This is a genomic window from Paenibacillus sp. MBLB1832 (assembly GCF_032271945.1).
Taxonomy (GTDB): domain Bacteria; phylum Bacillota; class Bacilli; order Paenibacillales; family NBRC-103111; genus Paenibacillus_E; species Paenibacillus_E roseopurpureus.
The window spans coordinates 5,765,687-5,852,554 of record NZ_CP130319.1 but is presented as its reverse complement, the minus strand read 5'-3'; the positions used below and the strand labels follow the sequence as shown (position 1 = coordinate 5,852,554).

At 47.3% G+C, this 86,868-nt stretch carries 84 protein-coding genes, 1 tRNA gene and 4 pseudogenes; 64 read left to right on the top strand and 25 right to left on the bottom strand.

The features are described from left to right. The first annotated feature begins 628 nt into the window (after positions 1-628). The 12 genes from rpmH (at position 629) to MJB10_RS26570 (ending at position 11,515) form a co-directional block, all read left to right on the top strand. Positions 629-763 (top strand): 50S ribosomal protein L34, encoded by a 135-nt coding sequence (gene rpmH, locus MJB10_RS26625; protein WP_028557239.1) that lies wholly within the window; start codon positions 629-631, stop codon positions 761-763. A gap of 141 nt (positions 764-904) precedes the next feature. Next, on the top strand, positions 905-1,261 hold the full coding sequence (gene rnpA / locus MJB10_RS26620; RefSeq protein ID WP_314800285.1) for a ribonuclease P protein component: 357 nt from the start codon (positions 905-907) through the stop codon (positions 1,259-1,261). A 74-nt stretch (positions 1,262-1,335) separates the two neighbouring features. Further along, on the top strand, positions 1,336-2,109 hold the full coding sequence (gene yidC / locus MJB10_RS26615) for a membrane protein insertase YidC (RefSeq protein WP_314800279.1): 774 nt from the start codon (positions 1,336-1,338) through the stop codon (positions 2,107-2,109). After that, the gene (jag, locus tag MJB10_RS26610; RefSeq protein ID WP_314800277.1) at positions 2,106-2,723 is read left to right on the top strand and encodes an RNA-binding cell elongation regulator Jag/EloR; all 618 of its coding nucleotides are present in this window, start codon (positions 2,106-2,108) and stop codon (positions 2,721-2,723) included. The genes yidC and jag overlap by 4 nt, the downstream gene beginning before the upstream one ends. Positions 2,724-2,798: 75 nt before the next feature. After that, positions 2,799-4,175 carry a tRNA uridine-5-carboxymethylaminomethyl(34) synthesis GTPase MnmE gene (gene mnmE / locus MJB10_RS26605; protein WP_314800276.1) on the top strand — a complete coding sequence of 459 codons (1,377 nt, stop codon included), beginning with the start codon at positions 2,799-2,801 and terminating at the stop codon, positions 4,173-4,175. Positions 4,176-4,220: 45 nt separating this feature from the next. Beyond that, positions 4,221-6,116 carry a tRNA uridine-5-carboxymethylaminomethyl(34) synthesis enzyme MnmG gene (mnmG, locus tag MJB10_RS26600; RefSeq protein ID WP_314800275.1) on the top strand — a complete coding sequence of 632 codons (1,896 nt, stop codon included), beginning with the start codon at positions 4,221-4,223 and terminating at the stop codon, positions 6,114-6,116. 3 nt (positions 6,117-6,119) lie between these two features. Next, positions 6,120-6,845, top strand: coding sequence for a 16S rRNA (guanine(527)-N(7))-methyltransferase RsmG (gene rsmG / locus MJB10_RS26595; protein ID WP_314800274.1), 726 nt, complete (start codon positions 6,120-6,122; stop codon positions 6,843-6,845). 311 nt (positions 6,846-7,156) lie between these two features. After that, positions 7,157-7,978, top strand: a complete 822-nt coding sequence (gene noc, locus MJB10_RS26590; RefSeq protein ID WP_314800272.1) for a nucleoid occlusion protein — start codon at positions 7,157-7,159, stop codon at positions 7,976-7,978. 159 nt (positions 7,979-8,137) lie between these two features. Next, a complete protein-coding gene (locus MJB10_RS26585; RefSeq protein ID WP_314800270.1) occupies positions 8,138-8,896 on the top strand; it encodes a ParA family protein in 759 nt (252 codons plus the stop codon). Then, complete coding sequence (locus tag MJB10_RS26580; RefSeq protein ID WP_314800268.1) at positions 8,893-9,765, top strand: ParB/RepB/Spo0J family partition protein; 873 nt, start codon at positions 8,893-8,895, stop codon at positions 9,763-9,765. Before MJB10_RS26585 ends, MJB10_RS26580 begins: the two co-directional genes overlap by 4 nt. 82 nt (positions 9,766-9,847) lie before the next feature. Next, positions 9,848-11,008 carry an aminotransferase class V-fold PLP-dependent enzyme gene (locus MJB10_RS26575; protein ID WP_314800266.1) on the top strand — a complete coding sequence of 387 codons (1,161 nt, stop codon included), beginning with the start codon at positions 9,848-9,850 and terminating at the stop codon, positions 11,006-11,008. Positions 11,009-11,023: 15 nt separating this feature from the next. Then, positions 11,024-11,515 carry a DUF4446 family protein gene (locus MJB10_RS26570; protein ID WP_314800264.1) on the top strand — a complete coding sequence of 164 codons (492 nt, stop codon included), beginning with the start codon at positions 11,024-11,026 and terminating at the stop codon, positions 11,513-11,515. Here the strand turns inward: MJB10_RS26570 and yyaC are convergent. Next, positions 11,490-12,113 carry a spore protease YyaC gene (gene yyaC, locus MJB10_RS26565; RefSeq protein WP_314800262.1) on the bottom strand — a complete coding sequence of 208 codons (624 nt, stop codon included), beginning with the start codon at positions 12,111-12,113 and terminating at the stop codon, positions 11,490-11,492. The two genes, MJB10_RS26570 and yyaC, sit on opposite strands and share 26 nt — an antisense overlap. A 96-nt stretch (positions 12,114-12,209) precedes the next feature. Here yyaC and MJB10_RS26560 point away from each other — a divergent pair, with 96 nt between their 5' ends. From MJB10_RS26560 to MJB10_RS26540, 5 genes are all read left to right on the top strand, one after another. Further along, a complete protein-coding gene (locus tag MJB10_RS26560; RefSeq protein ID WP_314800261.1) occupies positions 12,210-12,452 on the top strand; it encodes a DUF3343 domain-containing protein in 243 nt (80 codons plus the stop codon). Positions 12,453-12,464: 12 nt separating this feature from the next. Continuing rightward, the gene (locus MJB10_RS26555) at positions 12,465-13,337 is read left to right on the top strand and encodes a mechanosensitive ion channel family protein (protein WP_314800259.1); all 873 of its coding nucleotides are present in this window, start codon (positions 12,465-12,467) and stop codon (positions 13,335-13,337) included. 17 nt (positions 13,338-13,354) lie between these two features. Continuing rightward, the gene (locus MJB10_RS26550; protein WP_314800257.1) at positions 13,355-13,579 is read left to right on the top strand and encodes a DUF951 domain-containing protein; all 225 of its coding nucleotides are present in this window, start codon (positions 13,355-13,357) and stop codon (positions 13,577-13,579) included. Positions 13,580-13,656: 77 nt separating this feature from the next. Further along, a tRNA-Ser gene (locus MJB10_RS26545) sits at positions 13,657-13,744 on the top strand. A gap of 164 nt (positions 13,745-13,908) precedes the next feature. Beyond that, complete coding sequence (locus MJB10_RS26540; protein ID WP_314800255.1) at positions 13,909-14,331, top strand: hypothetical protein; 423 nt, start codon at positions 13,909-13,911, stop codon at positions 14,329-14,331. Between the two features lie 66 nt (positions 14,332-14,397). Here the strand turns inward: MJB10_RS26540 and MJB10_RS26535 are convergent, their stop codons facing one another. Then, positions 14,398-14,589, bottom strand: a complete 192-nt coding sequence (locus MJB10_RS26535; protein ID WP_314800253.1) for a YjzC family protein — start codon at positions 14,587-14,589, stop codon at positions 14,398-14,400. Positions 14,590-14,830: 241 nt separating this feature from the next. Between MJB10_RS26535 and rpsF the strand changes: the two genes are divergently transcribed. From rpsF to MJB10_RS26450, 17 genes are all read left to right on the top strand, one after another. Beyond that, on the top strand, positions 14,831-15,118 hold the full coding sequence (gene rpsF / locus MJB10_RS26530; RefSeq protein ID WP_314800251.1) for a 30S ribosomal protein S6: 288 nt from the start codon (positions 14,831-14,833) through the stop codon (positions 15,116-15,118). Positions 15,119-15,152: 34 nt separating this feature from the next. Further along, positions 15,153-15,629 carry a single-stranded DNA-binding protein gene (ssb, locus tag MJB10_RS26525; RefSeq protein WP_314800250.1) on the top strand — a complete coding sequence of 159 codons (477 nt, stop codon included), beginning with the start codon at positions 15,153-15,155 and terminating at the stop codon, positions 15,627-15,629. 25 nt (positions 15,630-15,654) lie between these two features. Continuing rightward, on the top strand, positions 15,655-15,942 hold the full coding sequence (rpsR, locus tag MJB10_RS26520) for a 30S ribosomal protein S18 (RefSeq protein WP_028557221.1): 288 nt from the start codon (positions 15,655-15,657) through the stop codon (positions 15,940-15,942). Positions 15,943-16,009: 67 nt separating this feature from the next. Continuing rightward, on the top strand, positions 16,010-16,348 hold the full coding sequence (locus MJB10_RS26515) for a cupin domain-containing protein (protein ID WP_314800245.1): 339 nt from the start codon (positions 16,010-16,012) through the stop codon (positions 16,346-16,348). A 73-nt stretch (positions 16,349-16,421) separates the two neighbouring features. Continuing rightward, positions 16,422-16,733 carry a MazG-like family protein gene (locus MJB10_RS26510; protein WP_314800243.1) on the top strand — a complete coding sequence of 104 codons (312 nt, stop codon included), beginning with the start codon at positions 16,422-16,424 and terminating at the stop codon, positions 16,731-16,733. Positions 16,734-16,739: 6 nt separating this feature from the next. Continuing rightward, entirely contained in the window at positions 16,740-17,654 is a 915-nt protein-coding gene (locus MJB10_RS26505; protein ID WP_314800240.1) for a DUF2232 domain-containing protein, read from the top strand. An 18-nt stretch (positions 17,655-17,672) separates the two neighbouring features. Continuing rightward, positions 17,673-19,634: a DHH family phosphoesterase gene (locus MJB10_RS26500; protein WP_314800238.1), complete on the top strand. Its 1,962-nt coding sequence runs from the start codon at positions 17,673-17,675 to the stop codon at positions 19,632-19,634. Continuing rightward, the gene (gene rplI, locus MJB10_RS26495; protein ID WP_314800237.1) at positions 19,631-20,080 is read left to right on the top strand and encodes a 50S ribosomal protein L9; all 450 of its coding nucleotides are present in this window, start codon (positions 19,631-19,633) and stop codon (positions 20,078-20,080) included. Before MJB10_RS26500 ends, rplI begins: the two co-directional genes overlap by 4 nt. Positions 20,081-20,204: 124 nt before the next feature. Continuing rightward, complete coding sequence (gene dnaB, locus MJB10_RS26490) at positions 20,205-21,566, top strand: replicative DNA helicase (RefSeq protein WP_314800236.1); 1,362 nt, start codon at positions 20,205-20,207, stop codon at positions 21,564-21,566. Positions 21,567-22,009: 443 nt separating this feature from the next. Then, entirely contained in the window at positions 22,010-23,296 is a 1,287-nt protein-coding gene (locus MJB10_RS26485) for an adenylosuccinate synthase (RefSeq protein WP_314800235.1), read from the top strand. A 147-nt stretch (positions 23,297-23,443) separates the two neighbouring features. Next, entirely contained in the window at positions 23,444-24,130 is a 687-nt protein-coding gene (locus tag MJB10_RS26480) for a hypothetical protein (RefSeq protein ID WP_314800233.1), read from the top strand. Between the two features lie 369 nt (positions 24,131-24,499). After that, the gene (locus tag MJB10_RS26475; RefSeq protein WP_314800231.1) at positions 24,500-26,014 is read left to right on the top strand and encodes a M23 family metallopeptidase; all 1,515 of its coding nucleotides are present in this window, start codon (positions 24,500-24,502) and stop codon (positions 26,012-26,014) included. 274 nt (positions 26,015-26,288) lie between these two features. Next, a complete protein-coding gene (gene yycF, locus MJB10_RS26470) occupies positions 26,289-27,008 on the top strand; it encodes a response regulator YycF (protein WP_314800229.1) in 720 nt (239 codons plus the stop codon). 2 nt (positions 27,009-27,010) lie between these two features. Continuing rightward, a complete protein-coding gene (gene walK / locus MJB10_RS26465; RefSeq protein ID WP_314800227.1) occupies positions 27,011-28,846 on the top strand; it encodes a cell wall metabolism sensor histidine kinase WalK in 1,836 nt (611 codons plus the stop codon). After that, positions 28,843-30,129, top strand: coding sequence for a YycH family regulatory protein (locus MJB10_RS26460; protein ID WP_314800225.1), 1,287 nt, complete (start codon positions 28,843-28,845; stop codon positions 30,127-30,129). The genes walK and MJB10_RS26460 overlap by 4 nt, the downstream gene beginning before the upstream one ends. Positions 30,130-30,162: 33 nt before the next feature. Further along, on the top strand, positions 30,163-30,978 hold the full coding sequence (yycI, locus tag MJB10_RS26455) for a two-component system regulatory protein YycI (RefSeq protein ID WP_314800222.1): 816 nt from the start codon (positions 30,163-30,165) through the stop codon (positions 30,976-30,978). Positions 30,979-31,030: 52 nt separating this feature from the next. Next, on the top strand, positions 31,031-31,846 hold the full coding sequence (locus tag MJB10_RS26450) for an MBL fold metallo-hydrolase (RefSeq protein ID WP_314800220.1): 816 nt from the start codon (positions 31,031-31,033) through the stop codon (positions 31,844-31,846). On the opposite strand, the gene MJB10_RS26445 is transcribed toward MJB10_RS26450, so the two are convergent. Further along, entirely contained in the window at positions 31,800-32,024 is a 225-nt protein-coding gene (locus tag MJB10_RS26445) for a hypothetical protein (protein ID WP_314800219.1), read from the bottom strand. The two genes, MJB10_RS26450 and MJB10_RS26445, sit on opposite strands and share 47 nt — an antisense overlap. A 229-nt stretch (positions 32,025-32,253) precedes the next feature. Between MJB10_RS26445 and MJB10_RS26440 the strand changes: the two genes are divergently transcribed. The 8 genes from MJB10_RS26440 (at position 32,254) to MJB10_RS26405 (ending at position 39,125) form a co-directional block, all read left to right on the top strand. Beyond that, positions 32,254-33,492, top strand: a complete 1,239-nt coding sequence (locus MJB10_RS26440) for a S1C family serine protease (RefSeq protein ID WP_314800217.1) — start codon at positions 32,254-32,256, stop codon at positions 33,490-33,492. A gap of 67 nt (positions 33,493-33,559) precedes the next feature. Continuing rightward, positions 33,560-33,727 carry a CxxH/CxxC protein gene (locus tag MJB10_RS26435; RefSeq protein WP_314800215.1) on the top strand — a complete coding sequence of 56 codons (168 nt, stop codon included), beginning with the start codon at positions 33,560-33,562 and terminating at the stop codon, positions 33,725-33,727. Positions 33,728-33,821: 94 nt separating this feature from the next. Next, complete coding sequence (gene rlmH, locus MJB10_RS26430) at positions 33,822-34,301, top strand: 23S rRNA (pseudouridine(1915)-N(3))-methyltransferase RlmH (RefSeq protein ID WP_314800213.1); 480 nt, start codon at positions 33,822-33,824, stop codon at positions 34,299-34,301. A 497-nt stretch (positions 34,302-34,798) separates the two neighbouring features. Then, the gene (locus MJB10_RS26425) at positions 34,799-36,895 is read left to right on the top strand and encodes a hypothetical protein (protein ID WP_314800212.1); all 2,097 of its coding nucleotides are present in this window, start codon (positions 34,799-34,801) and stop codon (positions 36,893-36,895) included. Between the two features lie 166 nt (positions 36,896-37,061). Next, positions 37,062-38,003: a hypothetical protein gene (locus MJB10_RS26420; protein WP_314800210.1), complete on the top strand. Its 942-nt coding sequence runs from the start codon at positions 37,062-37,064 to the stop codon at positions 38,001-38,003. Between the two features lie 75 nt (positions 38,004-38,078). Next, on the top strand, positions 38,079-38,330 hold the full coding sequence (locus tag MJB10_RS26415) for an NHLP leader peptide family RiPP precursor (protein ID WP_314800208.1): 252 nt from the start codon (positions 38,079-38,081) through the stop codon (positions 38,328-38,330). Positions 38,331-38,468: 138 nt separating this feature from the next. After that, positions 38,469-38,690 carry an NHLP leader peptide family RiPP precursor gene (locus tag MJB10_RS26410; protein WP_314805872.1) on the top strand — a complete coding sequence of 74 codons (222 nt, stop codon included), beginning with the start codon at positions 38,469-38,471 and terminating at the stop codon, positions 38,688-38,690. A 186-nt stretch (positions 38,691-38,876) separates the two neighbouring features. Further along, a complete protein-coding gene (locus MJB10_RS26405; protein WP_314800206.1) occupies positions 38,877-39,125 on the top strand; it encodes an NHLP leader peptide family RiPP precursor in 249 nt (82 codons plus the stop codon). Here the strand turns inward: MJB10_RS26405 and MJB10_RS26400 are convergent. Together MJB10_RS26400 and MJB10_RS26395 are read right to left on the bottom strand one after the other, a co-directional pair. Next, positions 39,091-41,010 carry a HAMP domain-containing sensor histidine kinase gene (locus tag MJB10_RS26400; RefSeq protein WP_314800204.1) on the bottom strand — a complete coding sequence of 640 codons (1,920 nt, stop codon included), beginning with the start codon at positions 41,008-41,010 and terminating at the stop codon, positions 39,091-39,093. The genes MJB10_RS26405 and MJB10_RS26400 overlap by 35 nt on opposite strands. A 293-nt stretch (positions 41,011-41,303) precedes the next feature. Beyond that, positions 41,304-41,885, bottom strand: a complete 582-nt coding sequence (locus tag MJB10_RS26395) for a TetR/AcrR family transcriptional regulator (RefSeq protein WP_314800202.1) — start codon at positions 41,883-41,885, stop codon at positions 41,304-41,306. A gap of 131 nt (positions 41,886-42,016) precedes the next feature. Here MJB10_RS26395 and MJB10_RS26390 point away from each other — a divergent pair, with 131 nt between their 5' ends. Next, on the top strand, positions 42,017-42,922 hold the full coding sequence (locus MJB10_RS26390; RefSeq protein WP_314800201.1) for an ABC transporter ATP-binding protein: 906 nt from the start codon (positions 42,017-42,019) through the stop codon (positions 42,920-42,922). Further along, positions 42,912-43,694: an ABC transporter permease subunit gene (locus tag MJB10_RS26385; protein WP_314800199.1), complete on the top strand. Its 783-nt coding sequence runs from the start codon at positions 42,912-42,914 to the stop codon at positions 43,692-43,694. The genes MJB10_RS26390 and MJB10_RS26385 overlap by 11 nt, the downstream gene beginning before the upstream one ends. Positions 43,695-43,804: 110 nt before the next feature. Here the strand turns inward: MJB10_RS26385 and MJB10_RS26380 are convergent, their stop codons facing one another. The 4 genes and pseudogenes from MJB10_RS26380 to MJB10_RS26780 form a co-directional block, all read right to left on the bottom strand. After that, on the bottom strand, positions 43,805-44,584 hold the full coding sequence (locus MJB10_RS26380) for a DUF1295 domain-containing protein (RefSeq protein ID WP_314800198.1): 780 nt from the start codon (positions 44,582-44,584) through the stop codon (positions 43,805-43,807). Next, positions 44,585-46,396: a DegV family protein gene (locus MJB10_RS26375; RefSeq protein ID WP_314800195.1), complete on the bottom strand. Its 1,812-nt coding sequence runs from the start codon at positions 46,394-46,396 to the stop codon at positions 44,585-44,587. 14 nt (positions 46,397-46,410) lie between these two features. Then, positions 46,411-46,746: pseudogene (locus tag MJB10_RS26785) on the bottom strand (methyl-accepting chemotaxis protein); the annotation flags it as partial. Positions 46,747-46,935: 189 nt separating this feature from the next. Then, positions 46,936-47,280, bottom strand: a pseudogene (locus MJB10_RS26780) (PAS domain-containing protein); the annotation flags it as partial. Between the two features lie 253 nt (positions 47,281-47,533). On the opposite strand from MJB10_RS26780, the gene MJB10_RS26365 reads away from it, so the two are divergent. Next, entirely contained in the window at positions 47,534-48,418 is an 885-nt protein-coding gene (locus MJB10_RS26365) for a MerR family transcriptional regulator (protein ID WP_314800192.1), read from the top strand. 225 nt (positions 48,419-48,643) lie between these two features. Here MJB10_RS26365 and MJB10_RS26360 read toward each other — a convergent pair whose 3' ends face one another. Continuing rightward, complete coding sequence (locus tag MJB10_RS26360) at positions 48,644-50,680, bottom strand: hypothetical protein (RefSeq protein WP_314800190.1); 2,037 nt, start codon at positions 50,678-50,680, stop codon at positions 48,644-48,646. A gap of 166 nt (positions 50,681-50,846) precedes the next feature. Between MJB10_RS26360 and MJB10_RS26355 the strand changes: the two genes are divergently transcribed. The 5 genes from MJB10_RS26355 to MJB10_RS26335 all read left to right on the top strand — a co-directional run bounded on the left by MJB10_RS26355 (position 50,847) and on the right by MJB10_RS26335 (position 58,273). After that, positions 50,847-52,139: a glycosyltransferase gene (locus MJB10_RS26355; protein WP_314805869.1), complete on the top strand. Its 1,293-nt coding sequence runs from the start codon at positions 50,847-50,849 to the stop codon at positions 52,137-52,139. A 132-nt stretch (positions 52,140-52,271) separates the two neighbouring features. Next, on the top strand, positions 52,272-52,736 hold the full coding sequence (locus MJB10_RS26350) for a phage tail protein (RefSeq protein WP_314800188.1): 465 nt from the start codon (positions 52,272-52,274) through the stop codon (positions 52,734-52,736). A gap of 318 nt (positions 52,737-53,054) precedes the next feature. After that, the gene (locus MJB10_RS26345) at positions 53,055-54,227 is read left to right on the top strand and encodes a beta-ketoacyl synthase N-terminal-like domain-containing protein (RefSeq protein WP_314800186.1); all 1,173 of its coding nucleotides are present in this window, start codon (positions 53,055-53,057) and stop codon (positions 54,225-54,227) included. A 78-nt stretch (positions 54,228-54,305) separates the two neighbouring features. Continuing rightward, positions 54,306-56,240 carry an EAL domain-containing protein gene (locus MJB10_RS26340; RefSeq protein WP_314800185.1) on the top strand — a complete coding sequence of 645 codons (1,935 nt, stop codon included), beginning with the start codon at positions 54,306-54,308 and terminating at the stop codon, positions 56,238-56,240. A 140-nt stretch (positions 56,241-56,380) separates the two neighbouring features. Further along, positions 56,381-58,273 (top strand): sensor domain-containing diguanylate cyclase, encoded by a 1,893-nt coding sequence (locus tag MJB10_RS26335; protein ID WP_314800184.1) that lies wholly within the window; start codon positions 56,381-56,383, stop codon positions 58,271-58,273. A 60-nt stretch (positions 58,274-58,333) separates the two neighbouring features. On the opposite strand, the gene MJB10_RS26330 is transcribed toward MJB10_RS26335, so the two are convergent. Continuing rightward, on the bottom strand, positions 58,334-60,604 hold the full coding sequence (locus tag MJB10_RS26330; RefSeq protein WP_314800182.1) for an AraC family transcriptional regulator: 2,271 nt from the start codon (positions 60,602-60,604) through the stop codon (positions 58,334-58,336). Positions 60,605-60,899: 295 nt separating this feature from the next. On the opposite strand from MJB10_RS26330, the gene MJB10_RS26325 reads away from it, so the two are divergent. From MJB10_RS26325 to MJB10_RS26305, 5 genes are all read left to right on the top strand, one after another. After that, positions 60,900-62,441 (top strand): ABC transporter substrate-binding protein, encoded by a 1,542-nt coding sequence (locus MJB10_RS26325; RefSeq protein ID WP_314800180.1) that lies wholly within the window; start codon positions 60,900-60,902, stop codon positions 62,439-62,441. Positions 62,442-62,622: 181 nt separating this feature from the next. Beyond that, on the top strand, positions 62,623-63,585 hold the full coding sequence (locus tag MJB10_RS26320; RefSeq protein WP_314800178.1) for an ABC transporter permease subunit: 963 nt from the start codon (positions 62,623-62,625) through the stop codon (positions 63,583-63,585). A 34-nt stretch (positions 63,586-63,619) separates the two neighbouring features. Then, positions 63,620-64,522 carry a carbohydrate ABC transporter permease gene (locus MJB10_RS26315; protein WP_314800177.1) on the top strand — a complete coding sequence of 301 codons (903 nt, stop codon included), beginning with the start codon at positions 63,620-63,622 and terminating at the stop codon, positions 64,520-64,522. Positions 64,523-64,553: 31 nt separating this feature from the next. After that, on the top strand, positions 64,554-65,597 hold the full coding sequence (locus MJB10_RS26310) for a hypothetical protein (protein WP_314800175.1): 1,044 nt from the start codon (positions 64,554-64,556) through the stop codon (positions 65,595-65,597). A 218-nt stretch (positions 65,598-65,815) separates the two neighbouring features. After that, positions 65,816-65,992, top strand: a complete 177-nt coding sequence (locus MJB10_RS26305; protein WP_314800174.1) for a DUF2524 domain-containing protein — start codon at positions 65,816-65,818, stop codon at positions 65,990-65,992. A 44-nt stretch (positions 65,993-66,036) separates the two neighbouring features. On the opposite strand, the gene MJB10_RS26300 is transcribed toward MJB10_RS26305, so the two are convergent. The 7 genes and pseudogenes from MJB10_RS26300 to MJB10_RS26270 form a co-directional block, all read right to left on the bottom strand. Beyond that, positions 66,037-67,503, bottom strand: a complete 1,467-nt coding sequence (locus MJB10_RS26300; protein ID WP_314800173.1) for a methyl-accepting chemotaxis protein — start codon at positions 67,501-67,503, stop codon at positions 66,037-66,039. 193 nt (positions 67,504-67,696) lie between these two features. After that, complete coding sequence (locus MJB10_RS26295; protein ID WP_314800171.1) at positions 67,697-68,377, bottom strand: ABC transporter permease; 681 nt, start codon at positions 68,375-68,377, stop codon at positions 67,697-67,699. Next, positions 68,358-69,293, bottom strand: coding sequence for an ABC transporter ATP-binding protein (locus tag MJB10_RS26290; RefSeq protein WP_314800170.1), 936 nt, complete (start codon positions 69,291-69,293; stop codon positions 68,358-68,360). Before MJB10_RS26290 ends, MJB10_RS26295 begins: the two co-directional genes overlap by 20 nt. A 19-nt stretch (positions 69,294-69,312) precedes the next feature. Next, positions 69,313-70,248, bottom strand: a complete 936-nt coding sequence (locus tag MJB10_RS26285; RefSeq protein WP_314800169.1) for a sensor histidine kinase — start codon at positions 70,246-70,248, stop codon at positions 69,313-69,315. Between the two features lies 1 nt (position 70,249). Then, positions 70,250-70,951, bottom strand: coding sequence for a response regulator transcription factor (locus MJB10_RS26280; protein ID WP_314800167.1), 702 nt, complete (start codon positions 70,949-70,951; stop codon positions 70,250-70,252). Between the two features lie 75 nt (positions 70,952-71,026). Then, positions 71,027-71,821 carry an ABC transporter permease gene (locus MJB10_RS26275; RefSeq protein ID WP_314800165.1) on the bottom strand — a complete coding sequence of 265 codons (795 nt, stop codon included), beginning with the start codon at positions 71,819-71,821 and terminating at the stop codon, positions 71,027-71,029. 82 nt (positions 71,822-71,903) lie between these two features. Then, positions 71,904-72,536 (bottom strand): annotated as a pseudogene (locus tag MJB10_RS26270) (ABC transporter ATP-binding protein); the annotation flags it as partial. 258 nt (positions 72,537-72,794) lie between these two features. On the opposite strand from MJB10_RS26270, the gene MJB10_RS26265 reads away from it, so the two are divergent. The 6 genes from MJB10_RS26265 to MJB10_RS26240 all read left to right on the top strand — a co-directional run bounded on the left by MJB10_RS26265 (position 72,795) and on the right by MJB10_RS26240 (position 76,940). Then, complete coding sequence (locus tag MJB10_RS26265) at positions 72,795-72,950, top strand: hypothetical protein (RefSeq protein WP_314800164.1); 156 nt, start codon at positions 72,795-72,797, stop codon at positions 72,948-72,950. Further along, positions 72,950-73,327 carry a type II toxin-antitoxin system death-on-curing family toxin gene (locus tag MJB10_RS26260; RefSeq protein ID WP_314800162.1) on the top strand — a complete coding sequence of 126 codons (378 nt, stop codon included), beginning with the start codon at positions 72,950-72,952 and terminating at the stop codon, positions 73,325-73,327. The genes MJB10_RS26265 and MJB10_RS26260 overlap by 1 nt, the downstream gene beginning before the upstream one ends. 157 nt (positions 73,328-73,484) lie before the next feature. After that, positions 73,485-73,964 carry an SRPBCC family protein gene (locus tag MJB10_RS26255; protein ID WP_314800161.1) on the top strand — a complete coding sequence of 160 codons (480 nt, stop codon included), beginning with the start codon at positions 73,485-73,487 and terminating at the stop codon, positions 73,962-73,964. A 2-nt stretch (positions 73,965-73,966) separates the two neighbouring features. Continuing rightward, on the top strand, positions 73,967-74,983 hold the full coding sequence (locus tag MJB10_RS26250; RefSeq protein WP_314800160.1) for an SDR family oxidoreductase: 1,017 nt from the start codon (positions 73,967-73,969) through the stop codon (positions 74,981-74,983). Between the two features lie 79 nt (positions 74,984-75,062). Then, complete coding sequence (locus MJB10_RS26245; RefSeq protein WP_314800159.1) at positions 75,063-75,908, top strand: MerR family transcriptional regulator; 846 nt, start codon at positions 75,063-75,065, stop codon at positions 75,906-75,908. An 87-nt stretch (positions 75,909-75,995) separates the two neighbouring features. Further along, a complete protein-coding gene (locus MJB10_RS26240; protein ID WP_314800158.1) occupies positions 75,996-76,940 on the top strand; it encodes an NAD-dependent epimerase/dehydratase family protein in 945 nt (314 codons plus the stop codon). A gap of 28 nt (positions 76,941-76,968) precedes the next feature. Here the strand turns inward: MJB10_RS26240 and MJB10_RS26235 are convergent, their stop codons facing one another. The 6 genes and pseudogenes from MJB10_RS26235 to MJB10_RS26210 form a co-directional block, all read right to left on the bottom strand. Next, positions 76,969-77,112 (bottom strand): hypothetical protein, encoded by a 144-nt coding sequence (locus MJB10_RS26235; protein ID WP_314800157.1) that lies wholly within the window; start codon positions 77,110-77,112, stop codon positions 76,969-76,971. A gap of 57 nt (positions 77,113-77,169) precedes the next feature. Next, positions 77,170-78,762, bottom strand: a complete 1,593-nt coding sequence (locus MJB10_RS26230; protein ID WP_397386559.1) for a catalase — start codon at positions 78,760-78,762, stop codon at positions 77,170-77,172. A 68-nt stretch (positions 78,763-78,830) separates the two neighbouring features. Next, positions 78,831-79,406, bottom strand: coding sequence for a GNAT family N-acetyltransferase (locus MJB10_RS26225; protein ID WP_314800156.1), 576 nt, complete (start codon positions 79,404-79,406; stop codon positions 78,831-78,833). A gap of 158 nt (positions 79,407-79,564) precedes the next feature. Continuing rightward, positions 79,565-80,431 (bottom strand): aldo/keto reductase, encoded by an 867-nt coding sequence (locus MJB10_RS26220; RefSeq protein ID WP_314800155.1) that lies wholly within the window; start codon positions 80,429-80,431, stop codon positions 79,565-79,567. Next, positions 80,428-80,880: pseudogene (locus tag MJB10_RS26215) on the bottom strand (MFS transporter); the annotation flags it as partial. The gene MJB10_RS26220 and the pseudogene MJB10_RS26215, both read right to left, overlap by 4 nt. 236 nt (positions 80,881-81,116) lie before the next feature. Further along, the gene (locus tag MJB10_RS26210; protein WP_314800154.1) at positions 81,117-81,773 is read right to left on the bottom strand and encodes an HAD family hydrolase; all 657 of its coding nucleotides are present in this window, start codon (positions 81,771-81,773) and stop codon (positions 81,117-81,119) included. A 156-nt stretch (positions 81,774-81,929) separates the two neighbouring features. Here MJB10_RS26210 and MJB10_RS26205 point away from each other — a divergent pair, with 156 nt between their 5' ends. The 3 genes from MJB10_RS26205 (at position 81,930) to MJB10_RS26195 (ending at position 85,910) form a co-directional block, all read left to right on the top strand. Further along, entirely contained in the window at positions 81,930-83,717 is a 1,788-nt protein-coding gene (locus MJB10_RS26205; RefSeq protein WP_314800153.1) for a methyl-accepting chemotaxis protein, read from the top strand. 261 nt (positions 83,718-83,978) lie between these two features. Beyond that, positions 83,979-85,058 (top strand): 23S rRNA (adenine(2503)-C(2))-methyltransferase RlmN, encoded by a 1,080-nt coding sequence (gene rlmN / locus MJB10_RS26200; protein ID WP_314800152.1) that lies wholly within the window; start codon positions 83,979-83,981, stop codon positions 85,056-85,058. A 189-nt stretch (positions 85,059-85,247) separates the two neighbouring features. Next, positions 85,248-85,910, top strand: coding sequence for a stalk domain-containing protein (locus MJB10_RS26195; protein ID WP_314800151.1), 663 nt, complete (start codon positions 85,248-85,250; stop codon positions 85,908-85,910). 97 nt (positions 85,911-86,007) lie between these two features. Here the strand turns inward: MJB10_RS26195 and MJB10_RS26190 are convergent, their stop codons facing one another. Further along, a complete protein-coding gene (locus MJB10_RS26190; protein WP_397386650.1) occupies positions 86,008-86,508 on the bottom strand; it encodes a hypothetical protein in 501 nt (166 codons plus the stop codon). Positions 86,509-86,868 lie beyond the last annotated feature (360 nt).

The window sequence follows — 86,868 nt, the reverse complement described above, 5'->3', positions numbered from 1 at the left end:
AGTCTTCACTCCTTTTGAAATCAAACACGTGGCATAGGCCAGAGATGAAAGTGGTCATATATATAAGTAAAACGTGAAACCAAAACATCACGTTGGAATTTGTAGGCGTATAAGTCCATGCAGCATCTAGCATGCCCAAATAAGGCACGAAAGAATCTCGTGTCAGGAAGGGTCTAAAAAGGATGACTTTTGTCGCTTTTATCCACATTGTTAAGGATCTGCAGAAATGACTTATGCGTATAGAGGGAAGTTTGTGCACATTGTTATCCACAGGGTGTTAATAAGTCAGGGGAATAATGGCGTATATCCACAGCTGAAACATTACTATCTTAACAAAAGATCCCTTGTTAATCAACGGATTGTTTGGCATTATCCACAATTACAACAAGTTGTGGGTAGAAATTGTTCACAACACAAGATATTGTTGATATTGTGTTGATTTTCGACAAAAACTGTTCTTTCTCGTCAAACATTTATGCACAACTTGTTCTTTGGTGCTGGAAAGATACGAATTCTTTACCTTAAACTGCACACTTGGGTAGGTTGACTTTCTTCTGTGAAAATGATTTAATGAGTAGTAGAAATTTTGTAGGATGGATATCCTCAGTCATGCAGGGAGGTGCTATAGATGGGTCCAACATTTAACCCGAATACGAGAAAGCGTAAGAAGAACCATGGTTTCCGTAAAAGAATGAGCACGAAGAACGGACGTAAAGTTCTACAAGCTCGTCGTCTTAAAGGAAGAAAAGTTCTAAGCGCATAAGAAGAGGCTCCGAAAGGGGCTTTTTTTTTTGCATTTTAAGAATTGGTTTACATTGAATGGATTTTGTTAAAAATAGATCAGATATGTCGTTTCATTTTGATAATAGGCATGAATGAAAGTCGTTGGGAGTGTACATCGCCCGTGGAGAAACAGTATCGGTTGGCCAAGAGGGAAGATTTCAGCAAGGTGTATCGCTATGGGAAATCCATGGCTAATCAGCAGTTCGTTCTCTATTATTTGCCGCAGCCCAAAATGGAGGAATTTCGATTCGGCGTTTCCGTTTCGAAGAAAATCGGGAATGCGGTTGTTCGCAACCGTCTGCGAAGAATGATGAAGGAGATCATACGGCTGAAAAAGGAGCATATGACACCTCATTATGATTACATTTTGTTAGCCAGAAAACCTGTAGTTGATATGGCATATGCCGATATGGAAAAGAGCATTTGGCACGTGATCCGGAGAGCTTCTTTATATAAAAAAATTGATACAGTAAAATAGCTGCGCATTATTTCCTTGCGGGCTTAAGATGTGTTATAGTTTATGTTGGAAAAGACATTTAGGAGGATCTCATTTTGACTCGTCGAATTTATCTGCTAGTTGCGCTATCCTCGGTGGTATTACTACTGTCAGGATGTAGTACGTCAAGCGCAGCATCAAAACCAATTGATCCGAACACGGCTAATTTTTTCACGAAGTATTTTACGTACCCGCTTTCTCAAACACTTGATTGGTTCGCTGATCATTTGTGGGGGCAATACGGATTGTCCATCTTGGTCGTAACGATTATTATTCGATTGATTATTTTGCCGCTCACGCTTAAGCAATACAAAAGCTCCAAACGGATGCAGGATCTGCAGCCTGAAATGAAGAAGCTTAAAGAGAAATATAAAGATGATGCGAAAAAGCAACAAGAAGAAACGATGAAGCTTTTTCAGCAAAATGGTGTTAATCCACTAGCGGGTTGTTTCCCGATCATCGTTCAAATGCCAATTCTGATTGCCTTGTATCAAGCGATTATGCGAAATCAAGAAATTCATGAACACACATTTCTTTGGTTGAATCTTGGTAAGCCAGATCATTTGTACATACTTCCTTTGATCGCCGCGGCTACAACGTTCGTTCAACAAATGTTTATGTCTTCCCAAATGAATCAGCAAATGAAAAGCTTAATGTACATTTTCCCGGTTATGATTTTCGTCATGTCCATGAATTTTGCATCGGCCCTACCGCTGTACTGGATTTTCGGTAACATTTTCACAATTGTTCAGTCTTATTTCATCTATGGTGCTCCTGGTTCACAAAAGAAGCCTGGACCTCAAAATAATAAGGGTGGCCTGTCGAAATGAAAAAAATCGTGGTGACTGGAAAGACAATTGAGTTAGCTGTTCAAGCTGGTTTGGCTCAATGGCAAGTTTCGGAGGAACGTGTTAACATTCATATTTTGGAACAACCCTCAAAAGGGTTGTTCGGGTTTATTGGATCTAGAGTTGCGAAGGTTGAGCTGGAATTGATACCTGATCCACTTGAGGAAGCGATAGCTTTCTTACAAGATATGTTCGAAGCGATGCAAATTTCCATCACCATAGATACGCATAAAGATCGTGAAGGCTACATCTTAAACATGAGTGGCTCGGAATTAGGTATTCTGATTGGCAAAAGGGGACAAACCCTAGATGCGCTGCAATATCTCGTTAATATCGTCGGAAATCGCTATGCGAAGTCTCATTTCCGCGTTATGCTCGATGCGGAGAATTTCCGCGAGCGTCGTAAGAAAACGCTGGAAGAGCTCGCTTTAAGATTGGCTAATCGCGTGATTAAGTCCAAGAAAGAAGTTATTCTTGAGCCGATGAATTCCCAAGAGCGTAAAATTATTCATGCGGAATTACAAGGACATCCTGTTATCAAAACATACAGCAAAGGTGAAGAACCGAATCGTCGGGTCGTCATCGCTGTTAAATAATGCAGAATTGCAATGACTTGGTTCATCTGTCATTGCTTTTTCTTTAAGATGAGGTAAATTTGAGGTGTTATATTTATGTTAAATGATACGATTGCTGCTATTTCTACACCGCTCGGAGAAGGTGGGATAGCGGTTATTCGTGTGAGCGGCGAGCAATCCATTTCTTATGTTGAACGGATTTTCCGCTCAAAAACGAAATTATCTGATGCCGCGACACATACCGTAAATTACGGATTTATTGTAGAACCTGCTTCTTCCGAAAAGGTAGAGGAGGTTCTCGTTACGTTAATGAAAGCTCCACGATCATTCACGATGGAGGATGTTGTAGAGGTAAGCTGTCATGGCGGCATTGTTTCTGTTAAGAAAGTGCTGGATTTACTTCTACTGCAAGGGGTTCGACTGGCTGAACCAGGGGAGTTTACGAAACGCGCATTCTTGAACGGTCGTATTGATTTAACGCAAGCGGAAGCCGTCATTGATCTAATTCGGGCCAAATCGGATCGGGCTTTTAAAGTTGCACTGAAACAAGTGGAAGGCAACTTGTCCAAACAAATTAAGCAATTGCGGTATGAGCTCGTAGAATTGATGGCGCATGTTGAGGTTAATATCGACTATCCTGAGCATGATGTTGAAGAGATGACGAATGCTTATATTAAGACAAAGTGCGACATGGTTAATACCCATATTGATCGGTTGTTGGTTACAGCCGAGCAGGGGAAGATTCTACGCGAAGGCATTGAAACCGCCATTGTTGGCAGGCCGAATGTCGGGAAGTCATCCTTGTTGAATGAGTTAGCACAAGAGAATCGTGCCATTGTAACGGATATCCCCGGGACGACGCGGGATGTGATCGAGGAATTTGTCAATATTGGCGGGATTCCGCTGAAGCTGCTGGATACGGCAGGAATTCGAGAAACGTCGGATATCGTAGAGCAAATTGGTGTTGAACGGTCGAAGACAGCGTTAGTTGAAGCGGATCTGATTTTACTCGTTTTGAATAGTAATGAAGAGTTACAACTAGATGAGATTGCATTGATGGAACAATTGGCAGATAAGCAAACGATCGTGATTCTTAACAAAATTGACTTGGATCGCAAGCTTGATGTTGAGCAGGTTGTTCATTATTTCTCAAAGGAACGTATTGTCGAGCTATCGTTGATTGAAAATAAAGGTATCGAGGATTTAGAGAAGGCGATTGCTGCGATTTTCTTCGAGGGCCAGCTGGAATCGAGCGACTTGACGTATGTGAGTAATGTTCGTCACATTGCGCTATTGAAACAAGCGAAGCGCTCCTTGCAAGATGCACTTGATGCCAATGAGCAATATGTGCCGATAGATATGATTCAAATTGATATCCGTGCTGCTTGGGAGCAACTCGGGGAGATTATCGGTGATTCGGTAGGAGAGTCGTTAATCGATCAAATTTTTACACAATTCTGCTTAGGAAAATGAAAATCGACGGCATTCGCGTTTTCATAAAAGAGGGAGGGACGAATTATGGGATATCACGCAGGAGATTATGACGTTATTGTCATCGGTGCTGGCCATGCTGGATGCGAGTCTGCACTAGCTGCAGCTCGTATGGGTTGTAACACGTTATTGTTAACGATTAATTTAGATATGGTTGCTTTCATGCCTTGTAATCCATCCATTGGCGGTCCAGCGAAAGGACACGTTGTTCGTGAGATTGATGCACTTGGCGGTGAGATGGGACGCAACATCGATAAGACCTACATTCAACTTCGCATGCTGAATACAGGCAAAGGGCCTGCGGTTCATGCACTGCGCGCACAGGCGGATAAATTTTCGTATCAACATAAAATGAAAGAAACGATTGAGGCGACCCAGAATTTAACACTTCGTCAAGGCATGGCCGAAGAACTCATTGTCGAAGATGGCATCTGTAAAGGGTTAATTACGAAAACGGGCGCAACGTATTACGCAAAATCCGTTGTTCTGACAACGGGAACATATTTACGGGGTAAAGTGATTATGGGTGAACTTATGTATGAGAGTGGACCTAATAACCAGCAGCCATCCGTGAAACTATCGGAATCCCTGCGCAAGCTCGGATTTGACCTGGTCCGTTTCAAAACAGGTACGCCGCCGCGTGTTCATAAAGATACGATTGATTTCACGAAAACCGAAATCCAACCTGGTGATGATCAACCGAAGTTTTTCTCATTTGAAACGAAAACGGGATCTAATCCAAATGAGCAATTACCTTGCTGGTTGACGTACACGTCGGAAACAACGCATCAAATTATCAATGATAATTTGCACCGTGCTCCTATGTTTTCGGGTGCAATTGAAGGAACAGGGCCAAGATATTGCCCATCTATTGAAGATAAAATTGTTCGTTTCAGTGATAAGCCGAAGCACCAAATTTTCTTGGAGCCAGAAGGGCATAGCACCTCGGAATATTATGTTCAAGGGCTGTCCACGAGTATGCCGGAAGATGTTCAACTAGGCATTCTACGTTCGATTCCTGGACTAGAAAAAGTAGAAATGATGCGTACGGGCTATGCGATTGAATACGATGCGGTTGTACCTACGCAATTGAAGCCTTCGCTTGAAACGAAGCTAGTGAGCGGGCTTTTCACAGCTGGTCAAATTAACGGAACATCCGGTTATGAAGAGGCTGCTGGTCAAGGTATTATGGCGGGGATTAACGCAGCTCGCAAAGTGCAAGGCAAAGAAGCGGTCGTCCTTGATCGCTCCGAAGGATATATTGGCGTACTTATCGACGACTTAGTTACTAAGGGGACGAGTGAACCTTACCGTTTGTTGACTTCGCGTGCCGAGTACCGTTTGTTACTGCGTCATGACAATGCAGATCTTCGTTTGACGCCGATCGGGTATGACATTGGGCTCATTTCTGAGGAACGCTATGCAGCATTTCTAAACAAAAAATCATTGGTTGACCAAGAAATTGCGCGTTTATCCGAAGTAAAGGTAAAACCAGAACCACATGTTCAGGAATTGCTTCAAAGCTTGGAAAGTGTGCAATTGACGAATTCGGTGCCTGCGATATCCTTGTTGCGCCGGCCAGAGATCGAATATAAGCATATTGAGCAAATGACGATGTCTCCTTTTGACCTGGATGAGGATATGAAAGAGCAAGTAGGCATTCAAGTGAAATATGCGGGTTATATTGAGAAGCAAAGCAATCAAGTGGAACGTTTGCGTAAAATGGAGAAGAAGAAAATCCCTGACGATATCGAGTACAGTGAAATTCACGGTATTGCCTCAGAAGCAAAGCAGAAGCTTGCGAAAATTCGTCCTATCTCAATTGGTCAAGCATCGCGGATCAGTGGAGTAACGCCTTCGGATATCTCTATTCTTCTTGTTTATCTCGAACACTACAACAGAGTCACAGCGGCTAGAGGTTAATCCATGGATGACATTCAGAAACAATTCACAGATCTGTTAGCAAAAGAAAACATCTCATTTTCTGCCGAGCAGCTAGAGCAATTCGAAGTCTATTACAAGACGCTGGTTGAGTGGAATGAGAAAATGAATCTCACAGGAATTACGGAGAGAGGTCAGGTTTATTTGAAGCATTTCTACGACTCTCTTTCCTTAGCTTTTAACTTTGACATGGGAAAAGTGAAATCCATAGCTGATATTGGTTCGGGCGCTGGATTTCCTAGCATCCCGCTGAAAATTGCGTTCCCTCATCTACAAGTTACCATTATTGATTCATTGAATAAGCGTATTTTATTTCTAAAAGATATCGTTTCGTCTCTTCGTCTCTCACAGGTAGACTGTGTCCATGGCAGGGCAGAGGATATCGCTAGATTGCCGAAGTATCGCGATCAATTTGATCTAGTGACGGCTAGGGCTGTTGCAAGGCTTCAAGTACTGAATGAGTTTTGTCTTCCTTTTGTTAAAAAAGATGGGACGTTCATCGCGATGAAAGGCTCGGAAGTAGAAGAAGAGATTCAAGATTCTACGTTCAGCTTAGTAGAGTTAAAAGGTAAAATTGTGCGTGTTATTCGCATGGTATTACCGATCGAAGAATCAGTGAGGCATTTCGTTGAAATTGCGAAGACGGCGCCAACACCAGCCAAGTACCCGCGCAAAGCGGGGCTCCCGCTGAAAGAACCTTTACACAAATAAGGCAAATGTTTCACGTGAAACATTTGCCTATTACACAACGTTAAGCAGGATTATTAGCTTGCGTGGAGAATTTATATAGTAGGAGAAGATGTATTCCCTACTAGATTTGTAATGCATGTTAACTCTTTATATCAACTAGATATTCTTCAAGAAATAGTTTGAATTTACTAGAGTCACACACATCTAGAATGACATCGTCTCGGAATGGCGAATAGATCTATGACCTCATTTGAGAGGCGAAAGAACGTGCCCTCTACTTATGATGGTATGGATCGCTTATACTACGGGAAGAGTTGGTGGTAAGTTTTCCTATGAAAGAACAAATATCGAAGTTATTCGGCCTGACGGATCGTTCTGCAACGATTACGGATGAGGTCAAGAATATTCCCGTAAACAGTATTATTCCAAGTCCTTATCAACCTCGAACTTTATTCGATGATGACCGTATCGATGAATTATGCCAAACCATTCGGACGCATGGTGTTATTCAGCCAATCGTTGTTCGAATCAAAAATAATACATTCGAATTAATTGCTGGCGAACGTCGTTTGCGTGCGACTAAAAAGCTTGGACTTGACACGATCCCAGCAATCGTTCGTGATTTCAATGATTCCCAAGCGGCATCCATTGCTTTGATCGAAAACTTACAGCGCGAGGGTCTTACTGCGATTGAAGAGGCTGCTGCTTATCAGCAATTAATCGAAATGCATGATTTGACTCAAGAGAGTTTAGCTCAACGCTTAGGGAAGAGTCAATCTACGATAGCGAACAAGATTCGTCTTTTACAGTTGTGCGAACCTGTGAAGCTGGCTTTAATGGAGCGTAAAATTACAGAGCGTCACGCAAGAGCACTACTTGCCTTGGATCAAGAAGAGCAACAAGTGAAGCTGCTTGAAGAGATTATCGCCAAAGAGTTAAATGTCAAACAAACCGAAGTCAGAATTGCCTTTTTGAAAGAGGCTGCAAAAATAAAAAAATCTCGCCGTGTATCCTTTACCAAGGATGTCAGACTTGCCTTGAATACAATTCGTCAATCGGTCGAGATGGTTACAAGCTCAGGGTTGAACATCAATACGTCTGAGCAGGATCATGAAGATCATTACGAAATTATTATTAAAATTCCTAAACGATAGTATGAATGCATCTTTTTAAACGGCGCAAGCCGTTTTTTTTGCATCTTATGCATAAAACTATCAAATATTCATAAGGTAACTCGCTGGCAGATATGGTAAGATAGAACTACTGCTTATAAAATAGCATTCTGGAACAAAAGCGATAGAGGTGAAATGGTTTTGTCTAAAATTATTGCAATTACGAATCAGAAGGGTGGCGTCGGCAAGACGACAACTTCTGTTAATCTAGGCGCTTCATTAGCTTCGCTTGGCAAACGTGTTCTTCTCGTTGATATTGACCCTCAAGGCAATACGACAAGCGGAATCGGTGTCAATAAAGCGGATGTAACCAATTGCATCTACGACGTCCTGATTAATGATGTGCATCCGAAAGATGCGACGGTGGAGACGAATGTTCCAGGCTTAAAAATCGTACCAGCTACGATTCAGCTAGCAGGAGCAGAGATTGAATTGGTGCCTACCATTTCAAGAGAAGTTCGCTTAAAAAAGTCCCTTCAACTTGTTAAACACTTATATGATTATATTTTGATAGATTGCCCTCCATCTTTAGGACTTCTTACCATTAATTCATTAACCGCGGCAGATTCCGTTATTATTCCGATTCAATGTGAATATTACGCATTAGAAGGATTAAGCCAATTGCTCAATACGGTTCGACTGGTTCAAAAACATTTGAATACTGGCCTTCAGATCGAAGGAGTATTGCTGACGATGTTTGATGCGAGAACGAATCTGGGCATTCAAGTTATTGAAGAAGTGAAGAAGTATTTTCAGACGAAGGTCTATCAAACAATTATTCCACGTAATGTACGTCTAAGTGAGGCACCGAGTCATGGGCAATCGATTATTACGTACGATCCAAGATCGAAGGGTGCGGAAGTATATTTAGAGCTTGCGAAGGAAGTGATCTCGGTATGACCAAAGGCCTTTCTAAAGGTTTAGGTAAAGGATTAGACGCATTAATTACATCCTTGCATATTGATGAAAGCGACAAAGTGATTCAAGTCCCGCTCGCGCAGCTTAGAGCTAATCCTTATCAGCCTCGTAAACATTTCAATGAAGACAGCATTAAAGAATTAGCTGAATCGATCAAGGAACATGGTGTGATTCAGCCGATTATCGTTCGCAAAGTTCTGAAAGGTTACGAGATTATCGCTGGTGAACGCAGGTTCCGTGCCTCCCAAACGGCAGGGACGCCAACGATTCCAGCGGTTGAACGTATTTTAACCGATCAGCAAGTAATGGAAATTGCATTGATTGAGAACGTACAGCGTGAAGATCTTAACGCTTTGGAAATTGCCTATGCTTACCAGGGCATTATTGATCAGTTTTCTCTCACTCAAGAAGAGCTATCAGCTAAAGTAGGGAAGAGTAGATCCCACATCGCTAACTTCTTACGTTTACTACAATTGCCAGAAGCGATTAAACAATATGTTTCACGTGGAACATTATCAATGGGACATGCGCGAGCGATTGTCGGTGTGAAAGATGATAAGCTGAAGAAGGAATTAGCGGAATCTACGATCTCTAAGCAATGGAGTGTTAGGGAATTAGAAGAAGCGATTAAGATGCTAGAGGAAACGCCGACATCTGACAAGGAAAAGGCGAAGCCAAAAGAAAAGAATAGAGATCCTTACATCAATCAGGCAGAAGAGCAATTGCGAGAACTATATCGAACGTCCGTGAAAATTAAAAGTCAGCAGGATAAAGGTAAGATCGAGTTACTCTACTACTCAAAAGATGATCTCAATCGCTTGCTAGAGTTACTGCAAGGCAAAATCTCTTGAAAATTGCTAGCATACCTATGTTTTTCTTTCGAGATGAAAGAACAAACTAAGGTATGCTATTTTCTCATAAGGGGCTGGAAAAATGAGCGGTGTGCTATATTTTGATCAAGCGGCATCTTCATGGCCTAAACCGCCTGCGGTGATGGATGCGATGATGCAATGCATGCAAGAGTATGCAGCTAATCCAGGGCGAGGCAGTCATGGGATGGCTGTTAAAGCGAGTCGGACTTTGTTCGAGACACGGAAAAACATTGCCAAACTCATTGGCGTGAGAAATCCCAATAATATCTCCTTCGCCTTGAATACGACGCATGCGTTAAATCAAGCGATAAAAGGATACATAAAACCAGGCGATCACGTCATATGCTCAAACGTCGAGCATAATTCGGTCCGTAGGCCGTTGGAGCATTTGAAAGCTACCGCAGGTATTGATCTTACTTATTTGCGTCATGACGAAGAAGGGAACATGAGCCTGCAGGATTTGAAAGAAGCGTTGCGTCCGAATACAACGCTGGTTGTGGTTAATCATAGCTCCAATCTACTCGGCACGATCATGCCGGTAGGCGAGATTGGGGAGATATGCAGGAACCATGGAGCGAAGCTGCTCGTAGACGCGGCTCAGAGCGTCGGTGTGTTGCCTGTTCATGTAAGCGACATGAACATAGATATGTTGGCCTTCCCAGGCCACAAGGGGCTCCTGGGGCCGCAAGGAACGGGTGGGCTTTACATACACCCGGAACTTGACTTGGAGCCGCTGCTCCACGGCGGGACGGGCAGTCAATCAGAGGCGATTCATCAGCCTACGGTGCGGCCGGATCGCTATGAAGCAGGCACGCAGAATACGCCAGGCATCGCTGGCTTGAATGAAGGCGTCAAGTTCGTACTTCATGAAACGGTCGAGAAGATTCACGCGAAAGAGTGGGCGTTAACGCAACAGTTAATGGAAGGACTACTGGGAATTCAAGGGGTAACGATTCTGGGGCCGAAGCTTGGACAAAATAAAACAGGGATCGTTTCCTTTAATATTCAAGATGTGGATTCATCGGAAGTCGCGTTCATTCTTGACCAGTCGTTTCAAATTGCGGTACGAGCTGGTTATCATTGTTCGCCTCTGGCACATGAAATTGCGGGGACGTTAGCCAAGGGAGCGGTACGCGCGAGCATTGGTTATTTTACCACGACTGAAGAAGTGACGACATTGATTGATGCTGTCAGGGAGATTGGTTCGCAGTATGCAAAGTAGAAAGAGGGATTAGGCATGGGGGAACTGTTTGGCTTGGAAGCCGAATATGTAATGTTAATTTGCTTTGGTTTTATGTTTGTCTTATTGGTGTATGTCATCATCATTTCCATTCGGTTATCCTCGTTACGTAAACGGTATATGCGCATGATTAATGGCGCTAGCGTGGACAATATGGAGCAGCTGCTGTTGCAAGTTCAAGAAGGACTAAACGAACAAAAGGCCGAATCCGCAAAGGCTTCAGCCAGCATCCATTCCATGCGTCAAATGATGATGAAAATGACTTCAAAGGTAGGCATTCGCCGCTACAACGCTTTTAACGATGGCGGAAGCGATCTAAGCTTCACAATTGCGATGCTGAACGAGGAGCAGGATGGCGTCGTCGTTACAGGGATACATAGCCGCGAGCAAATGTACGTCTACGCAAAGCCAGTCGAGAAAGGCCAATCGAGCTATACGCTAAGCCCAGAAGAGAGGGAAGCCATTACTCAAACTTTAAAGCAGTCGTAGCACTCGGTGCGAAAGATTGCGTGCGGCGTATCGCGGAGTGCAGGGCATCGCCGATTACATTAGCCATGTTCATGACGAGACTGAGTCTCGTATTTTGCAGGACGAAATATTCCATAAAGCCCCCAACGTTCACAATGCCCGTGACATGGATATCACCAACAGGGGGCAAATCTTTATTCACGCCAGCGCCTGGCTTGAGCGGCCCGTGAGCAACCTGAATGCAGCCTACACTTGCGACTTGACCAAGACAAGCATCTACAGCAACGATAAAGGGGTTCTGAAATTGCTTATGTATGCGCTCGACAGTCTCCGATAAATTCATCGCATGGACAGGTTCATCGAGTGTACCGAATAGATGCAAGTTGCGAAGTGTGGAGGTTCGGTTCAAATGAGAGCCAACCAAGGGCCCGAGTGAATCGCCCGTGGAACGGTCCGTTCCCACACAAATAATCACGATAGGTTGATAGGTTGGTAGTTTGCTAAAAATCGTTTGTAAATGCTTAGCTAGTAAATAAGGTGTATCGGAATCGGTATGTTGAATCTTTAACGGTTCTTGTACTGGGGTTTTATCGGCGTCAAATCCAAAGTGGAATTTCATGATATCCCTCCAAAGTGGTCAATCTTTTTTACTAGTATATGGAGAGATAGGGACATTTATACGTAGAGAGGGGAGCTTTCTCTGGAATTTTCTATTATGTTGATAGCTTTCGATTCTACGCAGCAGGCGCTTCGGGCTGAGATGTTGCTAGAGTACGCAGATATTGAAATCGATATCCGACCAACGCCGAAAGAGATTACAGCAGGCTGTGCGCTTTCTATTGAATTTCCAGGAGGAGACCTCACGCAGGTACAAGAAATCATAGAAAGTGAGAACGTCGAAATTCGAGGGATTTATTTCAAAAAAGAAGATGGGTATGGTACCATAATAGAAAAATAGGGAGGACCGCGAATGTCGTTGAAAACGCACTATTTCGAGGATTTAATGATCTGGATTCATGCACATCTCACGAAACCTGAGCTCATTGCTTCGCTTTTCTGGATTCTAGTGAAAATTGCACTTATCTATATCATTTCAAGAATTATTATTAAAATTGCAGATAAAGCCATCACGCATATGATCAAAGCGAGAGATAAATCATCGCTCAAAATTGATGTGCGCCGGTCGAATACCATCTCCATTCTCGTACATAATTTGATTGCTTATACGGTAAATTTAGTTGCGATCATGATGATTTTAGGTCAAGTGGGTTTGAATCTGGGGCCTTTGCTCGCGGGTGCAGGTGTGCTCGGGCTGGCTATAGGTTTCGGGGCGCAAAGTTTAGTGAAGGATATTATAACGGGATTTTTTATCATTTTCGAAGATCAATTTGGTGTCGGCGATGTGATTCAAATTGACCAGTTCAAAGGAACAGTAGAAGAGATCGGTATTCGAGTGACGCGAATTAAAAGTTGGACGGGCGAAGTTCATATTATTCCGAACGGGAATATCAAACAAGTGACCAACTTCTCGACCTATAATTCGATTGCGATCGTTGACGTTGCGATTTCATATGATGCGGACCTTGATCGTGCGATGGATGCGCTGCGGGACATTGTTGCTAAAGTGCACGAAAGTAATGATAATATCGTTAAAGCGCCTGAAGTACTAGGAGTTCAGTTGCTAGGCAACGCCGAAATGAAAATAAGAGTGATCGCCGAATGTAAGCCGAATTCGCAAGGCGCGGTGGGGCGGATCTTGAATGCGGAGATCAAAAAGCATTTGGATGCATGCGGCATTGAAATACCGTATCCCAGAGTTATAACGAGTGCGAAACAGGAGTAGATGGGAGGGGAACTAAGATGGAGAAGAAAGAGTACCAGCTTGGCGACGTTGTGCAAATGAAAAAGCCCCATCCCTGCGGCACGAATGAAATGGAAATTATTCGAATGGGGATGGACATTCGGATTAAATGCGTGGGATGCAAACACAGCGTCTTGGTGCCAAGAACCAAGTTCGAGAGTAAGCTGAAAAAAATATTGCGCAGCAACGCGTCCATTGATGTGGCGGGGGAAGAGGCTACCTAGTAAATATAGAAAGTTGATCAAACTACTTGCGAGAGACAGACTTTTTTGTTACAATAAGTCCTGTTCTCATTTTTCTTGGAAAGGTACCCAAGAGGCCCAAGGGGGCTGACTCGAAATCAGCTAGGCGTCGCGAGGCGTGCGTGGGTTCGAATCCCACTCTTTCCGTACCGGAACAGAAAATAAAAGCCGTTAATATCCGTAAAGGGTATTGGCGGCTTTTTTCATTCCCATAATTAAGGAATAAATCAAATGCATGGGAAGCAAGCTAACGATTAGCCCATGAGTATGGGGTGGTGAAATCGTTTGAAATAGAGGGAGTCGATGTATAGATGAAGAAATGGATCATCGTGCTTGCAGTCACCACGGTAGTAGCGTCAGGATGCGCAAAGAAGGACAATACAACGATAGCTAGTCCAACACCAGGGTCAACGGTGCAACCCCCAGTGACGGCTTCTGCGGCGCCTATCGGGACGAATGCAGGCGGAGCGGTCACAACATCGCCGACGACGGGTATGAACGGCGGAGCAGCGGAGACAGCCTCGACGATTACTAAAGAACAAGTGGAGAAAATTTCGATGACGAGCACCTATGATGATCTCGTGAAGGAGACAGGGGCCAAAGGCAAACTGGTTAAAGAAGAGAACGGGAAGCGTTCCTATGAATTTGTAATCTCGAATCAGTCAGGGTATTATGCGGAGTTCGTGTATTTTGCAAATGGTAAGATTTCTGAGAAGCGTGTGTATCAGAAATAATCCTTAAATGCGGGAAGCCCCCTTAACCGAAGTCGGAGGGAGCTTCCTTTTTCATTATAAAAAGAACTACATGCGCTTGCCGCCTTTTTTATGCCATTTCCGATTATGATTGCTCGTTGCCGGGAACCTGTCGCCTTTCTTCAACGTGACCGTTTGGGGATTGGTAATCCCCATATGAAAGGCATTCTCGCCAATCTCCATATATTCGCCATCGTTTGGTACATGATCGCCTTCATTAAAATGTGTCCATTCACCCACGACTGAATCACCTCTTCATAAGAATAACAATCATAAATAGAATGCCCTACAGGGAGCGAAGCATGTATCATATCCTTTGCCAGCTTCCTCCTGCGCGAATGCTGTGATAAAAACTTGTAATTTGCCGCGCGATTTGCTATAGTATTCAGGTGCGAGTTTTGAAAGAATCCTCGCTCCTTGCTCCATCGCTTGCCAAGCAAGTTTGAATAGGAGCCGCTTAGTCCAAAAGGAGGTGACATACATGCGCAAATATGAATTGATGTACATCATTCGTACTGACGTTGAGCAAGAAGTTGTTCAATCTACGGTTGAGAAGTTTCAAGGCATCATCACGAACGGTGGGGGAGAAGTCTCCAAACAGGATCTGATGGGTAAACGCCGTCTTGCGTATGAAATCAATAAGTTTCGTGACGGGCACTATGTGCTAGTACACTTCAACGCAGAACCTGCTGTTGTAGCTGAACTTGATCGCGTACTTAAGATTTCTGACGAAGTAATTCGTCACTTAATCGTTAACGACGTAGCTTAATCGTGCCAGTATTCTTCGTCAGGAGGGTTGTTCCATGTTGAACCGTGTAATTCTTATCGGTCGATTGACCAGAGATCCAGAGCTTCGTTATACACCAGCTGGGGTAGCAGTTACCCAATTCACGCTTGCTGTGGACCGTCCTTTCACGAGCGGTGGCTCGAAAGAACGGGAAGCGGACTTTATCAATATCGTCACGTGGAGGCAGCTTGCCGAAACATGCGCGAACTACTTGCGTAAAGGTCGTTTAACAGCAGTTGAAGGACGCATTCAAGTACGGAATTACGACAATAACGAAGGTAAACGTGTATACGTGACTGAAGTAATTGCCGATAATGTACGTTTCCTTGAATCTAGCGGCGGCGGAAATCGCGAAGAAGGCGGATCATCTAATGCGAACGCAGGCTACGGCGGCGGAAGCAGCAATCGCGGCGGTGGGTCACGCGAGCAGCAGGATCCTTTCATAGATGACGGGAAACCGATCGATATTTCCGATGATGATTTGCCATTCTAAACGTAGAAAGGACTGAAGAGACACAATGGCTTTCCAAAAAAGAGACAACAATGGTGATGACCGTGCAGATCGCAAATTTGCTCCTCGTGGCAAAGGCGGTAAAGGTAAACGCCGTAAGGTTTGTTACTTCACTGTAAACAAAATCAAGCATATTGATTATAAAGATATCGAGACTCTTAAAAAGTTCATCAGCGAGCGTGGGAAAATCCTTCCTAGACGTGTAACTGGAACTTCCGCTAAGTACCAACGTGCTTTGACGATCGCTATCAAGCGTTCCCGTACAATCGCGTTGCTTCCTTACACAACGGAATAGTTTCGAAATAAAGAGCAGTCGGGCAACCGATTGCTCTTTTATTTTATCCCAAGAAGGGAGCATTCACATGCACATCAACAAAGACAAAGCAGAGCACTATGTATGGGGCGACCAATGTGATGGTTGGTTCTTGGAGCGGAGCGCAGACCGCACGATCATTCAAGAGCGCATGCCGGCAGGCACCAGTGAAATCAAACATCGGCACGAGAAGGCGAAGCAGTTCTTTTTTATTTTAAAAGGAGAAGCGGTGATGTGGGTAGATGGCCAAGAGTTCACGCTACAGCCGCAAGATGGCTGCACCATTGAGCCTGGCGTGGCTCATCAAATACGCAATGAATCGAAGGAAGAGGTCGATTTCCTCGTCATCTCAACCCCGTCGACAGCAGGTGATCGAATCCCCCTATAGGGCTTTCTTTTCTAGTACCACTTTGTGGTATAATTGAAGCGTATCGCTCTAATGAGATGAGGAGAGATGACGGTTGCTGAATAGGGACAAAGATGTCGACCTAGCCAGACGGGCCAAAGTCATTGAGTGGCTCAAAACAGAAGTGGTAGATCATGTAGCCCATCTGCTGAAAGGCATGTGGGAAGGCAGTCATGCGAAGATGATCGATGGACTGGCCAGCTTGATTTCGAGCGGCTATATTTTGGGCAGAAGACTTGGGATTTCTTATCGCAGTTTAGACGAAGCTATTGTGGAGAAAATGAAGAAGCACCGCCAAGAGGGCCATCAACTTGAGGATTGGTACGGCGACATTTCATCGCTCGAAGAACATTTACGTAAGAGGTGAGCCCGGTTGGGGAATCGAAGTTGGCAGAGCATCATCTGGAGCGTGGTAATGATTCTCTCATTGCTTTCGCTGATGACGCCATGGATTATTTTGACATGTAGTTTTCTGTTAGTTCCCGTTCTGATGTTATATGTGAATTCAAGCACGAAGAAATTTGTGATCAGTTATGTGATCTCCCTGCTCATCGTTTACATACTTACGCAGTGGTTAGGGTTCTATCTTATTACGATTTCACTGTTCCTGCTGCCGCCTGTGCTGGCGATGGGGAATCTGTATAAGCGCAAAGCTGCGGCACGAACCGTGCTGACAGCAGGGATTGTGACCATCCTAGCCGAGTCCTTAATCGGTCTGCTTGTCGGATTTGTGTTGGGCCTAGATCCTGTGACCGAGTTCAAACAATTCATGCTCGATAGCATTGCGACGATGCCGGCGAGTGTTCAAGAGATTTTGCCCAAAGATCAGGATTGGTATGTGGGCTTCATCGTTCAGGTGATCCCGTTGTATCTCATCTGCATGGCACTCTTCGTAACGTTTGTTACGCACGGTGTGACGCGGCGGTTCTTGAATAAAACAGGGGAAGGCATCCCAGGCCTGCGTCCGATGAGAGAGTGGATGCTGCAGCGATCGCTTGTGTGGATTTATTTAGTAGCCTTTGTGCTGGATTTATTCATTAAACCAGACGCAAGCTCACTCATTTCCACGCTGTTAATGAATGCCTTGCCGTTATTGATGTTCGTATTTGCTTTGCAAGCAATCGGATTTCTCTTCTATGTTGCGCACGCGAACAAATGGAAGCCGATTTTACCTATTGTCGCAATCATTATCCTCGTCTTCATGCCACCTTTCTTCGTTGTTTACAGCTTATTAGGGGTATTTGATGTTGCGTTTCCAATCCGTGAACGGTTTAAGAAAAATTTATAGGATTAGGGGCTAGTTCGAATGCCGAAGTTCCTTTTGAAGCGGTGGCACGGTCAACACATTGTGTGGATGTTCATTCTGCTCATCAGCTTGACAGCCATGCTCTATATGTTCAAATGGTGGCTGGGCCTCACGGCTTTCCTGCTCTGCGGTGTGATGGCGTATTTCACCTTGCAAGCGGAGACGGCCTTCCGTCGTGAACTGAATACGTATATCGGGACGATCACACATCGGGTGAAAAAGGCTGGCAACGAAGTGATGAGCGGCTTGCCGATCGGTATTATCTTATATAATGATGAGAAGCGTATTGAGTGGCATAATCCATTTGTTGCGAAAATGGTAGGGCAGGACTCCGTCATTGGAGAGCCGCTCTTTGATTTATTTCCTGATTTGAAAAATAGGAAAGACAAAAACGATAAGCTGGAGATGAAAGTCGGCCAGCTCATCTACCAAGTATGGTCTCGCCCTGAGGAGCGTCTGATCTATCTGCGCGAGATTACGGAGCAGGCGCTGCTTGCGAAGAAGTACGAAGATAGCAAGACGGCGATTGGCATCGTGATGATGGACAATCTGGAAGAGGCAACGCAAGGGTTGGACGATCAAGCGCGGAGCATCATGTTGGCGAAGGTAACAGGCGAGATTACAGAGTGGGCACAGAAGAATCAGCTGTATTTGCGTCGGACTTCGTCCGATCGCTTCTTGATCCTGATGGATCAAAAGGCGCTGCGTCAGCTAGAGCAAACACGGTTTGAGATTCTTGACGATGTGCGCGATCTTACGATTGAGAATAAGCTCCCGCTGACATTGAGCATTGGGATTGCTTCAGGGGCCGAACAATTGACCGAGCTTGGGCAAATGGCACAAATGGGACTGGACATGTCGCTAGGCCGCGGCGGCGACCAAGTGACGGTAAAGGTCGGGCAGCGCCTCTCCTTCTACGGGGGCCGTACGAACGCGGTGGAGAAGCGTACGCGCGTTAGAGCGAGGGTCATCTCGCATGCGCTGCGCGATCTCATGAAAGATAGCGACAAGATCATCATCATGGGGCATCGCTTCCCAGACATGGATTCAATCGGTGCCGCGATCGGTGTGCTGAAAGCCGTGCAGGTCGTTGGCAAGGAAGGATACATTGTCCTGGAAGGTGTGAATCCTTCCATCGAGAAAGTCATGGAAACGATTCGGACGGACGAGCGATTGCACCGCTGGTTCATTACGCCCGAGCAGGGTCTGCAGATTACGACGCAGCGTTCGCTCGCGGTTGTGGTGGATACACACAAAGCGTCGATGGTCGCTGAGCCGAGGCTGCTGCAGCAAACGAGCAGGGTCGTGGTGGTCGATCATCACCGTCGAAGTGAGGAGTTCATCCACGACGCTACGCTCGTCTATATGGAGCCCTACGCGTCGTCTACGTGCGAGCTGGTGACCGAGCTGCTGCAGTATATCAATGAGAAGCTCTCGATGGAAGTGATCGAAGCGACGATGCTTTTAGCGGGCATCGTGGTTGATACGAAGAGCTTCAGCTTGCGGACGGGAGCCAGAACCTTCGAAGCTGCGTCGTACCTGCGCCGGAACGGGGCGGATTCCGCACTCATCCAGAAGCTGCTGAAGGAAGATCTGCATTCGTATATCGAGCGTGCTGAGATTGTGAAGCACACCGAAACGCTGTATGATCATGTGGCTTTGGCAGTTGCTGAGCCAGCGCGTAAATATTCTCAGTTGAAGATTGCGCAAGTTGCTGATACATTGTTGAATATGACGAATATTATGGCTTCCTTCGTAATTGCCGAACGACCGGACGGATTAATTGGGATTAGCGCGAGATCGCTGGGCCAAATGAATGTGCAGGTTGTCATGGAGCGACTGGGCGGCGGCGGTCATTTGACCAACGCTGCGACGCAAATGGAAGGCACGCTTGAGGAAGCAGCGAATCGATTGAAACAAGTACTAGCCGATATGCAGGAAGAGGAGGGACTTTTCGAATGAAAGTCATTTTACTGAAAGACGTGAAGGGCCAAGGCAAGAAAGGCGATGTGAAAGAAGTATCCGAAGGGTACGCACAGAACTTCCTGATCGCACAAGGTTTAGCCGCTCCAGCGACACAAGGGACGGTTAAGGTGCTGGATAATCAGAAGAAAGCCGAGCAACGCCGCAAGGATCAAGAGAAGGCGGATGCGCAGGCACTAGGCGAGAAGCTGAGCGAAATGACCGTTCAGATCAAAGCGAAAGCCGGCGAAGGCGGCCGTTTGTTCGGAGCTATCCCTAGTAAACAAATTGCGGAAGTGCTAGAGAAACAATATAAGATCGTGTTAGATAAGCGTAAAATTGTTCTGGAAGAACCGATTCGTACGCTAGGCGTAACGAAGGTTGCCGTGAAGCTGCATGCGGAAGTAACGTCAAGCCTTAACGTGCATGTAACGGAAGAGAAGTAGGACACCTGAATAGGGAAAGATAGAGAACAAGAGTCCCGCGGTATGGGGCTCTTCTCTCTTGTGAACTTAATTCTAGCAATCTAGTAAAAACAATAACCATGACAAGAAGGGTGGGTACAGCAGCATGAGCAACGGAGATAATATGTTTATGGATCGTGTACCGCCTCAAAATATAGAAGCCGAACAAGCCGTTCTAGGCGCGATCCTGATAAACGGCGATGCCTTGATTACTGCAATGGAGCGGATTACGAGCGACGATTTCTATCGAGGTTCGCATCAGCGGATCTTCGAGGCGATTGTAGAGCTCGCAAGCGATCAAGAGCCCGTCGATTTAATTACCCTCACAGCGCTTCTTCAAAACAAGGGGCAGCTTGAAGAAATTGGCGGCGTGACTTACTTGTCTGAGCTGGCGAATGCCGTACCGACGGCCGCAAACATTGACTACTACGCGGCGATTGTCGAGGAGAAATCGATGCTTCGCCGTCTCATCCGAACAGCGACCCAAATCGTATCTGATGGCTACGCCAATGAAGATGATGTAGGGTTGATGCTCAGTGATGCGGAGAAGAAAATCCTTGAAATCTCGCAGCGCCGCAGCTCGAGCGGTTTCGTCGGGATCCGCGACGTGCTCATGGAAGTATTCGAGAAGGTAGAACACCTATACTCGAACAAGGGAGGTTCCACAGGAATCCCTTCTGGCTTCCTGGACTTGGACAAGATGACATCTGGCTTCCAGCGTTCAGATTTGATTATTCTGGCGGCGCGTCCTTCCGTAGGGAAAACCGCCTTCGCCTTGAACGTTGCCCAGAACGTCGGCGTCCGCGCCAAAGAGACCGTCGCTATCTTCTCGCTCGAGATGGGCGCGGCGCAGCTCGTACAGCGTATGGTGTGCGCCGAGTCCAACGTCGATGCGAATCGCATGCGGACGGGTCAATTGGAAGGCGACGACTGGGAGAAGCTGACGATGGCGATCGGTGCGCTGTCAGAGGCGAATATTTTCATCGACGATACCCCGACGATTACGGTCTCGGATATCCGCGCGAAGTGCCGTAGGCTGCAGCAAGAGAAGGGGCTCGGCATGATTCTCATCGACTACTTGCAGCTCATTGCCGGCCGCGGCAAAGGCGACAACCGTCAGCAAGAGGTCTCCGAGATTTCACGTACGTTGAAACAGATTGCCCGTGAGCTCAATGTGCCTGTTATCGCGCTCTCACAGCTCAGCCGGGGTGTTGAGCAGCGGCAAGATAAGCGCCCGATGATGTCTGACCTTCGGGAATCGGGATCGATTGAGCAAGATGCCGACATCGTAGCGTTCCTTTACCGGGACGATTACTACGATAAGGAATCGGAGAAGAAGAATATTATCGAGATCATTATTGCTAAACAGCGTAACGGCCCCGTAGGCACGGTAGAGCTGGCCTTCCTCAAGCAATTCAATAAATTCGTGAATATGGATCGTAGTCATCAAGAAGCAGCCGGGCATTAGGGCTGCTTTTCGATGTTCCACGTGGAGCAAAAAAGAGGGATGGCTCATAAAATCTCCTCCAAAGTGGCATCTTAGGAAGAGAAATCAGAAGATGGAAGACCTGTTTGACTAGATGGAAGCGGTGCGGGGAGAGCGATCCAAGAGTTTGTGTTATTTCCGAACATTTATACTTGGGCTCTTGTAATCGTTCGTTTTTCATTGACTTTGCCAGGGGGGACTGCTAAACTAAAAGACGGTGCCAAAACCTCGCTTAATGCTCAATCTGTTCGCACATTACGTGCGCACAGTGAATAGAAGAGGTAGTAGAATCATCAGCATCGCCAGAGGGAACGTGTCATGGACGCTGAACGCTTTAGCGCTTTAATGGAGAACGACTATTCTCTGGAGTTACAGCCAATACGGCTCATTATGGGTGACTTGTCACCGTACGGAGGTAAGTGCATATGTCAACGGTTGTTGTTGTCGGTACGCAATGGGGAGACGAAGGTAAAGGTAAAATCACGGATTTCTTAGCAGAAACTGCTGAGGTTGTTGCTCGTTACCAAGGTGGTAACAATGCAGGCCACACGATCATTATTAGCGGGAAGAAATATAAGCTGACGATGATTCCTTCTGGTATTTTTTATAAAGATAAAGCTTGTGTAATCGGGAATGGGATGGTTATTAATCCGGCTGCACTTATTGAAGAAATTAACTACATTCATGATAATGGTTTTACAACAACGAATTTGCATATCAGTGACCGCGCGCATGTTATTATGCCGTATCACTTAGTGCTTGACGGTCTGGAAGAGGATCGTAAAGGCGATAGCAAAATTGGTACGACGCGTAAAGGTATTGGCCCTGCCTATATGGACAAAGCCGCACGTAATGGGATCCGTATTGCGGATCTGATGGATGCGGAAGAGTTCGAATTAAAGCTTCGCCGCATCGTTGCAGAGAAAAATGTGTTGATCGAGCAAGTTTACGGCTCCAAAGGTCTAGATGTTGAGCCAATTCTTAAAGAGTACTTGGCTTACGCAGAAATCATTCGCCCTTACGTGAAAGATACGTCGGTCATCTTGAACGAGTATATCGATCAAGGTCGCAGAGTGTTGTTCGAAGGCGCGCAAGGCGTCATGTTGGATATCGACCAAGGTACGTATCCATATGTAACATCTTCGAACCCAACGGCTGGCGGTGTGTGTATCGGTTCTGGCGTAGGTCCGACGAAGATCCACAACATCATCGGTGTTGCCAAAGCGTACACAACGCGTGTCGGCGATGGCCCGTTCCCAACGGAACTGGACAACGAAATCGGCGCTTGGATTCGTGAAAAAGGCTTCGAGTACGGTACAGTAACAGGCCGTCCTCGTCGTGTAGGCTGGTTCGACAGCGTCGTTGTTCGTCACGCTAGACGCGTGAGCGGCATCACGGGCTTGTCCTTGAACTCCATCGACGTTCTGACAGGTCTAGAAACGGTTAAAATTTGCACAGGCTACATGTATCGCGGCGAGTTGATTGAGCACTACCCAGCGAGCCTCAAAGCGATCTCTGAGTGTGAAGCCGTGTACGAAGAGCTGCCAGGCTGGTCAGAAGACGTTTCTGGCGCACGTACATTGAGCGACCTGCCTGAGAATGCGAGACACTACGTGGAGCGCATCTCCCAGCTGACAGGCATCCCAATCGCGATCTTCTCTGTAGGTCGTAACCGTGAGCAAACAAACCTTGTTCGTCCGATTTACGCGTAATCCATAGCGAAACATAACCATCCTCTAGGCTGCTTAGCAGCTTAGAGGATTTTCTTTTTGCCTAGAGGGATATTCTGGTCATGTTTTCGTCGATACTGGGGGGAGAAGCCTATTTAAGCGCAAGTCGTGTTAGGAGTGAGCGTCCATATGAAATTATTCACTTGGTTAAGCAAAATCGTCGTAGCCACCGTACTCATCACGTTCATAACGATGTTTACAACCTGGTATGTGGTGAACATGTATGTGGAGGATATATTTCGACAATATCAGTTACCCGCGATGGGTAAAAAGATTCAATTTGGTGAATTTGCGTCTAGATTGGCGGAAGAGCTGAATATAGTTAGGGGGAAAGACGGGGGGAAGCAAGCTGCTCTAGGAGAACAGCCTGCAACGGCGTCGCCTGCGCCGACTTCTAACCTGTCTGGAGGCCTCTCCAGCCTCCCAAGTTCAAGTCCGAGTTCTAGTCCAAATCCGAACGATCATCAGTCAGTCAGCAGCAATAGTTCGTCAACAGGCGGAAGCACATTAACAGGCAAGGAGGAGGATGCAATCCCGGTGATGGGAAGCGCTCGTACGGAAGACAGCGAGAAGAAAGAACTTGTCATGTCCATGGAAGATTTCTCGAAAAAGAAAGAAGCCTTGTCGAGTGATGATAAGATGAAAATTTTCTCACTTGTTGTCGCTAAGCTGCCGCAGAATGAGGTCCAAACGCTGTCCACAATCCTTGAAGACGGGATTACCTCCCAGGAATTGGAGCAAATCAATGAGACGCTCAAGAAGTATTTGAGTGATAAAGAACTGAAACAATTAACCGATATTCTTAATAAATATTGAGGTAAGAGGGAAGTTGCCCAGCCGTAGCTTAGCATCCTGTAGCTTCCCTGCTAGCATTCATGTCTATTCGTCAAATTCAGTCAAAATGGGCGAAAGGCGTTTGGGAAATGATACAAAAAAATAGCCGATAGAGCGACTTCTTTTGGTGATGGACACGAATCTATCACATGGTTGACGAGTATTTTGTTGAAATAGGCACGGAAAGTGTGTTAAATTTAACAAATGAAAGACAACATAATGGATATTATGTCTAATCAAGGTTTATTTATGTATCTGAATAGTAACGGTATGTGAGTCATTACTACATAAAGATGCAAAACCGTTCAAAGGGAGAAGATCATGACAGGTTTCAGGGGAATGCGTTTTGTCATGGATCTCGTTAAGAGATTCACGCCTAAGCGAGAAAGCTTGACCGGAAATGAATCACTATCAGACAAGCAGCTAGAAGAAGTTTCGACATCAACGACGTTAACGGTAATCAAACGACATAAATGGTCTCTTGCATTAGGCGTAAGTGCCATCGTACTTACGGGAGCAATTACGTTCTCCGGACATCATTACGTAGAAGCAGGCATGAGCGAGGTATATCATGTGATGCTGGACAATCAAGAAATAGGGGTCGTAAGCGATCACAACCTCATTGATGAATATAAGAAGAATAAACCAGTAGAAGTACAGAAGAATTTTCCAAATGTGCATGTAGTGCTTAAGACAGACGGAATCACCTACACGTCTGAAAGGGCTTACAATGTAAAAACGGATAATGCTGCTGTTATTTCGTCGTTGGATGAACTGCTTGTACCGCAACCCGTTGGTGTAGCGCTGAAAGTAGATGGCAAGACGATTGCCATTGTGAAGGACCAGGCAACAGCTGATCAGATTCTAAGCAAGGTGAGCGAGCCTTTCACACCGAAAGCGAAGGATGCTGCCAAAGTATCTGCGCTATCTACGGGTGTAGGCGATGATATCTCAACGGCTCCATCGGAGCTGGAGAAAGTCGACTTCGTGCAGAAGGTAGACTTCGAAGAGGTGCCGATTAATCCGACGGATCTAGCGAAGCCTGAGGATGTCGTGAAAACATTAACAACTGGCGACGTTGCACCAGCGAAGTACACGGTCGTCGAAGGCGATTGCGTATCCTGTATTGCGAAGAAATTAGGGATTACGAAGCAATTCATCTATGATAACAATCCAGGCATTCAAGATGATAAGCTAAAAATCGGCAATCAGCTGGATGTGACAGTGCTCAAGCCGACGCTTTCAGTGAAGACAACGGAAAAGATCGTGAAGAATCAAGAGATTCAATACGATACTGAGTATGAAAAGGATGATTCGCTTCGCTTAGGCGTCGTTCAACCGATATCACCTGGGAAGAACGGTCTCAAGAAGGTAACCATTCAAGTCACTAAGATTGATGGTTTGCTAACGGAAGAGAGCGTTGTGAACGAAGAAGTGATCGATCAACCTGTGACAGCCAAAGCGAAGAAAGGTACGAAGGTTATTAAAGGCGAGGGAACGGGTAAGTTCGCATGGCCGGTCATCTCCCCTAGTATCTCAAGTACGTTCGGCTATCGTTGGGGCAAGCTGCATAAAGGGATCGACATTACAGGTAACAAGAGCATTATGGCTGCTGATAATGGGAAAATCGTCGAAACGGGCTACAAATCAGATTACGGTAATTATATTATTATTAATCATCTAAATGGCTATGAGACGTTATACGGCCATTTGAGCCAAATTATTGCGAAGTCAGGAACCATCGTCGAGAAGGGCGATAAAATCGGAATTATGGGCAGCACAGGCGATTCGACTGGGGTACATTTACATTTCGAAGTACACCGCAGTGGAAACTTGGAGAATCCTTTGAAATATTTGAATCGTTAAGCCAAATAAACGGCTAGGCCTTCCTTCAAGGATGGGAGCGTTTATGGAGAAATATAGCCGACTTATGAAGTAAAACATATAAATTCTTATATTTGAAGATAGAGGCAAGGTCGAGCCGATTTACTCGGGGGCCTTGTCTCTTTTTCATTGAATCTATGGTAAAATAAAGAGATACACACAGGAAATTACTGGTGAAATAGTTGGAGCACAATCTGATGGCTGGTCTTCGTGGATGAAGGGCAGTGTCAGTTACTTTATAGTAGGCGGTGGTCGCATGTTTGGGAAAATTCTCGTGGTGGATGACGAACAACCGATTGCAGATATTTTGAAGTTTAATTTGGAAAAAGAGGGCTATCAGGTCATCTGCGCTTATGATGGCGGCAGTGCGGTTGAGCTGGCTTTCTCGGAGCAGCCGGACCTGATCCTGCTGGATCTCATGCTGCCCGTAAAAGACGGCATGGATGTGTGTCGCGAGGTGCGTTCGAAGCTGAACACGCCGATCATTATGCTGACAGCGAAGGATACAGAGCTGGACAAGGTGTTAGGTCTGGAAATGGGCGCGGACGACTATGTGACGAAGCCGTTCGGCACAAGGGAGCTGCTCGCGCGCGTGAAAGCGCATTTGCGCAGACAGACGAAGGTGCAGACGGCGCCGAACGAGCCCGAAGCGCAGCGCAACGGGATGCGCATACATGCACTGTTCATCGATAACGACATGTACATGGTCTATAAGGACGGAACGCCCCTTGATTTGACACATCGGGAGTTCGAGTTGATTCAATATTTGGCCAAAAATTCAGGCAAAGTGATGACCCGTGAGCACCTGCTGCAAGCGGTGTGGGGGTTTGAATATTTCGGCGACGTGCGCACCGTCGATGTGACGATTCGTCGCCTGCGCGAGAAACTGGAAACGGATCCAAGCCGCCCCGAGTATATTATGACGCGCAGAGGGCTCGGTTATTTGATGCGCAGCCCGAAAACTGGAGGCTTCTAAACATGAAGGGCATCCGCTTCTTTCAATCGATTCAAGCGAAGCTCATTATTATTTATGTCCTGCTCATTCTGATCGCGATGCAGTTGATTGGCGTGTACTTCTATAAGACGGTCGAGACGTATTTCAAAAGCGACTTCCTCGCCTCCCGCAACAGCCAAGTGACGCTGCTGGCGGGATTCGTGGAGTCGTATATGACTGGCGATCCCGACAGTAAGAACGCGACAGAGGGCAAGAAGACGTATGCCGATTTGAATGAATTCGTCAGCAATTTATTTTCGATTAATAATGCAGAGATTCAAATTATTGATGCGAACGGGAACGTCATTAGCACGTCGGTCGCGAGCCATCTGAAACAGAAGAATACGCAGCCAGAAGTGATCCGCGCCCTGCAAGGGATTAAGGATAATCAGCGGATTTTCACGGATGAAGACGGGTACCGCAAAGTTATTATCGCGAAGCCAGTCGGAAGCGGGGTCCGCGTCTTAGGTGCAGTGTACATCATCGCTTCCATGGAAGATGTGTATAAAACGATTCGCTCGATTAATCGCATCCTCATCTCGGGGACGCTGATTGCGTTAGGGCTGACTGCACTACTAGGAGTTCTCTTAACGAGCACGATTACGAATCCGATTAAAGAAATTACACGCCAAGCGACGGCGGTGGCCGAAGGAAACTTTGATCAACAGGTTGTCATTCAAGGGACGGATGAGATTGGTCAGCTGGGGCAGACCTTTAATTTCATGATGAATCGGCTGAAAGAGGCGCTCTCCCTCAATGAGGAAGAGAAAGAGAAGCTCGCTTCGATTCTAACGAATATGAATGACGGCGTTATCGCGACGGACGATCGGGGACAGGTGATCGTGTTGAATCGCCGGGCGAAGCAGATTTTGCAGGTCGAGGAAGAGACAACCCTCGGGTTGCCCATCTCGGAGGTCATCGGGATTCCGCTGACCACGATTCGTGAGCTCGTCACTGGGGAAGTGAATACGACCCTGCTGGACATTCCGCTGCGCGACGATGAGGACGAGCAGTTGTCGGTGCGGATCACGTTCACGCCGATTCATAGGCGGGGTGAAGGTCAGCATGGCATCATCGCCGTGCTGCAAGATGTCACAGATCAAGAGAAGCTCGAGCAGGCGCGCCGCGAGTTCGTCGCGAACGTCTCGCACGAGCTGCGCACGCCGCTGACGACGATCAAGAGCTACCTCGAAGCGCTCGATGACGGCGCAATCGAGGAGCCAGCGCTGGCGTCGCGCTTCATCAGCGTGACACGGAGCGAGACCGAGCGGATGATCCGCTTGGTCACGGATCTGCTGCACTTATCGCGGCTGGATTCGAAGCAATCCATGATGAGCAAGTCCTCCACGCTCGTCAGCGAGATGCTGGACGAGGTGGCGGATCGGTTTTCTTTTCAGCTGCAGCAACGGAAAATTCGAATTTTGCTCCACGTGGAACATGGTGTGACGAGCCTGCTGCTTGATCGAGACAAGATCGATCAGGTGCTTGATAATCTGGTATCGAATGCGATCAAATATACGGGTGATGAAGGTACGATCCGTTTGGGAGCAAGGAAGATAGAAAAAGATATGTTGGAAATCTCCGTGCAAGATAATGGTATGGGGATTCCGAAAAAGGATCTTTCGCGCATTTTCGACCGTTTCTATCGCGTGGATAAAGCGCGCTCTCGCAATATGGGTGGAACAGGTCTCGGCTTGTCCATTGCCCGGGAAATAGTGAAAGCGCATGGCGGAACGATTGCCTTGGAATCTGAGCTTGGACAAGGAACTCGCGTACTATTTACACTGCCGATTCAGCAAGATGAGGAGGATGCAGTATGATTGAAAGTTTGAAATCGATCTTACTTGTTCTGCTGATCGGGACGAGCTTGTATCAGAGCTTCATTCTGGCCTCGTACAGTCCTCCTAAGATCGAGCCGATTCAGCAGAGTAACTATGTGCAAACGGAAACATTAGGGAAGCAGCTGGAACTGGCGGACATGCTGTTCCCGGATCAGTTCATCATTCATTTGGGCAATCAGCAGCATTCTGTGCTATATCCGAACAATTATTACTACACACGTTTGCTGGAGAACATCAAGCAGCGCAGCTTCAGGGGCTTTCGCAAGACGTCGATGTATCTCGTCAACGTCAATTGGGAAGAAGTGCGAACGAAACAACTCGGCGTGGAAGTTCGGTTCCGTGACGGGATTCCGTTCACGATTCTGCAGCAGCTTTTCCGAATTGAAGGCGAAATACCCGTTGAGAATGATAAAATCACGAAAATTTGGATCTATTCTAAAGGGACGAATGATGAGGTTCGGGCGTTCTTTTTCACGGATTCACCAAGCGTAGGGTATGAAGTGATTGGGGCGGACTTCACGAGTAAGGACGTCGAGAATTTCGTTGCGTATGGCGAGCCGAGCAACTTATACAAAACAACGAATAGCGGCGATTACTATTTGCCGTTGAAACCGCTGCGGATACCAAGTTATACATTCACGTACACGCAGCTAACGTCGGATCAGCTCAAGCAAAGCTTGTTCGTCGATCCAGGCATCACCCGCTATCTGAGAGAGCGAGACGGTTCCGAGATTTACACGGACAGTAAGCGCGGCTTCCAACTAAATCGGGATCAACGGTGGGTCACGTACACGGACCCTGTAGCCCCAGCAGCGAGCAAGACGGAAGTCTTGGACGATTTGCAGGCGGGGATTAAATTTATTAATCAGCATATCGGCTGGGATGGCAAATATATGGTGTCCCGCACGCCGCAGAAGCTTTTGGATAATCAGACGTTCACGTTCCGTCAGTATTATGAATCGCTTCCGATTGTGACGGCGCAGCCAGAAGGTTTCGGCATGCTAAGCATGCAGGTGCAGAAGGGCGCGATTTCTGGATTCGAGCGATCGATGGTGATCGCGGATATGAAGTCAGGACAACGGCGTGATAATGAGCTGATGTCGGGTGAGGCTTTGGAGGAACGGTTGCAATACTATCAACGTCGTTCGAGTATCGTTTCTATTTTTCCATCGTATCGTCCTGTTGTTAGTGACAAGGCGGTTAATCTCATCAGCACATGGACGTTGGAGCTGCGAGATGGAACGTATGATTTTATTGAATAAATGCAATGACATGTTGGAAAGAGGGGTGAGATCATGAATTGGAGTAGGGCGAAGACGATTCTAATTGCATCTTTTTTACTATTGAATATGATTCTTGGCTTCCAGCTGTGGTCCACCAAACGTTCCAGTCAGACGGAAATTTCGCTCGATCCATCCAGTACGGTGGAGGATTTGAATCGTGCGCTCCGCAACAAAAATATTCGACTGACCGCTGAGCTGCCCACGGATCAACCGAAGCTGAAGGTCATCACGGTGAAGTACGATGATAGTATCAAGCCCGGTGAACAGAAGACGCTGAAAACTCCGCTCTACATGAGCACGCTGCTCGGCAAAGGGGCGAGTAAAGAAGTTCAGGTGCAGTCGGAAATTCCAAACTTCGCGATGTACCAGCTGGATTCGGTGATTAGCCGCGATGGGGTGTATGTGTTCTCGCAATTGTTTGAGAAGCTGCCGCTATTCGATGTCAAAGTGGAGCTAAGTGAGAAAAATGGAGAAATTACCAGTTACCGTCAAGCATTCGTTGAAGTAGAATCAGAGGTAGAACAGACGGAGCAGAAGCTGATTTCGGCGCAATTAGCGGTCCGCAGCTTAGTGGACAATTATTTAAGTGACGGCTCGATCATTACAGAGGTTCGTTTAGGATATCATGGACAACCGTACAACTCTCAGACGCAACCGATGTTCCCGCATTGGCGGATTACGATCGATAACGGAGATATCTATTATTTGCAGGCGTTTAACGGTGCGGTAGAGTCGCCTCAGAAAACGGCAGAGCCATTCGGTCCTAGTGCAGACGGGGGAGCGACAGCTACGCCGCTAGCGGCTGAGAAGAACACACCGAAGAAGTAACCGCAACGAGAGAACCAAGCAGCATATCGGCAGGCAAGAAGGAGCAGGGAAGATGGGAATTCGTTTTACAGTGTTATCTAGCGGTTCTACGGGCAATGCAACGGTCGTGGACAATGGAGACGTGAAGCTCCTGATCGATGTCGGCTTCAGTGCGAAGAAGATGGAGCTGTTAATGAAGGAACGCGAGCTCGCGGCGAGCAGTATCGATGGGATTTTGGTCACGCATGAGCATTCCGATCATATCAAAGGATTAGGCGCGTTTGCTCGCAAATATGATGTGCCCATCTATGCCAATGAGAAGACGTGGGTGGAGTTGGATCGCCAAATTGGTGCCATTGCAGAGGGCAATAAGCGCGTGATGGAGACAGGCGGCGTGCAAGAGTTCGGAACGATGAAGGTGGAATCCTTCGGCATTTCCCATGATGCGGCGGAGCCAGTCGGGTATGTGTTCTATGAAGAGGAACAGAAGCTGAGCGTTGTGACGGATCTGGGGTATATGAGTGAGAAGGTGAAGGAAAAAATCGCAGATTCCGACGCTTACGTCCTCGAAACGAATCATGATGTGGACATGCTGCGCGTGGGGCATTACCCGTGGAGTATTAAGCGTCGTATTCTAGGTGACAAGGGCCATCTCTCGAACGAAGCTGCGGGTGATGCCCTGTGCGATATCATGACGAATAAGACGAAATCTGTCTATATGGCGCACTTGAGCCGTGATCATAATTTGATGGATTTGGCCAGGCTGACGGTGAATAATATTGTTCAAGAGCGGGCGCCAGAGGCGAAGGGGCTGAGGCTGATGGATACGTATTTTGACCGATCTACGAAATGGGATGTATTGAGCCCGTCGGATTCGGATTCGGAGTGAGCGCGGCGTCGATTTCTTTGGATTTCAGCTGCAGCTCCTGCGCGGTAATGATTCCCTTATCGATGAGAACTTGAATTAACGAGGAGAGCACCAGCGACTGGTGATAGTGACTCTCTTTGAGATCAGCCAGCTTACCAATCATATTCATTTCTTCAAAATGGGAAGGGATACGGTTCATAGCGGCACGCTCCTCGAAAGGTTTATTTTCTAGTAAAATTTTCCTATAGGCTAGCAATTCGGTAAGAGATTTGGTTTACTATTATTGTAGGCAAGAAGGAAGCCAAACATTCCTATTATTTGCAAAAAATCAACGGCAGGATAAGGTGACCGATGAATCGGGCCTAATTCTTATTGAAATAAACCAAGGCGAGTGCAGCATAGGCCCCGTCAGCGAGGAGGTACCGGAAATGAGTTTGTTTGATGATGATTTCTATTCAACGAAGAGATCCAGTCGGCGCGAGCCAGTTTGGCGTCCTAAGGGAACAGAGAGTTTCACTAATTTTACGAGTTTAAGCAAATGGACAGGTAGAAAACGGTACGTGGCCCTCGTCGCAGGCTTCATCGGGGCAATCGGCATGTTGGCCGTCGTCGGCCTTGTTCATGCTTTCGGAGGCAGTGGGGCATCGAGTGCGTCGCTTGCGATTCCTGTCGTGGCTAAAGCGGATGTTCATCCGATGAACAGCAATGATGCGATCGTTGCGGCAACGGACAAGATTAAGCCAGCCGTCGTCAGTGTCATTTCTTCCAAGAAGGATGAGGCAGGCGCGGAAACAGGCATTGGCATCGGTTCTGGGGTAATGTTCGCACGAAGCGGGGACAAAGTTCGGATTGTGACGAACAGCCATGTGGTGGAGAACGGGAATCAGTTCGAAATCGTGAACTTCCAAGGCGAGCATAAGAAAGCGACCCTTGTTGGTCGCGATCGAATTACCGATTTGGCCGTGCTGGAGACAGATGGCAAAGATGTGAAAGTGCTGGCGGAATTCGGCAATTCAGACACGCTGCGCGCGGGTGAAATGGCGATTGCCGTGGGCAATCCGCTCGGTCTTGGCTTCTCGCCGACGGTGACGCAAGGGATCGTGTCATCGCCGAAGCGGACGATACCTGTCGCACTGTCCCGTGAGGGTACGGACTACGACTGGGAGATGGACGTCATCCAGACGGATGCCGCGATTAACCAGGGCAACAGCGGAGGCCCGCTCGTGAATATCGAAGGCAAAGTAATCGGGATCAATTCGATGAAGATTGCCGATACGGGCGTGGAAGGTTTGGGTTTTGCCATTCCGATTAATAGTGTAGATCCAATTATCGCGAGCTTGATCAAGGACCACAAGGTGAAACGGCCGTTGATTGGGGTGTCGACGCAGGAACTGCAAGCTTTTAAAGGGACGGATGTATTAAAGCTGCCTGCCGATGTGAAAACTGGCGTTATCGTCTTCGACGTCTCTGGCCCCGCGAAGGAAGCGGGATTGAAGCCGCAGGATGTGATCGTGCAGCTGGATGATCGCAAGATTGATAGTACGATCTCTTTGCGGAAATACTTATATAACGAGAAGAAAATCGGCGACAAAATCAATGTGGTGTATTACCGCGGCGGGAAGAAGCAAACAACCACGCTGACATTGATAGAGGCGTCGGATAAGTAGTGAATTGATAATAGACATAGTAATGGGAAGATTAATTATAAAGCTTTTGCGGATGAGAGGTATTTGCATGCACGTTGTTTGTAAAGATCATGTGGAAATCGCTATAGATGAATTCGTTGATGAATATGAGGAAGCACCCGACGTGGTGGATTTGCAGAAAACGCATTTCGCCCATTGGGCGCCGCCTGAGCACTGCGAGCATTGCAAGTCGTTGTCACGATTTCTGATTGTTTAAGAGGCCCTTGGGGCCTCTTTTTTCTGGATCGGGTAGCGTGTGGCGTAGAGAGGGAATGAACCATCGAAGTAAAAAAGAAGAAAAGAGGACTTATATGCAGATACAGATTTTAAGTGTTGGGAAGTTAAAAGAGCGCTACCTCGTCGACGGGATCGCCGAGTATGTCAAGCGTCTTGGCTCGTACGCCAAGATGCAAATGATTGAGGTGCCGGATGAGAAGGCACCTGAGAACATGAGCCCTGCTGAGGAGCAGCAGGTGCGTGATCGTGAGGGCGCGCGGCTGTTGGCGGCGCTGCGCCCAGATGTGTACGTCGTGGCGCTGGCCATCGACGGCGAGATGTGGACGAGCGAGCAGCTGGCGAGCTCGCTTGATAAGTTGGCCACCTACGGGCGCAGCCAGGTGGCCTTCGTTATTGGCGGCTCGCTCGGGCTGTCGAGCGAGCTGCTGCGCCGTGCGGATATGCGGCTGTCGTTCGGCCGCATGACGCTGCCGCACCAGCTGATGCGGCTGGTGCTGGTGGAACAGATTTATCGCGCGATGCGGATCAATCGGGGAGAACCGTATCATAAGTGAGGCCAAATCCTGAATCACAAATTGCAAGGGAAGAACTATGTGTGACGCATGCCGGTGTGTATGTGGTTAATTTTTCACTGTGACGGTTGCTTATGCCCGAGAATCAGGTAGTCCACGAACAGGACAAAGGAACCAACTTTCTTTTGCCCTACATGTAATGAGACGATGGTAAGCAAAGAAGAGCCGAGGGTTGAGTAAACCGTCGGCTAGGAGTGTTTATTCAACCGCAGAGTGATTTTGTTCTGCGGCACTTCGGCTAAAACCGCTCAAGACTGCGTATCATTTCCGATTTTTCGAACATGCTTTCGTTGGTGGATGACATATTCCGTGCAGATCACCGAAGATATAATGAGAAAGCAAAGCAATGGGAATAGGCTACAGGCGTGAGCATTATGCAATTGGAGCCGCAAGCAGCAACTAATACCCGGCTGTGGTTCGTCTTCGGGTAGGCATGGGCCAGCTTATTTATTGTGGCATGTTACGAGAGGAGTTTTAATATGAATCAAACAATTATGAGTGATCATTATAAGTGGAATAACCTTAGAATCGGTGGAGGTGGTTATGCAACAGGTTTAATTATTCATCCCAAAGAAGAAGACCTCATATATGTTAGAACGGATGTCGGCGGGTTATACCGCTTACATAAAGATGAAGAAAGATGGATTCAATTGATGGATTCATTTGGTCTAAGTCAACGTAATTTCTATGGTATTGATTCTGTTGCCCTTGACGCCCAGAATTCGGACGTTATTTATGTAGCAGCAGGTAAATATAGCAAAGAAGAAGTGATGCAATACTTCGAAACAGATATAGACGAAAATCCTTGTGATGTCCTTAGGTCCCGAGATAGAGGTATTACATGGGAGAGAACAAACCTTAACAAAGACTTTAGAGGCAATCTAGTAGTGCGATGGAATGGTGAGTGTATTGCTGTTGATCCATCAAATAGTGACTATGTTGTCTGTGGTACACGAAGTGATGGTCTCTACATCATGGAACAAGCAACGAGGAACGATAATTGGAGACAACTTACTGGTGTTCCAGACGGAATTAAAGGATACGGTATCAGAAGTGTCATATTCGACCCAAATAGCGTTGTTAATGGCAGATGTCAGAGATTTTTTGTTGGTATATGCGGTGAAGGTGTTTATGAAACACTAGATGGTGGTGAAACATTCAAAGTTATTCCAAACACACCATTGATGCCGAATCGAATGAGTATGAATAGCGAAGGTGCCTTATTTATTTCAGCCGGTTATTGTGGTGCAAAAACCACAGATGTGACACGTGGCGTTTATAGATATGATTTAGGTATTACAAAAAATATCACACCAGATCCAGTTTATGAAGAATATACAGGTATATCCGTTGATCCGACGAATCCCAATCGAGTAGTGTGTTCTGTTAGGTTTAATGGTTTTTGGAATCCAATATTTATTACCCTTAATGGTGGCGATAGCTGGGAATTAGTTACCAACCAATCCATAGCTAATGCAGATGTACCATGGTTTCCAAGTTGCTACTTTAGTGCAGCCACTTCCAGTGTATTGATAAACCCACATAACCCAAGCCAAGTGTATTTTACAGACTGGTATGCTATTTGGCGAACAGATGATATATCACAGAAACCACGTCATTGGAAGTCGTATACACAAGGATATGAATCTATGGTAAGCTTCACTATGATTTGTCCTCCAATTGGAGCTAGCATCATTACAGGTATTGCGGACAACGATGGTATGCGTCATACAAATTTGCAAGAAAGTCCACTAAAAAAACATGGTGGTCCAGAGATGCAAGAAACAACAGGTATTGACTACTGTGAAAGTAATCCTAACTTCATGGCTAGAGTTGGTTCTTGGGAATGGGGTAAGACTGGAGGCGGCGGCTATTCTTCTGATAATGGTGTCAGTTGGAAAGCATTTAAAAATTGGCCTTTTGGTGCAAATGGTAAGTTAGCTATGAACCCAGTAAATGAAAATAACTTTGTTGTTCTTCCTATTCAAGACACGCCCAAAGTAACATTTGATGCAGGTGTCACATGGCAGGAGTCTGTAGGTGCACCCAAAGGTAGTGTTGAAAAATTTTGGTCTAATAATCATTGCATAGCTTCTGATAGAGTTGAAAACAATGTGTACTACATTTATCATCGTGGAGAAGTTTATAGAAGTACCGATGGTGGCATTAACTGGATTAAAGTCAGTGAATTACCTCTTGAGACTTTCTCAAACATGAAAGCAATGCCTAATAATAAAGGACATGTGTGGGTTAACCTGAACCATTATGGCTTATACACATCCTGTGATTTTGGAGATACCTTTACCAAACTGAATAATGTTAACCAAGCTTACTTATTCGCTTTTGGCAAGGGGCTTACCGAAGACATACCTGCAGTCTATGTATATGGCCGTGTGGATGGTGTTGAAGGTATTTTTAGATCTGATGACAAAGGTACGACTTGGATTCGTATTAATGATGATGCAAACCGTGTTGGTAATGATCCTAACTGTATGGAAGGCGACAGACAAGTTTATGGTCGTGTATATATTGGTACAAACGGTAGAGGCTACTATTACGGTGAAAAAGAAAATTAAACGAATTAATGCTTATTGAACCTACTCGTATTTGCAAGGTTTACGCCTAGACGGATCAGAAGTATAATTATGGAACAACATGCAACCCAGCCTAGATAAAGCTATCTATGGCTGGGTTTTGCTATAAAATCAATAATCACAATATGGAAGGAACTGATTCCCAGCCATGAACCAACTATTAGATCAATATAGGGATGAGATTGTCTGGATTTTCGGGGAAGCCGCGGCTCAATTGCAGACGCTGCCGGAGGAATCGAAAGAGCAGGCGTTGGCGCTTCTGGGCCAGTGCTATCCTTTTGACAGGAAGGACAGCGAAGGGTCTAATATGATCAGCTACCTGCTCCCGTATTGGGTTGGAGAGACCGTGGGGAGTCCGATCGAGCTGTGTCGCGAGTTAGCGGTAGGAAATGTGTACGGGATGTTGTCCTTTTTTCTCCTGGACGATGTAATGGATGAGAAGGGGGAGATTCGGCGATCGCTGGCCTTGAGCACGCTTTTGAATCAAAGGTTTATGGAGGCTTATCACCGGTGTTTCTCAGGAGACCCTCAGCTAGGGGCTTGTTATAACCGCTATTTGGCGGAATGGGCAGAAGCTATGTACCGTGAGGTGGACGAGCCAATGGACCCGCGGGATCCTGGCCGATTGGCCCGCAAGGCTGCCCCAGTGAAGCTATGTGCTGCAGCATTGTTGCTCCAAGCTGGGGTAGCCAAAAGGATTGGGGATATGGAGGTGGCCATTGATTTAGCCCTTGCGGTACTTCAACTCTCCGATGACTGGACAGATTGGCGGGAGGATTTACCGACGGCCTCCTGTAACGCTTTCCTAGTATTGTTGCGAGAGAATCTTCCGCTACAAGCAGGCGAAGTTTTGGATGAGAGTATGGTGAAACGCGGCATTTATCGTGAGCAGGCCTTAGGAGGGCTTGCGACCCTTGCATGCGATTATGCCAATCAGTTGAGTGCCATGAAGGATGCTCCCGCATCCCTTCAGGTTTTCACATCTATCATCACACAAAGCTTGCAGCGCAAGGCGAACGAGATCAGAGATCATTACGATAGTTTGTTGAATGATGGCGGATTTTCAATGTATTTGAAAATAAATGGTTAATAATGGTACAACATGTCTAGTTATATGATATTATGAAGATGAAAATTATCCTAATATTTGGAAGGTTGTGCTATCATGTCCATGGATACGTTAAAAGTGAGTATTATCAAGAAAGCTTGGGAGGACGCGGATTTCAAGGCACGTTTGCTGGCAGATCCCCGAAGTGCACTGCAGCAAGAATTCGGACATACAATTCCTGAAGGTATTGAGCTGAATGTAATGGCGGTAACACCCACGAAGTATGCGCTGATCATTCCCCCGAAACCAGAGGAATTGGATGGATTTACTGGTACTGGGGTACAACCACAGATGTATAGTTGGACCTAAGGTTGGAAACAAGAGGGAACCGGACGATGGCTTCGGTTCCTTTTCTTTTTACACTATAGAATTCCAGGCTCAAAGCTTGCAGAGCAAGGCAAACGAGATTAGAGATCATTACGATAGTTTGTTGAATGATGGCGGAATATCAAGAAAGCTTGGGAGGACGCGGATTTCAAGGCACGTTTGCTGGCAGATCCCCGAAGTGCACTGCAGCAAGAATTCGGACATACAATTCCTGAAGGTATTGAACTGAATGTAATGGCGGTAACACCCACGAAGTATGCGCTGATCATTCCTCCGAAACCAGAGGAATTGGATGGATTTACTGGTACTGGGGTACAACCACAGATGGCTTCTTGGAATTAGGGTTGAAAATGAGAGGGAACTGGACGATGGCTTCGGTTCCTTTTCCTTTTACACTATGGCATTTTGTTAAACGGTGGCGGATTTAAAATTTATTTGTCGATAAATGGCTAATTTTGGTACAAAAGATCTAGTTCCATGGTATTATGAAAATGCAAATATCCTAATATTTTGAAGGGTTGTGTTGTCATGTCCATGGATACGTTAAAAGTGAAGATCATTAAGAAGGCTTGGGAGGACGCGGATTTCAAGGCACGCTTGTTGGCCGATCCCCGTAGTGCGCTGAAGCAGGATTTCGGAATCGATGTTCCTGAAGGTATTGAGCTGAGTGTGCTGGCGGAAACATCGGCTCATTATGCGCTTGTCATTCCCCCGCAACCGGAGGAATTGGATCAATTGAAATCTACTGGGGTACAACCGCAGATTTCTTGGAACTAGTGTTGGAAACGAGGGGGAACCGGACGATGGCTTCGGTTCCTTTTCCTTTTTCACTATGGAATTTCAAGGTACCCTCCATCACTTCGATGATACGAAAGGTGACCATGAGACCAAGGCCAGTTCCTTTGGTTTTTGTTGAGAAGTAAGGCTCTCCTAGCTTCTCGAGCTGCTCCGGCTCCATGCCTTCGCCGTTATCTGCAATGCGGATGACAGCGGTTCCTTCCTCAGCCCAGGCGTTGATGGTAATGTGACCTTCTTCCCGAATGGATTCGATGCTATTCTTAATGATGTTGATCAATGCCTGCTTAAACTTGGATGAGTTGCCCAAAATAATTAAAGGTTCGGGCACGTGGACCTCCAGTTCCCCATTGTTCAACAAGACCAGCGGCGTCATCATGGTTTCGATCTGGGCGAGCTCATGCTGCAAATTTAGCGCTATTCGGGTGTCAAGCTCCGGTTTCGCAAAGGTCAGGAAGTCCGTTATGATACCTGACGCTCGATCCAGCTCCTGAATGGCCATGGCAAAGTAGGACTTATCGTGCTCTACTGATTTTCCCGAGAGTAGCTGCAAGAAGCCTCTTGTGACCTGAAGCGGGTTGCGCACCTCATGGGCAATGGATGCGGCCAATTCGCTAATGATCTGCATTTTTTCCGTCCGCTGCAGTTGGTGATTGTAAAGCTCCAATTCTTTGGAGTAGGATAAAAGCCGGGCATAGTCCGATGCAATGCGGCGGTTCAGGATCATCACTAGGGAAGCGATCAAAATAATGATGCCGAGCTTCCATAGATTAAACATATGGAACGTATCTATCGCGTACAGTAGCAAGAGATCCGTCATACCGGATAAGGCAAGGATCAGAATACCCAGAGAGAGGATCAAGGAATTAGGATTCTGCATGGCGTTCCGAAAGGCGAGGACGCTAATGAGAATCAGTTGTCCGATAATGAGCGGTGCACCCAGCCAGAGGGTCAGGAACGCGTAGAGAGAGTACAATGGCGTTCCGATGATTTTATAACATACCATAACGCAGAAGCTAATTAAATAATAGACGACAAGCCAGCGGAACATCCGCTTGATCCATGGATACCGGCCTTCGAAAATGTGGGTGACGAAGTACAGCAGGGCAGGAAACAAAATATAAATAGACGTATCAAAAATAAATACGAAAAAGTGTCCAAGCTCAGGAAAGTAGTAGTAAGGCATAGCCGAGTAGGTCATGATCAGAATGCCGCTGCACATGACGAATAGGGTAAGCGCCAGGGCGGTACTGCGTTGGGCCAGGTTTAAGTACCAGGAGCAGAGAAACATTAGGAGTGACAGGAAGACAAACCCGCCTCCTAGCAACAAATCAGGCAGTTCTTTGCGGATGGCTTTCTGGGAGATTTCAGGAAACTCGCCAAGCTGGATATTACTGCTGATACCTGCCCGTTCCTTCGCTGTGAGCCGCAGGTAGAGATCGCTTGTTATCTCTTTATGGTCGAGTGGCAGTTGGAGAAGGGTGCGCTCGAAGTCAAAGCTGTGATTGACCTGATAGACGGGCTTGCCGTTCTCATAAATCATTACATTCATGGCGTACAGACGTTCAATATACAGTCCAGGTTTAGATAGGTTGGTCGTCGGGGGGACAGTTAGATGAATCCATGCGCCGATCTTCCCATTGGGAATGGTATCAAACGGGTGCTCAGCCGTGGCAGAAATCCACTCTCCGTCTATGTCAGGCTGGGCGTCTTCTGGAGCCCCAATAGGAATCCATTGCACTTTCCAGGTGGTTATTGGCATACTGTTAGAATCTTCCGCTGAGCTTATGTAGGGATACAGGAGCAATGCTAAGAAGGCAGCACCGCCAAATATGAGTAGTACCAAGATCAAGTGGAAACGCTTCATTTGAGCACCTCGTGGGGAACGACCCAATATTTAATGTATACCTATAAATTTGACGAAATTGTGTAAAAATCCTTTAGTTGTCGACATTTTTTTACAAATTATTTGAATGAGCGGCATGTGATGCATATGGCCGATTGCTGTGCCCCAAACTAAAGACAAACTCCTGCGTCTCTTTTAGAGAAACAGAAGTTTGTCTTTTTATCTATATAAACGAAGTTTCCTCACCTCACTGAATAGTACAAACCTTGAGCATCTTCGTGGGCGATTATTAGTTAAAGTGAGTCTAACTAACTCTATTCAGTGTGGCATAACTGTTCAATTTTCCGCCTCGTACCTTGTTCAGCAATTTCCATCATTAACTTTAAAAAAGCCTGAGCATCTGGTTTTTCTTCACTCGCAAACCAATAACTCAGAATACCGCAAAGGGCGGAGATATTGTATTCCAGCAAATACTCCAACTGAAAGTCGTCCTTGGCGCCCTGTGCGATTAGGGAAGCCTTGAGCTTAGGTTTTATACTATTTTTCATTTTCCGCTGAAAGGCCGGATCACCATGATCGCCGAGGAGAACGGTATAATATTTGCTGTGCCGCTCAAACATGGTAAAAAATTCATCGAAAGAGAACCCGTCTTTGGCCGGAGTATCAGGATGTATCGGTGGCAGTTTATCGGGATGGGGAAGCAGCGATTCCTCGATTTGCTCCAATACATCATAAACGTCGATGAAATACTCGTAAAAGGTGCCGCGGTTGTACCCCGCTTTGGTAGTAATCTCCCGGACGGTTATTTTTTCTATCCGCTTTTCACAGTAAAGCGACCAGAACGCATCAATTAGGTTTTGCCTGGTCTGCTCTGTCATTTGGGGTTGTTTCTTCATGAGTGCTATATCCCTCCATTCATCGTCCAACACATCGATCGACATTGTTGGTTGATGATCAAACCATATTTCGTTATGATTTCATCATACAACATGTTGTTGGGTAATTCAAACATAAAGGAGATGCTAAAATGTCAGCAATTAAAATTGAACGCCTAACCAAAGATTTTGGACGAGGTAAAGGTATTTATGATATGTCTTTTCAAATTGAGCAGGGCGAAGTGTTCGGTTTTCTTGGCCCGAACGGAGCGGGAAAAACGACTACCATCCGTCATCTATTGGGATTCTTGAAGCCGCAAAGCGGACATGCCACCATTCTTGGTATGGATACATGGAAAAAGCCGAAAGAAGTTCAAAAGCATCTGGGGTATTTGCCCGGAGAAATTGCGTTTCCAAACGATATGAAAGGGATGCAGTTCATCGAATATATCGCTAGAATGCGGAAGTTGAACGACCTGTCAAAGGCAAAACGGCTGATTGAGATGTTTGAGTTTGACCCGAATGCTGACCTAAAAAGGATGTCAAAGGGGATGAAGCAGAAAGTCGGAATCATTTGTGCTTTCATGCACGATCCAGAAATCCTTATTCTGGACGAGCCTACCTCAGGGCTTGACCCCTTGATGCAGGCGAGGTTTATTGAACTGATTAGGAACGAGAAGAAGGCGGGCAAAAGCATTCTGATGTCGTCCCATCTGTTCGAGGAAGTGGAAGGTACCAGCGACCGTATCGGGATGATCAAGGGCGGCAGGCTGATTTCCGTCATTGACCCTAAGGATATAAGCAACGCGGAGAATAAGACGTACAAGATCGAGTTTTTGAACGCGGAGGATTTTGTCAGTATGCAGTCGGAAGTTTTCTTGATTAAGGAAGCAAAGCCGGAACACAATCAGTTAATCATTGATATTTCCGATGAGAACATTAATGAGCTATTACTTGCGCTGTCCATGCGAAAAGTTAGGTTTATCAGCGAGATCAAGCACACGCTGGAAGAACATTTTATGGGTTATTACGAGGGGGGAAACAACCATGTTCAGTAAAACGTATTTGATGAGATTGGTAAAATCCAACCTTAAAATGTCTCTTATTTTTATGCTATTACTTTGCGGGCTCATTGCGATTATCATGAATGTGTTTACACCTGAAACCATGAGCGAAATCGCCGGACGCAGCGCAGATATGCCGATTAACCCTCTAGGCGATATATCCACACTGCCGAAATTCCTTGCCAACCAGTATTTCGGTATGATGGCGCTAATTTTCCCGATGATCTTCCTGATTCTTACGGGAACGAAGCTGATTGTGGGAAAGGTAGACAAAGGCGATATGGCCTGTGATCTGTCTACACCGGTAACACGGACGCAGATTGCTTTCACAAGCATGCTGTATCTGGTAGGATCACTTGCCGTGATCTACGTCATGATTGGTGCTGTTGGCTCCAGTGTCGCATCTATTGCACAGCCGGGGGAATTGGATTACGCCATGTTTCTGACGATGGTTTTTGGCTCCTTCCTGCTCCAATTGGCAATTGGCTCGATTGTTTTTCTTGCATCTTGTGTGTTCAACCGTACAAGCCGGAGTCTGATCATTGGCGCGGGCCTTCCCATATTATTCTTTGGAGCACATCTTTTATCAGGCATGAGCGACAAGCTGGAAGGCCTCAAATACCTATCGCTTGTTACGCTATTTGACACGACGGCCATCATCAATGGAAGCGGTTATGCCGCCAAGCTGGGCATGCTGGGCATACTGGCAGTTGTTCTCTATACCGCAGGCATCATGATATTCAAGCAAAAGGATTTACCTCTGTAGGCAGCGATTATTCGTCGTTAGTTGTGTTTTCTAAAAGTTGAAAAATCCCCTCCGGCAAACAACGAAAAGATTGTTGGCCAGAGGGGATTTTTCCGTTACGGTATGATTACTTATCGGCGTTCAATTCGCGGAAACCAAGGAATGAATCGATTGGTTTCTCGTTTATATTGTTGGTACGCCGGATTATCTGCGTAACGCCGATCCAGGAACGGCACGCCGGAAACTCTGAGGAGCAGGAAGTTAATCAGCAGGGAGCTGATTAATGCACCCCAACCGCCGGGCAAAGGGAGGACGATCAGCGCGACTCCCCACCACATGACAGCTTCGCCAAAGTAATTGGGATGACGGGTATAGCGCCATAACCCCCATGTCAGCACCTCTTCTGGATTCCGGCGTTTCTTCTTGAATTGTCGAAGCTGCCAATCTCCGATCACCTGGAACCCGAACCCGACGATCCATAACATTAAACCTAGATAAGCGGTTAGATCAAGGGCGCTGCTGTGCTCCGCATGAACACGAATGATGGGGTATGCCAGCAGCAGCATGATAAATCCTTGCATCATGAATACGCGGAAAAAGGAGATGAGCGCCGCGCGGCTCCCCCATTGCTTACGGAAGTTGGCATAGCGGTAATCTTCACCTCGGCCGAGTGAACGAATGAACAGATAGACGGCCAAGCGAACTCCCCATATGCACACCAAGCTCGTGACAAGCAATTGTCTGATGTCAAAGCCTTTTTGATATCCGAACGTCGTCAGAGCGATGATGACGAAGCCTAAGCCCCATCCAATATCCACAATCGAGTTATCTCTCTTGATTTGTGCCACTAAGAATAATAAGACCATAAAAATAAGAACGGCGGCTCCGCTAATTCCATACAATACCCACATTTACTTATTCCTCCTCGTATTTTCGCTGCTGAGCATCATGGCCACACTCACCGCTCCCTTGCCCGCATGAAGTCCGATGACGGGTGCTACGCCGGTAATGTACAGCGGATTTCGTCCCGTCATTCGTACCATTTCTTCCACGCAATGGGCGCTGTCCGCCTCAGCTCCTGCATGAAGGATCACATAGCGCTGGATCGGATTGCGACGGTGGATGCGGGAAATCATTTTCAGCATTTTGCCAAGACTGGATCGTTGATAAAGGGTTGTGCCATACAGCATCGATTGGCCTTCTTGGTTGACCGATACAATAGGCTTCATATCAAGCCATCTCGCAATTCTACCTTGAAGCGGGCTTACTCTTCCGCCTCTAATCATATGCTTCAACGTAGGGACGCTCACTAGAATTTCTGAACGAGGTATGGACGATGCCAGCAAGGCAAGTACCTCTTCAATCGGTTTACCTGCTGCAACAGCCTCTGCGGCTTGAAGAACGACCAGTCCGTAAGCACCAGACAACGTCCGCGAGTCAACGACGTGTATTCTAGCGGGATCGATGCGTTCCGCAGTTTGTCGGCAGGCATCGTAGGTACCGCTCAGCGGCTTGGAAAGATGAATGGAAACAATATGATCATAATGAGCCAAGAGCTGCTCGTAGAGCAGAGAAATCGTTTCTTGAGCAGGCTGCGACGTCGACGGTTGCTCGGTCATTCGCTCAAGCTTCTCGTAAAAAGTATCCGATTGAAGGGTTACTTTATCTAGATATGTCGATCGTCCTAACTGCAGATAAAGAGGGAGTCTATGAATTTGATAGTCGTCCAGCCATGACTCAGGAATATCGCAGGCAGAGTCAATAACAAGGGCGATAGACGCCTGTCGGTTGTAAATCATATCATGCTGCCGCTTCATGTCCTCGACCTTTTGATGAACGATCCAGCCGTGATCTTCTATCACTTCGGCGACCCGTGCGGGAACGTCGGTATGCAGATGAATTTTACCCTGATGGCCATCGCCAACAGCTACAATGGAGTTGCCCATAGGGGAGATATACTGTTTCACTTCTTCCATGCTAGTCTTGATATCGAACATAAATTCTGTACAATAGCGAAACTCAAGGGAATCGGCGAGGTTATGGGAAGGACTATCTACTGCGACGGTAGGGGAAACGAGCGGTTCTAAATTTTGGGAGACCCCCCCGGGAACCGTGAGAGTATCGTCCAATGATGCGATAAAGCCTTGTAAGAAATGGACGAAACCTCTCGCTCCCGCATCAACGACGTTATACTTTCGCAGCTCATCCAATTGGTGTTTCGTATTCTCCAGCGAAATACATGCTTCAGCGTACGAACGGTTAAACAGGTCCGCAAGCCCCTCCGAAGGAGTAAACGCTGTTCTAAGGGCGTTGACCCAATCATCCATGACCGAGAGCACGGTTCCTTCCTTCGGTTCATGCACCGAACGCCGGGACATAGCCGCGGATTGCTCGCACATTTCGATGAACTGTGTAATCTTTAGATCCGGACAATTAGCCATGTAACTGCACATGGATAGGATAAACTGGGAGAAAATCATCCCCGAATTGCCGCGAGAGCCTCTTAAGCAAGCTCGTTTCAGGCTTTCCAGCTTATCGGAAGAGTCGGTGCTAGATTCCGTTTCTCGCACGATCATCCGCATTAAGTGTGCAAGATTGCTTCCCGTATCCCCGTCAGGAACAGGGAAGACGTTGATGGCGTTCAACTCTTTTTCCCTTGCGATAATTTCATTGGCTCCGGCCAGGATCATGCGGTGTAACATACGATGATTTAGAGATTGCAAGTCCTTTCCTCCTGTTAATTCAGAATCAATCCGATTTCCTTCGCCTTGCCATCGAGCTCAGTAGCGGCTTTCCCGATGTTTTGGAATTCCCCAACGGCTTGTTGAATTCGTCCCTGGCTCTTGGAGGCCAAGATACGAGAGCGTTTCGTGCTTTCCCCAACTTCCCGAACTCGGGACTCGATGCCTTCGACATATTTGCTTGCTTCCCTAGTCGCTTGCTCGACTTGGACTGCCAGTTTGCGCACCTCGCTTGCAACTACGGCAAAACCTCGACCGTGCTCCTTCGCGTGGGCGGCTTCGATTGCTGCGTTAAGGGCAAGAAGATTCGTTTGTTCGGCTACATCTTTGATCGACCGAACGATTCCGCGAATAGAAGCGGACTGTTGTTCCAACTGAAGCAAGACAGCCATATTCTCCTCGGAGCCTGATACGACGTTGCCAACTGCTTCTTCAATCTCCTTGCTGCGGGCCATGCCTTCATGCGCCCGGTGCATCAACTCCTCGGACATCTGCAAAAGATCGCCCGTCAATCGGGCAGCCGCCTGTTCCCGTGTGTCGATATTCGTCGCGATCTTCAGCACGCCACAGAGCACGCCATCTTCACCCCGAATCGGCATATAAGTGGCTTCAAGCCAAACGAGACGACCGTCTTTTCGCACCCTTTGGATTTTGTCTTGGAACGCTTTCCCTTGCCGCAACCCTTCCCACAACTGGCGGTAGTGAGAGCTGTTTCTAAATTCGGGCGTACAGAACGAGGGATGTCGCATACCTTGCATTTCTGAAGGCTCATAGCCCATGGACAAAGCGAAATTTTCATTGGCATAAAGCACGCGGCCCTCCATGTCGAATTCAATCAAGGCGAGGGAGTTTTCAATGGACGTCATCAATGCAAGAAGTTTCTTATCGCTATGCGTTTCTACTAAAGCCATCGCTTGCCCTCTGTTCATCTGAGTTTGCTCCTCAATTATGTATAGATTTTTTAATATTAACTGGACAATATCTACACAATAACTATACAATAACTATACAAAATCAGCAAGGGGTACAAAAATGGCATAAAAAGAGAATCAATTTTCGGCTGAAACCTCCTAATTTTGTATCGATTATGTATAATTGCATAGAGGAGGAATTGAAGATATGTATAGCATGAAAAAGGCTTCCGAGATACTGGGCATCCCCGTGGTTACGATCCGTGCCTGGGAGAACCGTTACAGGGTCATTTCCCCAAGCCGGAGCGGCGGAGGACACCGCCTGTTAAGCGAAGAGGATATATCCAGGCTCCGCTTCCTTAAAAAACAAATCGAACAGAACGGTCTAAAAATTAGCGAAGCGGTGAAACTGCTGGAGCAAAGCGAGACTGTCCCTCCGCTGGAAAAGGCTGCGACCGGCCGGACAACCGACGGTTTGGTCAACAAGCTATACATGGATTTAATCCATTTCAATGCCGCTCAAGCGGATAATACGATAGATATGGCATTTGCATTGTACGACTTCGAAGAGACGTTTCAACGGATTATCGTTCCTGTTCTTTATCGGGTCGGAGCAGAGTGGGAGGCAGGCAAAATCAGCGTAGTCCAGGAGCATTTTGCTTCAGAAACGATTATGCGTAGATTATATGCCTTGTTCCGGGTCTTCCCGGTAAATCCTGGTCTACCTGTCGTCGTAGCTTTTTGCCCCGAAGGAGAACGCCACCATCTCGGACTCATGTTGTTCAGCCTCTACTTGCGTAAACGTGGAGCCGATGTCCTATATTTGGGACCCGATACTCCACTAAGAGATTTGGAAGGTATTATCGAAAGTCAGAACGTTTCTTTCGTCGCGGCTTCTGTTACGGATCGTCGTTATGTAGACAAGCTTATGGCGTGGATTGCAGAAGCCGTAAGGAATCATCCCCGATTGCAATTCCTGCTTGGGGGGGCGGCTTTCGACAGAGCGGAATGGCGTCCTGTTAAAGCTAACGTACGCTATTTATCTGTCGAAGAGTGGGAGGATTGGCACAACGGTTTGTTCATATTAAAATAGAAAGCAGCCTAAAACTGGAATCATACAGTCGAAGTCTGCTAGAGTTACATTTTTACAATAGGAAGTCGCGTTGTTCGATTAACAGTTTTTCAGCTTCATCCGCTGGCAATGGTCTACTGATGTACAGTAAAAAGCCACATAAGGATGCACAAAAGCTTCTAAAAGCAAAGGCCATCCCGCAAAGGATGGCCTTAATTCGTCGTTACAGACAGTGCGGTAGCAACTCTATCTCAACAACAATTCTTTCATTGCGCTCAACGCGTCTCGACGAATTCGAAAATAGGTGGCTCTGCTTACATGCAGTCGATCGGCCGCGTCCTCAGCTGTGAGGTGAGCGGCTTCACTCAGTTGCCGCAGGACTAGCTGCATGCGTTGATCAAGCGGATAAACAGGATCCCCCCATAGCAATTGGTCAATTGCGTGCTGTAAATCCGTACCCGTTAACCCAAGGATATGGGCAAGCTCGGTTTGTGTCAGCCGGTTAAGGTCTTTGACTAACGGAAGGGCTGAAATCATCGATTTATCAGAGATATTTGTTGGAGAAGGTTTCTTATCATCCCTTGGCTCGCATTCAAATAGTTCAAGAATCTGGGCTCCGAAATCAGATGTTTGCCAGTCCAGTTCACGGACGGATGCATATTGGAACGGATGACCGTCTGGGAGTCCTGCTAGAGGTCTCATTTTATACCCTAGTCGTACAAGAATAGCTGTAATTCCTTCATAGGTATTGATCATGACGAGACGTACACCTGCGGAGCGAACGAGAAGCGAATCCGCCAAAATGATGCCGATGAGCTGTTGAAAACGGTATTCGGGATCATTCTCTGACGCGGCGGCAAGTAGATGGTAGAAGGTATTCGCTTGTTCGATCGTTTGCGTACGCATCGTGTCGATTTCATGCGGGTAAGCTTTCTCCAGCACTTCAGGGAAGTGCTTTTCGTGAAACTTGGTCGTTTTATCGTAAAGATAGAAGCCTGCCACAAACGCCAAGGGAGTACCATCTTTGGAACGAAACACACGGATACAATCGGGGAATTGCTCAGCCAACTCTTGAAGTACGACGAGATCCGTGTTGATTGATACGGCATAAGAAGCTTGCTCTTGCAGAATTCGTTTCAAATAAGGCAAGTCTTGCTGATGAAAGGGTTCCATCTGCATCTGCTTGGGATCATGGGCGAATACGGCCACAGCATCGAGTTGAAAGGCGTCCCGACAAGTGGTGATAAGCATGGAAATATGCTTGCTCCGCTCAATATCATCGCTTGATTGGAGCTCCCGAACGAGTTCGTAAACGATATGTTTGCGCAAGCTGCGTACCCGTTCCAGATCACGGCGCATGAAGTCTTCCATGAGATAGTGACGTGCCACATCGTGCAAGGCGAATCCATAGGCGGTAGGACGCACGAAGGAGATGCGGCTTAATTGAAGCAGCCTACTAGCGTTTAATGGCGAACGTGCCAATCGACGAATCTGCTTCAGTGTTGCTTGAGGTAAAATGCAAAGCAGATCCAGCACTTCCTGTAAGTCAGGCGAAACGACTTCGCGTAAAAGCTCCGCACATATTCGCAGAGAAATTGGCCAAGCTTCCTGACCCACGAGAGTTAGCTTCTCGGAGGTGAGCGCTAAGGCGAGCGGTAAGCCCTGCGATTCGGTATGCAGCCGTTCGATATCTACGGACTTTTTAATTCCAGTGCGAAACCCGTACTGCGTCACTTCTTGTCTATTTAAAGGCGGCAGCTCTATATGAGAGACTCTGTTCCGCCAGGCCAGGTCATGCTGCCAGGACTCGGACAAGTTCTGACGAGATACGAATAGCATGAGTACTCCTGTCGAGGGCAGGCGAGGGAGAAAGACCTCGCGCAACCATCCATCGATTTTCAGAATGGCGTCATAATTATCTATGCAAAGCAGTGTTCGGCCTTTGGAAATCTCATGAATGAGATTGTGCAGCGAGGTCTCGCGCTGAGAAGGTAGCTCTTCAATAGTTTTCATATGGTCAAACAAAGCTTCCATGAAGCCTGTCGGTGTTTCCGTACACATTCGGCCATCGATCCACATTGTGCGTACATTTGCTAGCATGGCTATGTCCAGAGCTCTCATCATGAACGAAGTTTTCCCGATTCCGCCAATACCAGATACAAATAAAACTTGGGTAGGCGCATTCAAACTTCCGATCCACTGATGGATCATGTCTAACTCAGCACTCCGTCCAACGAACAGCCGATTGCGCTCGATGGCGAGCTTTTCGATAAGTTTCTCCATGATTCGACCTCCCCCAACCTATATTTCGGTGTTCATTAGATATCTCCTTTAATCGAGGGGCCTGCGCATGTTGAAACATGAGACGATAATGAGACCCTTTAGGCTCACATAATTGATATTATTGAAGTAGAATCGGTAATGAATGTGGGGGAATTACTTCGTGAAAATGACATTGTTAACAATGGGAACCTTCGGAGATGTTAGACCGTTCCTTGCACTGGCGTATGGACTAGAAGAACGTGGTCATGTGGTTACGTTGGCGGGGCCAGAAAATTTTGAACAGTATGTTAGGGAAACGTACAAGAGGCCCTACGCTTCGCTTGGGTTAAACTCACAGCAAGTGCTCCAATCCGAGGAAGGACGCCGATGGATGGCATCGGGTGATTCCAAACAATTTTTGAAGCAAATGGCCAAAATCACACACGAGAGCCGCTTCGCATTGGAACGAGATACCGAGGCCGCTTGCTTGGATTGCGATATTATCATCGCCCACCCGCTGCAGGTCTTTTATGCGTGTATGCTGTCGGAAAAGCTAAACAAGCCGCTGATTATCGCAAATCTTTTTCCAATTTCGCCTGCAACAAGCGCATTCCCTCATTTTCTCGCACGAAGCAAAAAGCTGCCTTTCGGTTTCCTGAATAAAGCAACCTATCGGCTTGTAAACAGTGTATATGAGAAGGGTCTTCGTGATGATATGAATGAATGGAGAGTCAGGTTGGGGGGACTCCGTCCTTTACGTGGCACACTTTATAATAAATTGGAGCATCAAAAAGTTCCTGTAATGCAAGCCATCAGTCCCACGCTTGTCCCAAGGCCAAGCGACTGGGCGGATACCGTTGTTGTTACGGGTCAATGGAAAATCCCCGCTCGCTATGTGCCGGAGCAAGAAAAGGCGGCATTACCCGAAGATTTGAAGGATTGGCTGGATGCTGGCCCTGCTCCCATCTATTTCGGATTTGGTAGTTTGCCTGTGTTGGAGCCGCAGAAGATTATTCAGATGGTGATGGAGATTTCACATACGCTGCAAACCCGAGCTATCCTTGCATCTGGCTGGTCGGAGATGGAAATGGGAGGTGTTCCGCTTCCTGACTCCATTCGTATGATTTCATCCGCGAACCATGAACTGTTGTTTCCGCAGTGCAGTTTAGTGGTACACCACGGAGGAGCGGGGACGACGCATACTGCCGCGGAAAGCGGTACGCCAGCAATCATCTGTTCCACTTATGCAGATCAACCTTTCTGGGGAGAGCGTGTTACCGAGTTAGGTATCGGGGATCACATTCCATTTCCAAGTCTAACGAAGGAAAAGCTCCTTCAATCCATTCGTAAGCTGCAAGCTCCGGATGTGCGCCAGAGAGCGACTGAAATCTCGAAGCGAATCAAGATGGAAACAGGGCTGACGGCGGCATTGAATTTTATTGAAAAGCAAATCCCGACTGCTCCCGTGTATAAAAATTGATGGATGAAAAATAAGGGATCCCAACATGGGTTCTCTTTTTTGCGCCTGGTAAGGTTGGTCTTAAAACAAATTTGCTGTTACACAAAGCACGGGGTATAGTAGGGAGTAGAGATCGAACAAGGAGGAATAGGAATGTCCTATGTCGTTGATTTTAAAAATGTGTCTACAGTTGGTTTAGAGTCTTCACCTGTTGCAGAAGCGCTTGCTGGTTTACGTGCGAATGAAGCTCGTTATTTCATGACGAAATACAAGCATGAATTTACGGTTGTACCGGCTAGCGAAAGTCAGGAGAACTTGGATTATGTGAACCTCATTTTGAAAGAACGCAATATTGAGTTCGCGGCTAAGCCTTTAGAAACGTCACGTTTTCAAGTGGAAAATATTCAATTTACCTATGTCTTCTATGAGGACGGGCTTTCTGTCAATGTCATGTATACGGTTGATGACGCTAAGAAGCGGGCCGTTGGATTTAAACTTTCGGAGGGGATGGAAATTCCCAAGGAGTTAGAAGAGAAGTTTAAGTTCGCTAGACAGAAGTCTAAGTTGGCTGGGACCATTCGGGGCTCGTTTTTCGTAATTAAAGGGCAGTACGAATAATAGGGTGATATGAACAGCGTAATGAAAAGCCATCCCGCAAAGGATGGTTTTTTTTATTTTATGGCTTTTTTATGTCAAGATTACTATCACAAATATGTAAAGTGTGGGTATAATAAGGTAGAAAAATATTCAAATTTATTAAAAAATGACAAACTATGCATCTAATGGTCCTTTAGTAGGATGTCTTAAGACTCAAAAATGACAATATCTACTTTATTTTAATAGGAGTAGTAGGATTTTGGAGAAAGAAATCGAATTTATTTTAACTAAGAAAACTATTTTTTAAAATCATTTACATATTTCTAGTAGGAGCAAATAATGGACAATGTCGTGATAACCGGTTATGGGATTAAGGCCCCTCATATTGATAATAAGATGCAGTTTAAAACGGTGCTAGAGCACGGCATTTGTACCCATCGTGTCGTAAAAGATCGACTGAAAGGCCGGGACGTTGTTTGCGGTGTCATCGACCACGAATTTAAAATGCTCCGCGGCAAAAATTTGAAGCGGTATCCCCGCGTCTCTCGTTTGGCGATGGCAGCGGCGGATGAAGCGATGGAGATGGCTGCATTTGAGGACAGAGGTTCCCTTCGGATTGCGGTTATATTAGGAACTTCGGCAGGGGGCATTTCCGACATTGCGGTGCATAAGAATACGGTCTATGAGAAATTTCCTATCCATAGCATAGCATTGGCAAACGCGCATAGTTTATCGTCAGCGGTGGCGCATCATTTGGAAATCGTAGGACAAGTTTATACCCTTACAACGGGTTGTACTTCGAGCTCTGATGCGATCATGATGGGCAAGATGCTATTGGATAGCGGGACAGCGGATGTGTGTGTGGTTGGTGGTTCTGATGCGGCGGTTACCGAATGGAGTCTCATGGGATTTTTGAAAATGCAAGGCATTACGACGGATGTGGACATCCATCAAACGGGCGTGCCATTCTCGAAAGGGCATCAAGGTTTTGTCATGGCAGAAGGGGCTGGCGTTCTGATACTGGAACGGGAAAAGTCGGCTAGACAGCGGGGAGCCAAGCTATTTGGTGTCATTAAGGGCGTCGCTTCTGCGAATGATGGCACATCTATTTTGGCAAGCGATGAGACGGGACAAAATATGCTGCAAGCGCTCAGCACGGCAGTTGGCGACCATACGCCAACCTATGTGAACAGCCAAGCACTCGGCTTGAAGGTGAATGACGAGGTCGACTCCATCGTGCATAAAACGTTATTTGGCTCATCCGTGCCCATTACCTCCATTAAAGGGATGACGGGGCACACGCTCGGATCGATGGGCGTCATTCAGGTTATATCTTCCCTGCTCAGCATTGAATACGGCTTTATACCCCCAACGATTAAAACGAATGGTGATGGCTTTGAGGATCTGTTAATCGTAATGGAAACGCAGTACAAGAAGATTAACAGCATAGCTGTTACAACGCATGGTTATGGCGGCAACAACACCTGTCTATTCATCACGAAGACCAGCTAAGAGGTGATTGATATTTTTCTACTATTGCTGTTTATTATTTCATTAATGCCGCTATTCGTCGGCTTAATCATCTTATTCATGTTTGAGAAAACGAAGATTGCGAGAGCGATCTTTCTGTTTTTATTTTTAGCTTCGATCTGGGAGTTGGATACGTCCTTCTTGTATGCGGAGCAGTATTTGTCTACGACTACGATTGATGCGTTATTCCGGTTGTTTCGATTTGGTCCTATCATGGTGACGCCTGCATTGTACTATATTGCATTTAGTATGGCGGATGAAGTCGAGGAACACTTGAAGCCTCGTTGGCTGCGATTGTTGTTGAATAAGGTGGCGGTATGCCTTGTGTTCTCATGGGGATTGATCGTCTACTTCGTGGGCTGGACAAAGCAGGGGATTGCTTCGCTATACCTGGTCCAAATCGGCTCATACCCCCCCTTCCTGTTTCCGGAGAGTGGACCGTGGAATTGGATTTTTTATAGTAATATCATGCTCTCTTTTATTAGTTTGGTGATTACTTACACGATTAGTCTTAAAATTACAGATCCCAACAAGCGGAATTTTCTGCTCGTTTTTAGCGTATCGATCGCCGTCGGATATATCATTGGCACGATGAATTTGTTTCAGAGCAGCCGATTATTCCCCAGTGCCTTTGCGGGTCTGATCTTTGCGTTAATGACGTTCACTGCTTTTACACGCATGCATACGAAAATTGTAAAATATATGGCCTATCATGATGCCTTAACGGGCTTGCCGAATCAGCGATTATTCAAAAGCAAGCTGGTCGACGCACTCGAAGATGCAAAGCGGAATGGAACAAATGTTGCCGTTCTGTACATGGATTTGGACCGTTTCAAATTAATCAATGACACGCTGGGACATAACGTTGGCGATATGTTGCTACAGCATGTTGCTCAAAGAATCAAAGGCAATCTCAATAAACAAGCTACGGCTTCTCGCCAAGGAGGCGATGAATTTACGATTTTATTGCCAGATCTCTCGCATGAGGAAATCGAGATGGCGCTGCAAGATTTGTTTACTATTTTTAACAAGCCGTTCACGCTGCAAGACTATCAACTCTATATCACGCCGAGCATTGGTATTTCCTTGTATCCGAACTCGGGTCCGGACCCCGACATTTTAATCAAAAATGCCGACACCGCCATGTATCGCGCCAAAGAAAAAGGGAAAAACACGTATCAATTTTTTGACGAAACGATGGAAGTGGAGATCCGCCAGAAGCTCAATATGGAGAATGCGCTGCGCAAAGCGTTGGAGAACGAGCAATTTGTGCTGCAGTATCAACCGAAGGTGGATGTGCTCACAGGTCGAATTACGGGAACAGAGGCATTGATTCGCTGGCAGCATCCTGCTTTAGGCTTCGTGCCACCATCCGAATTCATTCCTTTGGCGGAAGAAACAGGTCTCATTATTCCGATTGGCAAATGGGTGCTGTCCACAGCTTGCGCGCAATGTAAAGCATGGCAGGTCGATGAGAAGCTCGAAATGTCAGTCGCGGTTAATTTATCGATGTTGCAGTTAAGGCAGGAAAACTTTATCGAAATGGTTGAGCAGGTGCTGATGGAAACGGGACTTGATCCGCAGTATTTAGAGATCGAAATTACCGAGAGCAGCGCCATGAACAACATTGAGCTCTGTATACAGCGGTTAATTGCCCTGAAGAAGCTAGGTGTCGGCATTTCCATCGATGATTTCGGGACAGGCTACTCCTCGCTTGCTTATCTCAAGCAGCTGCCGATTGATACCCTTAAGATTGATCGCTCTTTCATCAATGATATCACCAACTCGGAAGATGATGCCGCCATTGTACAGGCGATTATCGCGATGGCTCGCATTTTGAAATTAAAGGTCATCGCAGAAGGTGTCGAAACGCAAGAGCAATTGACATTGCTAGAGCAGTATAAGTGCAACGCCGTTCAGGGCTACTATTTAAGCCGTCCGCTTGCGGCCTGGGATGTCGTGAAGAGGCATCGAGAGAGAATGGTTACCCTGTAAAATCGCTATCTTCAATTAAAGAGTAGCAGATGCAAAGCCTCCAGTCGGGGGCTTTTATTGCTTTAAATGGAGGATGATTGCCTGTTAATGTCGAATAATAACGATATGTACGTCATGACAGATTTGATGAGGTTATGAAGATGACATCTATGAGATGTAGACGGCAAGCGAAGCCTTATTACTGGGTTCTTGTTATTGCGATGCTACTTACCTCTGTGGCTTGCAACGCAGTGCCGAGCGGTGAGGCACTTCAACATCCCAAAGCAGTCCAAGGAACGCTGAATATGGAACATGTAGGTCCAGAGCAAGTCATCGCGTTGGATGGCGAGTGGGGATTTTACTGGAAGCGCTTAATTAGTCCGGGTGAGGTTGATATTGTTAAGCCAGATGACTATGTGGCGGTCCCTAAGGCCTGGAGTCAATACCAGCTGCCAAGCGGCAAGCCTAATCCAGCCGGTTATGGCACGTATGTCCTTCATGTCCATCACGCAGCGCCTAATAAGGTGTGGGCTATCGATATTCCAGCAATTTCATCGGCGTATTCGCTCTGGGTAGACGGGAAGTTGCTGCTTCAGAATGGCAAGGTCAGTGAGTCACCCGAATTAACGGGTGTGCACATTGAACAACGGCTAATCACTTTTGAATCGACAGACACCTCGATTGACATTGTCATGCAAGTTTCGAACGGTATCCATCCACGCGGCGGCATCACGAGAAGCGTGATGCTTGGTGACGCGAATAGCATCATCGGCGATCAACAAAAGCGGTTAGCGTTTGAACTTTTTTTATCGGGTGCGCTGATCATCATGGCGGTTTATCACTTAGGGCTTTACGTGATGAGGACGAAGGAGAAAGAGGCGCTTTTCTTCGGCATGTATTGCTTCGTTATTGCTTTACGAAGCTTACTTATAGGAGAAGTCTTTATTTACAAGCTGCTCCCATGGCTGGACTGGGCAGTGGCGCTAAAAAAGATTGAATTCTTGTGCTTGACCGTCGGTGTATTATCTTTCGCACAATTCCTAAAAGCGATCTATCCCCAAGAGATGTCGCGCAACATTTGCAGGTTTATTACGGCCGTTTGTCTCCTTTATAGTACGATTATTGCGTGTATGAGCCCTTTGGTGTTCACATCGCTGCTGATTTACTTTCAATTCATGATTATTGGCTTTGTCACTTACGGCTTTATCGTCTTCCTGATGGCGATGATCCACAGAAGGGAAGGAGCGAAAATCTCTGTGACAGGCGGAACGATCCTCATTGTGAGCATCATCAACGATATTTTGTACTATCGCGGCATCGTGCAGACAGGCAATTATGTGACCTTGGGTCTGTTTGCTTTCGTGGTTGCGCAATCATTCATCCTGGCGAGTAAATTTTCCAAGGCATTCACGCATAGTGAGGAGATGGCGCACGAGCTGCGTGGGCTCAACAATTCACTTGAGCGTAAGGTGCAAGAGCGGACGAATAAATTGGTGGAGATCAATGAGCTATTGCGGATCCAATCATCGCTGGATGGTCTAACGGGGATTGCCAACCGTGGCTATTTCGACCAAATGCTGCAGACGATGCTGACGGATAGTAGGAACAACAAAGGGGTATTATCCCTGCTGTTGATCGATATTGACAATTTTAAATCGTACAATGATCGGTATGGCCATTTGCAAGGCGATGCCTGTTTAAGGGAAGTTGCCCTACTGCTGCAATCGGAAGCCAAGGAATGGAGCGGGTTTGCTGCGAGATATGGCGGTGAGGAATTCGCTGTGATTGCACCGATCGATGCGGCGGCCGCTGCTCGCCTAGCGGCAACGTTAGTTCGTCGGACTTACGAGCTGCAAATTGTGCACGCGGCATCCGTGACAGCGCCGTTCGTTACGATTAGTTGTGGTGTCACTACGTATACAGCTGTTAAGCCGGAAGTATGCTCTGCAGGGTCGTTAATCGAAGCTGCGGATGAGGCGTTGTATAAGGTGAAAAGACAAGGCAGGAACGGTTATTGTGTGGCTAGTGGGCTGCCAACCGAAGAGGCTCACTAAGGAATTTGGGTCAGGAAAGCCGCTCTCCCTTTTGAGGAAAGCGGCTTTTGTTGTCTTAACTTACACCATATCATCCCGTAGTTTTCTCGCATGTGAACGGTATTCATTCGGGGTAATGCCATTTAACTTTTTAAAAATAGTAAAGAAATACTTGTCATTGGCAAATCCTGATGCAGCAACAATTTTAGAGATGGGCAGAGTGGTATCCTTTAATAGGTTCATGGCGTGTTGGAGTCTCACTTCATTAATGCAGTCCGACACTGATTTGGACGTGTGTTTTTTAAAAATTCTTCCGAGATACAGTGAAGACATGCCCAATGTTTCAGCGATACTTCCCAAGCAGAGGTTAACATCGGTAAAGTCTTTTTGGATTAGTAGGTTCACGGTGGTCATCAGCTCTTCATGTTTTCCTAATTTTTTATCGAGCGATAACGTCTGTATTTTTTCTAATAGAAGCTCGTATTCCGTATACACATCAGAAATGGTTTCAGCCGTAGTAACGTGAGTAATAAATGAATTGAGATGCACGGATAAGGAAATGCCCGCGTTTTTATTGATTTGTTCGACGGCATCACTAATATGGATAATGAGCTTGGACAAGACGGTCTGAATCGTAGTTAAGGAATATCCCCTTGTTGACTCGATAATTTCTTTAAATATCTTTTCCGAGTCCTCATATCGCCCTAACATTAAATTGTCCACCATGATTTTGCAGGATTCTACAGGAAACAGGTAGTCATGGGTAGATTTAATTTCCATTTCATCACAAAAAATGATTGTTTTTTCCTTGGAATCAAATCGATAGAAGGATCGTTCCATGGCTTGCTGGTATAATTTATTGGCTTCAAAAAATAAACTACCTGAATGACTTATCACGGTTGTTAATGTGAGATTCAAATAGTTCGCTACCGACTCCTGTATGTTTATAATAACGGATTTAAATGCTGCAGTAGAAAGGGTTTCTGTGTCGTTATCTACAAAAAGGATAAGTGCGAGTTGATTGTGATCCAGATCCACAGGCTCGTTAGGATATAAGCTTCCCATGATTTCGGACGCGATATTTAACATCGCATATTTCATCAGCTTGCGGTCTCCTGAGGTATATGTATTGCAAAACTCCTGGAAATGATCGATTTTAAATAGGACTAATACAACCTCCGTCTCAATGGAAAAGGGAATACCGAACTTTTGTAACTGGGATTCGAGTTTATTCTCAAGGAGTTCCTCACTAAGTAACAGTTTACTAAGAAGCGTATTCTTAAGCTCATGACGATCCCCTTTGCTCTGAAAAAGTTGGTTTTCCAGATCGACAAGAACGGAATCAACTGGTTTATAGACCATCCTCCCAAGAAACAGAGACAATACTACGCCTGAAAGCATGATGACTAAGGAGAAGACAACGGTCTTTACCAGTGGTTGAGTGAACTGTTTACTAAACTCTTGATATTTGGTAATTCGAATGAATTTCCACTGAACATGATTCAAAGAAACGTAGTTGATCAGAGATTTACTTCCACTAATCATTGCAGTTAAATCCCCTGAGCCTTTGTCTGATTGCATGATCTGCTGGAGGCCAGCGCTGCGCTCTATATCCTTCACTTGGCTATACGTTAAGTCACTGCTTATGACGTGACCAGCGTGATTAACAATCACAATATCCCCGAGTTTTTTGGAGTTTATAACTTGAATGACCCCTCGAAGCCATCGTTCCGATATATTGATAATAATGGCGTTGTCGACCTCGCCGGTCGCTCCCTTATCCATATAAATAAAAGTAAAAATGTCTATATAGTTTCGCTCATCTTGGGGGACGTTAGGCAGTAATATTTTCCTCGAAATGGGTATTGATTTATTTATTTTATCGGGATTTTTGAGCATTGAAACGAGTTCGGTATCGAAAAAATCCTTCTCTGGTTGGAGAGATTGAGAAGAAAGCGTAGAGTAGAACATGTTATTATTACGATTAAACACATAAATGGATTGTATAAAATCCAAACTGTTCTTAAATGTATCTAACTTTTTAATGCCTGTGACAATTTCCTTCTCATCTGGGTTGTTATTATTAAGTAAAGAAGAAACATCGGCATCTAAAAAAAGTTGGGAAAGTAAATCTCGGGCTGTATCTGTTAGTAGCTGAGCGCTATAACTAATTTGTTGCAAGCTCTCCGTACTATAATCGTTAATTTGTCTAATCGAGTTATCCCTTGCGTTATAATATTGAAGCGCAGAAACAATCATAATCGTAACACACACTATCAGGGTGACATAGCCAAGAATCTTATAGTACAGTTTTTTTTTCTTAAGCCCTTTGCGGGTAAGAACTGAGAACACTGGCAATCCCCCTGTGTAAGCGTTTTTAAAGAGAATAGGATATACCCTTTAGCAGGGTTTATCTTATGTAGAAGTTAGTATATAGTCAACCTTCATGTTTGACAAGATAACTCCAATTGAAGTTTAAAAATCAAAGGTTGATATACATTTCAAACCATGCAGGAGCACGAAAATGCAACCCAAGGTTAGTTTGTGAAATATACTTTCTCGCAAGGAAGTCTTACGATAATGACATGGTGCCACGGCCTTAGCGCCAACCCAAGGGGTCATATTTAACATAATGGAGGTAGTTAGGATGAAGGTTAAAGCGGGTATAGTAAAATCAGTTTTGCCATGGATGCTCATTAGCTCGGTGGCAATCGTCGGCTGCAGTAAAGAGGGTGATGGAACAGCTGTAAAGTCCAGTGCTGCACCAGGAAGCACAGCACAATCACAGCTTGCACCCAGGGAATTGAATTGGTACTACACAGGTCCTGGTCCTCAGAAAGATGTTGCACTTATTGAAGAGAAGATGAACGCTTATCTGAAGGATAAAATCAATGCGACGGTGAAGCTGCATGCACTGGATTGGGGTAGCTACGACCAAAAAATATCCACGCTCCTTGCCTCAGGCGAGAGTATTGATTTAGTCGTAAGCAATAGCTGGGCATTTCAATACCCCAATGCGGTAGCGAAGGGACAGCTGACTGATTTAACACCGTTACTTGATAAGTATGCGCCTGAAACCAAAAAGCTTCTGAGTGAGCGCAATTGGCTCGAGCCTCAAGCCATTAATGGAAAGGTTTACAATCTTCCTACGATTAAAGAAATGGCCTCCCAAGCTGGCATTATGTTCAACAAGGATCTTGCGGACAAGTTTGGTATTGATGTAACGAAAATCAAGACCTATAAAGATCTTGAGCAAGTGTTTAAGGTTGTGAAGGAGAAGGATCCTTCGATTACACCATTCGCTATGACTAACGGGTTAGATGTAATTCATGCCGGATTGGGGTGGGATTTGACTATTCCTTATTCCATTAGCACTGGAATCTATTTAGATCCCTCAACGGATAAATGGGCTCCGATTTTTTCGAATCCCATTTATAAAGATTATTTAACTCAAACCAGAAATTATTATACCGAAGGGTACATTAATAAAGATGCTGCGACCTTGAAGGATGTAGTTCCTTTGATGAAATCAGGTAAAGCCTTTAGTTATCCTAGCCAATTAAAGCCTGGCAACGACAAAGAAGCATCCAAATCGTATGGAGTTAATCTGGTCCAAGTGCCATTATCCAAAGTGGTATCTACGCAAGGCGATCTTACGAACTCGATGATGGCTATACCTACAACATCGAAGGATCCTGCCCGTGCCCTGATGTTCTATAACTTGATGTATACGGATCCGTATCTGATCAATCTGATGGATTATGGCATAGAAGGAACTCATTGGGTATGGTTAGACAAGGAGAAGCAGATCATTGACTTCGCACCGGCCACGAACGGCGGGAAGGACTCGGGCTGGAACCATGGCACCAACTGGCTCTTTGGAAACCAACTGCTTTCCTACATCTTTAAGGGTGAGGATCCAAACAAGTGGAAAAATTTTGAGGAGTTCAACAAGTCAGCGACAAGAGGTCCGGATTTCGGCTTTACCTTCGATTCGGAACCGGTGAAAAGAGAAGTGGCGGCACTCAAAAATGTGGATACCGAATTTAAGGAGCCTATGTTTGCAGGTGCCATTGATCTTGATAAGTATCTTCCTACATATGAGAACAAAGCGAAGGATGCAGGGTTGCTGAAGGTCATTGATGAAATGAACAAACAATATGAGGCTTTTAAGGCCAAAAAGAAATAGTAGGCTTTGCGAAGATAACTGTCGAGATCACTCGGCAGTTATTTTGCATTTTTGAACCAAAATACAGATTTCAAACTTCACAGGGGTACGAAAATGCAACCAAAATGAACAATGTGTAATATTTTTCTCGTTCATTCTCCTTTATTATTCTCATATCAACCACAAATATAGGAGGCCAACAATGAGTAAAATAGTTAACCGAACCAAATCAAGTCCGTCTTTTTTCCGGGAGCTTAATAGAAATAAAGCCTTATTTCTTATGGTGTTGCCAGGGGCATTTCTATTCTTGTTATTGAGCTATTTGCCCATGCCGGGCGTGTTGATTGCTTTTAAAGATATGAAGTTTTTTTCAAGCAACCTGTTTACCAACTTCTTCCAAAGCAAGTGGGTGTTTTTCGACAATTTCAAGTTTTTTATAAGCTCACCAGATGCCTATATTATTACGAGAAATACCATTTTATACAACATTTCATTTATTGTACTCGGGAATGTCTTTGCAGTGGTATTTGCTATAATGCTGGATGAAATCAAAAGTAAATATTTTGTTAAAACATATCAAAGTGCATTCTTGTTGCCTTATATTCTTTCTTGGATTATTTTGAGCTATATTTTATATGCTTTTTTGAGTCCAGATCTAGGTTTCGTTAATCGAAGTATTTTGGAACCGATGGGCCTTCCCTCCGTCATGTGGTACTCAGAAACGAAATATTGGCCATTCATCTTGTTCCTATTAAACACGTTGAAATACACAGGCTATAACACGATTATTTATCTTGCGGCAATTGCAGCGATTGATGAGAGCTACTATGAAGCAGCGGCCATGGATGGGGCAAGTAAGATGCAGCAAATCAGTAAAATTACGGTTCCAATGCTTTCGGGCATTGTTATTGTGATGATCTTGCTAGGGGTAGGGAGAATCTTCAACTCTGATTTCGGTCTGTTCTTCCTAACGCCAATGGAGAGCGGTTCCTTATTCAATGTGACCAATGTGATTGACACGTATGTATTTAGAGCGTTGCGGGGGACTGGAGATATCGGGATGTCTGCAGCCGCAGGATTATATCAATCCGTCATGGGCTTTGTATGTATTATGACCGTCAACATGTTGATAAAAAAATTCGATTCGGATAAGGCCATTTTTTAAAAAACGGGAATGTTGATAAGGGAGAGCGATTATCGTGAGTACAAGTTACAATGTCAACGAATTAAAACCTGCAGGGAAAATGATGATCCACGCAATTATATCTGCCTATGCGGTTCTCTGTGTGATACCATTCATTCTCGTCGTTGCGATTTCGGTTACAGATGAGAAGACACTAGGCCAGATGGGCTATTCCTTCCTGCCAACTAAGCTGTCCATCGATGCGTATCGATATATTTTAACTGGAAGTAATATGGTGATTCAGGCCTATGGCATTACAATTTTGACAACGGTATTGGGTACGATTCTTGGATTGTTGGTCACTTCTCTCTACGCGTATGCAATTTCCAGAAAGGATTTTAAGTACGGACGTTTCTTTACAGGCTATGCAGCGATAACCATGCTCTTCAACGGAGGACTTGTTCCATGGTATCTGGTATGTACCAAGCTCCTTCATTTAAATGATACCTTCTATGCCTTAATTATCCCGTATTTGATCAGTGCGTTCTATGTGATCATTATGAAAGCTTTTTTTCAGAGCGGTGTTCCTGATTCTATTATCGAATCAGCCAAGCTGGACGGAGCGGGAGAATTTCGGATCTTCTTCTCCATTGTGACTAGAATTTCACTTCCCGCCTTTGCCACAGTAGGTTTGTTTCTAGCACTAAGCTTCTGGAACGATTGGTGGCTTCCTATGATGTTTATTGAAAAGCAATCCTTAGTGAACCTCCAATTCCTGTTATATCGAATTCAAAACAACATGGTATTTCTTACTTCAGGCCTTGTTTCTTCGGATGCAAGTGCTTCCGTGGCAGACATGCCTGCTGAAAGTGCACGGATGGCCATGGCTGTCCTGGCAACCGGTCCGATCATTCTTGCATACCCTTTTGTACAGAAATACTTTGTCAAAGGTCTTACCTTGGGTGCGGTAAAAGGTTAAAATTTTAAAAAAGAAGAATGGAGAGATTCATATGGCAAAACGATTTTTCTCAAATGATAGCTTTTGGAACACGAAAATTGAACAAAACCCTAAAATCTTATCGCGTTCAGACCATTATATTAAGCTGATGAAAGAAGCTGATGCAGAAGGCGGATTTCATATTAATTTGCACGCATGGACGATTCCTGTGTATGAGGTTACGAAAGACACGCCAAAAGTTACTGTAGCCAAGAGAATGAAGGATCACACAGGCGAGGGCAGCGCGTTTTACAAAAACTCGAAAGCATTTATTGATCAGCATAACGATCATCCACGCGGCCATGGGCCTGGGTTCGGAATTGACGTACCGATACCTGAGGATGCGGTGCCAGATAAGGAGTCCGATTCACATATGGCGCTGGTCGATTATGAGCAGGGTATTGCATGGGACATGTGGGCGGCTGAGCGGAAATCAGACGGTTCGTGGTGGTCATGCACCGGAATGACCTATGATTTATATGGCAGCGGGGTATTCAATCCGGCGGATTTTCCTATTCATAACGGGGAAAGCATTCACCTGTACGGACCTTCCCGTGCCTCTGGCGTTCCCATTATTGCAGGGCTGATTATGCATGATGAGCTTACTTCAGGTAAAATTGAACATAAGCTGGCATGTGCATGTGCATGTGTAGGGCTGCTAGAGCATGTGTTTCCACCTGCAATTTGGACAGACGGCGCTTATCCGAATGGAATTCCAGAAGGTACATTGATTCAACTGGATCCTGAAGTAGACTTGGACGCTTTTGGCTTGTCCCAAGAAGAGAAGATTATCGCGAAAGCTCTTCAAGAATACGGTGCGGTTATGACCGATTATGCAGGGGGAGTAACGCTTTACGGCGAAGGTCTATGGTCGAACAAGACGAAGAGTTGGGACGGCCTTTTGGATGAGAATGGCTTACGGAACATTCCTTTCGACAAATATAGATGCATAGAATCGGGTGTGACAGTTGAAAAAGGCATGGTACCTATGCCCCACAAATTGTTGTTTAAAACCTATTACGATCAAACCGGTTTACCTGAGCATGATTTCAAATGACAAGTGAATGCGAATTGCTTACTAAGGATCCGTATCAAATTCGGTCAACTGTTTATAATAATCGGGCACTATCCCAAACTACTTCAAGGAGTGAACATCATGTCATCCAGCAGCCACAAGCAGCAAGGGCAATCCCGTAAAAACACAACGACGCGAACAACGGATCAGAGCAGCAATAGCAAGGGGAATAACGCGAATACCTGAGGAGGCGATTGAGCATGCTGAACAATCTAGATAGCAATTACGATTGCGCGAATGCAGGCTCTGATTTGCACGAGCTGCTGCAGGAACTGGAGCAATGCCAGGGCTCCGAAGAGGACAAGAATCGACTGGAAAACCAGATTCGATTCATCCGCAACACCTGCTCGATCACGCACGAACATACGCCTACATGAAGAAAGGCTGACGCCAGTTACAACTGGTGTCAGCCTTTCTTCATTTATCGTTTCGTCATCTGATTCAAATCCGACGTCAACTTGTCCAATTGCAGGAAGCTCTCCAAGATGTCGCGAATACGGCTATCCTGCGTAATCATACTAGCGGACATTTCCTGAATGGACGCCATGTTCTCTTGCGTAATCCCCGCGATCGTCACGATCTGCTCGGTGATCCGCGTGTATTGGTGGTGCAGGTCTTCCGCCGAGCTATCGACTTGCGCCGATTGGCTCTCGAGATGGCTCGCGTCATCCGCCAGCGAGCGCATGACGTGCGCAACCTTCTGCGCGGCAACGCTGGAGCTGGCCACGGATTGCTGCCCTTGCAGAACCTGCGCCGCGGCTAAGGTCGTCTTGGAACGGATATCTTCGAGAATCCGTTCAATCTGCTCGGTGGACTGTTGGGACGACTCCGCCAACTTCCGGATTTCCAGCGAGACGACGGCGAAGCCGCGTCCATGCTCGCCTGCGCGCGCTGCCTCGATGGCAGCATTCAGCGCCAGCAGGTTGGTCTGCGTCGAAATATGCTTGATCGATGCGACGATGTCACTGATGCGCGAGTTCTGACTATCGAGCTCATTCATCAATTGCACGGACGTATCGATCGATTCGTGAACATGATTCATTTCCGTCTCCAAAGACGCGGCTTCTTCACTACCGACCTTCGTAAGCTGTGCGGAGCTGACAGACAGGTCTCTCATTTCTGTTGAGCGGTTCGCTAACGAGGTAACAGATTGCTCGATACGGCGAATGGATTCCGAGATGTCGGTAATGCTCATCGTTTGTGTCTCGGTGCTTGCCGTAATCTCGCCGAAGGCTTGCGTCACTTCCTTCGAAATGGCACCTGTCGAGGTGGCGTTCTGCTTCAAGTTCGAGCTGAATTCATTCAGCAGAACGAGCGATGAGGAGACTTGATTGATCAGCTCCATGGATTTATTTTTCTCCAGAATGGCTTGTTCGCGTTGGTCGTTGCTGTCTTTCTGTAATCGTTCACTGAACTTCGTGGAAATGAACAAAGGCACGGCAACGAGAGCGAGATACATAAAGATTGTGATGATGTCATTATCGCCGAATATGTCGGTTTTTAAGGGACTCGAGAAGAAGTAAGCGGTCAGAAGAACACCCATGAGACTGGAAAAAGCGATGGCGCGAGAGCTGCCGTATAAAGTCATGATGGCGAGGTTCACATAGACGAGGATATACGTGGTGATGATCGGCCCAGTTTGCATAAGCAATAACGTAAGTAAGGTTACAATGGCGGAAATGACGTACATGACATAGGTTGAAAGCCATCTTTTATACGTGAGAACTGTTGCAACCCCACAAGTTAAGGTGCCGACGATGAGGAGTACCTGGATGGAGTCCATACCTGCGCCGGTTAAGAAATCAACGCCGATGCCGAGCAGCAACATCCCCCAAATAATATTGACAAGCAATTTGTTGCGGCGGTGCAAAGTTTCCATATAACTCATGATCTGTCCACCTTTTCCCATAAAAATGTATATAAAAAATGATACCACAACCCGACATATTTTGACATCTATTTCATCAATTTCATAGGACTATAAGCGCATGCGAAATAAGCCGCTTTGCCCAACTGATAGCAGGAGGGAAAGCGGCTTTTGGTCATTTATTTGTAAAATGGAGATCGAATTTCATGACCTGCTACAACGAACTCCGCCGCACCCCCGCATAAGCGATCCCAGAGCCAATGACTAAGCTAAGCATGGCCACCATCGTGAAGTTGCTGAAGCTCCGATTGATTTCCTCGCTGTTGACGATAATCATGCCCGCATTCGAAATCACAAAAGAACTGACGATCAGCGCCGGCATCGTCTTCCGCAGCATGCCGAAAAACATAGGCACCAGCGCAGCACCTACAGTAGACAAGGCGAAAATCACCATGCGCAGCGCCTCCTCCAGCAGCCGATTGCGCGTCAACGCTTCAGTGATATAGTGGCACTTCGTGTTGGCAAGGAGGAGCATGGCAACCACGACGATATTCGATAACAGCACCGTGGCGAAAGTCCACACCGCGATGATCAAGAGCTTCGCCACGAAGATGAGATGGCGTGGCACGGGATACGCGAAGAGGAGCGTAATCGTTTTGTTGCGGTACTCATCAATCACCATGCGTGACATAAGCACGGACGCGAACACAATGAAGGTAATCCCGACATAATTCATAATACTCACAAAGGCACGGTCATACGTATGCACCTCATTATTCGGCACATCGCTGCCGACGACCCACAGCACGAGCAGGACAGTGGTCAATAAGGCGCTAAGCAGCATGCCGCGCCACTTCGTTTTCTTTACTTCCAGCTTAATGAGCTTCCACAGCATCGCGTCGCCCTCCTTCAATGAGCCCAAGGAAATAATCTTCGAGCGAGCGTGACTTCTTGTTCAACGCTTCTACGCCGATTCCGTGGCCTACCAACAGCCGATTCAGCTCCACAGGCGCCAGACTTGTCTCATAAATGCGAATGGCACCGCGGTCCATCACCTTATAATTGGTCAGCGCAAGCCGATCCTCCAGCACAAGCACCGCTTGCTGCGTATCCGTGACGACAATCTCAATATACGCGTTATGCCGTTCACGGATCTGCTCCATCGACACCTCTTCCACCAATCGCCCGTGGTTGATGACGCCGATCGTATCGGTCAATTGTTCAATTTCCTGTAAAATATGACTTGAAATGAGCAGCGTCATCCCATATTCCTTACTCAGCATCCGAAAAAGGTCGCGTAGCTCCCGAATCCCCGACGGGTCCATGCCATTCACAGGCTCATCGAGGATGAGCAGTTCAGGCTTCGTACAGATCGCCCTGGCGATGCCGAGCCGCTGCTTCATGCCGAGGGAGAAGTACTTCACCGGCTTACCGCCAATGTCGTAGAGCCCGACGAGATCCAGCGCTTCGCGCACCGCTTTTTGATCATAGAAGCCCATATACTCGCAGTGCAACTCCAAATTTCCGCGCGCCGACAGGTGCTCATAGAAGATCGGATACTCAATAATGCTGCCAATGCGCTTCATCGTTTCATAGGAGCGGGGTGTCAGCGGAGCGCCAAACAGCTCAATTTCACCACTCGTCGGCGGCACCAGATTCGTCAGCATGCGCATGACCGTCGTTTTCCCCGCACCGTTGGGCCCGAGGAAACCGTAAATCTCCCCGCGGCGAACCCGCATATTCACGGACGTGATGACCTCGGTGTTCTTAAAGCGTTTCGTTAGCTGCTTGGTTTGGATAATCGTGCTCATGACAATCAGACCCTTCCTTTCAAAAGCGAATTGCAGGAAAACGGACCGTAAACACGGTCTTTTCATGAGGAGTACTGTGCACGGTGATGCTGCCCTCCATGAGTTCAACGAGCCGTTTCGTAATCGTCAGCCCAAGGCCACTGCCTTGATAGGTCTGATTCCTCGAATCTTCCAGCGTGTATAGCCGCTCGAACACCTGCAAGCGATCCTCTTCACCGATACCTCTGCCGCGATCCCACACGTCGATATACACACTCTCCGCATCATGCCGCAGCGTAATCCCTACAATACCGCCGCTGTTGCCATAACGGATAGCATTGGAGAGCAGATTTTGCAGCACACGCCCCAGCGCGTCCGTATTGCCATAAGCATAAACAGGCTCATCGGGAATCGCGACAGCCACGTCAAGGCCTTGAGATTCAATCATCTCATAGAAAAAAAGAATTCCGTTCCTGCACGCCTCATTGACATCGATTTTGGTTAATGGCATGGTAAGATCGCCTGCTTCTAGCCGGGCTAATTCGAAAAACTGGTTCGTCAGATGGAGAATGTCGAGCGTTTTCTCATGAACCTTCTGAGAGAGTCGCCTTCGCTCCTCGTCAGTGGCAGAGCTGTCATGCACGATCGTCTCCGTCAAGCCGAGAACGACGGTCAATGGTGTTTTGAGGTCGTGGGACATGTTGGCGACCATCTTTTTGATCGAATTTTCCATGCGGGTATAGTCCGCTTCAACTTTACGGCCCGCCTGCAGCAGCCGATTAATCGCAATTAATAAATGCTGAAGCTGTGCCGAATTCGTATGCAGGAGAACTTGCTCCGCCGATTCCTGATCCAGGATGGCATGCAGTTTCGTTTGCAAATAGCGAAGCTCACGTGACTGGCTGATCCGCTGCCACAATTGGATGATCAACAGCAGCCCTAGGAGGAGGCAGAGGCCGAGTAGAAGCAGCATCATGTCAGAAATCCCCCATTTTATAGCCAATCCCCCATACGGTCTTAATGTAGCGAGGGTTTGCCGGATCGTCCTCAATTTTCTCCCGCAGCCGGGAAATATGGACCTGTATCGCATTCACATCGTCGTAATACGCGTCATTCCAGACGGAACGATAGATCTGCTCTTTTGAGAAGGCGCGTTTCGGGTGGGACATGAGCAGTTTCAGAATGAGCAGTTCTTTTGCCGTCAGATTAAGGGGCTGGCCTTGTTTCGTGACGAGATGCTCTTCAGGATAAAGCGTTAATTCGTGGATGTGCAAAATAGGTGATTCCACATTCGCAGCTGGCGTGCTGGCATAATGGGTAGCACGTCGGAGTATCGCTTTCACCCTCGCCGAGAGCTCGATGAGTGAGAATGGCTTGGCGAGATAATCGTCGGCCCCGAACCCAAGACCAAGCGCTTTCTCCACATCGCTGTCCTTCGCAGACAGAATCAGAACTGGCACCGTGCTCGTGCTCCGAACCCTCCGCAGCACCTCCATGCCATCGACCCCAGGCAGCATCAGATCAAGCAAGATTAAGTCGTAGGAGTCCTCGGCAAAAAGCCGCAGCGCCGCCTCCCCATCAGGAGCATGACGTACGGTGAGGCCGTCTTTCTTTAAATGGTCGCGGACCATTTCAGCAATCGCAACATCATCTTCAATAAGCAAAATGGAATTCGCCATGTCGTGTCGTTACCACCTTATAATCAACGTGCTTTCAGTATACCGCTTTACGTGATGAGATTGAAACGCGGAGGGTTAGTTAGCCACATCGCGTTTTGCGAACACAAACCACGCCAGACCAAGGAAGAGAACTTGATAACATGCAAGCATTATTAGTGAAAAAGAAAGCGACATCGAAGCCATTAGCGGCCTGCCGTCGATATAGAGCAGCAAATTCGTATTGGCGAACAGAAGGAATTTGGACCATGCGAATGGCTTAAGGACATAGGCAAGCTGTGCGCCCGTCAGCAGAACGAACAAGGAAATTCCGATCGCCATCGAGCTTGCTCGGAACACAGAGGAGAACATGAAGGCCAGCGTCACCATGACAAGCCATTCGATTATGCTGTAGCCTACCGCTTGCCATACGTAACCAGATTGGGTGAGCGTAGTTCCTGCATGAAGCTCGGAAGCACCGCTGAAGCCGAAGAGCAGACCGCCCGTCAGGAAGGCTGAGACTAGAAGGAGCAAGATCAGTCCAAGTCCGTACAAGAGAACGGTGCCATATTTGGATAAAAGGATCATGGAGCGGCTGAATGGGCGGATGAGCAGCATTTTGATCGTGCCTCCCGAAAATTCGGAAGCAACGATGCCCGCGGCCACGATGATCGTAAACAAGGTGACGATATCCATCAAATTCGGGATGGCCGTGAGAATCAGATCCATGAATTGCCACACATTGTTGACGTGGAGCTCCTCCTCGCTCGTATGCTGGCAAAGTATACCTACTGCTATAGCGAAGAGGGGCACTAAAGCCGTCATCACCCAGGTTCCGACTCGGGTGAACAGCTTGATGAACTCATTGAGCAAGAGTTGGTTTAGATTACGCATGATGCAGTCCCTCCGTAAGCGCGATGTATTTCTCTTCGAGCGTTTCTGTTAATGCTAAGTCGACCAGCGCGAACGTCGAGCGCAAACGGCCTTCGATGACGACGCCGAAGCGGTCGCAGAGCTGTGCCATTTCGGCGAGGAGATGCGAAGACACCATCACGGCAATGCCTTCCTCGGCCGCAAGCTTGCGCACGAGTTGGCGCATGTTGCGAATGCCGGCAGGATCGAGTCCGTTGGTCGGCTCATCCAGGATGAGGACGGCGGGCTTGTGCAGCAGCGCCTGGGCGATTCCGAGCCGCTGACGCATGCCGAGCGAGTAGGTTTTCACCTTTTCATGAATACGGCTGTCAAGCCCGACGAGTTGCACGATCTCGTCGATGCGGCTTTGCGGGACATCCTCCGCCATGCGGGCGAATTGCCTTAGATTTTGCATCCCCGTGAGATGCTTGTAGAGCTCAGGATTCTCGACAATCGCTCCAACGTGGCGGATTGCTGCTTGGAAGCTGCTGCGAATGCTGTGCCCGTTCACGGTCACATCGCCATCACTCATCGCGAGGAGGCCGACCATCATGCGGATGGTCGTGGTTTTGCCTGCGCCGTTGGGCCCGAGGAGGCCGAACACCTCCCCAGGATATAAATCAAAACTGATGCTATCCACAATGCGTTTATGTCGAATCTGCTTGGTCAGATTGTGTACGTTGACCACAGGTTGAATCGTTGAATGTGTCATTCGTGTACCTCCGATAGGATCATTGAGACGCCTGCCTGAATTGGCGAGGTCAGCGTTTCATACACCCATCTTACCGAACACATCATGCAGGACTCTTTCTGAAATCTTACGAAAGTCTTTCAGACATAAATCCATATTTTGTAGTATGATAGACTTGTACTAAATAAATAGACATATTCATATCTTCTAAACGTATGCATACCCCGTGTTTTGGCGATACAGCTACGGTAGGAGGTGAAAGAGTTGTCAGAGAAAAAAGGTGATGACGAAATGATTAACAAAGACAAAACTGAAAAAGCACCACAAGTGACGACTGTTTCCAACGATCAAGCTATACAGGCGGCTAAGCAGCAGTTTGAGGCATTTCGTGAGACATTTAAGAAGTTGGCGAAGAATTAGTGTATATCCAGGTCACTCTTGAACAAATCATCATGTTTCATGATTTCACGCTTGAGCAAGATGGTGGTCTCTCAGGCATTAAAGATTATGGGCATTTAGAAGCAATTTGGGACAAGCCCTTTCATCATTACTTCGGAGAAGAATTGTATCCGGGACTTGCTTATAAAGCGGCGATTTATCTCGAATCCATTGCACAGGCGCACGCTTTTAATGATGCCAATAAAAGAACCGCGGTCCTCGTCATGTTAGCATTTCTTAGTATGAATGGACGGCCGTTGCGATGTTCCGAGAAAGAACTTTTTGATATAACAATAGCCTTAGTAACTCGTCAAATCGATATTGGAATAGCAACCAATTGGATTGCTCTAAACATATAAAACACAATGATTAACCGCTCTCTTTCAGAAATATTAGGAGGGCGGTTTGTTTTTCGAAAACGTACACGCTCAGCGCATTTCTTGATTGAACCAACATCTACAGGTAAGATGAAGGAAGACATGGAAGTGACATTTTCACATATGGAGGAGGGCATGCATGTTAGCTGATTTGCAACCCGTTGAAGGTGGATACGTCGTTCGGTATGAGCGTCATTGGCAGCACACTGTGGATCAGGTATGGGCCTGGTTGACAGAGAACGAGAAGCTGGTTCAGTGGTTCCCAGAGCTTGAGGTCGTGGAGCTTCGAGAGGGCGGGGGTATCAAGTTTAACATGCCAAACGGGACTTACTTGACGATGGATATTCTCGCTTGCGTGCCGAAGTCGGTATTGGCGTTCACGTGGGACAAGGATTCTGTGCGGTTTGAGCTGCATGCGGAGTCGGATGGAAGCTGTCGCGTCGTATTCTGCGAGTATGTGCATCACATAACGGAACATACGCCGAGGGATTTGGCTGGATGGCATGTCTGTCTTGATGTCATTGAAGCACTGTTAGACGGGAGAGTCATCGAATCGCGCAAAGATCGCTGGAATTCCTGGTACCCGAAATATAAACAACTCACCGATGCGGAGGGGTAAAGATGAAAGCACTTTTCATAGGGGGTACAGGCACCATCAGCTCGGCAATTACGAGACAGCTGCTAGATCAGGGTTGCGAGCTATACTTGCTGAACCGAGGCACGCGAAATGCGTCCTTGCCAGCAGGAGCGCGCATTCTGCAAGCGGATATTAACGATGAAGCGCATGTTGCTAAGCTGATCGAGGACTTGTCCTTCGACGTCGTTGCTGATTTCATCGCGTTTGAGCCATCACAGCTGGAGCGAGATTATCGCCTTTTCCAAGGTAAAACGAAGCAATTCATCTTCATCAGCTCGGCCTCGGCATATCAGACGCCGCTTTCGGACTATCGCATCACCGAGGGAACGCCATTATCGAACCCGTTATGGGCTTATTCTCGCAATAAAATCGCCTGTGAGGAGTACTTGATCAAGCAGTATCGAGAGCATGGCTTCCCGATCACGATCGTTCGGCCCAGCCATACGTATGATGAGCGCTCAATTCCGCTCGGTGTGCATGGCAGCAAAGGGTCTTGGCAGGTGGCGAAGCGCATGCTGGAGAACAAACCCGTGCTCATCCATGGCGACGGCACCTCCTTATGGACGATGACGCATAACAGCGATTTCGCCAAAGGGTTCATCGGACTCATGGGCAACCTTCATGCGATCGGAGAATCCGTACATATAACGTCCGACGAGACGTTGACATGGAATCAAATTTACACAGCTATCGCTGATGCGCTGGGCGTCCAGCTGCATGCCGTGCATGTGGCATCGGAATTCTTGGATGCGTGCAGCACGCAGGATTATCGGGGCGGATTGCTCGGGGATAAGGCCAATTCGGTTGTTTTTGACAACGCGAAGCTGAAGCGTCTGGTGCCAGAGTTCGTCGCGACCACGCGGTTTGACCAAGGGATCAAGCGCACTATTGCCCATATTCTAGCGAATCCTGAGTTGCAGAAGGAAGATCCAGAGTTTGATGTGTGGTGTGACAACGTTGTTAGCGCGCTGGAGGCAGCGAAGAAGGCGATTTTGGGTTGAGCATAGAGAAGGCACTCTCAGGTTGAGGGTGTCTTTTCAATGGAAACACAAGGAATTTTCATTGGGGAGGGAGCCATGGATGTCGCAGTACATTAGGATCGGACTTTTTTCGAAAATCGCCCAAGTGACCATCCGTACGCTGCGCCATTATGATGAGCGGGGGCTGCTAAAGCCTGCCTACATTGATGCGGCAACCAGCTATCGCTATTACACCTACGACCAACTCACTCGGATTCATCATATCGTTGTGCTGAAGGAAACGGGATTTTCGCTCGATGAGATCGCGGTGATGATCGATCAAGCACTCACGATGGATGACATGAAGCGTATGATGCAGAAGAAGAAATCGGAGCTGGCCAGTCAAATTAATGAAGCTACGCAACAAATGGCGCGCATTGAGTCAAGGCTGCACCTACTAGAACAATTGGGTGAGAAGCCTGCCTACGAAGTTGGGATCAAGCAGGTGCCAGCACTCTACGTGGCTGGACTTCGCCGGATTGTGCCGCGTCCTCAGGATATGCCGGTCTATCGCTGCCAGATGTTCGAAGAACTTGAAGAGGCGCTAGGTGAAAGTGCCATAGCCAGCGCCATGCAGATGGAGTACGTTCTGTATCACATGACAGAGTTCATTGAGGAGAATTTCGACATCGAGGCAGCGTTTTGCTTCCCGTCCACAGCTACTCTACGCCCAGATGGCCCCGTTACTTTGTATGAAATTCCAGCAGAGCCGCTAGTGGCCAGCCTTGTTTACAAGGGGCCATTCATGGGCGTGGGAGATGGCATTTTGGCACTTTTTACGTGGCTCGGAGGTAACGGCTACTCGCAAATTGGTCCCGTGCGTGAGCTGCATTTGTTCGGCAGAGAAAATCACCTAAATGACTACAATAACGTGGTTGTTGAGCTTCAAGTTCCCATATCCAAATAGCCCGCCAACTCTTTTCACAATATCTCTTGACTCTCCTGTTACGGTAGACAATATCGTTAGGGTATCGAAGACGAGGGGGAATGAAGTATGGGTAAACAGGTGAATGTGATTTTTGGAACGGGGCCTTTAGGAATGGCGGTCATGCGGGAATTAAAACGGCGCGGGGTCGAGCGGATTCGCATGGTCAATCGCAGCGGCAGATTGTCCGAGGAGGCAGCGGTTGAAGTGGCTCGAGGGGATGCGTCCCAGCTTGCTGAGACCGTGGAGCTCTGCAAGGATGCTGCGGTGGTTTACCACTGTGCCCATCCAGGCTACACGAATTGGCCAACGCAATTTCCTGGTCTTACCCGGGGGATTATGGCGGGTGCCGCTGCTGCAGGTGCGAAGCTGATCTATGGCGACAACCTGTACATGTACGGCCAAGTGAATCAACCTCTGACGGAGAACCTGCCGCACCTCGCTACGGGTAAAAAAGGGCTAACACGCGCCCAGATGGCGGAAGAATTGCTGCTTGCGCACCAATCCGGCAAGCTCCGCGTGGCTATAGGCCGCGCCTCGGATTTCTATGGCCCAGGGGTGAAGCAGTCCTCCCTAGGTGATCGCGTATTTGGCTTCGCTCTAAGCGGTAAGCCTGTAGATCTGTTAGGTAACTTGGATGTGCCGCATACCTACACGTATATTGATGACTTCGCCCGAGGTCTTGTGACCCTCGGCCATGAGGATCGCGCGCTGGGCCAAGTATGGCATGTGCCAAGCGCTAAGACGCACACAACGCGGGAGATGCTTGGGCTCATCTTCGACGAGCTAGGCTCTGCGAGAAAAATCCGTACATCCTCACGCGGTATGGTGACGATGATTGGTCTTTTCCATCCGATGTTGAGGGAGCTCAAAGAGGTGTTTTATGAGTTCGAGCAGCCATTCGTCGTCGATCACAGTAAATACCTTGCTGCCTTCGGCGACCAAGGTACAACACCGCACGACGTCGCGATCCGCGAGACCGTGCGCTGGTATCGGCAGGCGATGGGGGAGTAGCTGATGTAGCTGCTGAACATGCAGCATCTTAGCAAAAGACCACATTCGGACGGAACGTCAATGCGCTATCTGCGGCAAAATAGCTCAAATAAGCCATCACGCGGAACGTCGATGACTTATTGCACCCAAGAATCGCCGAAAACGCCGAAAATTGGGCAAATAGCGCACTCACGTTCCGCCTGCGCCGCCGCCCAACCCAAAAAGGCACCCCTCCCAGGGTGCCTCTTCTCTAATACCCGTCCGACCGCTGCCCAGCGCTCTCGGCCATTTCCGCGCCTGCCTTCGCGGCAGGCGAGCCCAAGTGCTCCATCTCCACCTTCGCCTGCGCGAGGCCTTCCGCCACCCGCCGACCATAATCCGGGTCGGCCTGCGTAAAATAACGGATCATGTTCGCCTGGATTACAGGCTTACAGATCTTCAACGCATCCACCAGATTCGCGATTAACTCATCGCGCTCCCAATCCTCGAACTTGCGGTACGTATCGCCCGCCTGCCCAAAATCGTTCGTGCGGCTAATCTTCTCACGCACGAGCCGATCATGATACATCGGCTGATGCTCGCGACCCGATGGCGCCGCTTCCTGCAAGCCGCCGAGCGACGATGGCTCATAATTCACATGCGGATTCTGCCCCGCAGCTTTATCCACCATCAGCGTCATTTGTCCATCCCGCTGGTTCGTCGCGACATGCGACTTCGGCGCATTGATCGGCAGCTGCAAGTAATTCGTCCCTACACGATACCGCTGCGTATCCGAATAGGAGAAGGTCCTGCCCTGCAGCAGCTTATCATCGGAGAAATCAAGGCCATCCACGAGCACGCCCGTTCCGAAAGCCGCCTGCTCCACCTCAGCAAAATAATTCTCCGGATTGCGGTCCAGCACCATTTTGCCTACCTTACGAAATGGAATCTTCTCATGGTCCCACAGCTTCGTCGGATCCAGCGGATCGAAATCGAGCTCAGGGTGCTCGTCGTCACTGAGAATCTGCACGCACAGCTCCCACTCGGGGTAGTCGCCCTTCGCAATCGCTTCGTATAGATCCTGCGTGGCGTGGCTAATATTTTTACCTTGAATCGCCTCGGCTTCGGACTGCTTTAGATTCTTCATCCCTTGCTTCAGCGGCTCCCAGTGATATTTCACGAGCACCGCATCCCCGTTGGCATTGACCCACTTGTACGTATTGACGCCCGAACCCTGCATCTGCCGATAATTCGCGGGAATCCCCCACGGCGAGAAGAGGAACGTAATCATATGCGTCGCTTCGGGCGTATTGGATACGAAATCGAACATTTTTTCCGGATTCTGCAGATTCGTCACAGGGTCTGGCTTAAACGCATGCACCATATCAGGGAACTTCAACGGGTCTCGGATAAAAAAGATTTTCAAATTATTGCCGACCAAGTCCCAATTGCCATCCTCGGTATAAAATTTCGTAGCGAAGCCGCGCGGATCACGCAGCGTTTCTGGCGAGTAGGTGCCGTGCACCACCGTCGAAAACCGCACAAATACAGGCGTCCGCTTTCCCTTTTCCTGAAAAAGCTTAGCCCGCGTATATGTCGAAACCGGCTCGTCGCCCACCGTCCCATACGCCTCGAAATAGCCGTGAGCCCCAGCGCCGCGCGCATGCACCACACGTTCTGGAATACGCTCCCGATCAAAATGCGAGATTTTCTCGATATAATGGTAATTCTCAAGCGTCGACGGCCCGCGATTACCGATCGTGCGAATGTTTTGATTATCCGAGATCGGATGGCCTTGGCGATTCGTTAGCGTCATTTTACTCGTATCATGAGAACTTGTATGTTCTGACTTATCATGGTTCATTGTTCTAATGCATCCTCCTAACCGTAGTTAGAAGTAACTTTTACCAATGATAGGGAGATTATTCCTTATTAACAAAGTAGGGCGAGCATGATTACATCAAGCAGCTTTTTAGTCACCTCGTGCATCATGTATTGCCTCAGGAGACCTTCCTCTTGGAAGCCCAGTTTTTTCAGGAGCCTTAGAGAAGCAGCGTTCTCGGGATAGACCTCGGCCTGTATCCTGCGCGCACCGACGTGTGTGCGAGTGAAGTCGAGAACGGCTTGTAGTGCTTCGGACATAATGCCTTTGTTCCAATGCTCTGCTTTTAATTCATAGCCAACAGACAATGGGAAAAGAGGAGTATCTTCAAAATTACCACGCGTTGGCATGATCATAATAGTACCCAAAATTTCCGATTGTGCTGTTGGCCCATACGAGATCCCCCATGGAAGGAGCTTTCTTGCATGAAAAGCTTGGTGCCATCCATTAATCAGCGCCATTGAATCTTCAATTGAAGAGGGACCCAGCCAATCTAAATGTTTGGTAACAAGCGGATTCGTGTAATAACGATACAAATCTTCTGCATCCTCAGAAACAATCTGTCGTAAAAAGAGCCGTTCCGTACGTATGTAGGGGAAGGTAGTAAATAGTTCGGCAATAGACATGGGTAACATACCTTCCTCCAAAGAATATAATTACCGAAATTGTACACTTGTAGGGTTAATAAATACTTAAAGGAACATAAATTTTAGAAAAAAAGCCCTCACTCTCTTTCCGAAGAAAGGAGCAAGGACTTTGTAAGATCTTCATCACTATACTTTTCTTAAAAATCAAAGTTATCCGGATCCGGTCCCACACGCAGATTCTGATTCATCCCATCGATCAAGCTCATATCCTCATCCGTCAGCTCAAAATCAAAAATCGTCCCGTTCTCCAGAATCCGATTCGCCTTCGTCGATTTCGGGATTGTGACGATCCCGCGCTGAATATCCCACCGCAAGATCACTTGCGCGATGGATTTGTTATGTTTGGCCGCGATAGCTTGCAGCGTGCTGTTATCTAGAAGCTGGCCCTGCATAAGCGGCGACCAGGCTTCTAGTTGAATGCCATTCGCTTTGCAGAAGTCGTGCAGGGGTTGTTGAGAGAGAAGAGGGTGAAGCTCCACCTGATTCACCATCGGAATGGTTTGCCCTGTGCGCATCACATCCTCTAGATGATGAATTTGAAAGTTGCTTACACCGATTGCCTTAACACGTCCTTCTTGGTAGATCTTCTCCAGCGCCCGCCATGCATCCACGTATTTGCCTTGGACAGGCCAATGAATGAGGTACAGATCCAGATAGTCCAGGCCAAGCTTCCCTAGGCTGGTTTCATAAGCCGCAAGCGTAGAAGCGTACCCGAGGTCAGCGTTCCACACTTTGGAGGTGACGAAAATGTCCTCGCGCTTGATGCCATACGCCGCCATACCTTCGCGGAGCCCTTGACCCACGCTAGCTTCGTTCCCATAGATCGCCGCAGTGTCGATGGAGCGGTAGCCGATGCGGAGCGCCTCTTTCACGGCCTCTGCGGCTTCAGGTCCTTCCGCAACTTTGAAAACACCAAGCCCAAGCCAGGGCATAGCAACACCGTTGCTTAGGGTAACTGTCGATTGAAGGTGGTTGGTTGTTGGGTTAGCTGATGAATGTGTCATTGTAATACTCCTCCTAAAATGGTTGATTGTGATCGTTGCGTTTGGTCGGATTTCTCCAGTTTTCGGCTCCAAACCGTGAGTGCAACAGCGCCGAGGACCATAAGTCCGCCGACCCACGTTGTATGAATAAGCCCGATGGAATCGGTGATGATGCCGCCTAGGAAAGCGCCGCCCGCGATTCCTGCGTTGAAAGCCGCGATGTTGAAGGCAGAGGCCACATCCTTGGCCTCAGGGGCGAATCGTTCGGCAAGCTGAACCACATAGATTTGCAGCCCCGGCACATTCATGAAAGCGAGTAATCCCATGAAAAATAGCGTGACCAAACTCGCAACCTGATATGTGGCCGTGAACATGAATAGGAATAGGACGAGCGCTTGGAAAAGAAACATCACCAGCAATGCCTTGCTCGGCTTGCGGTTCGCGGCGCGTCCTCCGATCACGCCCCCCATATACCGAGGCCCCAACCTTCCGGTCCTCCGACTTAAGAGCGGTGAACCGCTTCTTAAATCGTAGAATTAGCTAGTTTGAGTGGAAATAGGAGTGGTCAACCGCTCTTAAAGTAGCGTCGGAGTGCCAGTTAGGGTACCTCTCTATTGGACAAATCCAGTGTTATGCTCGAACCGTGCCATCACACCCGACAAAACACAGCGCAGGATTACTCCCACGCTGCCAATTCATGTCCGAGCTAAGCGAGGCTCTCAATTAATTCCGCCAGCGAGAGCTCTGCCAACGAACCGAACACGCGCGGCTCCCCGTCAAAAATGAGCGCTCGCGTCACCGGGTTCGGCGTCACGATCACGTGCATGCCTGCGGCAACGGCCGCGCGAGCGCCATTCGGCGAATCTTCGATCGCCAAGGCTTCCGCCGGCTGTACACCGAGATCCCGCATAGCCAGCTCGTAGAGCTCGGGGTGCGGTTTGACCATGGAGACATCCTCCGCTGTGCGAATCGCCTCGAAATAATACCCAACCCCTAGCTGCGACAAGTACTTGTCGATCCAGGACCGTTTGGAGCTGGAAGCCAAGCCAATGCGGAGCCCCAACCGCGCAGCCTCCTCCAAATAAGCGAGCACGCCAGGGCGGATGCGTTCTTGGTCCATCTTTTTATCGTGCCGAGCGTGTACATCTTGACGAAATTGCTGCGCATCTAACCCCTTTTTCTCGACAATATAGGCATAGGGGTCAAAAACGTGTAAAGAAGTGCCGATACACTGCCCGTACATCTCCAAGGTCAGCTCAACCTCATGCTCAAGATAAGCCTCCCGAAAGGCCTCATACCAAGCGGTCTCCGTATCCAGAATCGTCCCATCAAAATCAAAAATCACCGCTTTTATCCGTGACATAGCTATTCCTCCTCGTTCCCAACAATTGCTAAACTTCACAAATTTCAAAAAAGATGAAAGGGTTTTCGACAATTTTGTCGAAATGTAGTGGATAGCGGAACTGCCTAGATATTCCAACTTATGCGCTGTATATTCTTGGAGGTGTTTTTGTTAACTATGTCACAAGCTAAAACGCAAGGCAAGTCATCCGTTATTCCTCGCTATTTCCGTTCGTTACCCTTCAAAATTTCAGCCTGCACGGCCGTGTGCTATATCGTCATTTGTATATTACTTACATTTACTTCGTACCAGCAGCATCAAAAGCAAATGAAGGAAAATTTGACGGCGCTCGAAGAGATTTTCCATGCACCGCTCATACAAAAAATAGATAGCATCGAGAAATCAAAAGTCGAACTCAAGAAAAACCAGGAAGCGTACAAAACGGTCCCTGAGGTCATGCAAGTACAAGTGGATATGGACCGCGTCTCTCAGAGCGAATTAGTTGAGAATGCGTATTTATTTTATCCTGAGTGGACGACTTCGGATGGAGAGCCTGCGTTGTTGAACCTTTTGTCGAATGCAGAGCTTTATGTAGATGAGAAACCGGCTCAACCCTATGTGCCGGTCGAAGAGTTGCGCGTGGCCTTGCAGGAAGCGGAGAAAACTGGCTTCGCAATCACTGGCGTCTACGAGGACTCGCTAGGGACATGGATTAGTGCAGTCAGTGCTCTGCGGGATAAGGATGGCAAGCTAGTCGCTTTTGCAGGACTTGATTTCGATTACAGCATCATTAAGGCGCAAATGGCCAAATACACGAACCAATCTATATGGGCGGGTCTCATTGCCGTCGTGTTTGGGACATTCGTAATTTCAATAACGATTAGAATTTATCTCCGTCAAATCAAACCGCTGGTCAAGCTTGCGCAGGCAGCAGCCGAGGGGGATCTTTCCAACGTCGCGCTAGTCAAAAGCAAAAGCCAAGACGAATTGGGTGATCTCGGCAATCACCTCAAAGATATGGTCGGCAATCTACGCGGGCTGATTGTCCAGATTGCGCAGGCAGCGCAGCAAGTTTCTTCCGCATCAGAGACACTTCGAGATGGCGCGCAGCAGACGAGTAGATCCACTGCATCGGTGGCGGAGATGATGGGGCAGCTTGCTTCCCACTCCGATCAGCAGAGCCAAGGCACGGAAGAAAGCAGCCATGCTATGAACGAAATGGCGGTCGGCATTCAACGCGTTGCCGAATCGGCGGGCCATGCGACAGATATTTCGAGCCATGCTCATACGCATACAAGCGAAGGTAATGCGCAGATGAAGCGGAGTAAGCAGCAAATTGCCGAAGCGTTAACCTCCGTTCAGCAGGCTGTCGGTGCAATTCAGAGTTTGAAGTCGATGTCGGAGGAGATTGGTGAGATCACCGTTCTCATCACGAGCGTAACGAAACAGACGAACCTGCTTGCGCTGAATGCCTCAATCGAAGCGGCTAGAGCAGGCGAGCACGGCAAAGGCTTCGTAGTCGTATCCACAGAAATCCGCAAGCTGGCGGATCAATCCCGCTTAGCGACAGAGCGAATCGCCGAACTCGTCGAGCGAGTCCAGCATGAGACAGCTTCTGCTGTGGTCGCGATGGATCGCGGTCTCGGCGAGGTGGAAGCGATGCAAACCGTCGTTGAACAAACAGACGGCACGTTCGAGCAGTTGTCTCACACGGTGCAAGAAGTCGTTGACCAAATGACCGATGTGTCTGCGGTATCCGAGCAAATGTCCGCCAGCTCCGAGGAAGTGCTTGCCGGCATCGTCGAAATGGCGGAATTAACCCGCCTGACGACAGAGCTGACGAAGGCCGTGGCAACTGCATCGGAGCAGCAATTAGCGACGATTTCGGAAGTTTCTCGGACAGCGAACGAGTTGAGCGGCATGTCCCATGATCTGGGCCAGGCTGTAGCGCGATTTAAAGTATAAATTGGAAGAAGAAGGATGCCGCGGGCATCCTTTTTTCATGAAGAAACCCTTGACTAACTCAGGATTAAATCAGGCAATGTGGTATATGAAGGTTCACTGATCGACATTGTGACGACGCAGATGCTGCTCAAATTAGGTGCCTCCGTGTTACGGAGGTACCTTTTCTGCTTTGAAATCGAGGTCTTCCCTTGTGTTAAGGGAGGATTTTTGGCACAATATGAACTAGATAGCACGTGAACGTCTTGAAAAGAGGATAACGAAATGAATACATCATCCATATATGGATTAACGTTTGACCAATTAGTGGCATGGCTCGGGGACAAAGGGTTCAAGAAATCCCGAGCATTGCAAGTTTGGGATTGGCTGTACCGCAAGCGGGTCGGTTCTTTCGCAGAAATGACCGATGTGAAACCGGATAGCTTGGCTGTTTTAGAGGAGCATTTCGCGATTCACACGCTGACTGAGCATACGCGCCAGGAATCGGCGGATGGGACGATGAAGTTCCTTTTTAAACTGGAAGATGGCAATTTGATCGAAACGGTGCTCATGCACCACAAATTCGGCTTGTCCGTCTGTGTGACGACGCAGGTGGGGTGCAACATTGGGTGCAGCTTCTGTGCGAGCGGATTGCTGGCGAAGAGCCGTGATCTCACAGCGGGTGAGATTGTGGGACAAATCATGAAGGTCCAATTCCATCTGGATTCGCTGGGCCAAGGCGAGCGCGTCAGCCACATTGTCGTGATGGGCATCGGCGAGCCGTTCGACAATTTCGAGAATATGACCGATTTCATCCGCGTGGTGAAAGATCAGAAAGGTCTCGACATCGCCGCCAGACACATTACCGTGTCCACCAGCGGGCTGGCGAATAAGATTCGCGAGTTTGCCGATTCCGACCTGAAGGTGAATTTGGCCATTTCCTTGCATGCGCCAACGAATGAGTTGCGGACACGCATCATGAAAATCAACAAAGCAATCCCGATTGAGACGCTGATGAGCGCGATTGAGTATTATTTAGAAAAGACGAATCGTCGAATTACGATCGAATATATTTTGCTCAAAGACGTGAACGATGGGCACGAGCATGCGCTGCAACTGGCTGAGCTGATCGGGCACATCCGCCAGCTGGCGAATGTGAACTTGATCCCGTATAACCCGGTGGATGAGCATAGCCAGTATCAGCGGACAGACCGCGAGACCGTGCGCGCCTTCTACGACACGCTCAAGAAGCAGGGCATCTCCTGCAGCGTGCGTTTGGAGCACGGAACGGACATTGATGCGGCGTGCGGCCAGCTGCGGAGCAAGCAAATCAAACAAGCCGGCGAGAGCGTCGTCGCGGGGTGAAACAGAGCCTGTGAATCGGAGGGATTCACGGGCTTTTTGCCATATGCTTAGGACAGCGCATTCATGGCGAGAATAGAGAAGAAAGAAATGGAGATGTCTTGCATACAATGAGTACAAGCCCGTCTTTTCACGTTGTGATTAGGCGATTGAGCCATAGCTTGTCTACAGTTCCTAAGGGAGGTCACACGTATGAAGAAGTTTGTGCTGGGTGTCATTTGTGGTGTTGCTTGCATGGCAGTGACCGCTGCTAATGCGTCAGACGCGATTCAAACGAGTAGACAAGTTGTGGTGAATGGGACGAAGCTGGATACGCCTGTTCAAGTCACTAGCGATGGAACAACGTTGACCTCGACGCGGGCGATTGCGGAAGGGCTGGGCGCCAAAGTGACTTGGCAAGAAGAGACGAATACGGTGATTGTTAGCGGAGGAGCTGCGCCGACCGCTGCTGAGGCAAATGGGCAGGAGGCTAGCTTTGTATCTTCCCTGCTTCATGGCAAATATAGCTTGAACTTTGAGGTCATTAGTCAACAGGTGGAGGGTCATCCAGACACAACTGTTGTTTTTTCAGATGGGTATGTGGACGTGCCTGAAAATACAGATCAGCAGAAGCTGTTCTTACTTCTTTTGGTCGATCAAATGGGGGGTATCTCCAGCTCAACCATCGAGTTCTGGTCTAATAAAGAGCTTGCCCAAGCATACGTTACTGGTAACTATCAGGTGGATGGGATCGAGGGCTGGTCGGGGTTGAACGCACGTTTTGGTTTGTTGACAAAAGCGGGAGGGAAGCGCTCGCTTTCACATATTTTGAGCGTACATGAGCGTGATAGCGTGAATGTGGGAATGTATAAGTAGCTCCGCCGTAGGAGTAGTCTCCAGCACACCCGAGCGACGAAAAGAGCCATCTCATTGGATTGAATAAATCCAGTTGATGGCTCTTTTTTCATACCGATTAGCCGCGATTGCGCATCATCATCATTAGACCGCCAACAACGATCAGCCCGATGGCAATGATGGAGTTGTTGTGGAAGAGGGCGCTGAACAACGAGCCGATCGAGAAGATCGCGAAGAACAGCAGCGACATCACAGCAAGAATGCTGATCGGAATCAGCAGGTATCTATTGCGGTCGCCGAACCAATACAGTTCGAACAAACCAATGGCAACTGCTAACATAAATCCAGGCCACATGAGATGCCAGATATCGAACAGGGTGGAGATTTGGCACACGATCCCCGCGGTCAACACGATTCCGCCTGGCACGAGCAACCCAACGCCGCGGCGCTGCATGATGAAGAAGTACATCCAGTGGAAGAACACGCCTACAGGGATCACAAACAGGGTAGGCCAGAAAAACTCAAAAATCGTACCTGTCCCGAAAGCAACATCACCTTTCAGAAACATAAAAATACCTAACAGAATCAAGATCGGACCAAGAAAGGCGCTTCGATTCATATTCATAGACAATGGGTTCACTCCTATATCGTGGATTCATTGCTCTAAGCATATCATGCCACGGTAGACGTGTCTTCCGACTATAGGGAAGGACGAAGATCGGTCTCGGGACTGAGATGTGGGCGTGAATGACGCAAAAGAGGCCGTCCATGATGGACAGCCTCGTAATCGTAGCTTGAACGCGAAGTGGAACGTCAGTGCGCTAATCTTAACTAATTAGCTACTTTGCCTGCTGAAACGGAACGTGGATGCCTTATTTCTCACAAATTGGCCGAAACCTACGAAAATCGGAGCAATAGCGTACCCACGTTCCGCTTGCCGACCTTTTAAGCGGGAATCCAGCTGATTAGCGCATCTACG

Bases quoted from the DNA above. Each gene is read 5' to 3' on its own strand.
- rpmH (WP_028557239.1), top strand. From the start codon at position 629: ATGGGTCCAACATTTAACCCGAATACGAGAAAGCGTAAGAAGAACCAT.
- jag (WP_314800277.1), top strand. From the start codon at position 2,106: ATGAAAAAAATCGTGGTGACTGGAAAGACAATTGAGTTAGCTGTTCAA.
- mnmE (WP_314800276.1), top strand. From the start codon at position 2,799: ATGTTAAATGATACGATTGCTGCTATTTCTACACCGCTCGGAGAAGGT.
- mnmG (WP_314800275.1), top strand. From the start codon at position 4,221: ATGGGATATCACGCAGGAGATTATGACGTTATTGTCATCGGTGCTGGC.
- rsmG (WP_314800274.1), top strand. From the start codon at position 6,120: ATGGATGACATTCAGAAACAATTCACAGATCTGTTAGCAAAAGAAAAC.
- noc (WP_314800272.1), top strand. From the start codon at position 7,157: ATGAAAGAACAAATATCGAAGTTATTCGGCCTGACGGATCGTTCTGCA.
- MJB10_RS26580 (WP_314800268.1), top strand. From the start codon at position 8,893: ATGACCAAAGGCCTTTCTAAAGGTTTAGGTAAAGGATTAGACGCATTA.
- MJB10_RS26575 (WP_314800266.1), top strand. From the start codon at position 9,848: ATGAGCGGTGTGCTATATTTTGATCAAGCGGCATCTTCATGGCCTAAA.
- MJB10_RS26570 (WP_314800264.1), top strand. From the start codon at position 11,024: ATGGGGGAACTGTTTGGCTTGGAAGCCGAATATGTAATGTTAATTTGC.
- yyaC (WP_314800262.1), bottom strand. From the start codon at position 12,113: ATGAAATTCCACTTTGGATTTGACGCCGATAAAACCCCAGTACAAGAA.
- MJB10_RS26560 (WP_314800261.1), top strand. From the start codon at position 12,210: ATGTTGATAGCTTTCGATTCTACGCAGCAGGCGCTTCGGGCTGAGATG.
- MJB10_RS26555 (WP_314800259.1), top strand. From the start codon at position 12,465: ATGTCGTTGAAAACGCACTATTTCGAGGATTTAATGATCTGGATTCAT.
- MJB10_RS26550 (WP_314800257.1), top strand. From the start codon at position 13,355: ATGGAGAAGAAAGAGTACCAGCTTGGCGACGTTGTGCAAATGAAAAAG.
- MJB10_RS26540 (WP_314800255.1), top strand. From the start codon at position 13,909: ATGAAGAAATGGATCATCGTGCTTGCAGTCACCACGGTAGTAGCGTCA.
- rpsF (WP_314800251.1), top strand. From the start codon at position 14,831: ATGCGCAAATATGAATTGATGTACATCATTCGTACTGACGTTGAGCAA.
- ssb (WP_314800250.1), top strand. From the start codon at position 15,153: ATGTTGAACCGTGTAATTCTTATCGGTCGATTGACCAGAGATCCAGAG.
- rpsR (WP_028557221.1), top strand. From the start codon at position 15,655: ATGGCTTTCCAAAAAAGAGACAACAATGGTGATGACCGTGCAGATCGC.
- MJB10_RS26515 (WP_314800245.1), top strand. From the start codon at position 16,010: ATGCACATCAACAAAGACAAAGCAGAGCACTATGTATGGGGCGACCAA.
- MJB10_RS26500 (WP_314800238.1), top strand. From the start codon at position 17,673: ATGCCGAAGTTCCTTTTGAAGCGGTGGCACGGTCAACACATTGTGTGG.
- rplI (WP_314800237.1), top strand. From the start codon at position 19,631: ATGAAAGTCATTTTACTGAAAGACGTGAAGGGCCAAGGCAAGAAAGGC.
- dnaB (WP_314800236.1), top strand. From the start codon at position 20,205: ATGAGCAACGGAGATAATATGTTTATGGATCGTGTACCGCCTCAAAAT.
- MJB10_RS26485 (WP_314800235.1), top strand. From the start codon at position 22,010: ATGTCAACGGTTGTTGTTGTCGGTACGCAATGGGGAGACGAAGGTAAA.
- MJB10_RS26480 (WP_314800233.1), top strand. From the start codon at position 23,444: ATGAAATTATTCACTTGGTTAAGCAAAATCGTCGTAGCCACCGTACTC.
- MJB10_RS26475 (WP_314800231.1), top strand. From the start codon at position 24,500: ATGGATCTCGTTAAGAGATTCACGCCTAAGCGAGAAAGCTTGACCGGA.
- yycF (WP_314800229.1), top strand. From the start codon at position 26,289: ATGTTTGGGAAAATTCTCGTGGTGGATGACGAACAACCGATTGCAGAT.
- walK (WP_314800227.1), top strand. From the start codon at position 27,011: ATGAAGGGCATCCGCTTCTTTCAATCGATTCAAGCGAAGCTCATTATT.
- MJB10_RS26460 (WP_314800225.1), top strand. From the start codon at position 28,843: ATGATTGAAAGTTTGAAATCGATCTTACTTGTTCTGCTGATCGGGACG.
- yycI (WP_314800222.1), top strand. From the start codon at position 30,163: ATGAATTGGAGTAGGGCGAAGACGATTCTAATTGCATCTTTTTTACTA.
- MJB10_RS26450 (WP_314800220.1), top strand. From the start codon at position 31,031: ATGGGAATTCGTTTTACAGTGTTATCTAGCGGTTCTACGGGCAATGCA.
- MJB10_RS26445 (WP_314800219.1), bottom strand. From the start codon at position 32,024: ATGAACCGTATCCCTTCCCATTTTGAAGAAATGAATATGATTGGTAAG.
- MJB10_RS26440 (WP_314800217.1), top strand. From the start codon at position 32,254: ATGAGTTTGTTTGATGATGATTTCTATTCAACGAAGAGATCCAGTCGG.
- MJB10_RS26435 (WP_314800215.1), top strand. From the start codon at position 33,560: ATGCACGTTGTTTGTAAAGATCATGTGGAAATCGCTATAGATGAATTC.
- rlmH (WP_314800213.1), top strand. From the start codon at position 33,822: ATGCAGATACAGATTTTAAGTGTTGGGAAGTTAAAAGAGCGCTACCTC.
- MJB10_RS26425 (WP_314800212.1), top strand. From the start codon at position 34,799: ATGAATCAAACAATTATGAGTGATCATTATAAGTGGAATAACCTTAGA.
- MJB10_RS26420 (WP_314800210.1), top strand. From the start codon at position 37,062: ATGAACCAACTATTAGATCAATATAGGGATGAGATTGTCTGGATTTTC.
- MJB10_RS26415 (WP_314800208.1), top strand. From the start codon at position 38,079: ATGTCCATGGATACGTTAAAAGTGAGTATTATCAAGAAAGCTTGGGAG.
- MJB10_RS26405 (WP_314800206.1), top strand. From the start codon at position 38,877: ATGTCCATGGATACGTTAAAAGTGAAGATCATTAAGAAGGCTTGGGAG.
- MJB10_RS26400 (WP_314800204.1), bottom strand. From the start codon at position 41,010: ATGAAGCGTTTCCACTTGATCTTGGTACTACTCATATTTGGCGGTGCT.
- MJB10_RS26395 (WP_314800202.1), bottom strand. From the start codon at position 41,885: ATGAAGAAACAACCCCAAATGACAGAGCAGACCAGGCAAAACCTAATT.
- MJB10_RS26390 (WP_314800201.1), top strand. From the start codon at position 42,017: ATGTCAGCAATTAAAATTGAACGCCTAACCAAAGATTTTGGACGAGGT.
- MJB10_RS26385 (WP_314800199.1), top strand. From the start codon at position 42,912: ATGTTCAGTAAAACGTATTTGATGAGATTGGTAAAATCCAACCTTAAA.
- MJB10_RS26380 (WP_314800198.1), bottom strand. From the start codon at position 44,584: ATGTGGGTATTGTATGGAATTAGCGGAGCCGCCGTTCTTATTTTTATG.
- MJB10_RS26365 (WP_314800192.1), top strand. From the start codon at position 47,534: ATGTATAGCATGAAAAAGGCTTCCGAGATACTGGGCATCCCCGTGGTT.
- MJB10_RS26360 (WP_314800190.1), bottom strand. From the start codon at position 50,680: ATGGAGAAACTTATCGAAAAGCTCGCCATCGAGCGCAATCGGCTGTTC.
- MJB10_RS26355 (WP_314805869.1), top strand. From the start codon at position 50,847: ATGACATTGTTAACAATGGGAACCTTCGGAGATGTTAGACCGTTCCTT.
- MJB10_RS26350 (WP_314800188.1), top strand. From the start codon at position 52,272: ATGTCCTATGTCGTTGATTTTAAAAATGTGTCTACAGTTGGTTTAGAG.
- MJB10_RS26345 (WP_314800186.1), top strand. From the start codon at position 53,055: ATGGACAATGTCGTGATAACCGGTTATGGGATTAAGGCCCCTCATATT.
- MJB10_RS26340 (WP_314800185.1), top strand. From the start codon at position 54,306: ATGTTTGAGAAAACGAAGATTGCGAGAGCGATCTTTCTGTTTTTATTT.
- MJB10_RS26335 (WP_314800184.1), top strand. From the start codon at position 56,381: ATGACATCTATGAGATGTAGACGGCAAGCGAAGCCTTATTACTGGGTT.
- MJB10_RS26325 (WP_314800180.1), top strand. From the start codon at position 60,900: ATGAAGGTTAAAGCGGGTATAGTAAAATCAGTTTTGCCATGGATGCTC.
- MJB10_RS26320 (WP_314800178.1), top strand. From the start codon at position 62,623: ATGAGTAAAATAGTTAACCGAACCAAATCAAGTCCGTCTTTTTTCCGG.
- MJB10_RS26310 (WP_314800175.1), top strand. From the start codon at position 64,554: ATGGCAAAACGATTTTTCTCAAATGATAGCTTTTGGAACACGAAAATT.
- MJB10_RS26305 (WP_314800174.1), top strand. From the start codon at position 65,816: ATGCTGAACAATCTAGATAGCAATTACGATTGCGCGAATGCAGGCTCT.
- MJB10_RS26300 (WP_314800173.1), bottom strand. From the start codon at position 67,503: ATGAGTTATATGGAAACTTTGCACCGCCGCAACAAATTGCTTGTCAAT.
- MJB10_RS26295 (WP_314800171.1), bottom strand. From the start codon at position 68,377: ATGCTGTGGAAGCTCATTAAGCTGGAAGTAAAGAAAACGAAGTGGCGC.
- MJB10_RS26290 (WP_314800170.1), bottom strand. From the start codon at position 69,293: ATGAGCACGATTATCCAAACCAAGCAGCTAACGAAACGCTTTAAGAAC.
- MJB10_RS26285 (WP_314800169.1), bottom strand. From the start codon at position 70,248: ATGATGCTGCTTCTACTCGGCCTCTGCCTCCTCCTAGGGCTGCTGTTG.
- MJB10_RS26280 (WP_314800167.1), bottom strand. From the start codon at position 70,951: ATGGCGAATTCCATTTTGCTTATTGAAGATGATGTTGCGATTGCTGAA.
- MJB10_RS26275 (WP_314800165.1), bottom strand. From the start codon at position 71,821: ATGCGTAATCTAAACCAACTCTTGCTCAATGAGTTCATCAAGCTGTTC.
- MJB10_RS26255 (WP_314800161.1), top strand. From the start codon at position 73,485: ATGTTAGCTGATTTGCAACCCGTTGAAGGTGGATACGTCGTTCGGTAT.
- MJB10_RS26250 (WP_314800160.1), top strand. From the start codon at position 73,967: ATGAAAGCACTTTTCATAGGGGGTACAGGCACCATCAGCTCGGCAATT.
- MJB10_RS26245 (WP_314800159.1), top strand. From the start codon at position 75,063: ATGTCGCAGTACATTAGGATCGGACTTTTTTCGAAAATCGCCCAAGTG.
- MJB10_RS26240 (WP_314800158.1), top strand. From the start codon at position 75,996: ATGGGTAAACAGGTGAATGTGATTTTTGGAACGGGGCCTTTAGGAATG.
- MJB10_RS26230 (WP_397386559.1), bottom strand. From the start codon at position 78,762: ATGAACCATGATAAGTCAGAACATACAAGTTCTCATGATACGAGTAAA.
- MJB10_RS26225 (WP_314800156.1), bottom strand. From the start codon at position 79,406: ATGTCTATTGCCGAACTATTTACTACCTTCCCCTACATACGTACGGAA.
- MJB10_RS26220 (WP_314800155.1), bottom strand. From the start codon at position 80,431: ATGACACATTCATCAGCTAACCCAACAACCAACCACCTTCAATCGACA.
- MJB10_RS26210 (WP_314800154.1), bottom strand. From the start codon at position 81,773: ATGTCACGGATAAAAGCGGTGATTTTTGATTTTGATGGGACGATTCTG.
- MJB10_RS26205 (WP_314800153.1), top strand. From the start codon at position 81,930: ATGTCACAAGCTAAAACGCAAGGCAAGTCATCCGTTATTCCTCGCTAT.
- rlmN (WP_314800152.1), top strand. From the start codon at position 83,979: ATGAATACATCATCCATATATGGATTAACGTTTGACCAATTAGTGGCA.
- MJB10_RS26195 (WP_314800151.1), top strand. From the start codon at position 85,248: ATGAAGAAGTTTGTGCTGGGTGTCATTTGTGGTGTTGCTTGCATGGCA.
- MJB10_RS26190 (WP_397386650.1), bottom strand. From the start codon at position 86,508: ATGAATCGAAGCGCCTTTCTTGGTCCGATCTTGATTCTGTTAGGTATT.